At 34.2% G+C, this 115,343-nt stretch carries 104 protein-coding genes, 5 tRNA genes, 2 rRNA genes and 4 pseudogenes (2 of these 115 only partly in view); 81 read left to right on the plus strand and 34 right to left on the minus strand.

The window, feature by feature from the left end; genetic code table 11:
- The 12 genes from OPR35_RS01845 to rnc all read left to right on the plus strand — a co-directional run.
- A protein-coding gene (locus OPR35_RS01845) for a tetratricopeptide repeat protein (protein ID WP_019236883.1) crosses the window boundary here: on the plus strand, positions 1-299 show its final stretch. It extends 922 nt beyond the left edge of the window; the window shows 299 of its 1,221 coding nt (coding positions 923-1,221); its start codon lies off the left edge, out of view; the stop codon is at positions 297-299.
- 166 nt (positions 300-465) lie between these two features.
- Positions 466-1,338: an ATP synthase F1 subunit gamma gene (gene atpG / locus OPR35_RS01850; protein WP_007302454.1), complete on the plus strand. Its 873-nt coding sequence runs from the start codon at positions 466-468 to the stop codon at positions 1,336-1,338.
- Positions 1,339-1,356: 18 nt separating this feature from the next.
- On the plus strand, positions 1,357-2,691 hold the full coding sequence (locus OPR35_RS01855) for a TldD/PmbA family protein (RefSeq protein WP_265024951.1): 1,335 nt from the start codon (positions 1,357-1,359) through the stop codon (positions 2,689-2,691).
- A 174-nt stretch (positions 2,692-2,865) separates the two neighbouring features.
- The gene (locus OPR35_RS01860) at positions 2,866-3,117 is read left to right on the plus strand and encodes a cold-shock protein (protein ID WP_007302456.1); all 252 of its coding nucleotides are present in this window, start codon (positions 2,866-2,868) and stop codon (positions 3,115-3,117) included.
- 34 nt (positions 3,118-3,151) lie between these two features.
- A complete protein-coding gene (locus OPR35_RS01865) occupies positions 3,152-4,378 on the plus strand; it encodes a DEAD/DEAH box helicase (RefSeq protein ID WP_012481988.1) in 1,227 nt (408 codons plus the stop codon).
- A 297-nt stretch (positions 4,379-4,675) separates the two neighbouring features.
- Entirely contained in the window at positions 4,676-6,955 is a 2,280-nt protein-coding gene (locus OPR35_RS01870; protein WP_007302458.1) for an AAA family ATPase, read from the plus strand.
- 56 nt (positions 6,956-7,011) lie between these two features.
- The gene (locus OPR35_RS01875) at positions 7,012-8,010 is read left to right on the plus strand and encodes a hypothetical protein (RefSeq protein WP_007302459.1); all 999 of its coding nucleotides are present in this window, start codon (positions 7,012-7,014) and stop codon (positions 8,008-8,010) included.
- 58 nt (positions 8,011-8,068) lie between these two features.
- Positions 8,069-8,959 carry a class I fructose-bisphosphate aldolase gene (locus OPR35_RS01880; RefSeq protein ID WP_007302460.1) on the plus strand — a complete coding sequence of 297 codons (891 nt, stop codon included), beginning with the start codon at positions 8,069-8,071 and terminating at the stop codon, positions 8,957-8,959.
- 5 nt (positions 8,960-8,964) lie between these two features.
- Positions 8,965-9,036: transfer RNA gene (locus OPR35_RS01885), tRNA-Cys, on the plus strand.
- 107 nt (positions 9,037-9,143) lie between these two features.
- Positions 9,144-9,941, plus strand: coding sequence for a hypothetical protein (locus OPR35_RS01890; protein ID WP_052264760.1), 798 nt, complete (start codon positions 9,144-9,146; stop codon positions 9,939-9,941).
- Positions 9,942-10,013: 72 nt separating this feature from the next.
- A complete protein-coding gene (locus OPR35_RS01895; protein ID WP_007302462.1) occupies positions 10,014-11,081 on the plus strand; it encodes a quinone-dependent dihydroorotate dehydrogenase in 1,068 nt (355 codons plus the stop codon).
- Positions 11,082-11,173: 92 nt separating this feature from the next.
- Entirely contained in the window at positions 11,174-11,866 is a 693-nt protein-coding gene (gene rnc / locus OPR35_RS01900) for a ribonuclease III (RefSeq protein WP_012481989.1), read from the plus strand.
- Positions 11,867-11,918: 52 nt separating this feature from the next.
- On the opposite strand, the gene OPR35_RS01905 is transcribed toward rnc, so the two are convergent.
- From OPR35_RS01905 to OPR35_RS01915, 3 genes are read right to left on the minus strand one after another with little or no spacing between them, the layout of a single operon-like run.
- Positions 11,919-12,518, minus strand: coding sequence for an SCO family protein (locus OPR35_RS01905; protein ID WP_007302464.1), 600 nt, complete (start codon positions 12,516-12,518; stop codon positions 11,919-11,921).
- A 35-nt stretch (positions 12,519-12,553) separates the two neighbouring features.
- Positions 12,554-13,258: a DNA polymerase III subunit epsilon gene (gene dnaQ / locus OPR35_RS01910; RefSeq protein ID WP_007302465.1), complete on the minus strand. Its 705-nt coding sequence runs from the start codon at positions 13,256-13,258 to the stop codon at positions 12,554-12,556.
- Positions 13,258-13,917 carry a Tim44/TimA family putative adaptor protein gene (locus OPR35_RS01915; RefSeq protein WP_007302466.1) on the minus strand — a complete coding sequence of 220 codons (660 nt, stop codon included), beginning with the start codon at positions 13,915-13,917 and terminating at the stop codon, positions 13,258-13,260. The genes dnaQ and OPR35_RS01915 overlap by 1 nt, the downstream gene beginning before the upstream one ends.
- A gap of 164 nt (positions 13,918-14,081) precedes the next feature.
- Here OPR35_RS01915 and secB point away from each other — a divergent pair, with 164 nt between their 5' ends.
- The 9 genes from secB (at position 14,082) to hemB (ending at position 27,833) form a co-directional block, all read left to right on the plus strand.
- A complete protein-coding gene (secB, locus tag OPR35_RS01920) occupies positions 14,082-14,585 on the plus strand; it encodes a protein-export chaperone SecB (RefSeq protein WP_007302467.1) in 504 nt (167 codons plus the stop codon).
- Between the two features lie 6 nt (positions 14,586-14,591).
- Positions 14,592-17,213: an aconitate hydratase AcnA gene (acnA, locus tag OPR35_RS01925; RefSeq protein ID WP_052264762.1), complete on the plus strand. Its 2,622-nt coding sequence runs from the start codon at positions 14,592-14,594 to the stop codon at positions 17,211-17,213.
- 121 nt (positions 17,214-17,334) lie between these two features.
- A complete protein-coding gene (gene putA, locus OPR35_RS01930; protein ID WP_265024952.1) occupies positions 17,335-20,475 on the plus strand; it encodes a bifunctional proline dehydrogenase/L-glutamate gamma-semialdehyde dehydrogenase PutA in 3,141 nt (1,046 codons plus the stop codon).
- Between the two features lie 166 nt (positions 20,476-20,641).
- Positions 20,642-21,283, plus strand: a complete 642-nt coding sequence (locus OPR35_RS01935; protein WP_265024953.1) for a protocatechuate 3,4-dioxygenase — start codon at positions 20,642-20,644, stop codon at positions 21,281-21,283.
- Between the two features lie 135 nt (positions 21,284-21,418).
- Entirely contained in the window at positions 21,419-22,876 is a 1,458-nt protein-coding gene (locus OPR35_RS01940) for a leucyl aminopeptidase (RefSeq protein WP_265024954.1), read from the plus strand.
- A 257-nt stretch (positions 22,877-23,133) separates the two neighbouring features.
- Entirely contained in the window at positions 23,134-23,346 is a 213-nt protein-coding gene (locus OPR35_RS01945; protein ID WP_006279675.1) for a hypothetical protein, read from the plus strand.
- A 5-nt stretch (positions 23,347-23,351) separates the two neighbouring features.
- Positions 23,352-25,400, plus strand: coding sequence for an NADH-quinone oxidoreductase subunit NuoG (gene nuoG, locus OPR35_RS01950; RefSeq protein ID WP_353280422.1), 2,049 nt, complete (start codon positions 23,352-23,354; stop codon positions 25,398-25,400).
- 416 nt (positions 25,401-25,816) lie between these two features.
- The gene (gene nuoH, locus OPR35_RS01955) at positions 25,817-26,842 is read left to right on the plus strand and encodes an NADH-quinone oxidoreductase subunit NuoH (RefSeq protein WP_064085997.1); all 1,026 of its coding nucleotides are present in this window, start codon (positions 25,817-25,819) and stop codon (positions 26,840-26,842) included.
- On the plus strand, positions 26,835-27,833 hold the full coding sequence (gene hemB, locus OPR35_RS01960) for a porphobilinogen synthase (protein ID WP_007302474.1): 999 nt from the start codon (positions 26,835-26,837) through the stop codon (positions 27,831-27,833). The genes nuoH and hemB overlap by 8 nt, the downstream gene beginning before the upstream one ends.
- Before the next feature lie 413 nt (positions 27,834-28,246).
- Here hemB and OPR35_RS07490 read toward each other — a convergent pair.
- Together OPR35_RS07490 and OPR35_RS01980 are read right to left on the minus strand one after the other, a co-directional pair.
- Positions 28,247-29,181, minus strand: a pseudogene (locus tag OPR35_RS07490) (IS5 family transposase).
- 2 nt (positions 29,182-29,183) lie between these two features.
- A protein-coding gene (locus OPR35_RS01980; protein WP_230608967.1) for an IS630 family transposase occupies positions 29,184-30,186 on the minus strand; the annotation gives its coding sequence in 2 pieces (ribosomal slippage) (positions 29,184-29,675 and positions 29,677-30,186; 1,002 coding nt in all).
- A 452-nt stretch (positions 30,187-30,638) separates the two neighbouring features.
- Between OPR35_RS01980 and OPR35_RS01985 the strand changes: the two genes are divergently transcribed.
- From OPR35_RS01985 to uvrC, 4 genes are read left to right on the plus strand one after another with little or no spacing between them, the layout of a single operon-like run.
- Positions 30,639-31,397, plus strand: coding sequence for a hypothetical protein (locus tag OPR35_RS01985; RefSeq protein WP_007302495.1), 759 nt, complete (start codon positions 30,639-30,641; stop codon positions 31,395-31,397).
- Positions 31,398-31,441: 44 nt separating this feature from the next.
- The gene (locus OPR35_RS01990; protein ID WP_007302494.1) at positions 31,442-32,281 is read left to right on the plus strand and encodes a glycine--tRNA ligase subunit alpha; all 840 of its coding nucleotides are present in this window, start codon (positions 31,442-31,444) and stop codon (positions 32,279-32,281) included.
- A gap of 3 nt (positions 32,282-32,284) precedes the next feature.
- A complete protein-coding gene (glyS, locus tag OPR35_RS01995) occupies positions 32,285-34,393 on the plus strand; it encodes a glycine--tRNA ligase subunit beta (protein WP_007302493.1) in 2,109 nt (702 codons plus the stop codon).
- Entirely contained in the window at positions 34,377-36,194 is a 1,818-nt protein-coding gene (gene uvrC, locus OPR35_RS02000) for an excinuclease ABC subunit UvrC (protein WP_012481994.1), read from the plus strand. The genes glyS and uvrC overlap by 17 nt, the downstream gene beginning before the upstream one ends.
- 11 nt (positions 36,195-36,205) lie before the next feature.
- On the opposite strand, the gene OPR35_RS02005 is transcribed toward uvrC, so the two are convergent.
- Positions 36,206-36,697, minus strand: coding sequence for a Smr/MutS family protein (locus OPR35_RS02005; RefSeq protein WP_007302491.1), 492 nt, complete (start codon positions 36,695-36,697; stop codon positions 36,206-36,208).
- A gap of 92 nt (positions 36,698-36,789) precedes the next feature.
- Here OPR35_RS02005 and rlmB point away from each other — a divergent pair, with 92 nt between their 5' ends.
- Positions 36,790-37,557, plus strand: a complete 768-nt coding sequence (gene rlmB, locus OPR35_RS02010) for a 23S rRNA (guanosine(2251)-2'-O)-methyltransferase RlmB (RefSeq protein WP_007302490.1) — start codon at positions 36,790-36,792, stop codon at positions 37,555-37,557.
- Between the two features lie 74 nt (positions 37,558-37,631).
- Here the strand turns inward: rlmB and OPR35_RS02015 are convergent, their stop codons facing one another.
- The 3 genes and pseudogenes from OPR35_RS02015 to OPR35_RS02025 all read right to left on the minus strand — a co-directional run.
- On the minus strand, positions 37,632-38,864 hold the full coding sequence (locus OPR35_RS02015; protein WP_265024688.1) for an IS256 family transposase: 1,233 nt from the start codon (positions 38,862-38,864) through the stop codon (positions 37,632-37,634).
- A gap of 128 nt (positions 38,865-38,992) precedes the next feature.
- A complete protein-coding gene (locus tag OPR35_RS02020) occupies positions 38,993-39,514 on the minus strand; it encodes a hypothetical protein (protein WP_265024956.1) in 522 nt (173 codons plus the stop codon).
- A pseudogene (locus OPR35_RS02025) lies at positions 39,492-40,245 on the minus strand (IS630 family transposase); the annotation flags it as partial. The gene OPR35_RS02020 and the pseudogene OPR35_RS02025, both read right to left, overlap by 23 nt.
- Positions 40,246-40,315: 70 nt before the next feature.
- On the opposite strand from OPR35_RS02025, the gene OPR35_RS02030 reads away from it, so the two are divergent.
- Positions 40,316-41,548 (plus strand): IS256 family transposase, encoded by a 1,233-nt coding sequence (locus tag OPR35_RS02030; protein WP_265024688.1) that lies wholly within the window; start codon positions 40,316-40,318, stop codon positions 41,546-41,548.
- Here the strand turns inward: OPR35_RS02030 and OPR35_RS02035 are convergent.
- Positions 41,493-44,666 (minus strand): peptidase M2, encoded by a 3,174-nt coding sequence (locus OPR35_RS02035; protein WP_265024957.1) that lies wholly within the window; start codon positions 44,664-44,666, stop codon positions 41,493-41,495. The genes OPR35_RS02030 and OPR35_RS02035 overlap by 56 nt on opposite strands.
- Between OPR35_RS02035 and OPR35_RS02040 the strand changes: the two genes are divergently transcribed.
- Positions 44,660-45,662 (plus strand): IS630 family transposase gene (locus OPR35_RS02040; protein WP_230608967.1). Its coding sequence is split into 2 segments (ribosomal slippage): positions 44,660-45,169 and positions 45,171-45,662, totalling 1,002 coding nucleotides; the frame shifts between segments, so codons are not numbered across the junction. The two genes, OPR35_RS02035 and OPR35_RS02040, sit on opposite strands and share 7 nt — an antisense overlap.
- Here the strand turns inward: OPR35_RS02040 and OPR35_RS02045 are convergent.
- The gene (locus OPR35_RS02045) at positions 45,659-46,006 is read right to left on the minus strand and encodes a hypothetical protein (protein ID WP_265024958.1); all 348 of its coding nucleotides are present in this window, start codon (positions 46,004-46,006) and stop codon (positions 45,659-45,661) included. The genes OPR35_RS02040 and OPR35_RS02045 overlap by 4 nt on opposite strands.
- A 487-nt stretch (positions 46,007-46,493) precedes the next feature.
- On the opposite strand from OPR35_RS02045, the gene OPR35_RS02050 reads away from it, so the two are divergent.
- The 3 genes from OPR35_RS02050 to OPR35_RS02060 all read left to right on the plus strand — a co-directional run bounded on the left by OPR35_RS02050 (position 46,494) and on the right by OPR35_RS02060 (position 49,357).
- A tRNA-Val gene (locus OPR35_RS02050) sits at positions 46,494-46,566 on the plus strand.
- Positions 46,567-46,593: 27 nt separating this feature from the next.
- Positions 46,594-47,490: a cation diffusion facilitator family transporter gene (locus OPR35_RS02055; RefSeq protein ID WP_007302486.1), complete on the plus strand. Its 897-nt coding sequence runs from the start codon at positions 46,594-46,596 to the stop codon at positions 47,488-47,490.
- Positions 47,491-47,545: 55 nt separating this feature from the next.
- Positions 47,546-49,357, plus strand: coding sequence for a hypothetical protein (locus OPR35_RS02060; protein ID WP_265024959.1), 1,812 nt, complete (start codon positions 47,546-47,548; stop codon positions 49,355-49,357).
- Here OPR35_RS02060 and plsY read toward each other — a convergent pair.
- Genes plsY through OPR35_RS02085 form a run of 5 tightly spaced genes read right to left on the minus strand, consistent with a single transcriptional unit; the run spans position 49,352 to position 54,216 of the window.
- Positions 49,352-49,927 (minus strand): glycerol-3-phosphate 1-O-acyltransferase PlsY, encoded by a 576-nt coding sequence (gene plsY, locus OPR35_RS02065; RefSeq protein WP_052264701.1) that lies wholly within the window; start codon positions 49,925-49,927, stop codon positions 49,352-49,354. The genes OPR35_RS02060 and plsY overlap by 6 nt on opposite strands.
- Before the next feature lie 12 nt (positions 49,928-49,939).
- A complete protein-coding gene (locus tag OPR35_RS02070) occupies positions 49,940-51,406 on the minus strand; it encodes an alanine/glycine:cation symporter family protein (protein WP_265024960.1) in 1,467 nt (488 codons plus the stop codon).
- A gap of 2 nt (positions 51,407-51,408) precedes the next feature.
- Positions 51,409-52,743 carry an alanine/glycine:cation symporter family protein gene (locus tag OPR35_RS02075; protein ID WP_214303472.1) on the minus strand — a complete coding sequence of 445 codons (1,335 nt, stop codon included), beginning with the start codon at positions 52,741-52,743 and terminating at the stop codon, positions 51,409-51,411.
- A 22-nt stretch (positions 52,744-52,765) separates the two neighbouring features.
- Positions 52,766-53,536 (minus strand): CDP-alcohol phosphatidyltransferase family protein, encoded by a 771-nt coding sequence (locus tag OPR35_RS02080; RefSeq protein ID WP_019236894.1) that lies wholly within the window; start codon positions 53,534-53,536, stop codon positions 52,766-52,768.
- Complete coding sequence (locus OPR35_RS02085; protein ID WP_017532443.1) at positions 53,533-54,216, minus strand: phosphatidylserine decarboxylase; 684 nt, start codon at positions 54,214-54,216, stop codon at positions 53,533-53,535. The genes OPR35_RS02080 and OPR35_RS02085 overlap by 4 nt, the downstream gene beginning before the upstream one ends.
- A 232-nt stretch (positions 54,217-54,448) precedes the next feature.
- On the opposite strand from OPR35_RS02085, the gene OPR35_RS02090 reads away from it, so the two are divergent.
- The 6 genes from OPR35_RS02090 (at position 54,449) to OPR35_RS02115 (ending at position 65,299) form a co-directional block, all read left to right on the plus strand.
- A complete protein-coding gene (locus OPR35_RS02090; protein ID WP_019236893.1) occupies positions 54,449-55,315 on the plus strand; it encodes an ankyrin repeat domain-containing protein in 867 nt (288 codons plus the stop codon).
- 400 nt (positions 55,316-55,715) lie between these two features.
- On the plus strand, positions 55,716-56,618 hold the full coding sequence (locus tag OPR35_RS02095) for a hypothetical protein (protein ID WP_264687620.1): 903 nt from the start codon (positions 55,716-55,718) through the stop codon (positions 56,616-56,618).
- Between the two features lie 221 nt (positions 56,619-56,839).
- Complete coding sequence (gene gyrB, locus OPR35_RS02100) at positions 56,840-59,212, plus strand: DNA topoisomerase (ATP-hydrolyzing) subunit B (RefSeq protein WP_052264704.1); 2,373 nt, start codon at positions 56,840-56,842, stop codon at positions 59,210-59,212.
- Positions 59,213-59,397: 185 nt separating this feature from the next.
- Positions 59,398-60,864 (plus strand): Asp-tRNA(Asn)/Glu-tRNA(Gln) amidotransferase subunit GatA, encoded by a 1,467-nt coding sequence (gene gatA, locus OPR35_RS02105; protein WP_052264705.1) that lies wholly within the window; start codon positions 59,398-59,400, stop codon positions 60,862-60,864.
- A gap of 111 nt (positions 60,865-60,975) precedes the next feature.
- Positions 60,976-63,504, plus strand: coding sequence for a DNA polymerase I (gene polA, locus OPR35_RS02110; RefSeq protein ID WP_007302475.1), 2,529 nt, complete (start codon positions 60,976-60,978; stop codon positions 63,502-63,504).
- An 844-nt stretch (positions 63,505-64,348) separates the two neighbouring features.
- Positions 64,349-65,299 (plus strand): hypothetical protein, encoded by a 951-nt coding sequence (locus tag OPR35_RS02115; protein ID WP_007302496.1) that lies wholly within the window; start codon positions 64,349-64,351, stop codon positions 65,297-65,299.
- Positions 65,300-65,336: 37 nt separating this feature from the next.
- On the opposite strand, the gene OPR35_RS02120 is transcribed toward OPR35_RS02115, so the two are convergent.
- From OPR35_RS02120 to OPR35_RS02135, 4 genes are all read right to left on the minus strand, one after another.
- On the minus strand, positions 65,337-66,119 hold the full coding sequence (locus tag OPR35_RS02120; protein ID WP_007302497.1) for an exodeoxyribonuclease III: 783 nt from the start codon (positions 66,117-66,119) through the stop codon (positions 65,337-65,339).
- On the minus strand, positions 66,119-66,826 hold the full coding sequence (locus tag OPR35_RS02125) for a uroporphyrinogen-III synthase (protein WP_007302498.1): 708 nt from the start codon (positions 66,824-66,826) through the stop codon (positions 66,119-66,121). Before OPR35_RS02125 ends, OPR35_RS02120 begins: the two co-directional genes overlap by 1 nt.
- Positions 66,827-67,061: 235 nt before the next feature.
- A complete protein-coding gene (locus tag OPR35_RS02130; protein ID WP_019236901.1) occupies positions 67,062-68,597 on the minus strand; it encodes an actin-bundling T4SS effector WalE1 family protein in 1,536 nt (511 codons plus the stop codon).
- Between the two features lie 189 nt (positions 68,598-68,786).
- On the minus strand, positions 68,787-69,689 hold the full coding sequence (locus OPR35_RS02135; protein WP_265024961.1) for a coiled-coil domain-containing protein: 903 nt from the start codon (positions 69,687-69,689) through the stop codon (positions 68,787-68,789).
- Between the two features lie 69 nt (positions 69,690-69,758).
- Here OPR35_RS02135 and OPR35_RS02140 point away from each other — a divergent pair.
- A protein-coding gene (locus tag OPR35_RS02140; protein ID WP_230608967.1) for an IS630 family transposase occupies positions 69,759-70,761 on the plus strand; the annotation gives its coding sequence in 2 pieces (ribosomal slippage) (positions 69,759-70,268 and positions 70,270-70,761; 1,002 coding nt in all).
- Here the strand turns inward: OPR35_RS02140 and OPR35_RS02145 are convergent.
- Positions 70,724-72,016 carry a hypothetical protein gene (locus OPR35_RS02145; protein ID WP_265024962.1) on the minus strand — a complete coding sequence of 431 codons (1,293 nt, stop codon included), beginning with the start codon at positions 72,014-72,016 and terminating at the stop codon, positions 70,724-70,726. The genes OPR35_RS02140 and OPR35_RS02145 overlap by 38 nt on opposite strands.
- A 129-nt stretch (positions 72,017-72,145) precedes the next feature.
- Here OPR35_RS02145 and OPR35_RS02150 point away from each other — a divergent pair, with 129 nt between their 5' ends.
- On the plus strand, positions 72,146-73,471 hold the full coding sequence (locus OPR35_RS02150) for a phosphomannomutase/phosphoglucomutase (protein ID WP_029237536.1): 1,326 nt from the start codon (positions 72,146-72,148) through the stop codon (positions 73,469-73,471).
- A gap of 130 nt (positions 73,472-73,601) precedes the next feature.
- On the opposite strand, the gene OPR35_RS02155 is transcribed toward OPR35_RS02150, so the two are convergent.
- The 3 genes from OPR35_RS02155 to OPR35_RS02165 are packed head-to-tail and all read right to left on the minus strand — an operon-like array spanning position 73,602 to position 76,617.
- Positions 73,602-74,189, minus strand: coding sequence for a CvpA family protein (locus tag OPR35_RS02155; RefSeq protein WP_007302502.1), 588 nt, complete (start codon positions 74,187-74,189; stop codon positions 73,602-73,604).
- A gap of 57 nt (positions 74,190-74,246) precedes the next feature.
- Positions 74,247-74,843, minus strand: coding sequence for a riboflavin synthase (locus OPR35_RS02160; RefSeq protein ID WP_007302503.1), 597 nt, complete (start codon positions 74,841-74,843; stop codon positions 74,247-74,249).
- 40 nt (positions 74,844-74,883) lie between these two features.
- On the minus strand, positions 74,884-76,617 hold the full coding sequence (locus OPR35_RS02165; protein WP_007302504.1) for a hypothetical protein: 1,734 nt from the start codon (positions 76,615-76,617) through the stop codon (positions 74,884-74,886).
- A gap of 591 nt (positions 76,618-77,208) precedes the next feature.
- Between OPR35_RS02165 and pheS the strand changes: the two genes are divergently transcribed.
- The 4 genes and pseudogenes from pheS (at position 77,209) to OPR35_RS02185 (ending at position 80,806) form a co-directional block, all read left to right on the plus strand.
- Positions 77,209-78,252, plus strand: a complete 1,044-nt coding sequence (pheS, locus tag OPR35_RS02170; RefSeq protein ID WP_007302505.1) for a phenylalanine--tRNA ligase subunit alpha — start codon at positions 77,209-77,211, stop codon at positions 78,250-78,252.
- Positions 78,253-79,479, plus strand: a complete 1,227-nt coding sequence (locus OPR35_RS02175; RefSeq protein WP_052264905.1) for an NTP transferase domain-containing protein — start codon at positions 78,253-78,255, stop codon at positions 79,477-79,479.
- A 60-nt stretch (positions 79,480-79,539) separates the two neighbouring features.
- Positions 79,540-80,100: pseudogene (locus OPR35_RS02180) on the plus strand (hypothetical protein).
- Between the two features lie 235 nt (positions 80,101-80,335).
- Positions 80,336-80,806, plus strand: coding sequence for a P44/Msp2 family outer membrane protein (locus OPR35_RS02185; protein WP_052264904.1), 471 nt, complete (start codon positions 80,336-80,338; stop codon positions 80,804-80,806).
- Between the two features lie 265 nt (positions 80,807-81,071).
- Here OPR35_RS02185 and OPR35_RS02190 read toward each other — a convergent pair.
- Positions 81,072-82,074, minus strand: a protein-coding gene (locus tag OPR35_RS02190; RefSeq protein ID WP_230608967.1) for an IS630 family transposase whose coding sequence is annotated in 2 segments (ribosomal slippage) — positions 81,072-81,563 and positions 81,565-82,074 — 1,002 coding nt in all. Because the reading frame shifts where the segments join, the coding sequence is not laid out codon by codon here.
- A gap of 69 nt (positions 82,075-82,143) precedes the next feature.
- On the opposite strand from OPR35_RS02190, the gene OPR35_RS02195 reads away from it, so the two are divergent.
- From OPR35_RS02195 to ruvC, 9 genes are all read left to right on the plus strand, one after another.
- Entirely contained in the window at positions 82,144-82,623 is a 480-nt protein-coding gene (locus OPR35_RS02195; protein ID WP_265024963.1) for an acyloxyacyl hydrolase, read from the plus strand.
- 218 nt (positions 82,624-82,841) lie between these two features.
- Positions 82,842-83,144, plus strand: a complete 303-nt coding sequence (gene rplU, locus OPR35_RS02200) for a 50S ribosomal protein L21 (protein WP_007302510.1) — start codon at positions 82,842-82,844, stop codon at positions 83,142-83,144.
- A 10-nt stretch (positions 83,145-83,154) separates the two neighbouring features.
- The gene (gene rpmA, locus OPR35_RS02205; RefSeq protein ID WP_006012184.1) at positions 83,155-83,424 is read left to right on the plus strand and encodes a 50S ribosomal protein L27; all 270 of its coding nucleotides are present in this window, start codon (positions 83,155-83,157) and stop codon (positions 83,422-83,424) included.
- An 8-nt stretch (positions 83,425-83,432) separates the two neighbouring features.
- Positions 83,433-83,509: transfer RNA gene (locus tag OPR35_RS02210), tRNA-Ile, on the plus strand.
- A gap of 39 nt (positions 83,510-83,548) precedes the next feature.
- Complete coding sequence (gene metK / locus OPR35_RS02215) at positions 83,549-84,715, plus strand: methionine adenosyltransferase (RefSeq protein ID WP_149168794.1); 1,167 nt, start codon at positions 83,549-83,551, stop codon at positions 84,713-84,715.
- Positions 84,716-84,824: 109 nt separating this feature from the next.
- Positions 84,825-85,490, plus strand: coding sequence for a TenA family protein (locus OPR35_RS02220; RefSeq protein ID WP_007302512.1), 666 nt, complete (start codon positions 84,825-84,827; stop codon positions 85,488-85,490).
- Positions 85,491-85,529: 39 nt separating this feature from the next.
- Positions 85,530-86,189: a TenA family protein gene (locus OPR35_RS02225; protein ID WP_007302513.1), complete on the plus strand. Its 660-nt coding sequence runs from the start codon at positions 85,530-85,532 to the stop codon at positions 86,187-86,189.
- 47 nt (positions 86,190-86,236) lie between these two features.
- Positions 86,237-87,064 carry a cytochrome c oxidase subunit 3 gene (locus tag OPR35_RS02230; protein ID WP_019236912.1) on the plus strand — a complete coding sequence of 276 codons (828 nt, stop codon included), beginning with the start codon at positions 86,237-86,239 and terminating at the stop codon, positions 87,062-87,064.
- A complete protein-coding gene (gene ruvC / locus OPR35_RS02235; protein ID WP_019236913.1) occupies positions 87,065-87,553 on the plus strand; it encodes a crossover junction endodeoxyribonuclease RuvC in 489 nt (162 codons plus the stop codon).
- A gap of 25 nt (positions 87,554-87,578) precedes the next feature.
- Here the strand turns inward: ruvC and ruvX are convergent, their stop codons facing one another.
- The 3 genes from ruvX to OPR35_RS02250 are packed head-to-tail and all read right to left on the minus strand — an operon-like array spanning position 87,579 to position 91,007.
- Positions 87,579-88,046: a Holliday junction resolvase RuvX gene (gene ruvX / locus OPR35_RS02240; protein WP_143689150.1), complete on the minus strand. Its 468-nt coding sequence runs from the start codon at positions 88,044-88,046 to the stop codon at positions 87,579-87,581.
- Between the two features lie 57 nt (positions 88,047-88,103).
- Positions 88,104-89,888: a ribonucleoside-diphosphate reductase subunit alpha gene (locus OPR35_RS02245; protein ID WP_265024964.1), complete on the minus strand. Its 1,785-nt coding sequence runs from the start codon at positions 89,886-89,888 to the stop codon at positions 88,104-88,106.
- Between the two features lie 48 nt (positions 89,889-89,936).
- Entirely contained in the window at positions 89,937-91,007 is a 1,071-nt protein-coding gene (locus OPR35_RS02250; protein WP_007302520.1) for a methyltransferase domain-containing protein, read from the minus strand.
- Positions 91,008-91,332: 325 nt separating this feature from the next.
- Between OPR35_RS02250 and OPR35_RS02255 the strand changes: the two genes are divergently transcribed.
- The 3 genes and pseudogenes from OPR35_RS02255 to OPR35_RS02265 form a co-directional block, all read left to right on the plus strand.
- Positions 91,333-94,097, plus strand: a 23S ribosomal RNA gene (locus OPR35_RS02255).
- Between the two features lie 67 nt (positions 94,098-94,164).
- Positions 94,165-94,271 (plus strand): 5S ribosomal RNA (gene rrf, locus OPR35_RS02260).
- A gap of 191 nt (positions 94,272-94,462) precedes the next feature.
- Positions 94,463-95,320 (plus strand): annotated as a pseudogene (locus OPR35_RS02265) (IS66 family transposase); the annotation flags it as partial.
- Here OPR35_RS02265 and OPR35_RS02270 read toward each other — a convergent pair.
- The 3 genes from OPR35_RS02270 to rpmH are packed head-to-tail and all read right to left on the minus strand — an operon-like array spanning position 95,299 to position 96,076.
- Positions 95,299-95,520 (minus strand): hypothetical protein, encoded by a 222-nt coding sequence (locus OPR35_RS02270; RefSeq protein WP_007302521.1) that lies wholly within the window; start codon positions 95,518-95,520, stop codon positions 95,299-95,301. The pseudogene OPR35_RS02265 and the gene OPR35_RS02270 overlap by 22 nt on opposite strands.
- 60 nt (positions 95,521-95,580) lie before the next feature.
- Complete coding sequence (gene rnpA, locus OPR35_RS02275) at positions 95,581-95,958, minus strand: ribonuclease P protein component (protein WP_081439702.1); 378 nt, start codon at positions 95,956-95,958, stop codon at positions 95,581-95,583.
- Entirely contained in the window at positions 95,942-96,076 is a 135-nt protein-coding gene (rpmH, locus tag OPR35_RS02280; RefSeq protein ID WP_010404613.1) for a 50S ribosomal protein L34, read from the minus strand. The genes rnpA and rpmH overlap by 17 nt, the downstream gene beginning before the upstream one ends.
- 107 nt (positions 96,077-96,183) lie before the next feature.
- On the opposite strand from rpmH, the gene pstC reads away from it, so the two are divergent.
- The 3 genes from pstC (at position 96,184) to OPR35_RS02295 (ending at position 99,152) form a co-directional block, all read left to right on the plus strand.
- The gene (gene pstC, locus OPR35_RS02285; RefSeq protein WP_012482001.1) at positions 96,184-97,272 is read left to right on the plus strand and encodes a phosphate ABC transporter permease subunit PstC; all 1,089 of its coding nucleotides are present in this window, start codon (positions 96,184-96,186) and stop codon (positions 97,270-97,272) included.
- 96 nt (positions 97,273-97,368) lie between these two features.
- A complete protein-coding gene (atpD, locus tag OPR35_RS02290; protein WP_007302524.1) occupies positions 97,369-98,805 on the plus strand; it encodes a F0F1 ATP synthase subunit beta in 1,437 nt (478 codons plus the stop codon).
- A gap of 5 nt (positions 98,806-98,810) precedes the next feature.
- Positions 98,811-99,152: a F0F1 ATP synthase subunit epsilon gene (locus tag OPR35_RS02295; protein WP_012482002.1), complete on the plus strand. Its 342-nt coding sequence runs from the start codon at positions 98,811-98,813 to the stop codon at positions 99,150-99,152.
- Positions 99,153-99,282: 130 nt separating this feature from the next.
- Here OPR35_RS02295 and OPR35_RS02300 read toward each other — a convergent pair whose 3' ends face one another.
- Positions 99,283-101,697, minus strand: a complete 2,415-nt coding sequence (locus OPR35_RS02300) for a hypothetical protein (RefSeq protein WP_265024965.1) — start codon at positions 101,695-101,697, stop codon at positions 99,283-99,285.
- Positions 101,698-102,106: 409 nt separating this feature from the next.
- Here OPR35_RS02300 and fsa point away from each other — a divergent pair, with 409 nt between their 5' ends.
- The gene (gene fsa, locus OPR35_RS02305; RefSeq protein WP_007302527.1) at positions 102,107-102,751 is read left to right on the plus strand and encodes a fructose-6-phosphate aldolase; all 645 of its coding nucleotides are present in this window, start codon (positions 102,107-102,109) and stop codon (positions 102,749-102,751) included.
- A gap of 774 nt (positions 102,752-103,525) precedes the next feature.
- Here the strand turns inward: fsa and OPR35_RS02310 are convergent.
- A complete protein-coding gene (locus tag OPR35_RS02310; protein WP_264684835.1) occupies positions 103,526-103,993 on the minus strand; it encodes a hypothetical protein in 468 nt (155 codons plus the stop codon).
- A 132-nt stretch (positions 103,994-104,125) separates the two neighbouring features.
- A complete protein-coding gene (locus tag OPR35_RS02315) occupies positions 104,126-104,842 on the minus strand; it encodes an SDR family NAD(P)-dependent oxidoreductase (protein WP_007302529.1) in 717 nt (238 codons plus the stop codon).
- A 202-nt stretch (positions 104,843-105,044) separates the two neighbouring features.
- On the opposite strand from OPR35_RS02315, the gene carA reads away from it, so the two are divergent.
- The 22 genes from carA to rplR all read left to right on the plus strand — a co-directional run.
- Entirely contained in the window at positions 105,045-106,133 is a 1,089-nt protein-coding gene (carA, locus tag OPR35_RS02320) for a glutamine-hydrolyzing carbamoyl-phosphate synthase small subunit (protein ID WP_007302530.1), read from the plus strand.
- Positions 106,134-106,242: 109 nt separating this feature from the next.
- A tRNA-Tyr gene (locus OPR35_RS02325) sits at positions 106,243-106,324 on the plus strand.
- A 4-nt stretch (positions 106,325-106,328) separates the two neighbouring features.
- Positions 106,329-106,399 (plus strand) — tRNA-Gly (locus OPR35_RS02330).
- Positions 106,400-106,477: 78 nt separating this feature from the next.
- A complete protein-coding gene (gene tuf / locus OPR35_RS02335; RefSeq protein WP_265024966.1) occupies positions 106,478-107,650 on the plus strand; it encodes an elongation factor Tu in 1,173 nt (390 codons plus the stop codon).
- 14 nt (positions 107,651-107,664) lie between these two features.
- On the plus strand, positions 107,665-107,985 hold the full coding sequence (gene rpsJ, locus OPR35_RS02340; RefSeq protein ID WP_012482004.1) for a 30S ribosomal protein S10: 321 nt from the start codon (positions 107,665-107,667) through the stop codon (positions 107,983-107,985).
- A 9-nt stretch (positions 107,986-107,994) separates the two neighbouring features.
- Positions 107,995-108,717: a 50S ribosomal protein L3 gene (gene rplC, locus OPR35_RS02345; RefSeq protein WP_012482005.1), complete on the plus strand. Its 723-nt coding sequence runs from the start codon at positions 107,995-107,997 to the stop codon at positions 108,715-108,717.
- 2 nt (positions 108,718-108,719) lie between these two features.
- Positions 108,720-109,334 carry a 50S ribosomal protein L4 gene (gene rplD, locus OPR35_RS02350; protein WP_007302533.1) on the plus strand — a complete coding sequence of 205 codons (615 nt, stop codon included), beginning with the start codon at positions 108,720-108,722 and terminating at the stop codon, positions 109,332-109,334.
- Positions 109,331-109,618 (plus strand): 50S ribosomal protein L23, encoded by a 288-nt coding sequence (locus OPR35_RS02355; protein ID WP_007302534.1) that lies wholly within the window; start codon positions 109,331-109,333, stop codon positions 109,616-109,618. The genes rplD and OPR35_RS02355 overlap by 4 nt, the downstream gene beginning before the upstream one ends.
- Before the next feature lies 1 nt (position 109,619).
- Positions 109,620-110,444: a 50S ribosomal protein L2 gene (gene rplB / locus OPR35_RS02360; RefSeq protein ID WP_052265061.1), complete on the plus strand. Its 825-nt coding sequence runs from the start codon at positions 109,620-109,622 to the stop codon at positions 110,442-110,444.
- Positions 110,445-110,447: 3 nt separating this feature from the next.
- The gene (gene rpsS, locus OPR35_RS02365; protein ID WP_010404687.1) at positions 110,448-110,732 is read left to right on the plus strand and encodes a 30S ribosomal protein S19; all 285 of its coding nucleotides are present in this window, start codon (positions 110,448-110,450) and stop codon (positions 110,730-110,732) included.
- 9 nt (positions 110,733-110,741) lie between these two features.
- Positions 110,742-111,092: a 50S ribosomal protein L22 gene (gene rplV, locus OPR35_RS02370; protein ID WP_007302537.1), complete on the plus strand. Its 351-nt coding sequence runs from the start codon at positions 110,742-110,744 to the stop codon at positions 111,090-111,092.
- Positions 111,093-111,131: 39 nt separating this feature from the next.
- Positions 111,132-111,752 carry a 30S ribosomal protein S3 gene (rpsC, locus tag OPR35_RS02375; RefSeq protein ID WP_019236921.1) on the plus strand — a complete coding sequence of 207 codons (621 nt, stop codon included), beginning with the start codon at positions 111,132-111,134 and terminating at the stop codon, positions 111,750-111,752.
- An 11-nt stretch (positions 111,753-111,763) separates the two neighbouring features.
- Entirely contained in the window at positions 111,764-112,177 is a 414-nt protein-coding gene (gene rplP / locus OPR35_RS02380) for a 50S ribosomal protein L16 (RefSeq protein ID WP_019236922.1), read from the plus strand.
- An 11-nt stretch (positions 112,178-112,188) separates the two neighbouring features.
- Complete coding sequence (rpmC, locus tag OPR35_RS02385) at positions 112,189-112,392, plus strand: 50S ribosomal protein L29 (protein WP_038198186.1); 204 nt, start codon at positions 112,189-112,191, stop codon at positions 112,390-112,392.
- On the plus strand, positions 112,385-112,615 hold the full coding sequence (gene rpsQ / locus OPR35_RS02390) for a 30S ribosomal protein S17 (protein WP_010404696.1): 231 nt from the start codon (positions 112,385-112,387) through the stop codon (positions 112,613-112,615). The genes rpmC and rpsQ overlap by 8 nt, the downstream gene beginning before the upstream one ends.
- An 18-nt stretch (positions 112,616-112,633) precedes the next feature.
- Positions 112,634-112,993 (plus strand): 50S ribosomal protein L14, encoded by a 360-nt coding sequence (gene rplN, locus OPR35_RS02395; protein WP_007302542.1) that lies wholly within the window; start codon positions 112,634-112,636, stop codon positions 112,991-112,993.
- Positions 112,993-113,310, plus strand: coding sequence for a 50S ribosomal protein L24 (gene rplX, locus OPR35_RS02400; RefSeq protein WP_010404700.1), 318 nt, complete (start codon positions 112,993-112,995; stop codon positions 113,308-113,310). Before rplN ends, rplX begins: the two co-directional genes overlap by 1 nt.
- 6 nt (positions 113,311-113,316) lie before the next feature.
- Positions 113,317-113,853, plus strand: a complete 537-nt coding sequence (gene rplE / locus OPR35_RS02405; protein WP_019236924.1) for a 50S ribosomal protein L5 — start codon at positions 113,317-113,319, stop codon at positions 113,851-113,853.
- A gap of 12 nt (positions 113,854-113,865) precedes the next feature.
- Positions 113,866-114,174, plus strand: a complete 309-nt coding sequence (gene rpsN / locus OPR35_RS02410) for a 30S ribosomal protein S14 (protein ID WP_007302545.1) — start codon at positions 113,866-113,868, stop codon at positions 114,172-114,174.
- Positions 114,175-114,196: 22 nt separating this feature from the next.
- On the plus strand, positions 114,197-114,592 hold the full coding sequence (rpsH, locus tag OPR35_RS02415; protein ID WP_007302546.1) for a 30S ribosomal protein S8: 396 nt from the start codon (positions 114,197-114,199) through the stop codon (positions 114,590-114,592).
- A 16-nt stretch (positions 114,593-114,608) separates the two neighbouring features.
- Complete coding sequence (gene rplF / locus OPR35_RS02420; protein ID WP_007302547.1) at positions 114,609-115,154, plus strand: 50S ribosomal protein L6; 546 nt, start codon at positions 114,609-114,611, stop codon at positions 115,152-115,154.
- Positions 115,155-115,159: 5 nt separating this feature from the next.
- On the plus strand, positions 115,160-115,343 hold the 5' end (the start) of the coding sequence (gene rplR, locus OPR35_RS02425) for a 50S ribosomal protein L18 (protein ID WP_213863922.1). It continues 188 nt past the right edge of the window; only the first 184 of its 372 coding nucleotides appear in the window; the start codon lies at positions 115,160-115,162; its stop codon lies beyond the right edge, outside the window.

Consider the following 115,343-nt stretch of genomic DNA (forward strand, 5'->3'; position numbering starts at 1 on the left):
ATTTTAGTTATTGCTTGCTTGCTTTGTCTTCAATTAGCTTAGGGAAATATGATCTTGCAAGTCAGCATTTAGATATTGCTATGAAAAAAGCTAATTACATATCAATCTACCTTGTTATGGTACAGCTCAAGATTATGCTACAAGAGTATGATCAAGCAATTTACTGGCTAAATAAGATGAACTCAGAAGCTGTGCCTGATCCAGGTTGGAAATGTGTTGATTGTAATAAAGAGCTAAAGCAATGGGATTATAAGTGCTCAAGTTGCAATAGTCTTAATTGTATTTACCTTATATTATAAGACTCCATAAGGTGTGATACTTTTACATCGAGATTGCTTTAATATAATCTTTATCTCAAAACAGTAAATCTGTGAGTTTCTTAGTTAGGTTTGATTCCAATGTCAAAAAAACTTGTTTTTAGACATTACCAGTTATATATTTTAATAAATTAGAATTATATATAAAATGAAGAGCTTAAAGGAATTATCCTTAAGAATTAAAAATATTAAGTCTGTGCAGAAAATCACGAAAATAATGCAAATGGTTTCTGCAGCAAAATTATTACAAAGCCAAAAGAAATTATCAAATTCAAAATTGCATATATCTAAGCTGCATAGCATTATTTCTTCACTAGCGCTATCAGCGGATCAAGAGTTACTAGCAAGAATTCTAAATATCAATAATGAAGATTCTTTCCTAGTATTTATTATTGCATCTGATCGTGGTTTATGTGGCAGCTTCAACTCCTCTGTTGTTAAATTTAGTCAGGAGCATATAAACAAATTAATTGCAAATGATAAGAAAGTAGACATTGTTTTTTTTGGTAAGAAAGCTTTTGAGACAGGCAAAAATAGATTTAATTCTAAAAATATCTTGAAGGTTGAAAATAGTAAGGGAATCACACTAAAGCGTGTGGAAGCCTTGGTTAGTGATATAGATCTAAGTAAATACAATAAAGTTAAGGTTTTTTACAGTAAATTCTATAATACCTTCATGCAAAAGCCAATATTAGAAACAATAAAACCATGGAGTAAAGACTCATTATTAATTGATAATTCTGTAGTTAGTCCTCTAACAGATTACAGCTATGAGTATGAACCACAAAATATTGAGTTTATTTTAAAATCTTTGACTCAAGATTATGTTACAGCTTCTCTTTATTCTGCTTTACTTGAAAGTGCAGCAAGTGAAAATAGTGCTAGGATGGTTGCTATGGAATCAGCAAACAGAAATACAAAAGAAATGCTAAATAAACTAGCATTACTTTATAATCGTTCTCGTCAAGCAGCAATTACAACTGATTTGATTGAAGTTATAGGTGGTGCAGAATCTTTATAGAAACTCAAGGAATGAAAAATGAATATATTAAATATTGCAGCAGATATCACTAAACTAATAAAAAAGCAGAATCAAGACGCAGAAGTTACAATATATGAAACTAATAAGACCTCGGTTTCTCAGCGTCTATCAAAAATTGAACAAATATCACAATCTAAAAACTGTACTGTCGGAATTAGAGCTATAGCAGGTAAGAACAAAGCTGCGTATATTTCCACAAACGATTTGAATAATCTTAGTAGTGCAGTGAGCCAAGTGGTGGAAATGGCAAAGAATGCCCAGGAAGATCCTTGTATTAGTTTTGCTGTAGATGGCAGTAATTATATCTCTTCTGCAGATTTAAATATCTCAGATAATAATGTTGTAACAATTGATAACTTAAAAGAAATTACTGAAGCTACAGAAAATTCAGCTCTTGCACATAAAAATATTATTAATTCCGAAGGAGCTTCATCTTCACATACTTCAGTAAATACAGTATTATCAACCGTTTCTGGTTTTGTTGGTTCATTTAGTAAGTCAACTTTTGTTAATCAGGTTTCTGTTGTTGCTGGAGAAAAGAATGAAATGAAAATAGGCTACGATTACGATGTAGCATGCAACTTCAGTGATTTAAAAACACCGGAGTCAATAGGGAAAGAAGCAGCAAAAAGAGCAATAGATCAATTGGGTTCATGTACAATCAGGACAGGCAAATTTCCGGTTGTTTTTGAAAAAAGAGCAGCAAAAGAGCTAGTAAAGAGCTTTGCTTCTGCCATAAATGGTAGCAATATTGTAAATAATAGCTCTTTTTTGAGAAATAGTTTAAATAATCAAATTTTTAATACTGAGATTAGCATTATTGATGACCCATTGTTACCAAGGGGTATAACATCAAGACCGTTTGACGGGGAAGGAATAATGAGTAGAAGAAATGAATTTGTAAAAAATGGAGTACTGCAAAACTGGATTTTAGATCTATATTCGGCTAGGAAATTAAACTTGGAAACGACCGCAAATGCAACTCGTGCAAGTAATGCTGCAATTATTCCTTCAGCTAGTAATTTCTATTTCAAAAATGGTAATAGATCGTTTAAGGAATTAATTGAGGAAGTAAAAGAAGGAATATATGTAACTGATTTATTTGGTTTTGGTGTTAATTTAATCAATGGCGATTATAGTCAAGGTGCATGCGGATTTTTTATAGAAAATGGTAAAATAACGTATCCAATACACGAGATTACTGTTGCCGACAATTTGAAAAATATGTTTAGCAATTTAGTTGTTGCAAATGACCTAACTTTCTGTGGGCAGTTTAATTCACCAACGATTAAAGTTAGCGAAATGACAGTAGCAGGTTCACTTAGTGATTAAAAATTTTAGTTGCATTAAGTACAATAATTGTGTACTATTACTATGTAATGTTAAGAATAGACTATGGAGTATAGAAGTTTAGTTGCAGTAACTAAGCTTAAAGCATTCTAAATCGTAATTTCAAAGTTTTTCATCACATTAATAATGTTAGTTAGTAGTTTAGGAGTTATCCATATGGAATTTGGTAATATAAAATGGTTTAATGTTGAAAAAGGCTATGGTTTCATCAAGCCAGAAGGTAAAGGTGAGGACGTTTTTGTACATGTTAGTACATTAGAACGTTCAGGAATAAGACCTGATGAACTTCGAGGAGAGGATAAAAAGAGAGGAATGAAAGGGGAAAGAGTAAGTTATGAGCTTAAAGAAGAGCGTGGTAGGAACGGAGAAGATAAAAAGTCTGCAATAAATTTAAGATTGGAAGATTAGTCTATCGTGAAGCTTTTTAATAGGGTAATGTATTGTGAGTAATTTTCATGAAATGGGGCTTCCAACTTTGCTTAGGCAAGCTCTAAGTAAAAATAATCTTTGTGTTCCAACCCCGATTCAGGTGCAAGCGATTCCTCTAGCTCTTCAGGGCAAAGATATTCTTGGGTCTGCTCAAACGGGAACTGGAAAAACCTTAGCGTTTGCTATTCCACTGGTTGCTAAATTGATGAATGAGCCAAGCATTGGTTCAGCTTTAGTCATCGTGCCAACCAGAGAGCTTGCTCATCAGGTAACAAGTGAGATAAGAAAACTCTTATCTCAAAGTTCTTTACTAAGAGTTGCTTTGTTGATCGGAGGCGAGCCTATTTTTAGGCAGCTAAATCAGCTTCAGAAAAAACCACAAATTATAATAGGTACTCCTGGTCGTATTATAGACCATATTGAGCGTAAAACTTTAGTTACTCGGAATGTTGGTATTCTTGTGCTTGATGAGACGGATCGTATGTTTGATATGGGCTTTGGAATTCAGATTGAAGAAATTATGAAGCATTTGCCTAAAATAAGGCAAACTCTTATGTTTTCTGCAACTCTTCCTGGAGAAATAGTAAAACTTACTGAAAAATATCTTAATCAACCAGAGCGTGTTTCTGTCGATTGCCAGGCTACAACTTCTGTAAAAATTAAACAAGAAGTTGTTTATGCATCAGAATCAGAAAAATATGGCAAGCTTGTTACACAATTATGTCAGCGCAAAGGATCAATCATTATTTTTGTCAAAACAAAGCGAGGAGCGGATCAGCTAGCTGACAAATTGCACAAAGATGACTATAGCGCTTTGGCAATTCATGGTGATTTAAGGCAGCACAAGCGTGAAAGAGTCATTGATTCTTTTCGTCGTGGCCGCAATCAAATCATGGTTGCAACAGATGTTGCTTCTCGCGGTCTTGATATTCCGCACATTCAACATGTTATCAATTATGATGTACCACAATCGCAAGCTGATTATGTTCATCGTATAGGTAGAACTGCACGTGCGGGAGCTGAAGGATTTGCATTATCTTTTGTTACACCTCAAGATAAGAGAAGACTGCCTGCACTAGCAGATAAAGAAGGAGAGCCAAATTTTGATTGTAGTATGCAATCTCAAAAACGTAACAGCAAAAAGATCTTTAAAAGGCCAAGTACGTTAAAGGCTAAATACGGTAGAAAAAAGATCAATGTATTTAAGAAGAAAAGCAGAGTACTAGAAAAAGCGTATTAATGTACTTAACTATTCTTCTATTCTTTAAAAGCTCCAGTAAACTTGCTGCAAAGTGAAGTGATTGGAGGATGGTAGAAAGAATATATAGCTAGCCCAAATTAGATTTACCTACAATTTGATAATCTTAATTCTGCTGCTTATAACGTTTTGAGATTATCACAACGGTATAATGTTAGGCTGTGTGGACTATAATCTGTAGCTTAATTCAATTTGGCTACAACGAGCTGCTAGATTTCAGTTTTTTTAATAATTGTGTGCTACTAATTATATATAAATTTACACTTTTAAAGAGAATAGATGATTTCTAAAAATTTAGAGGCAAGTTTAAATAGAGCGTTACAGATTGCTTCTGATTGTAAGCTTAAATATGCAAAAGTGGAACATTTGTTGCTAGCATTAACCAAAGATGTGGATGTAAATTATGTTTTATCAAGATGTAACATCAGAGCTGGTGAAATCATAAATATAGATAATATTATATTAAGGAATGATCGTGGTAATAATGCAAAAGGTTTTTTACAAGACAACTCCGAATTAACTGTCAATAAAGTTGAGCCTGATGTGCTATTTCAACGCATAATACATAAAGCCATGATACGAGCTCATCGTCTGGGAAGAAAAGAAATAAATGGAGCAAGTATTCTATTAGAGATTCTGTCTGAGCAAGATTTATACATTGAAGAGCTATTATGCAAACAGAATGCAAAGGATTCTAATTTGATTTATAACATATCCAATATAAAATATTCAGGTGATATAGAAGAATATGTAACTAATCGCAAGATAAAACTTGATAAGAATAACGATATCTCTACTGTAGCAAATAAAGGTGAATTATTAAAAGATGAAGAAGTTCTACAAAATTATTGTAGAAATTTAAATGATTATGCAAGAAGCAAAAAAATAGATTATGTCATTGGTCGTGATTATGAATTAAATCGCACTATAGAAATCTTGCTAAGACGCAGAAAAAATAACCCTTTATATGTCGGAGAACCAGGTGTTGGTAAAACAACAATAGTTGAAGGCTTGGTATTGAAAATTATTGAAGGTAGTGTTCCGAGTGCACTGAGATCCAGCATAATTTATGCTTTGGATTTAGGATCACTTCTTGCAGGAACACGCTATAGAGGTGACTTCGAAGAGAGAATAAAATCTATAATAAAAGTAATTGAGGCAAAACCTGGCGCTATTCTTTTCATTGATGAAATACACACTATTATTGGAGCAGGTTCAACAAGTGGCAGCTTTCTTGATGCTGGCAATCTGCTCAAACCTGCACTTGCAAGAGGTGCGTTGCGTTGTATAGGTGCAACTACATATAGAGAATATAGCAATAGCTTTGAAAAGGATAAAGCATTAGCAAGGAGGTTTCAAAAAATTAATGTAAAAGAGTCTTCTATTAATGATACAGTAAAGATACTAGATGGTATAAAGCATTACTATGAAAGGTATCATGGAGTATATTACACGAAACATGCCATTAAATCTGCAGCTGAACTTTCACACAAGTATATTACTGGGCGAATATTACCTGATAAAGCAGTTGATGTTATAGATGAAGCAGGGGCATATTGTAAGTTACAAAAAAGCAGGCGAAAAATTATAAACAGTAGAGACATTAAGAGTACTATCGCTAGGATTACAAACGTACCTTGCGGGTTTGATGATATGCAAAGAGTAAAATCTTTGAAAGAAAATCTCAATAGGGCCATTTTTGGTCAAGAGCAAGCGATAGAGTTTCTCGTTAATTCTATTAAAATTGCTAAATCTGGTCTGAGAAGTTACAATAAACCCTTGGCAAAGTATCTTTTTGCAGGGCCAACTGGTGTAGGTAAGACTGAGCTTGCGAAGCAGCTAGCACAAAATATGGGTATGAACCTTATTCGGTTTGATATGTCTGAGTATATGGAACCTCACACAATATCTAGAATGATTGGTTCCCCTCCTGGATATGTGGGTTACGACCAAGGTGGATTGCTTACAGAATCTGTATCTAATAATCAATATAGCGTAGTACTTCTTGATGAAATTGAGAAAGCTCATAGTGATATTTATAATATATTACTACAAATCATGGATTATGGTTGTGTTACAGACACTTACGGACGTAAGGTTAATTTTTCCAATACGATTTTAATTATGACAACCAATGCAGGGGCATTTGAACGTAACAAAAGTTCTATTGGCTTTGGGTATAAAAACTTTAACATCAGTGACAGCGAAAAAGCAATGGAACGGGTTTTTAGCCCCGAATTTCGTAATCGTCTTGATGCAGTCATTTCCTTTTCTGATTTGGATGCGGATGTCATTTTGCACATTGTGGATAAATTTATTCAGGAATTAAAAAAACAACTTGTGCAAAAGGGTATAAGCTGCTCAGTGGAAGAAGAAGTAAAGTCTTATCTTGCGCAAACAGGTTATAGCAAAGAAATGGGAGCACGCCCAATAGAGAGGCTGATTGAAAAAGAGATAAAAAGTCATTTGGCTGAAGAAATACTGAATCGTCGATTAATTAAAGGAAAGAAATTAAGGATTTATATTGGTAAACACGGAATTGCTTTTGATATAGTTTAAATTCTTGCTTGAGTATTAAATTTGTAGTATAGTCACTATTTTTTAATGAGGCTATAGTGGCAAGTTTAACCAGAAATCAATATTACAGTAATCAAGATTTACGGAATTTATTTTCAAGGCTGGGAATAAAAGCGGAAGAAGTAATAAGCCAGGAGTTTGATGATGTACTTAAGTTAGTTGAGCGGCGCTTTAGAAGAGCTTCATTAAAATGTCACCCTGATAAAGTAGTAGGAGAGAAAGAGAAAAAAATAGCTGAAGAAAAGTTTAAAAAACTTAGTGCAGATAAAGATAAGCTAGAGAAATATCTTAACGACTTAAAAGCAGCTGGCATATCTATAACATTACAGCGAGAAGTGCAGGAAAAACAAAGGAGAATCAATGAGATTCTATTGCGTAGAGAGAAAGCTGTGAATAGAGCATGTTTATTTTTTATATTAGCAAATGTGGTACTTGGTCCGTCGCCTCAAGTCAAATATTGCTTATCACAACTTGCTAACAGTGGCAAAGTGCAAAATATTGCTTATAAATTTTATGCATTCAGCATTGGAGTTTGGCCATGGTTATTTATTATATCCTTTTGTAGTATTATCTATGCAGCAAGTAAACAAAGAGGCTCACAAGAAGGAAATCTAGATAGGTTAAATAGAAGATACAATCTACTTATTGCTGCTGATAATTATGTAATATGTATATCAGCAGCGTTTGCTGTATGCAGTTTAATGTCGGAAGTTGCACAAAATGGCTGGCCTGTTCAATATGGAACGATGCTAATAGCTAATTTAGCATTAGATTTATTACTTATTGCTTTACTTAGGACTTTTGTGAAAGCTTTTGAACTATATGGTGAATACTGTACCCAGTGTTTATATGAAGAAGATGCGGAATTTAGTTATAAAGAAAAATTTGCATGGTATGACTACAAATTAGTACTTATGCCGCTCGTTCTTCCTATTGTTAAAATGTATTTTGAAGATTTAGTTCAAGAAAAACCACAACAGCATACTACTGATCCTAAAGTTACACCTTTAAATATAGGCGTAGGAACAAGAGCATAAAAAGGTCTTTGCTTCAACTATAGTTTTTGCTACACTTTGAGTAAATTTGAAGATATTAATGAGTGAAGAAGTAAAACAAATCCTAAGTTACTACGAAAGTGAAAACCCTGGAGTAAAAGCGAATCTTACTCGCATTCTTATGCATGGGAAACTTGGTGGAACTGGCAAGTTAGTAATTCTCCCTGTAGACCAGGGATTTGAGCACGGACCAATAAAAAGTTTTGAAGTTAACCCTGATGCTTACGATCCACATTATCATTTTCAGCTTGCAGTTGATTCAGGAGTAAGTGCATACGCTGCTCCGCTTGGTATGATCGAAGCTGGTGCTTCAACTTATGCTGGAATGCTACCACTTATTTTGAAGCTTAATAGCGCTAACTCTTTGCACTCAAAAAGCTTAACTTCAGATCAAGCAATAACTGCCTCTGTAAAAGATGCGCTGCGTTTGGGCTGCATGGCTGTTGGGTTTACTATATATCCTGGTTCTGCTAAGTGTTTTGATATGATGGAAGAAGCTCGCAAAATTATAGCTGAGGCTAAATCTTGTGGCCTTGTTGTAGTGCTATGGTCTTATCCACGTGGTGAAGGGGTTTCCAAAGAAGGTGAAACAGCAGTTGATGTGATTGCCTATGCTGCGCATATAGCGGCTTTGCTCGGTGCCAACATAATAAAAGTAAAACTTCCAACCAATCATCTGGAAAGAGAAAAAATAGAAAATATTGAATCATTATCTAAAAGAATTGAATATATTAAAAAGTCTTGCTTTGCAGGAAAAAGAATAGTAGTTTTCTCTGGTGGTGAGTCAAAGTCAGTGGATGATATATACAATGAGGCAAAAGAAATTAAGCAAGGTGGTGGTAATGGTTCAATTATCGGGCGCAACACTTTTCAAAGAAAAAAAGAGGATGCTTTATCTATGCTAAAAGATATAATTAATATCTACGCATAAAAAACGGCTGGGTGGCAGAATGGCTTATGCGGAGGACTGCAAATCCTTTTATACCGGTTCAATTCCGGTCCCGGCCTCTTACTCCAATTAGATCGTTTTTTCTTCTCAAATTTTAACAAGAAGTGTGGCTTTTAATGAAATATTTAAAAAAATAAGATACTATATTCAAAATATAAGCAGTAAAATGCCAAAGAGATTAACAGAAGTTTTATTATTGATTGGTTTGCCCTTCTTGCTTACCAGTTGCACTTTTCACTATTTATTAAAGAGCTCGTATACTCATCTTGCACCAGAAAAGTACCCTTCATCCAACAAACAGCCGGTTTACGTCGGTACAGCTTACAGTGCACAGACTATATATAATGCGTTATTTAATGACTTTCTGTTAATAGGTAAGTCATCATTCACAGCCAAACATGGGCGTGCTAGTCAATATGTTAACTATGGAAGAGAAGTTGGAGCAGATGTGATAATCGTATCATTTCAAAATATGCAAAAGGATAAAGAGCATTTTAGCATCACAGAAAAACTATTATGGGACACAAGCTTAACAACATTTCATACAAGGACCATTATAAACTTTGATCAGGACGTACTCTTTCTAAAAAAGGTAGGTGATGCAAAAGCTCCATGGGAATATGTCAAAGGAGAGTTCAAGCTTCACGAAAAAGACGATACTGATCCATATCTAGGGAATTGGGTAGGGTATAGAATATGCGAGATTGCAATATCTTCTTCAGAAGATGAATACTTAGGATTTGTAAATGAAGATAATTGTAAAGAAAAATCTGGAATAAATAAGATGCTTGCTTGGAAAAATGGGGATGTAAGGTTGCGGATTAATAAACAATCAAAACAGGGATTTTATTTAAATCGAAATAAGATTCCTATACTAATAAAATCTCAAATTAACAAATTTGGCTACCTCGAATTAGTAGATGAAAATACTGATCAAGTTCTGGTTTCCCTTCAGAAAAATTAGTTTTTACTACCCATAGAAACTATATACTTACTATTTTGATAAACCTCAAGCTTTCTAAGTTATTCTTGTTGCATGGTAAAAAATAAACTAAAAATAAGCAAAGTGTTTTACAAAATGATATTACGTAATTTATTGTTTTTACTGCCGCCTGAAATCGCTCACTCCTTGGTAATAACGGCGTTAAAAAAGATGCCCTGTAGGAAACCTATAGAACTACCTAAGTCTTTAAATGTAAACTTTTTTGGTAATAAAATTAGGAGTCCTGTAGGTCTTGCTGCAGGTTTTGATAAAAATGCGGAAGTTGTAAAGCCGATGCTCTCATTTGGTTTTGGATTTATTGAGGCTGGTACTGTAACTAAACATCCCCAATATGGAAACAAAAAACCGAGAATTTTTCGATTAATTAAAGATGAAGGAATAATTAATAGATTGGGATTTAATAATAAAGGAGTAGACTATTTTCTTAAACAGATAAGTGAAACTAAACTTGGTAATTGTATTTTTGGTATAAATATAGGAAGAAACAGTACATCAAAGGACCAAATCAGCGATTATGTTGACTTAATAAAGATAGTATATGGAAAGAGCAATTATATAGTACTGAACATCTCATCTCCAAACACACCTAACTTGCGCGATTTGCACAATAAACAAGAATTATCCAAATTGTTGAAATCTATCACTCTAACCCGGAAATCAATCGATAGCTCTGAATCCATACCGATAATATTAAAAATTTCTCCAGATATAGATCAGCAAACAAAAGAAAATATCGCTGAGCTTACACTAGAATATAAAATTGACGGCTTAATAGTAAGCAACACTACGATAAGTCGAGATTCTTACTATAATGAGAGTGGTGGGTTGAGCGGCAGGCCATTATTTCAACTTTCAACCGAGTTATTGAGTGACATGTACAAGCTTACTAAAAGCAGAATTCTATTGATAGGATGCGGAGGAATTTCAAGTGGTGTTGATGCATATGAAAAAATAAAGGCAGGAGCCTCTTTAGTACAACTGTACACTGCTCTTGTATACCAGGGGCATCAAGTTGTGAACAAAATCAATCTGGAGCTTGCAGAATTGGTAAAAAGAGATGGATTTAGTAACATTACTGAAGCAGTGGGTTGTATACATTAATTTTGGAAGTTATTGATATTGTTTTAGTAAAGTAGAGCTAACTTTTTAGTGTAGAGGTATGATAGAGAGTGCTTTTCTATTGAATGATTAATATGAGAGTTTTGAACGATACAATATCTAAAGTTATTAATTATAAATTTACAGATTATGCAATATTAGAAGAGGCATTAACCCACCCAAGCGTAAATAAGAGAAATAGCGAAGACCAGGTTGTAAGCTACGAAAGGCTAGAGTTTTTGGGCGATAGTGTTTTGAATATGGTTGTGTCTGTTATGCTGTTTAAAATGTTTCCTGAAGAAAAAGAAGGAGCATTGGCAAAAAGAAAAACGGATTTAGTTTGTGGCAGTACCATTGCTAATGTTGCTAAAGAAATAGAGTTAGGTAACTTTATTATCATGAATAATAGTGAACGTTGTAACGGAGGAAAATGTAACTTAAAAAATTTAGAAAATTCGCTTGAAGCACTAATAGGTGCAATTTATATTGACGGCGGACTTGAGAGTGTTGAGAAATTTATTATCCGACATTGGGAAAAGCTAGCTAAGGACATCCTCGATCCTCCTCAAGATCCTAAAACTTCACTGCAAGAATGGACTCAGAGAAATAAATTACCTTTACCGAAGTATGAGCTTGTAAAACAAACTGGACCAGCACACAATCCTGAATTTACTATATCAGTTTGCATAGAGAGTTATGACAAAGTTTCTGCATGCGCTCCTAGTAAGAAAATTGCTGAACAAAAAGCTGCTGAGTTGATCCTAGAAAAAATTAAAAAAACGACTTAGTTTAATCAAAATAGCTGTTAGCATAAATTTAAAGTAAGCTAAGCTCTTTAGTTCAGCTTACATATTTTTTTATCTCAGCCAGAATCTTATCAGATTGACTTTCATCTGAATTTAAATCAGCTACAAAGTGTGTGACATATTTTCCTTCAGGGCTAATAAGGTATATCATTGAAGAATGGTTAATTTCCTCTTCTCCATCTACTTTACTTGCATATACTTTATACTTTGCAACTACTTCATCTATTTTTTGTCTTTCACCAGTGAGCATTTGTATTCTATGGTCAAATTGCTGCTGAAATTCTTTAAGCCTTTCTGTATTATCGCGCTCAGGATCAACTGTGATAAAAAATGTTTGTAGCTTGTTGTCAGTTTTCTCGTCTAACTTTGCAAGTGTTTCTGAAATTATTCCAAGGTTCATAGGGCAAATTCTTTTACATGAGGAAAATCCAAAAAAAATCATCATATACTTATCTTTGAAATCACTACTGCGTACTATTTGCCCGTTTTGGTTAATCAAAGAAAAATCCCCACCTATTTTAATTTCTGTATTTTGTGAAACAAATATGCCTTGCTTAGTAAAATAACAATAACCTAAGAAGATAGCTGCTACTGTTATTAGCAAACTAGACAATAACCTTATAAACTTTATCATTAAAGCGTTTCCAATAAAGTTAAATCATATATTGATTAGTTGATTGATTCAATATATTCCTTCCAAAGTGGGTTGTTAATTTTATCTAACAATTTCTTATGCTCATCAATTTCTTTAATACTTGGTGAATGTTCTCTGCGAGCTAAATTACGCACTTTATGTTGAATAAACGTAGAGTTATTGTCCTGAGCACATTCATTATTAAATAAAAAGGTTTGCAATCCTCCTGTAAGCTCAACATAGACCTTTGCAAGCAATTGAGCATCAACTAATGCTCCGTGTAACTCTCTACCTTCTAGCGATATATCAAAACGCTTGCATAATGCATTTAAAGAAGCAGGTGATCCTACAAACTTTTTTCTTGCAAGTGGTAATGTATCTAGCACTCTATCTGAGGAAATTAACCCAGCATTTAACTTGCCTAACTCCATATTAAGGAACTTAACATCGAATTCAGCATTATGAATCACCAAAATGTCATTGGATATGAAGTCAAGAAATTCAAGTGCAACATCTGAGAATAGTGGTTTATCTTCCAAAAATTCCTCACTAATACCATGAATCTTAAATGAGTGGTAAGGTATATCTCTTTCTGGATTGAGATATCGATGAAATGTTTTACCTGTTGGAATACGATTAATTAGTTCTACACATCCTATCTCAATAATTCGATGTCCAGATTTAGTATCAAGACCTGTAGTTTCAGTATCAAGTACTATTTCTCGTAGCCTACTTTTCATCAGTTGTCATTTGTTGTTAAATTTTTATCAGTACTTGCCTTCTTATAGTTAATAGAAACAAGTAACCAAGTTAGATCTGATGAATTAATATTTTTTTTGAATTGCCATACATCTTCAACTTTGTTAATAGTAGACATGCTACCTGATGTGATGTTTCCTTCGTTATTCTTAACGAAGTTAATTTGCTCTGAAAGGAAATATACTGCAATAAATATTACGTTTTTTACTAACTTTATTTCTAAGATCTTTTGTGAAACGATAGAAACAATTATGGACTCATGTGTCTCTTTACGATGTTTAATCTTATCCACAAAACTGTTATATAAGTCTTTGTCCAGAAGGGATTTTAATTGAGGTAAATTTCCTTGGTTAAAATATTTTATTATTAATTCAAAAGCTATGCTTGAACCTTCTATAAAATTGGAAATAGAAAACTCTTTGTTTTTTTGTAATATTTGTTCATAAGTAGTTTCTATTGAACTTTTGTCGTTGCTATAAATATAATCTTCGATATTTTCTACCACATCTTCTTTACTTTGACTTACATCCAATACACCTGTTAGCTTTTTTAGGTTGAGACTGGCTGATCTTCCTAAAGAATTATATAAGCGTGAAAAAATAAACGCCGCTAGTAAAGCATATATTACAAGCTCTATCATGGTAACTTAACTCCTTGATATATAAAGTATCTAAATATTATTAATTATTGATAAAAATATGTTTTTCATATTAACCTATAGTTAGGTTTACTATTCATTTGTAAATGAATATATTATATAAGAAAGTATTAAACATCTCAACTTAATTAAAGGAGACGTAAGAAATGTCACAACACAAAATGAAAATTCATGGTCAGTATGTCAAAGATTTTTCGTTTGAGAATCCAAATTCGCCATTCCTTCCTTCTAGTAAAGCTCCTGATATTAATGTAATGGTTAATATTAATTCAGCAAAATTAGAAGGAACAGAAAATAAAAAAGGAATAAGTGAAGAAAAGCCTTTTCATGAAATTACTTTGCATATAGAAGCCAAAGCAACGGTAAAAGATGAAGATGTAAAAGATGATATAGCTTTCATTTGCGAGGTAAAGTATTGCGGTATTTTTTCAATAGAAAATTTTACAGAGCTAAGTGAGGAAGAGGTGAGACAAGCTTTATTTATTGGTGGACCTACTTTTCTTTTCCCTTTTGCAAGAGAAATAATTGCAAGAACTACAAGTAGTGGTGGGTTTCCTCCACTTATGCTAGATCCTATAGATTTTGAAACTATGTATCAGCAGCAAAGTCAACAACAAAAAAGTAGCGCTAGTAATTCCAATTTTAACTAATACAGGATGAACAATTCTTTAAATGCAAAGACGACTTTAAATATTGATGGAAGGTTATATAACTACTTTAACCTAAGTAACGCTGGTAAATTTTTAGGAGTAAATTTAACAAAATTGCCTTGTTCACTCAAGGTATTGCTTGAAAATTTATTGCGCAACGAAGATGGAGTAAGCGTTAAATTAGATGACATAAAGATATTAGCAAATTGCGTCAAGAAACACATTAATCACGAAATTAGCTACAAGCCAGCAAGGGTTTTGATGCAGGATTTCACAGGAGTTCCTGCTGTCGTTGACTTAGCTTCAATGCGTAATTATGTGAAGAAAAACGGAGGTAACCCCAGCAAAATAAATCCATCTGTACCTGTTGATCTTGTGATCGATCACTCTGTTCAAGTAGATAGTTACGGAAGCACTTCTGCATTTGGTAAAAACGTTGCACTGGAAGTAAAAAGAAATTTGGAGAGGTATCAATTCTTAAAATGGGGAGAGTCATCCTTCACAAATTTTAGAGTAGTGCCACCAGGTACTGGAATTTGCCACCAAGTGAATCTTGAATATTTAGCGCAAGTTGTATGTAACGATAGCGGAGTTCTATATCCAGATACCTTAGTCGGTACAGATAGTCACACTACTATGGTAAATGGTTTATCGGTTCTTGGTTGGGGTGTTGGTGGAATAGAAGCTGAGTCTGTGATGCTTGGTCAACCAATTAGTATGGTAATTCCAGAAGTAGTAGGATTTAAATTAATAGGAAGACTTTCAGAGGGAGTAACAGCAACTGATCTAGTGCTAACGATTACTAATATCCTGAGAACAAAAGGCGTTGTTGGCAGATTTGTGGAATTTTATGGTGATGGCTTAGATTGTTTATCTTTGGCAGATAGAGCAACCATAGCTAATATGGCTCCAGAGTATGGTGCAACTTGTGGATTCTTTCCAATTGATCAGAAGACACTAGATTATTTAAACTTAACCGGAAGGCCAAAAGAGTTGGTTAAATTAGCTGAAGTCTATGCAAAAGAACAAGGGCTGTGGCGTAGTAATGAAGAATTGGCGTTCTTTGACACACTGAAGCTTGATTTATCAAGCGTAAAGCCAGTGATGGCTGGTCCTAAAAGACCACAGGATAAGATTTTCCTTTCAGAAGTAGCGGAATCTTTTTCTACATCTTTTCCTATTAATGAGACAAACAGACCTCCGTTGGAACCTATCTATGGCGATCAGCTCCAGAGTGGCAGCGTAGTGATTGCAGCAATAACAAGCTGCACTAACACCTCAAATCCAAGTGTGATGATTGCTGCAGGTCTTGTAGCTCGTAATGCAATTAAACTTGGATTAAAATCAAAGCCTTGGGTTAAAACTTCTCTTGCTCCAGGGTCACAAGTTGTGACAGAATATTTAGAAAAGTCTGGATTGCAGGTAGATCTAAATGCTTTGGGTTTTAATCTAGTTGGATATGGCTGCACAACTTGCATTGGAAATTCTGGTCCACTTAATAAGGATATAGAGGATGATATAAAAAACAAAAACTTAACTGTTGCTGCAGTTTTGTCTGGCAATCGTAACTTTGAAGGAAGAATTCATCCGTTAGTCAAAGCTAATTACTTGGCATCTCCGCCACTTATTGTTGCATATGCACTTGCAGGCACTGTGCAAATTGATTTGACAAAAGATTCAATATGCAAAGATAAGAATGGAAATGATGTCTATCTCAAAGATATATGGCCAACAAATAATGAAGTTGAGAGCTGTGTTAAAAGTGTTGTGACGCGTGAAATGTTCATACAAAAGTATAAGGATGTTTTTTCTGGTGATGAGCATTGGCAAAAGATAAAGTGTGAGAAAGGTGAAATCTATGATTGGGACACGAAAAGCACTTATATACAAAACCCTCCCTATTTTGATAATTTATCGACTAAGAACAATGGAAGCAACATAGTTGATATAAAGAATGCGCAAATACTAGCGATGTTTGGCGATAGCGTCACTACCGACCACATTTCCCCTGCTGGAAATATTGCCTCAAATAGTCCTGCAGGCATATATTTAAAAGGTCTTGGAGTTGAACCGCAAGATTTCAATTCATATGGATCTCGCCGCGGTAACCACAACGTAATGATGCGTGGAACCTTTGCTAATATCAGAATAAGAAATAAAATGGTGAGCGCTGAGGGTGGCTATACAAAACATATTCCTTCTCAAGAAACTATGTCAATTTTTGATGCAGCAATGCAATATAAAAGAGAAGCTGTTCCATTAGTTGTCATTGCAGGAAAAGAATATGGTACAGGTTCAAGTAGGGATTGGGCAGCAAAGGGTACTGCATTACTGGGAATTAAAGCTGTGATTGCAGAAAGTTTTGAACGCATACATAGGTCCAACTTGGTCGGCATGGGTGTTCTTCCACTTATATTCCAAAATGGAATAACCAGAAAGATATTTGATGGTAGTGAGATAATAAGCATAAAAGGTGAAATAGTATCAAATGGAAATCTAGAATGTATCATTAAAAGACAGGATAATTCAAAGCAATCAATACAACTCAAATGCTGTGTACAAACCGCAACTGAGATTAAATACTTAATGAGTGGTGGAGTGTTAAGCTACATACTTCTTTCGACTTAGTAAAAGTAAGTACTAGACTTCTTTTAGCTCCAGCCCTGGTCCTTTTAAATAATGATTTGTTCTATGCGAAGTTATGATATAATTTTACCTTACATATAGTAAAGGTGTTTTATAGATAATTATGATTAGCTCTATACAAGAACCTAATGAACTCAGAAAACGTTTACAAGGATTTTATCGTACTGATGAAAAAAGCTGTGTACGTTATCTTGTAGAAAAAGTAGAACTTTCGGTTGATTCGAAAAACAGAATTTACAATATTGCAAAACAAATTGTCGAAAAGATTAGAGGTAGTAAATTAGGCATTATAGATTCTTTTATACAACAGTACTCACTTTCTAATGATGAAGGAGTAGCACTAATGTGTCTTGCTGAATCATTACTTAGAATACCAGACGATTACACAATAGATGAATTGATCAAAGATAAAATTGCCAACCAAGAATGGAATAAACACTTGGGGCGTTCCTCTTCATTGTTTGTTAATGCTTCTACATGGAGTTTAATTATAGGAAGCAGTATATTAAGAAACAATGAAGAGGATTCAAAATTCTATAACATAATTTCCAGGTTATTGAAAAATTTAGGAGAGCCAATAATTCGCAAAGCGGTAAAACAAGCAATATCCATTCTTGGCAAGCATTTTATTGTTGGAGAAACTATAGAAAAAGCATTGGAAAGTGTGAAATCAGATGACTACAGTAAGTATTTATGCTCTTTTGATATGCTTGGTGAATCTGCTTGCACAGTTGAGGATGCGGAAGAGTATTTTAATTTATACATGCATGCAATAAAAGCCATAGGTGAATCTGCTGACATAAATGATTGCTTTAAATCTCAGGGGGTTTCAATCAAATTGTCTTCGCTGCACTCACGTTATGAATTTAGCCAATTTGATAATATGGCTGAAGAACTGAGAACTAAAGTACTGGAACTTTGTCATGAAGCAAAAAAGTATAATATTTCATTGTGTATAGATGCAGAAGAATCAGAAAGGCTTGAGATGTCGCTCGTGTTATTTGAACAGTTGCGTCTTGATGAGTCACTTTCTGAGTGGGAAGGGCTTGGTCTAGCTGTGCAAGCGTATCAAAAACGTGCTTTGTCTGTTCTTGATTTTGTTGAAGATGTTGCCATTCGATCAAAGCATAAGGTTATGGTGAGACTTGTGAAAGGAGCATATTGGGACTCGGAAATCAAGCGCACACAAGAATTAGGGTTAATTGGTTATCCGGTGTTTACTAGAAAAAGCCACACAGATGTATGCTACCTTGCCTGTGCGCAGAAACTTTTAAGCAAAGAGAATCACTTTTATCCATGTTTTGGAACTCATAATGCTTATACTTTTGCTACTATAATAGAGCTTGCCGATAAAAATCATCCTGGGTTTGAGTTTCAGCGCTTACATGGAATGGGTAAAAGTTTGTATGATTATGCAATTTCAGAACTTGCAACAAGCATCAATTGTCGTATATATGCACCAGTTGGTAAACATAGTGATTTATTGCCATACCTTATTAGGCGTCTTCTTGAAAATGGAGCTAATAGCTCGTTTGTCAATCAAGTAAATGATTCTGACGTTAAAATTGAAGAATTAGTCTCAGATCCATTAGAAAAAGTAAAAAGCTTAGAATATGAGCCTCATCCAAGCATTCCGTTGCCACGAGATATTTTTGGAGAGGAAAGAAAAAACTCCTTGGGAATGGATATTAGCGATTCAATTGCAGTTTCACAATTTGCAAATGATGTAAGGGAATTTAGTGAAAAGAAATGGCAGGTTGGCCCAATAATTGATGGAGAGTCGTTTCTTGACAGTGCGGAATTTACCGAAGTAGTGAATCCTGCACATTTGGAAAATGTAATTGGGGAAGTGTCAAGTGCAACAAGTGCTCATGCTTTAAATGCTCTTGAAATAGCACATAGTGCTTTTACTAAGTGGCAGAATGTTTCAGCAGAAGAGCGCGCTAAATGCCTTGAAAAAGCTGCAGATTTGTTTGAGGAAAGGATGAAAGAGTTAATTTATATTCTGATTGTAGAAGCAGGAAAAATTTTATCCGATGCAATAGCAGAAGTAAGAGAGGCAATCGACTTTTTGCGCTATTATGCAATGATAGCAAAAAATGAACTGAATGACTGGAAAAAATTGCCAGGTCCAACAGGTGAAGATAACTTCATCTTTTTTGAAGGCAGAGGAGTTTTCTTATGCATATCACCGTGGAATTTTCCACTCGCTATCTTCATTGGACAGGTTTCAGCTGCACTTGCAGCAGGTAATGCAGTGCTGGCAAAACCGGCAGAGCAAACGCCGATTATTGCCTATGAAGCCGTTAAGATACTACACGAAGCTGGAATACCAAAAAATGTGCTACACCTTATTCCAGGGGATGGTTGGTATTTAGGTAAAACATTAGTACCAGATAATAGAATTTCCGGTGTAGCTTTTACTGGTTCAACACAAACTGCTCAAATAATTAATCGAATGCTTGCTAGTAGAGATGGTCCTATTGTGCCACTTATCGCTGAGACTGGTGGATTAAATGCTATGATTGTTGATAGTTCTGCTCTTTTAGAGCAGGTAACTAAGGATGTTTTAATTTCTGCATTTCGCAGTGGCGGTCAACGTTGTTCTGCTCTCAGAGTGCTATTTATTCAAGAAGATATAGCAGAAAAACAGGTAAAAATGATATGCAATGCAGCTCAAGAACTAAAGATAGGTGACCCAATACAACTGAGCACAGATATTGGTCCAATAATTGACAAAGCATCTATTGATATGCTCACTAAACATACGGAAAAAATATCAAGGGATGAAGATTCAAACCTTTTGTTCAAGGTACCAATGGATACAAATTCTTATAATGGTTATTTCTTTCCTCCGTACATTTATGAGATACAAAAAATTTCGCAATTAAAGCAAGAAGTGTTTGGGCCTATTTTACATATCATACGTTTTAATAAGTCGCAGTTAAATGAAGTTATAAGTGATATAAACAATACAGGATATGGACTTACGTTTTCTTTGCAAAGCCGTGTACAAAGTCAGATCGCTTTAATAAGCAAGAAAATATCAGTTGGAAATGTATACATCAATCGCAATCAAATAGGTGCAGCAGTTGGAACACAACCATTTGGCGGTAGAGGACTGTCAGGTACCGGACCAAAAGCTGGTGGTCCTAATTATCTGCAACGTTTTTCTATAGAAAAGGTTGTAAGTGTAAACACTACAGCATGTGGCGGTAACATTAAACTTGCGTGTTTGGATTGATTTGCAATTTCTAAATTGGAAGTCCGTGCAGTTGTGTATGCAGTACTAAAACCTAAAACTCATACATTGAAAGGATAGTTGTGATTCTAATGAGGCTTCAAAGAAAGTCTTGTCTTTAATAAAAGAAAAAGGTTGCTATAATTCTGATAAAAGCACTATAAACAAAATGAATGTAAAAAATATCTTATTAGCGTTTTTAGTACAACTTATATTCGATTTGTCATTATTTGCGGCTGATCCTATTTTGCTTAATTGTATTGAAACTCCAGGGATTTATGATCTTGAAACAAGGCCAAAAAGCTTTAACTCTTCAAATAATTTAAGAAGAAAACCTGGCTCTCCAAATAATGCAGCAGGAGAATTAATAAATGTAGTGGGTAGAGTTACTGATGTAAATTGCTTGCCGATACAAAATGCTGTGGTTTCTATATGGCACGCAGACTCACTTGGCATGAGCTATTATGATGAAAATGTGGAGCTTGATCCAAATTTTGCTGGATCAGGAAGATTTGTAGTAAATAACCTTGGCTATTATAATTTTATTACAATAGTACCAGGTAAAATTGGTGATAGGGCTCCACACATCAACTTTTTGGTCCAACATCCAGATTTTCCAGAATTCACAACACAAATGTTTTTTGCTGATCATAATTGCGATAACTGTGATGATCTTCTTCTTGGTAATCTTATTGAGAGTGGACTTGCAAGCCTTCTGATAGCAACATTTACTTATAACAATCAGGCCATGAAGACCTACACATTTAATATAACCCTAGGTGGGCATAACAAATTTTCTGATAAAAGATAAAGCCCTTGCATATCAGGGGAGTTCATAGTAGTCTTAAGCGCTATTGTACTTAAAATGTATATGAAAAATATCTTACTAATGTTTTTACTATGTTTTATGTGCAGCTTACAATTATTTGCAACGGAGATGTCAACGATGAAGATAACAATTTCTAAAGCTTTACCCGATTTTGAGACGCTAGTGGTAGGTTTGTTTGAGGGTGATAAGCTCATAACTAATGTTCTACAAGATAAGCAAGCTATAGATAACATCAAGAAATTTAGTGGTTTTAATGGAGGTTTTGGTGAATTTTTCTCCGTTACTTCATCAGAGGGAAAAAATATTATAGTTGCTGGTCTTGGAATGAGAGATGAATGGGATGAAAGCAAAGGATTAAATATTGGTGGTAAAATATATTGTGAGCTAAGCAGATTAAGAATCAAGCGAGCAGCTATTTCAATCGAGGGCAGTACAGCAAATGTTGCATATGGAGCATTTCTGCGCAGTTTCAAGTTTAATAAGTATAAAACTAAAAAGGATGAAAAAATTACAGAAGTAGAGGAAATTACATTATTAGTAAAAGATGAACAGTTAAGTAGCATTGAAAAATCATTTGAGCGTTTAAAACACGAAGGTGAAGGTATCTTTCTTGCACGTGCTTTTACTACTGAGCCACCTAATATTTTATATCCAGAGTCTTACGCTAATCGTATAAAAGCTGAACTTACTAAACTTGGTCTTGAGGTTGAAGTGCTTGATAAAAAGCAAATGGAAGAGAAAAAAATGGGAGCCCTGCTTGGAGTATCACAAGGAAGTAGTAAAGAGCCAAAGTTAGTGGTGATAAAATGGAATGGGGCTTCTCAAGAACAAAAACCAATAGCTTTTATAGGCAAGGGTATAACGTTTGACACTGGTGGAGTGTCACTTAAACCCTCACGCGGTATGGAGTCAATGAAATATGACATGGCAGGTTCTGCTACTGTAGTTGGAGTGATGCATACTCTAGCTGGGCGAAAAGCAAAAGTAAATGCAATTGGTGTGGTTGCACTTGCAGAAAATGCAGTGGATGGTAATGCTCAAAGACCGAGCGATGTAGTCACTTCAATGTCTGGACAAACAATAGAAATATTAAATACCGATGCAGAGGGAAGACTAATACTTGCGGATGCTTTATGGTATACACAAGATAGATTTGCACCGAAATTTATGATCGACCTTGCAACTTTAACTGGTGCTATAGTGGTTGCACTGGGAAGTAATGAATATGCTGGTCTTTTTTCAAATAACGATGAATTAGCGAATCATCTGATTGATGTAGGAAATGAAGTAAATGAGAAATTATGGCGTTTTCCTATGAATGAAACTTATAACAAAATTATTGATTCGCCGATTGCTGATGTGCAAAATATAGCTCCTGCAGGTTCTGGTGGAGATAGTATAATGGCTGCACAGTTTCTACAGCGTTTTGTAAACGACACTTGTTGGGCACATTTAGACATTGCAGGCACTGCTTGGCACGAAAAAGGCACTGATATTTCTCCAAGAGGGGCAGTAGGTTTCGGTGTAAGGTTGCTAAATAAGTTGGTTGAGAAGTACTATGAGATTAATAATTAAGGATCTTTGTATTGAGTTTATAGCTTAATTTACGGCTACATGAATGTCTATTTATAAGACGTAGAAAATGATATCATCAAAGTAACTTACATTTTCTTTTTTGGGGATTCTAAAGTTACACACTTGAGCAGCATCAAGAGAAAGTATTTTGTTCAAATGATGATTGTAATGATGGACTATTAAAACTTTAAAGCTATTGGGTATTGACGGTATATACTTAAGTGTTAGAATAAAATAGGAAGTTTTTAGGAGTTTATATGGCAGCAGGCGGAAAAGCGAAAACAGCTAGTAAAAATAACCCTACTCAGCGTAAGAAAGCAGAACAAAAAATGTATAAGGATAAACCGGTAAAGCCGGTTAGATATATAGACCGTGATTCACGTATGAACTATATGTCTGCTCAATACGATAACGGCAATCTAGTTGAAGATGAGGTAAGCGGCAATCCTATAAAGTGGGAAGCTGTATAGTAGTTGTGGTTAAAGTTACTATTAATTCTAAGGAATGTGAAGTAGAGCATGGGCTCACTATAATTCAAGCTTGTGAAGTTGTGGGCGTTGAAGTTCCGCGGTTTTGTTATCATGAGCGTTTAGCAATTGCTGGTAACTGCAGAATGTGTTTGGTTGAAGTTGAGGGTGGCCCTCCAAAACCAGTAGCTTCTTGTGCAATGCCAGTTGCAGAGGGTATGGTTATTCACACGGATACTCCCAAGGTAAAAAAGGCGCGTGAAGGTGTGCTTGAGTTTTTGCTAATAAACCACCCGCTTGATTGCCCAATTTGTGATCAAGGTGGTGAATGCGATTTGCAAGATATCACGATGGCTTATGGTAAAGGAATCAGCAGACTTGATGAATATAAGAGGGCTGTGCCAAAAAAACATTTTGGTCCGCTGATTGAAACTGCAATGAACAGGTGTATTCATTGCACTCGGTGTATTAGATTTTTGTCTGATGTTGCAGGTACAAATGAACTTGGAGGAATCGGAAGGGGAGAAAATATAGAGATTAGTACTTACATAAAAAGGCATATTAGCTCTGAATTATCTGGGAATATTATAGATCTTTGCCCGGTGGGAGCTTTAACTTCAAAGCCCTATTCTTTTACAGCACGTCCATGGGAGCTATCACATTGTGAAACTATAGATGTGCTAGATGCTGTAGGAAGTAATATTAGAGTTGATTGTCGTGGTCCTGAAGTTATGCGAATATTGCCAAGACTCAATGAAGAAGTGAACGAAGAATGGATATCAGACAAAACTCGTTTTGCTTACGATGGACTCAAAGTACAACGCCTCGATCGACCTTATATAAAAAAAGAGGGCAAATTAGTCTCAGTTGACTGGAATGAAGTATTGACTTTTGCTGCAAAAAAAATAAAAAGTACGAAACCAAACAAAATAGCTGCAATTGCAGGTGATTTAGCAGATTGTGAATCTATGCTTCTGCTGAAGGAAGTGATGCATAAGCTTGGTTCAGCAAATATAGACTGCAGACAGGATGGAGCAAAACTGATACCAAGTAATCGTGGATCTTATGTGTTCAATACCACTATTCAGGGTATAGAAAGTGCAGATTTATGCTTGCTAATCAATACGAATCCAAGGATAGAAGCACCAATCATTAATGCAAGATTGAGAAAGAGATATTTACAAGGCAATTTTCCTATTGCAAGCATTGGCCCTAACGTTGAGTATTTATACCATGTTGAGAGGTTAGGCAATAACCCAAATATCTTAGACGAAATAGCAAAAGGAAATCATAAATTTTGCAAGCTGCTGAGTGTTGCCTCAAATCCTATGCTCATCATCGGTCAAGATGCATTAGTAAGAGATGATTCTGAATCAATTTTAGCGCTAACTGGCAAAATTGCAGAAAAATTTAACATGATCAGAGATAACTGGAATGGCTTTAACGTACTGCATAAGGCTGCAGCAAGAGTTGGTGGACTCGATATTGGATTTGTTCCTAGCAAAGGTGGAAAAGACATTAATCAGATGCTAAAACAGGCAGAAAGTGGCGAGGTGGAAGTTGTTTATCTTCTTGGTGCAGATGAAATTGATACATCAAAATTAGAAAATACATTTGTAATTTATCAAGGCCACCATGGTGATAGGGGAGCGCATATAGCAGATGTCATTCTACCTGGAGCTGCATACACAGAAAAATATGCAACTTATGTAAATACTGAAGGGCGAGTACAGAGAACAAATTTAGCTGTTTTTCCTCCTGGTGAAGCAAAGGAAGATTGGTTGATTATTAAAAATTTATCCCAATATTTGAGCCTTTCCTTGTTATATGATAGTTTATTTGATGTGAGAAAAAAATTAGATACTATCGGTCCACAGTTTAGAAGTGTTGATCAAGTGGTAAAAAATACATGGGTACCAATCAGCAATGGTAAAATAAATTTAAGTAATACGCCTTTTACTTTAAAGGAGTGTAATTTTTATATGACAGACTCAATAGGTCGTGCTTCAAAAATAATGGCAGATTGTACTAAGGATTTTTATGAACACTCTACTTAATATTTTATTTATTCTAACACCATTATTACTAATAACTCTGGTATATTTTCAACGAAAATTAAACTCTATATTTTTCTGTAAAGAACAAAATACATTAGAAAAACAGTTCGTTTATAAGCTAGTTGATTTTATCAATGATATTATTGCACTATTTACGGAAGGATATGTATGGATGGCAATAACATTTATTATAGTTACCGAGGGAAGAGGGAATTATTTGCCTCTCACAATGATCTTAATTATGATGTCACTAGTGTCATTCATATGCATATCATTTTACTATTCTATTAAGCTAAATGCTGTACAGAAAAGTGTTGTCCTATTGATTTCAATAGGGACATTGTCTTTTGTGTCTAGAGCATTTGCTGTATTTTTTATTGCCACAATTATGAACTATTTTTTTGATTTAGGGTTGCATGTACTTGATATTTGATATTCTTTTTCTTCTTATTCCACTTTTGCTTTCAGTAGCATATTTAGTGTACTTTGAGCGTAAAGTTATTGGTGCAATTCAACTAAGGCATGGTCCAAGTGTAGTAGGGCCATTTGGGCTACTACAGCCATTTGCAGATGCTATCAAATTGATAATTAAAGAGCCGATAATACCATTTAGAGCAAACACCATACTGTTTATTATGGCTCCAATGCTCACCTTTATTTTAGCATTAATTTCCTGGGCAGTTATACCATTTGGAGCTGAAATAATTACAGAAAATGGACAGCAGGTAATAATCCCTAAGGTAATATCAAATATTAATGTTGGAGTGCTTTATGTGCTAGCTATATCCTCTTTGGGAATATATGGCATTATTATTGCAGGCTGGTCTAGTAATTCTAATTATGCATTTCTTGGCGCTATAAGGTCAGCTGCTCAAATGATTTCATATGAAGTTTCAATAGGTCTAATAGTTGCTACAGTTGTTATTACAACTGGTACGTTGAATCTTGCAGAGATGGTGGTAGCGAAACATAATATGCCATTTTGGATTGATTTGCTGATGATGCCTATAGGAATAATATTTTTTATTTCTTTGCTTGCAGAAACTAACCGTCACCCATTTGACTTACCAGAAGCTGAAGCAGAGCTTGTCTCTGGGTATAACGTCGAATATTCATCAATGCCTTTTGCTCTCTTTTTTCTAGGAGAGTATGCAAATATGATTTTAGCAAGCGCTGTGATGACAATATTCTTTCTAGGAGGGTGGTATCCTCCACTAGAGCTTAGTTTACTATATAAAATTCCAGGTTTGATTTGGTTCGTTTTGAAGATAGTTTTATTATTGTTCATATTTATTTGGATCAGGGCAACAATACCCCGTTACAGATATGACCAACTAATGCGTCTTGGTTGGAAAGTGTTTCTACCGATATCAGTGCTTTGGGTAATACTCATTTCAGGAGTGTTGCTTTTTACTGGGAACTTGCCTGGGTCCAATGTTTAACTTTCCAAACATAAGATTAAGACGCAGGCGCTCAGGCAAGTGGATTCGCAATTTAACAAGTGAAATCACTTTATCAGTAAATGATTTGATTTTTCCCTTATTTGTTCATGACGGAGAAGAAACAATTGAGCCAATTTCTGGCTTACCTGATATCAAATGTTATTCAATAGATGGATTAATTTCTATAGTTCAGAAAGCTAAGGACTCGGGGATTAATGCTGTTGCAATTTTTCCTGTAGTTGATAGTAAACTAAAATCTGAAAAAGCTGAGGAAGCATATAATCCTGATAATTTAATCTGCAAAGCAATTCATGCTGTAAAATCGAAGGTACTTGATATTGGCATTATTGCAGACATTGCACTAGATCCATACACTACTCACGGTCATGATGGCATTTTAAAAGACGGCAAGATGGATGTGGAAAATGATGAAACTGTGTCAATATTGTGTAAGCAAGCGCTTGTTTTAGCAAAAGCAGGATGCGATATAGTTGCTCCTTCTGATATGATGGATGGCAGGATAGGAAAAATAAGAAAAACATTGGATGATAATAACTTTCAGAATGTGTCAATATTGTCCTATGCAGTAAAGTACTGTTCTAGCTTCTATGCGCCATTCAGGCAAGTTGTCGGTTCGTGCGCATCATCAAATTTCATCGACAAAAGTGGTTATCAAATGGATTATCGAAATGCACGCGAAGCAATCTGCGAAATTGAAATGGATATAAATGAAGGTGCAGATTTTATTATGATAAAGCCGGGTATGCCATACTTAGATATAATAAAAACAGCAAGTGACAAGTTCAATTTTCCGATTTTTGCTTACCAAGTAAGCGGTGAATACGCAATGATAAAAGCTGCAGCAAATAATGGCTGGTTGGATTATAACAGAGTGATTTATGAGTCCTTAATTGGTTTTAAACGTGCAGGTGCAAGTGCAATATTTACCTATGCTGCACTTGATGTTGCAAAAAATTTGGTATCTACTTAGCAGTGTGGAACATCTAAGTAGGTAGCTGGCCGAAGTGACTTGACAAACCTTCCCACTTTCCTTACCATATCAATAAGAGTATTTATCCTTGTTTTTAATCTCTGCAGATTTAACAACAAAAATTCAGTAAAAAACTCAGGTATATATTGGCAGATTACATAAAATTATAGCGGCTGCATGTCTTTTTTATTTTTTCTACATTCAGCCAAAACACGCTTATTTTAAGCGTTAGCACATTATTATAATGCCAATTTACATTATTATAGGGTCAAAACTCACTACTAGGGGATTCTTTTGCCTTTTTCTCGCTTGGTAAATTTTTTAATATTTATAGTTAAAGCTTCAGGCCAGCACTTGATGCTGGAATGGCTTTGTTGCACAGCTCTTCGGATAGTGGGTAATGTATAATAAATTCATGAAGCTATATCAAACTTAGCCATGCCTATTTCAGTAAATTTGTTAAGCAAATAACACTTGAGTAGCAGTTCCTTCTCACGATTAATCTCAGATTTATTCCTAAAACTAAATCCAAATATTTGCTTCAGTCGCGAGAAAAAACTTTCTATATAAGATCTCTTCCAATAATTTATCTCTTTTTTCCACCTCTTCATACCATCTTCATCATATGACTTTATGAGCTTGATTGTAGAATTTCTCTCATTCATATAATCCAACTTTGGATGCTCTACTGCATTATTTTGCGGAGGAATCCTTGTCTTTATGTCAAGCTCATCGCACAGTTTGTATAACTTCTTTCGATCTATCTGCATATATCGTGCTTATGTTATACTTGGTATCCACTCTTTCAATAAGATCACAGGCTCCATAGTGGTCGGAATAAACTCCACTACTGTATTTTGCAGCTATAACTTTTTTACTACCTATCTCTAGCATTACATCTTGTTTGCTCATAGCGGCGATACTTTCTATCTGTACCATTTGCCTTACTATGGCCTGGAATATTATTGTAGATGCTGATACCTGTACTATCTATAGCAATTTCAATATCTTCCATATCGTTCTTATCAACTCTGCAGTCGTTGATTTTGATATTAAGCTTTTTAAACCTTCTTGAAGCCTGCGAATAGCTGATAATTTGCAAAATTTTCCCTATTTGCTCAAGATATTTCTCTATAAATCCCACTGTTTGCCTAAGACCAATCCTGAATAGATAGGTTATTATGTGAATTAGAATCACTACTTTGTCGCTGTAGACATTGTTGCCACCTGCTACTTTTGGACTATTTTCGTACCAATTTTCAATGGCATCGTTGATATAATGAAAAACATTTCCCCTTTCTTGAAGAAATTTGTTATATTCATTGCAGTTACTGATACCAAATTCCATTACTAATCGAACAAATAAGAAACATTACAAACTCGTTTAATAGTAGTGCTGGAAATACTGACAATAAAATTACACAGAACATCTGCAAGTAAGCCTATGGTATCGTAGACTCTGTTACGTAAAGTATTGTATTTGATATATTGCCACAACCTCTCAACAGGATTCAGTTCCGGTGAATAAGGAGGCAAGTATATAATGGTAATGTTTTCCTGAAATTTCAAACTTTTTGATCTATGCCAACTTGCACAATCCATTACAAGAAAGGCTTTTTTCGTGCCTAAATCTTTCGACATCTGCTCCAGAAATATATTCATACAATCAGTGTTTACATATGGAGCAAGTAGGCTGATTTTCTTACCACTTCTTGGATTTACCGCACTGTAGATATAGAAATTTTGTCTACCAATTTTCATTTTAACCTGCGTTCTGACCCCTTTTTTAAACCATCCGTGTCCGATTTTTGAATGAGTTCCAAATCGTGATTCATCAAAAAAACACCTCTTTTTCAGGGTGGGAATTGACTATTTTATTGAAGTATTTTTTAAACTCTTCTTGCTTGTTTTTATCTTGTTTATGGTGCATTGGCCTCGGTGTTATATAAGAAAATTTCATCCTTTGTATCTCACGGTGCACTGTTGATTTGCTAATGTTTAGGCCAAATTCCTCTGAGATTTTTATCTGCACTTCCTTAATAGTAATATTTGGATTTCTTTCTACCCATATTTCAATTTGCTCACGTTGATTTTTCTTTAATTTGCTTTTTCTTCGCCGCTGAGACGGGGCAAATAATCTTTCTACTCTACCAAATTTTAGATGCTTTATCCATTCAGTCAAAGCAGTCCTTGAAATTTTACATATTCTTGCCACAGCGCTTATACTACTTTCTTTTCCTGCTATCACCGCTTGTAACTTTTTTGAAACATATGCGTTATTTCTGACCTTTTTTAACATTTCTTTCGCCAAATTTACAACTTTTTCGTCTAATAGTTTTGACCTTAATGCCATTTATACCTCTCTATTTTATCTACTTTATTATCACTTCTTTCCCATTATTGTCTATCTGTTCTTTGCATAGTGGGAATTGGTATGACTTTCATTCTTATTGGCATATTTTTCCTTTGTCGGCTAAATATCTATTTTATAACAAATTCCATCAGTAACTGCCTGTTCTTTCCTTGAGTGGTGCAACAAAGCCCACTGGGATCCAGGAATTTTTTGAGCACAAAGGAGATCTTATTCTAAGTTTTTATTGGTAAGAAAGGCTGGATCCCAGTGTCAGCTACTTGAATGACAAGAAGGGGATAGCACTGGGATGACAAAAAAGGAGGCTACTAGTATAAAGGGGCAACGGTTTAGATCGTTTTTAACTATTTGCCTTTTTTCTATGCAAGAAGTGTATTGATAAGTCCATTACAATTCAGTATTGTGAAAAATATAAGTCAAGTGTTAGTTAGGACATGGGGATTTTTTTTCAATTTTTGGGTAAGATGCTAGGCAAGGTTTTTCCTGCCAAAATAGTAAGCTCTTTTTTAGGAGTAGGATATTTACCGGGTTGGCAGCATTATTGGTCTTCTTTTCTAATATTATTTATTACCGACATTATATTAATGCTTACATACGGAGGTGATTTTATACTATATAAAATGCCGAATTCAGGCATAGTTGTAGCTGCTATTTTTACCAAGCTAGCAATAGTTATGTTAGTGCTGCAATTAGTTGGCATATCTATTTTTCATACTCAAGATCCTTCAGCCAGCAGTGATGAGAATATAGTAATACAAATAGCATCAGGACAGGTGATGACTGTTGCGTTTTCGATGCCGGCAATAATGTCAATTTATTATATTGTAAGTAAATTCTATTTAAGTATATGCAAGGCAATACTTCAATGTCCATTTTGGTTTAATGATCTTATGCATTTGTTCTTTTTCTTTATAATACCTTATTTATTTTTTAATATTGTAGAAGTAATAAAACCATGGCCGATAAGTACGATACAGCTTAGTTATAACAATGCAATATCAATCACATTTGAAGGGATTTTTCATGTGTTTTATGCAGTGATTTTATTGTACTTGACTGCATTTATATTCTGCGATCTGACTATGCATGATGCGATTGTTTTAAACAAAAGCATATTTGAGTATGTAAAAGAAAGTTCAATAGCCTTGAGTGACTATTTTCATGGCACTATTAAAAAAATAAGTATAGAATAGTACTTATTTGCTTATGTATTCAGTTTAAAAGATATACAGTTTGCGTGAATCTACAGGATATAATAAAGGGATTACAAGATTTTTGGGCAGATGAAGGGTGTACTATACTTCATCCATATACGTCTGAAGTTGGAGCTGGAACACTACATCCCGCAACAATCATGTCAGCGATTGACGAAAAATCAACAAAAATTGTGTATCTACAACCAGTAATCAGACCTGCAGACGGACGCTATGGCGACAACCCTAATCGTTTATATCAGCATCATCAATACCAAGTTATAATAAAACCATCTGGCAGCAATTTGCAAGATATTTACTTAAATAGCTTAAAAGCTCTTGGTGTATCGACAAAAGAATATGATATTAAGTTTATTGAAGATGATTGGGAAAACCCAAGTGTTGGCGCATCCGGTCTTGGTTGGGAGGTTACATGCAACGGAATGGAAGTAACACAACTTACTTATATACAGCAAGTGGGAGGTATTGACTGCAGAATAATTCCTGGTGAAGTAGCATATGGGTTAGAGCGTTTAGCAATGTGCATACAGGGTGTAGATAATGTTTACGACATAATGTGGAACGATAATGGTGTAACTTATGGAGATATTTTTAAACAAAGAGAGCGAGAGTTTTCTTACCTGGCACTTGATTATTATGATACTAAAGTAGTACAACAGCAGTTTGAGGATACAGAAAAACTGTGTAAATTCCTTGTTGAAAAAGAATTGCCGATAGCAGCTTATGACCAATGTATTAAAACGAGCCATCTACTTAATCTACTTGATGCAAGAGGTGTGCTTGGTGTGAATGAACGTACAGCCTATATTGGTAGAGTGAGAGAGTTAACAAAAAAATGCTGTGAATTATATAGAGCAAAGTAGAATATGTTGTCACAATTATTGTTTGAATGTCTTTCAGAAGAAATTCCATCAAGAATGCAGAATTCATCTGCAGCTCAGGTTAAGAGCTATATCACTAATGCTTTTAGTAAAAATAATGTGAAATTTGCATCTATAGAAGTTTATGTGACTGCACGTCGCATTGCTCTTTTTATTGATGGCATAAGTGCTTTAGAGCTAAAAGATTCTAACAATGAAATTAAAGGACCAAGAGTTAATGCACCGAAAAGTGCTATCGAAGGTTTTTTGAGAAAAAATCGGAAAGGTGAAGAAGATTTACTCATTCGCAAAGTAAATGATGAAGATTTTTACTTCATTAAGAGAGAAAGCTGCTTATTTAACATCAACGGGTTTCTCAAAAATCAACTGGAGGAAATGCTAAAAAACTTTTCTTGGCCAAAGAGTATGAGATGGAGTGAAAGAAAAGAGAGATGGGTTAGGCCAATTAAAAATATTCTATGTATTTTAAATGACGAAATAATACCTATATCTTTTGCAGGGGTTACAGCATGCAACGTGACGTATGGTCATAGGTTTCTTTCAGGTGATGCAGTACTTACTGTTAAAACGCCCAAAGACTATTTTGAATTGTTAGAAAAAAATAATGTCATTCTCCAGTTGGACAAAAGAAAGCAATTTATACTAGATCAGATTAATAAGTTTACAAAAGAGGAGAACTTACAACTTGAAAAAAATGATTATTTACTTAATGAATTGGCAGGGCTTATAGAGTGGCCAATAGTATTATTTGGTAAAGTAAAATCATCAGAATTACCGAAGAAAGTAATACTTAGTATAATTAATACGCAGCAAAAGTATCTTGCTTTAAGTGATGGACAGAAAATATCACATTTTGTTACTGTTGTAAATGTTAACAACAATGAAGTTGTCAAAGGCCATGAAAGAATATTAGAAGCACGTCTTGCTGATGCCCAGTTTTTGATATCTCAAGACAAGAAGGAAAACCTAGATTACTATGTCAAAAAATTGAGCTCTATTTCATTTCATGCTTCGCTCGGTAGCGTAGAAGAAAAAGTGAAGCGTATTATCGCTCTTTCAAAGTATATAGCGATATTTATTCCACATGCTTCATTAATTAAAGTTGAACGTGCTGCATATTTAGCAAAGGCAGATCTTGCAACGTTGATAGTGAAAGAATTTCCGGGATTGCAAGGAGTAATGAGTGGATACTACGCTTCTTATTTTCAAGAGGATAAAGAAGTAGTGGAAGCTATAACTGAGCACTATAAGCCAATTGGATCGGACCAAGAATGCCCTAGATCTCCTACTGCGATTGCTGTAGCTATTGCAGACAAAATGGATAGTTTGGTTGGCTTAATTGCAGCAGGTGAGAAAATCTCTGGTTCGTATGATCAGTTTGGTTTGCGTAGAATGACAATTGGTATAATTAGAACAATACTTGAAAATAATTTGCATATTCCAATTAGATTGCTGATAGATAAGTCAGTATCTTTATGTTCAAGGCTTCTATTGAATAAAAATATAACTCCAGTTGATAAGCCAAGTGAAAAACAAATTTTAGAACTAGTATTTAAATTCTGCTTAGAAAGGTTCAAGATTATTTTAAAAAATAGAAATATAAGGCAAGATGTTGTAGATTCAATACTATATAAAGTCGATATTAATGATCTGCTGAAAGCGGAAAAGCAAACTGTGATATTGGATCGTTATCTTAGTACAAAAGAAGGTGAACAGGTTCTAAGCACTTATAAAAGAGCCAGTAACATGATGAGCAAAGTGAGAAAAAGTGATGGCACTACTTATAATGCATCTTACAGTAAGAAGTTTTTGATTGAAGATGAGGAGATTGCGCTATCAAATTGTGCTATAGCTGCTTGTAAAAACATCAAACAAGCGATAGAAAATAACGACTTTAATACAGCGCTTGATGAACTTGCTCGTTTTGCTCCATTTATCAATCAATTTATGGACAGTGTAAAGATTAACTGTGATTCTAATGAGCTTAGAATAAACAGGTTATCTTTGCTTGCAAATGTTGTTTCTACCTTTCATTTAGTAGCAGAGTTTAACCTTATACAGGTTAAACAATTGATAAATGCTCAGGCAATATAAGGAACAAATCAAATCATCTCCACAATCCTGTGGCGTTTATAAGATGATTGGAGATAAGAGTAAGGTTTTATACATTGGTAAAGCAAAAAACTTGAAGTCGAGATTATCTGACTACCTTCAATTCGAAAACCTTTCTGAACGAATCAGAGTAATGATCTCACAGGTTATTAAGGTTGAAATATTCATCACTGAGAATGAAATCGAAGCATTGCTTCTTGAAGCACAGTTAATAAAATCGTTAAAACCATCTTATAATATTTTGCTTAGGGATGGAAAATCTTATCCTTATATAACAATTTCTAAGCATGATTATCCAAGAATAGCGAAATATAGAGGTAAGTTTAAGAAGAATGAGTTTCATTACTACGGCCCTTTTCCATCTGCTGCTGCTGTTAAGAACACTATATTATCATTGCAAAAAGCTTTTCTCTTAAGAGTATGTTCAGATCAATATTTCTCTTCAACAAAAAGACCATGTCTTGAGTATCAAGTTAAGCGCTGTTCAGCACCATGCGTAGATAAAATTACAAAAGATGATTACTGCAAATCAGTAAAACAAGCACAAGATACTCTGCTAGGAAGGAATAAAGAAGTGCAAAGACAGCTATTTTCTACAATGGAAAAGTGCAGTAGGGAGATGAACTACGAGCTTGCTGCTGTCTATAGAGATCGATTGAAATTTCTTCAGCAAATTCAAATGCAGCCAATGGATTTTTCTTTTGAAGAAGATGCAGATTTCTTTAGCGTTGTACGTGAGGCAGACTTAGCATGCATTGGTGTACTATCTTTCAGAGATAAAGGTAACTATGGAAGCATTCCTTACTTCATTGAGAATTGTAGTGATCATTCAAATGATGAAATTTTATCCACCTTTTTGGTCAATTTGTATAATCCAGTTAACACACCACCAGCGCAAATTTACGTTCCCGATTTTATTAAGGATAAGGAAATTATAGAACAAGCACTTTATGCTCTTACTCAAAAATCAATAAAAGTTTTGCATGCGAAAAATAGTAAAGAACGTGATTTGTTGAATTTTATTTACAATAATTCTCAGCATAGTCTAGAACAGAAGCTTACTGATTATAGAAATAACCTAGAAAAGCTCGAAGAGCTTAGGAAGATTTTCTCGTTACCAAATATTCCAAAGCGTATCGAGGTTTATGATAATAGCCATATATCTGGAAATCAACAAGTTGGTGTGATGATTGTTGCAGGGCAGGAAGGTTTTTTAAAAAGTGAATACAAAAAATTTACTATAAAAGAAGAAATTTCAGGTGATGACTATAAAATGATGAGAGAAGTGCTGACTAGACGTTTCTCTGGCAATATAAAAGATATAATCCCTGATTTTTTACTGATTGATGGCGGTCCAGGACATGTTTCCATAGTGCAGAATGTGTTGGAAATATTGAATATAAAAGTTCCTTTTGCTTGTATGGCAAAGGGTCATGATCGTAATGCAGGAAATGAAAGATTTTATGTGCCGGACAGAGAAGAATTTACTCTAGCAAGTGACAGTAAGGTCATGCTTTATTTACAATTGCTGCGTAATGAAGCTCACCGTTTTGCGATAACTTCGCATAGAAAAAAACGCGATAAACAGTTTTTTGCTTCACAATTAAGTGAAATATCCGGTGTTGGCAGTAAAAGAAAGAAGGCACTCATGTCTCATTTTGGTTCTGTAGAAAATATAAGCAAAGCTTCTCTAGCTGAAATTCAAAACGTACCTGGAATTAGTAAAGGTTTAGCAGAAATCATTCTTCAACACGTGAATTCTAAGAAAGGTACTCCTAAATAGGTACTCTAAAATTAACCTTTATTTCTTCTTAATAAGACATAAAAAGCTCCTTTGCCACCATGTTTTTTTATGGCTTGCTGATAGTATAAGATCATATTTCGAACTTTTGTGTCATTCAACCACTTATTTAAGCTATTCTTTATAGTGTCTATTTTATCTGTACTATTACCATGCCCCGTAATTACCAATAAGCACCTATTCCTTGCTTGATAATTTTTGATAATAAAATCTATCAATTTACAATAAGCATTATCTATACTATAGCCATGCAAATCGAGTTTATCGCTTATAAAATATTTGCCCCTATCGATCTTTAATTTTGTATTGTAGTCAAGACAAAATGATGAATCACCATTATCAGTATTAAGAAAATTTTCTTGTAAACTAGAGGCACCTTTATCAATCATAGATTTTATATTTACTTTGTGATCAACTTTCAAAGTAACTTTTCCACATTCTATTGGCTTAACATTTTTTTGCCAATCTAACTCATCATCTGACATAAATTCATTAATTGAACTGCATAATTTTACAACAATATATAAACACAGTAAAATATTGCTTATTCTATAAAAAACTGATTTTCAATAATGAGATGAAATCATCAAAAGCTAATGAAAACTGTTGGATATATGGAAAGCACACTTGTATTTCAGCATTAAGAAACAAAAATAGGCGGTGTATAGAACTGTTAGTAACAGAAAATTTCTACAGAGAATTTGAGAAAGAAATTAAACAATGTGCAGATAGTAAGGGCATTAAACCTCGACTGGTAGAGAACAAAATGTTCAATGATGTTTTACCCAAAGGTGTCAATCATCAAGGAATTGCTTTAAAAGTTGCTCCTATTTTTCACAGCTTAAATATCGAAGAAATAGCTGAAGGTTCAGGTGACAGCTCTACTATAGTCATTTTAGATCAAATTACTGATACACACAATATAGGGTCGATTTTAAGAACCTCAGCTTGTTTCAACATTGATGCACTGGTTTTACCACATCACCATTCACCGAGCGAAAATGCATCTATCGCAAAAGCAGCAAGTGGAGCACTGGATATTGTTCCTCTAATATACGTTACAAACATAGTAAAAACGATGGAGTCTTTAAAAAAGATAGGCTACTGGTGTTATGGGTTTGATTGCAATGCAAAGGAAAATATAGATGAAATAAAGAATTTTGGGCAAAAAAGAGTAATTATTTTTGGTTCTGAAGAGAAAGGAATGCGGAGATTAGTGAAAGAAAGTTGTGATTATCTTTTAAAAATTCCAATGTCAAACGTAATTGATAGTCTAAATGTTTCAAACGCAGCAGCAATAGGACTATATTCCATTTACATTAAAACAAAAATCACTGCAAATTAGTTGCAATAAAACAAGGATGTCATTCCAGCATGTGATACTGGGGAACGTTCAAAAAAGTGTGTCAAGCCGCATTTTTAGTTCAACTCAATTTTCAATCTATCTGGAAAGAAAATATCAAGTTGAGACATAGTTAAAGCCCAATTAGGGAGAGCCATAATCCACCTTTGCTCTACCTTTTTTATAGCACAATATACCTGTTTGTACAAGGCATTTGTACTAGTAAATGAACCCTTAGTTTTAGTAAATTTCCTGATTTGTCTATGCAACCCCTCAATTGGATTAGTGGTGTAAATCAGCTTCCTAACTGGCCCAGAATACTTAAAATAACTGGATAAGTTTTCCCAATTGTTCTGCCAGGATTTTATAACTAAAGGATACTTTTCTCCCCATTTTTCTTCCAGCTCAAGCAGATAATTCTCAGCAATTTCTTTACTTGAAGCACGATATATTTTTTTCAGATCATTCATGAAAACTTTTACATCTTTACTGGATACATATTTCAGAGAATTTCTTATTTGGTGTACTATACATAGCTGCACTTCTGCACTGGGAAATACACTGTTGATGGCTGCAGGAAAGCTTTTTAGCCCATCTACACATGCAATCAGAATATCTTCTACTCCTCTTTCTTTGAGGTCATTTAAAACTCCCAACCAGAAGTTAGCTCCCTCACTTTCAGCCAGATAAAAACCTAATACTTCTTTTCTGCCATTTTGATTTATACCCAATATATTATACATGCATTTACTTACGCAATGTCCGTCCTCCTTGACCTTAAAAAACATGCCATCCATGAACACTATTGGATACACTGATTGCAATGGACGGCTGCGCCATTCATTGATTATTGGTAGCAGTTTATCAGTAATATTGGATATCTCTGCTGCTGATATTTTATGGTCATATATTTCCTCAACGTGTGAAGCTATGTCTCTGTATCCCATGCCACTGGCGTATGTACTTAAGACCTTTGCTTCAAGTTCTGGATGTAGGCTTGTTTGCCTTTTTTTGACTATTTGCGGTTCAAAGCTTCCTTCTCTGTCTCTTGGTGTTAATAGTTCAAATGAGCCTGAACTTGTACGTAAAGTTTTTGCATTCCTTCCATTTCTTCGGTTATTTTCTTCACTTTTAGCTGACATGTGGCTTTCTATTTCACCTTCCAGACTTGCCTCTAGCAGCCTTTTTATAAACGGTGTTAATGCTCCATCTCTTCCTGTCAATGGTCTTCCTTCTCGTATAGATGACAGGATATTTGTTTCTAATTCTTTATAATCTACCAAACCAGTAGTTCTATTTGCTTGACTCATATCAAACCTCCATTTTTTATATCAATTTATTACTTTTTTTTCGGTTTGACACACTTTTTTGAACATTCCCTGATACTGGAATGACAACAGTGAATGACATCTTGCGATGTCATTCACTAGCACTTACATTACCAATCCCAAGAAAGAGGTGAACTTGAATCTGTTGGAATCTCGAAGGATGGCTGTGACACTATCTCTTTTATCTCATTTTTAAGCCATTCGCTACCATCTTCTCCAGCTTCTTTAATAGCTTTCTTGAAACTGCTCTCTAGTACAGCTTTAGCAGCTTCAGTGACGTTACCATTACCATTTATAGCATTTCCTATTGTAGTTAACTTAATTAACTCAGCGTTTAAGTCAGCAGGCATCTTATCAGTCTTAGCCTTTATAGCAGTGACATCAGTTCCTAAGGTATCTGTAATCTTATCAGTCTTAGTTTGTATTGCAGTAACCTTATCTCCTAAATTAGCAGAATTTGTAGCAGTTTCTATAGCAGTTACTTTAGCTGTTAAGTCAGCTGGAATAGTATCAGTTTTAGCCTTTATAGCAGTAACATCGGCAGATTTAGCTAAAGGAGCTAGTTCAGCAGATTTAGCTAAATTACCTAACTCATACCAAATTCCATTACTAATCGAACAAATAAGAAACATTACAAACTCGTTTAATAGTAGTGCTGGAAATACTGACAATAAAATTACACAGAACATCTGCAAGTAAGCCTATGGTATCGTAGACTCTGTTACGTAAAGTATTGTATTTGATATATTGCCACAACCTCTCAACAGGATTCAGTTCCGGTGAATAAGGAGGCAAGTATATAATGGTAATGTTTTCCTGAAATTTCAAACTTTTTGATCTATGCCAACTTGCACAATCCATTACAAGAAAGGCTTTTTTCGTGCCTAAATCTTTCGACATCTGCTCCAGAAATATATTCATACAATCAGTGTTTACATATGGAGCAAGTAGGCTGATTTTCTTACCACTTCTTGGATTTACCGCACTGTAGATATAGAAATTTTGTCTACCAATTTTCATTTTAACCTGCGTTCTGACCCCTTTTTTAAACCATCCGTGTCCGATTTTTGAATGAGTTCCAAATCGTGATTCATCAAAAAAACACCTCTTTTTCAGGGTGGGAATTGACTATTTTATTGAAGTATTTTTTAAACTCTTCTTGCTTGTTTTTATCTTGTTTATGGTGCATTGGCCTCGGTGTTATATAAGAAAATTTCATCCTTTGTATCTCACGGTGCACTGTTGATTTGCTAATGTTTAGGCCAAATTCCTCTGAGATTTTTATCTGCACTTCCTTAATAGTAATATTTGGATTTCTTTCTACCCATATTTCAATTTGCTCACGTTGATTTTTCTTTAATTTGGGAATGTTCAAAAAAGTGTGTCAAACCGAAAAAAAAGTAATAAATTGATATAAAAAATGGAGGTTTGATATGAGTCAAGCAAATAGAACTACTGGTTTGGTAGATTATAAAGAATTAGAAACAAATATCCTGTCATCTATACGAGAAGGAAGACCATTGACAGGAAGAGATGGAGCATTAACACCGTTTATAAAAAGGCTGCTAGAGGCAAGTCTGGAAGGTGAAATAGAAAGCCACATGTCAGCTAAAAGTGAAGAAAATAACCGAAGAAATGGAAGGAATGCAAAAACTTTACGTACAAGTTCAGGCTCATTTGAACTATTAACACCAAGAGACAGAGAAGGAAGCTTTGAACCGCAAATAGTCAAAAAAAGGCAAACAAGCCTACATCCAGAACTTGAAGCAAAGGTCTTAAGTACATACGCCAGTGGCATGGGATACAGAGACATAGCTTCACACGTTGAGGAAATATATGACCATAAAATATCAGCAGCAGAGATATCCAATATTACTGATAAACTGCTACCAATAATCAATGAATGGCGCAGCCGTCCATTGCAATCAGTGTATCCAATAGTGTTCATGGATGGCATGTTTTTTAAGGTCAAGGAGGACGGACATTGCGTAAGTAAATGCATGTATAATATATTGGGTATAAATCAAAATGGCAGAAAAGAAGTATTAGGTTTTTATCTGGCTGAAAGTGAGGGAGCTAACTTCTGGTTGGGAGTTTTAAATGACCTCAAAGAAAGAGGAGTAGAAGATATTCTGATTGCATGTGTAGATGGGCTAAAAAGCTTTCCTGCAGCCATCAACAGTGTATTTCCCAGTGCAGAAGTGCAGCTATGTATAGTACACCAAATAAGAAATTCTCTGAAATATGTATCCAGTAAAGATGTAAAAGTTTTCATGAATGATCTGAAAAAAATATATCGTGCTTCAAGTAAAGAAATTGCTGAGAATTATCTGCTTGAGCTGGAAGAAAAATGGGGAGAAAAGTATCCTTTAGTTATAAAATCCTGGCAGAACAATTGGGAAAACTTATCCAGTTATTTTAAGTATTCTGGGCCAGTTAGGAAGCTGATTTACACCACTAATCCAATTGAGGGGTTGCATAGACAAATCAGGAAATTTACTAAAACTAAGGGTTCATTTACTAGTACAAATGCCTTGTACAAACAGGTATATTGTGCTATAAAAAAGGTAGAGCAAAGGTGGATTATGGCTCTCCCTAATTGGGCTTTAACTATGTCTCAACTTGATATTTTCTTTCCAGATAGATTGAAAATTGAGTTGAACTAAAAATGCGGCTTGACACACTTTTTTGAACGTTCCCGCTTATTACTTTGCCATTACCATTTGATATAGCCAAACTATAACTATCACCATCCTTCATTATTTTGATGGATACCTTATCTTCAGGTAACACTATAAGCTTTTTCGTGTCACTATCGTGAATTAGAAATTTGCCATCTTTAAAGTAATACTTGTCTTCCGGCAAAGCACCAATCTTATAATCCGATGTATGCAGTTTGTTCCAAAAATCTAACACAGATTGCTTATCTGCTCCTTCTGCTCTATTATACAAGGCTTTCACATCATTATAATCTATGATTACATTTGCCTTATGCTTTCCTTCTACATCTCTATCATAGCTCTTTTCTATTTTCAAGATTGTGTCTTTCAACACTACCTGCTCTTTCTCCTCCACTGAAGCTGACCTTTTTGCCCTTGTTGGAATTTGTGGTTGATCAGACTGTATTTCACTGTTGTCGTTTCTCTCTTCAGCAACAACATTAGTAGTACTATGAACTTCTGTCTTAGTTTCACTTACTTGCCCTTTTGGACTTTCGGTTTGTTTCTCTTTTGTGAATATTCTCTGATAGTCCGTGTAGCCTCTGTTAGTATCACCGATATCGCCACTGCCTTGATCGAAAGTTATTTTTTTGCTTCCATTTCCCATATTCTCAATTTCAACTTGAGGAGAAACAGATGCGAGGAAATCATTATAGCTGTAGTTATAATCAGCAGAAAAGAATATTTTTCCTTTGAAGTTATGGAAATTATTAGATAACATTCCTATTTCTTCATCAGTATCACCATCAAATAGTTTTACTTTAGTGAAATATCTTTGATTGTTGATTCTCACTATTTCACCACTCGAGTTTCTTTGTATCTGATAATCATTTGGATCATGTTTAATGGTAAAAAGTTTACCAGGGGCATATTTTTCTAAGTTTATAAGGCCCACATTTATATGTTTATGAGAATAATCTCTCTTTTCATATTCATGTGCAAATACTGGGTTGATATATTTGTATTCTTCTGGTATAGTATTACCTTGAGCATCATACCTATATTCATTACCACGTTCATCAGCTGGCACTAATTTGTATCCTTCATCCTTTTGCACTAACTTTAGATGAGTAACTTCTTCAGGTAACTGATAGCGTACATTTTTTCCGTGATCATGAATGAATAAGTTACTCCCATTTACAACTTCACCTCTTTCATTTTTCATCTCTTCAGTGATATAGAAGCCCATATTTTTGAATGCATGTAGATTTTCGCCTCCTTGCTTTACAACCGCTTCGTATACATCGTCGTCTGTTCTATCAGTCCCTTTATCATCCAATAATGTTCCTTTTTCTACGATTACACCGCTTTCTCTTTGCTCATCAGAATATTGAGCATGCTTTGAATCCTGATGATTTAGAATTTTGGTCCCTCTAAGAAGCAGAGAATCTAAATCTTTTTGAATGTGTCCAGTGCTAGGATGCAACAATTCATTTTCATGTAAATGTGCTTCATCAAAGTATTCATCACGTTCAACTGTTCTGCCATCTATCAGAGAAGCTTTGTAATGACCATTTTCTTTTGTAATAGCCATATAAGCACCACCGTCATATTGAGTATTCAAGTTGTGCAATATGTCCTCAAAAACAAAAGTTTCTTTAGTTTGACCTTCAACTTGCTTAAAAAAGCCCGATTCGCTCGACAACTCTCCAAGCTTTGTATTCCCATCATATATAGATAGTGCACCCATATCTCCGTGACCAAGAGCTTTGATAGAGAAAACTTTACCTTCTTGTAGATTAATATGAGCACCTCTGATTAGGTTTGGATCGATATTAACCATCTCTTCTAACATCTTTTCTACGTCAATGTTCTGAGTTTCTTTTACTTGTTTCAAGCCAGCGTTTATGGTTTTATCAAGCAAATCATCTTTCAGTTGTGTATATTTGTCCTGTGTAGCATTATATAATCTCTTACCTTCATTATGATAATTAGTGCTGGCTGAATTGCATTTTTCTACAAATTTCTCATAAGAGATCTCTCCTCTTTTGTATTGCTCGTATGCATCATGACGCTGTGTTTCTTCCTGTTCACGAAGGCTTTTCAACACATCATTATATTTTATATCCTTCTGCTTATCTAAGTCTTCTTTCCCATCATAGTAAGATTTTCTAAGATCTTCACCATATTTTGATAATATCCTCAAAGCTTGCATTTTATACTCTTGACTGTTTTGATATTCATTACCTTGTTGATCAGAGTAAGTCAGCTTAACCTGCCCATCAGTAGTTTTTACTGCCTTTAAGAAATGATATTCCTTTGATATATCGAGGGTATCATTTGTTGCCCTATTAACAGCACGAGCAACATCATAAAATGCAACATGTTCTACAGGAGAAAAACTTCCAACGTTTTCTCCATCTATCTTTTCTATATTTGCTTTATAGTAGGATATGTTTTTAATTTCTCCACCCACTATTTCTTGACCAGTTGCTATAAAATCTCCTTTTGTAACTTGCAAAGCGTTGAGATGTTCCATTGCAGTTTCTGTATCATTCTCAGCAAGCCAACTTTTGAAGTCAGCATCATGTCCTTTTATGTCTTTCAAGAAACTTTTTGATTCATCTGAGTTACCTTGACGTAAAGCATCTAGGTAGTCTCTTAATAAACTAGGATCTTTTTCCTGTAAGTACATTATCAACGCATGACCAGTTTTATACACTAAACTGTTTTCTTCACCATTGGCTGAGTATTGTAAATTTAAAATTCCACCTAGATCCAAATTTGCGGCTTCAGTTTTATCAATGCTTGACCCTTGAGCATTGAACTTGTGATCTGAATGATGTTCAAAGTAATCTGCAATTCCCTCCATTAATACTGTAGGTAGAGATTTTCCTCCTGTAGCCAAGTAAGTTAAACCATGTGCAAATTCATGCTGAAGGTTATGAACGCCACCTTGCTGATAGACATACATCTCAGCAAAAACATCAGCTTCTCCTTTGTAGTAACATTTACCACCCTCATCTCCAAGGTAATACCAATTCCCACTATGCAAAGAACAGATAGACAATAATGGGAAAGAAGTGATAATAAAGTAGATAAAATAGAGAGGTATAAATGGCATTAAGGTCAAAACTATTAGACGAAAAAGTTGTAAATTTGGCGAAAGAAATGTTAAAAAAGGTCAGAAATAACGCATATGTTTCAAAAAAGTTACAAGCGGTGATAGCAGGAAAAGAAAGTAGTATAAGCGCTGTGGCAAGAATATGTAAAATTTCAAGGACTGCTTTGACTGAATGGATAAAGCATCTAAAATTTGGTAGAGTAGAAAGATTATTTGCCCCGTCTCAGCGGCGAAGAAAAAGCAAATTAAAGAAAAATCAACGTGAGCAAATTGAAATATGGGTAGAAAGAAATCCAAATATTACTATTAAGGAAGTGCAGATAAAAATCTCAGAGGAATTTGGCCTAAACATTAGCAAATCAACAGTGCACCGTGAGATACAAAGGATGAAATTTTCTTATATAACACCGAGGCCAATGCACCATAAACAAGATAAAAACAAGCAAGAAGAGTTTAAAAAATACTTCAATAAAATAGTCAATTCCCACCCTGAAAAAGAGGTGTTTTTTTGATGAATCACGATTTGGAACTCATTCAAAAATCGGACACGGATGGTTTAAAAAAGGGGTCAGAACGCAGGTTAAAATGAAAATTGGTAGACAAAATTTCTATATCTACAGTGCGGTAAATCCAAGAAGTGGTAAGAAAATCAGCCTACTTGCTCCATATGTAAACACTGATTGTATGAATATATTTCTGGAGCAGATGTCGAAAGATTTAGGCACGAAAAAAGCCTTTCTTGTAATGGATTGTGCAAGTTGGCATAGATCAAAAAGTTTGAAATTTCAGGAAAACATTACCATTATATACTTGCCTCCTTATTCACCGGAACTGAATCCTGTTGAGAGGTTGTGGCAATATATCAAATACAATACTTTACGTAACAGAGTCTACGATACCATAGGCTTACTTGCAGATGTTCTGTGTAATTTTATTGTCAGTATTTCCAGCACTACTATTAAACGAGTTTGTAATGTTTCTTATTTGTTCGATTAGTAATGGAATTTGGTATAAGAACCAAAACGTTCGCTTCCGCCAAGATGAGTGTAATCAGCCTTATCATCAAACACATAAATTTTGAATGTTTGTTCTGAGCTACCAGGCTCCAGCTTAAATGCATCTTTAAAATTAGTAGCTGTTTCTCTTATCTCACTTTCAATGTGAGCAACTTTACTTGTTCTTAAATCATGAGAATGAACCTCTACTTTGATATTTAAATCTTTAACTTCTATGATATGCTTGTTGTTAAAATATTCATCTTTAGATATATTTTTATTTACTTGTCGATTGATTGTCATTACTTTAACCCCTAATTTATTAGTCTTTACAATATCAAGCATAAAGCTACTTCCGCTAAGAAAGTGTAAATTCTCATATTGATATAATTTATATCTTAATAAAAAAGTATAGATAGTTAACTCAATATGAAAAATCGAGAATATAGCTAAAATTCCATGGCTGTTAATAAGTAGCGGAATTATAATTAAGAAATTTACTGAGTAGAAAAAAAGGTAAAAAAATCCTTTAGTAGCGAGTTTTATAATGTAAATTGGCGTTGTAATAATGTCCTAACAAGCGCGATTTGGCTGAATGTAGAAAAAATAAAAAAGACATGCAGCCGCTATAATTTTTATGTAATTTGCCAATAAATATCTGAGTTTTTTACTGAATTTTTGTTGTTGAACCCGCGAGGATCAAAAACAAGGATAAGTACTCTTATTGGTATGATAAGGAAAGTGGGAAGGTTTGTCAAGGAGTTTCATTCAGCAAGAAGTCTAAAAGCAAATTGACTTTCATTTCACTGAAGCACTATACTAAAGCTACGATGGGTAATTAGCTCAGTTGGTAGAGCACTTGCTTGACGTGCAAGGGGTCGCTGGTTCGAGCCCAGTGTTACCCACGATTTTTGCTCATAAAAAGATTTTATATGACAGCAGTGCACAATGGCAAACACTCAATAGCAGAGTCCAAGCGCTTAATTTATTCCATAATAATAGTCGCAATAACAATGCTTATGGAGATAGCAGGTGGAGTAATTTCACATTCGCTTGCTCTACTATCAGATGCAGGACATATGCTCACTGATCTTTTTGCCTTGGTTTTAAGCTGGATAGCACACAAATTTTCAGCTAAGAAATCTGATTTACAGAGGTCATATGGGTATCACAGATTGCAGATAATTGCAGCATTTGTTAATGGTTTAACTCTATTTTTCATTGCAGCGGTCATTATAATTGAATCAATAAAGAGATTCATTTGTCCGGTCAATGTTGAATGGAAAGTAATGCTAATAATTGCCACACTTGGCCTGATCTCTAACATTATAGTCTTTTTTATATTACATAGTAAATGCGAAAGTAATATAAACATAAAAAGTGCTGTATTGCATGTTATCGGAGATATTTTAGGTTCTGTAGCTGCTATACTTGCATCCATAATTATCATGTTTACCGGATGGCAAATAGTGGACCCTATTTTGTCAGTATTTGTCAGTGTAATAATCTTAAACAGTGGATATAAAATTCTCAAGAATTCTTGCCATATACTCCTTGAAGGTACACCTGAGAGTGTATCTGCTGAGGAGATAAAAAGTGAGATTGTATCTAAGTTACCTGAAGTGATAGATGTGCATCATATACATGCATGGTCACTATCTGATAATTATTTTATACTTACTATGCATGCCAAGATAAAGCAAAATGGACAACACACTAATATTTTGTATGAGATAAAAAAAATACTATTAAATAGGTTCGAAATTGCGCACTCTACAGTTGAAATTGAATACGATGAGTGCGTAGACAGTAAAATACTTAAGCATTGACATCTATAGGCTATTTGTTATTACTACAATATCATAATATTATAGAGAGTAGGCTATGATAGGTGTTTCCCAAATACAATTTCCTGGAAAGGATTCTTACAGATTAAAGACAGCAAGTTACTTCGCAGCTTTTGTTTCTTTAAGCATTTTAGTTAATCCTGCCAATGTCTTTTTATCTTTTGCCACATTGTTTTTTAGATCTGAAATAAAAACTTTTTACGTTTATAAAGACATAAAAGCTGCAAAGCAGGAAAAAATAAGTAAAAAGGAATATTGGGAAATATTTTTTGAGAAAAATAAAATTAAGATAGCATCTTTCCTTTTATTTTTTGCTTCTGTAACATATCTAACTTTTACAATTACTTTTCTACTCGTTTCGTTACTTGCAACAATACCACTTGCAATGGTTTTAATTCTATTACAAAGTGAATTAAGGCCAAAGGATTTTAATCCATTTACGTTACTCAAAGCTGCTATAAGTTTCTTTTTAGAAGGCATAAAAGAAAATACTCGCAGTATGACAAATAAGTTTGATGGTACTTATGAGCATTTACTGCCCCATCAATTGAATGACGATATTAGTAATAATATTGGTAAGTTAATACGCAAGTATAATGCAGTAACAGAAGACGCTATTAATAGTAGGGAATTTGAAGAATTTATTGAATATATAAATCACTTACATATGCTTGATGGCCAACCATTTAGTAATGAGAATAAGGGAAAATTAGTAATGTTTTTGCAAGATTTTTGCAAAGGTAATGAGAAACATAGCTCTGGCTTCACTGGTGGACAAATTCTTCTGTTAGTTCTTAGAGCCTGCAATGATGGAGATAGAGAAGCTGTAAAAAATAAAAAAGACGCGTTGATTGCAAATTTACTAGATAGCCAAACTTTCTCTAGAAAAGAACGAATTCCTAACACATGTTTTACTGGTGTTATCTACAGAATGTTAAGTACATTAGAGGGTATTCATTCCGATCCAGAGATTAAATTTACACCACCTAGACAAATGCTCCTTACAGAAGCAGAAAATGAAGCACGTAAGTTTATGTTAGACAGGCTAAAAAATAAGAAGAACAGTAAAGAAATTCTTAGGGCTTGGCATAACGCCCAAAATAATTATGAAGATGATAAAAGTCAAAAAATAGTTGATGATTTTATTGCAGAAGTAAGCGTTCCTTTAATGAGAAGGTTGCTAAGTTTTACTTCTCAGTATAGTGAACAAATTGTGCTGACATTAATGAAAAATATCAGCTCTGTAAAGTTAAATAAATTAGAGCACTTTGTGTTGGGTCAGCACATGAGAGATAGACTGCAGGAGCATGCTTTAGATGACCAACTCGAAAATATCAAAGAAAAAGTCTTTTTGAAGCTTTTAAACCAAAATTTACTTAGGATAGATTTTTCTCTTAAGGATTCATTTTTGAATGAAGCTAAGGGAATAGCTGACGAAATAATAAAAGAAGAAGTAGAGAAATTTAGGTCAGAAACTGCTGAAAAGGCTAGGAAAGTTAACCCTATAGAAGCTCAAATAGATGCTACATTGCAAAATCTGTCAGCCTTGCCACGAGAAAAGAAGTGTTGCATTGCGTATAGCAGACTGAGTAGCCAGTATAAAGGTGATGAAAGGGGAGTAATGGAGAACATCTTATTGAAAAAATTAGAGATAACGAAAGAAGAAATGAATAAGATGCTAGAAGAGTATGATGTACGTAAGCTAAAATTAGCACTTGATGATGCATGTAAAAAAAGTGGAAAAAACATGGAAGAAATAATAAAAGAAGTAGAAGAAGTGGTCTCAAGTCGTCTCTCACATGGAGTATCCGCTAGTAATGTAGCAGAAGGAATGAGACATAGCTCATAAAAACTTACGTTCTCTGCCTTGCAGAAGATTTGCAATATTTTTGTAATGCTTCAAGAAAATTAATATCGCTACAGTGAGTAGTATAAGGAATAACTCCTTTTGAAAAAAGAAAGATGCTATAACAGCTGCTGCAGTAGCAGCCAAGGAAGCAAGAGAGGAGTACCGAAAGATAAAAAATACTATTAGCCAGACAAATACAAATGCTAATGCTATAGAAATGTTAAGTGCTATCAAAACTCCCAAAGTTGTTGCAACTCCCTTTCCTCCATTGAACCTTAGCCAAATAGGAAACATATGCCCTAGAACTGCTAAAATTGCAGATACATATATATAAAAATCGTTATTATCACAAAATTGTTGTGCTGTATAAACCGCGACAAATCCTTTCAAAGAGTCTAAAAATAATGCGAGGACAGCAAGTCTCTTATTTCCTGTTCTTGCAACATTTGTAGCACCAATGTTTCCTGAACCTACTTCTCTTAAATTTATACCATTTATTTTTGCAATAATTAAGCTAAACGGTATTGAACCGATTACGTAAGATAATATAAGAATTATATATTTCTCCATTATACTAAAAATCTAGTTGATCTTGTTATTCCTCAGTCTTTTTAGATAGCATTGAACTTCATCATTAATCTGATTGCTAAACAGTATAAGTGCTGTCATATTGATGAGTGCTAAACAAGAGAATAAAGCCCCACCAATATTAGCAATAGCCATTATATCTTTAGACAAACCTGACAAAAATGCAACTACCACCACCGCTATACGATATATTACTACACTTTTTACACCAAACAAATACAGCCATCCCATTTCACAACAATATACAAATGAAATTACTGAGGAAAACGCAAACAAAGGCGCAGCGATGGTTAAAAGTATAGGAAACCAAGAAGAAACTGTTTCAAATGCTTTTTGGGTGATCAATATTCCCTCGCCAATGCCAGTCTGGTATGCGCCTGTTATTACTATTGTTATTCCTGTCAAACAACAAATTAACATTGTATCGAAGCATGGTTCTATCATAGCAACTAGACCAGTCCTAACCGGCTCCTCATCTTTAGCTACAGCGTGAGTAATTGCAGCAGAACCAACACCTGCTTCACTGGCAAAAATTGCCCTTTGAATCCCAGCGACAAATGCTCCTACTACTCCACCACCAACAGCATTGAAGTCTATCATACTGGAAAACAATATTTTTAATGTATTGCTAAAATTGTGAATATTGAATGCAATAATCGTGAAACAACTCAAAATATATATGAGTGACATAATAGGCACCAGCGCAGAAGAGACTTTAGCTATTCTCCTGATTCCACCGATAATCACCAGAGCAAGTAACGTAGAAATTATGGAAGAGAGAAACCAAGGATGACCATCTATCCAATTTGAATAACCAGATAATATTGAAACCATTTGGTTAGTTTGAAACGCTACACTTCCACCAAGACCTGATAATACAAAAACCGCTGCATATATTGCAGCCAGTACGATACCAAGTTTTTTAAATCCAAATTCCTCTAGCCCATTTCTTATATATTGAAAAGGACCACTAAATAACTGCTCTTGACCTTCTGTTCTGTGTCTGAATGCTAAAGTTACTTCAGCAAACTTTGCAGACATACCAAAAAAGCCTGTGATCATTATCCAAGGTACCGCTCCTGGCCCTCCCATTGAAATTGCAATTGCAACACCAGCAACAGTTCCAAGACCTACTGTGCTTGATAGCGCGGTTACAAATGCCTGAAAATGCGTAATGTGACCATCATGATGATCTGTGTCATATTTTCCACATAAAATAGCGAACGCATGCTTAAACATCCTTATGTTGAGAAATCTAAAACGTAGTGTTAGAAATATATAACCAAAGGCCAATAAAAGAATTATAAATGGTACGTGAAAGATCTTGAAAAACAACACTTCATTCATGAAGTTGCTTACTCCATTTAATGCAGTGTCATAACTTTTATGAAAAACTGAAGCAGCGTATACATCGTTAAACGATAGGCAAAATAACATCATGCAAAGCAATCTATAAATCATGTTTAATACCTTTTGTAATAAGAATCTATTGTATTTAAGACTTCCCTTCTCAGTAGATATATTGCAACAGCATTTGGAATCATAAGGCACATAAACAGGCTATCGCCTAAATAAGATATAAATTCTATATTTTTTGACATACAACTGATATACACTGAACCCACTATAAGAATTTGGAACAATATCAGTACTTTTTTGTTACCAAATAAGTACAACAGGGCAACTTCACAGTAGTAATAGTAAGCTATTATTGTGGAAAATGCAAAGGAAAACATTATCAGCGGAAGAGCTAGCTTGCTCAATAAAGGCAAGGCTGTTGAAAATGCTGAGCTAACTAACGTAATATCACCTACGGTATTAGTGATATGCATATCGGTGATAATTATCACAATACCAGTCAAAAATGAGACTAATATTGTGTCTACAAATGGTGCAATCATTGCAACACTTCCAACTTTAACTGGGTCTTTCTCTTTTACAATCGAATGTGCTATAGCTGCTGTTCCAGTACCTGCTTCATTAGCAAACACTGACCTTCTTACCCCTGCTATTAATCCACTCAATACTCCACCTCCTATAGCTGATTTGTTAAAGATATCTTGAAATATTATAGATAGAGCATTCAGTAGATTATTTCCGTTTACACAGATTAAATATATACACATGCCTATATATAACATTATCATGATCGGCCCTAAACCTGTTGCAACTAAAGCAATTCGCTTTATTCCTCCCAGTATTACAATTAATACAAATAGCGAGATAATAACAGATGTGTTGTATTCAAATAAGTTACTTGACAACGCTGCAATTTGATTTGCCTGAAATGGTATGCCGCCTAGAATCATTGCAACAAGCAGCATAACTGCGTAGATAAATGCAAGGAATTTGCCAGTCTTCATAAATCCAATCTTTGCAAGTCCATGTTCCATATAATAAAAAGCCCCACCAGTTGTGTTTTCAGAGCGATGAGTAAATGCAAGCACTACTTCAGCAAATTTTATTGACATGCCAAGTACTCCGGTAATTATCATCCAAAAAACTGCACTTGGCCCCCCTATTGTAATAGCTATTGCAACTCCTGATATTGTTCCAAGACCAACTGTTCCTGAAATTACCGTTGCAAATGCCTGAATGTGGGTGATTATGCCGTTATTATTATGGCTCTCTAGGTTGAATAGTGTTTGTATCCCATATTTGAACAACCTAAAGTTAATGAATTTGAATCGAATCGTACAAAAAACCCCAGTTGCAATTACCCAAATAATTATAAATGGTATGTTGAATATCTTTATATATAAAAAAGAGTTTAATAGATCAGTTGCTTTTACAATCATGCTGCTCACTACTTTTATATAGCTAATGAGTTTTATATGTGTAGTATATATAAAGTCCAGTGCTTATTGGAATAGTAAGTATATACAATGCGCCTAAAATTGGTAGTGTTATCCAGGGCTTGCTTATAAACAGTATGATCAATATTCCAAAAAACGACACAAATATATAGGATAGGCTTCTAGGAACATAAATGTACTTTGCAGAGAAAGTTGGAATATGACTTATCGAAAAAAATGAAATGGCCAAAAAGTAACAAGCTGTATTCTTTACGTTAAAAAATTGCTCTATAAGAAGTAAGTATTCACTCTCATGAGATTGAAAGGTAATAATTATTGGTAACAGAGCAAGTAAAGCGCATACAGGAGCTGGAACGCCGGAAAAGAAAAATTTTTTCCAGTATAATTGTTCTGAATGTAACGAAACATTGAATCTGGCAAGTCTTATTGATATGCAGATTACATATATCATTACTAAAATCCATCCTACAACTTTAATTTCATTTAACTTCCAAAAATATAAAAGAAAAGCAGGTGCTGAACCAAAATTTAGAAAATCTGCAAAAGAATCGAGTTGTGCTCCAAAATCGCTAGTTGATTTTAAAATTCTGGCTATTCTGCCATCCATTCCATCTATTATTGCTGCAATGATAATAAAAATTGCTGAAAATTCCCATTGTTCATTAAATGTGAATTTAAGTGAAGTAAGGCCAGCACATAAACCCAGTAAAGTTATAAAATTCGGAAATAACTTGGTAATAGGTAAGGATTTACCGTTACTTTCATCGTTATTCATACAATGTCAAAGGTAAGCTTCTCTTGTTTATTTAAATCTGCTATAACTGTCTCACCACCAATAACAGTTTGGCCTTCTGAGACTCTTACCTCTATTCCAGCAGGGATATAAATATTTACTCTGCTACCAAATCTTATAATTCCAAATCTTTCACCTGCTTTTACGCTCTGAGATGTCCTCAAATTACAAACAATGCGGCGTGCAATAAATCCAGCTATTTGTTCCACAATGATTTCTTTTCCCTTTTCATATTCAATCACAATAATCTGCTTTTCATTTTCATTACTGGACCTATTACTCATTGCAGAAACAAACTTGCCTTTCTTGTAGCTCATTTCCTTTATCGTACCAGATATTGGTATACGATTCACATGGACATTCAAAACGCTTAGAAATATGCTAACAAGCGTAAACTTCTTTTCTTCTTCATTCTCTTCTGATAAAGAGTAACTAACTTCTTCTATCTTTGAAATTACACCATCAGCAGGACTTAATATAAAGTCCTTATTGTTTGGTACAGCTCTTGCTGGATCACGAAAAAAATAGGTACATAATAACGTTGGAAATAAGCAAGTAATTCCAGCTCCCCAAGATATAGAGAATGCTATACATGTTACGATAAAGGAAACAACTATAAATAAATAACCTTCTCTGTTTATGTTAGGTAAACCAAAGCACATAATTTATTCTCGATAATTCATTATTAACAATTTATCATTTATAATTTCTCATGAAAAGCTTTTTTTCACTTCTTCACTTTTGGAATGGTTATATAAACATTTGCTTATATAACCATTGATAGAGATTAATTTTTAATGAAAATTTAATTTCTTAGCTATTGTTAATATTATTTTAATAAAAACTTAATAATAATTCTTAATAATATATGAATTGTTGTGTTCTTAATTTCGTATGACAGGGGAAATAGAAAAAGATGAATCTCCTTCCTTATACTCTGCAATTCGGATGGGTGATATTGAAGCTACAGAGCTGCTAATAAAGTTTGGTGCAAATGTCAATGATAATTATGAACGTAATCGTACACCACTACATATTGCTATCGGGTATAAGCAGTTTGAAATAGCGAAATTGCTGATAAATAACGGAGCAAACGTTAACGCAAAAACTGGAAATCATGGCAAAGATGACTTAACACCAATGCACCTTGCAATTTTTGCAAACACGCCAGAGTTTATAGAATTGCTAGCTAGCAATGGTGCGTCAATTGATGAAAGAGAAAGCACTGAAGGACATACACCTTTTCACCTTGCTACTTTATATGGAAATAAAAGTGTAATACAAGCCTTAGTTGACAAGGGACAGAATATTGAAGATATTGATAATAATGGGCGTACAGCTTTATTTTTAGCTATTAGGCAATGCACTGAAGCAAAGGATGATAGCAGAGTAGAAGTTATCGAGTATTTGATAAATAAACTCAAAGCAGACATAACGAAAAAAGATAATAATAACAACACAATACTTTTTCCTGCTGCTAATAATTGTCCTGGAAAAGTAGTGGAACTCATCATTAAACAATATATAGAAAGCTTTGGTAGAGATCGGTTGAAGAATTTTATCAATCACAAAAATAAAGCTGGAATGGATGCCTTGGATATTGCACTCAATAGTGGGAATGAAAAGGCCATTGAAGTACTTAGCTCATATGGAGCAGATATCGAGAATAAAGTAACTCCCAAGATTACTGTAGAAAAACCAAATAGTACCTTAGATGGAGCGGAAAGTATAGAAGTGGTATCCCCAATCAAACAAAAATAAAAGCAGCTCTAAATTCCTTGCTTTATTTACATTCTTTCTATAGTATGATATGTTAATGTTAGAATAGGGTATGTTTGCAGGTCAAAATAATAATCAACAGCAAAATAGAAATAGAGCACAGGCTTTAATAGAAAGAGTGCAAAATGCTTACAACAACACTAATAAAATTAAAAGATTCATTAATATAGTTTTATTAGTAAGTATGATTCCTTCATTTTTTCTTCTTGTACAGCTCTCTTTGTATTTATCATTAGTAAATTATTTTTTCAAACCAAGGGAAAATGAAAAAAGATTATCAGCGTGGCCAAAAAATGTTATTAGAATAACATTAAGCATTTTTTTAATTATACACATTATTAATTCCTGTGTGCTTTTGGTACTGCCTATATTGTGCTTATGTTTGCTAAACAAATCACTCATTGAAGAAATACAGCAGTTTAACGATTTAATACAACAAATTCCAGAGGAAGAAAGGCCTATTTTCTTTCAAGATTTAGCAGCCATTCCTTTTATGGCACAAACTACTCATGACCCAAGTGCAGTTGCTAGTATAAACTTGAGTGTTGATAGACTCATAGAAAAGTATAAAGAGAATTTAAGCAAAGATGAATTCTATGTACAGCTAAATAGAGGCAACACAACCGACATTGAAGAGTACATCAAACAATCAAATGAATTTACAGAAGGCGATAAATCTCATGCACTTGAATGCTTAAGATTTATCAATAGAACAGGAGATAATTTTAAAGACAATCATAGTAAGTTAACATTAAAGCAAGCAGCTATTTTATGTTGGAAAGCCTGCAATGATAGAAATACAGGAACAGAGAATCAAAGAATTCCTTTGAGTGATGCAGGCATAAAAAATAGAAAGGATATGTTTGTAAAAGGTCTTGTAGACGCTGCAACAACTTATGGTAATCAAGGTCAAAGTTGTGCAGGTGGAACATACAATAAATTATTTGAGTCTTTATCTGGCTTACATCCATCAGTGGTTATTACACTCGATGGAGAAGAGGCTAGAGAAATGATAAAAGAAACGATCACACAAAAATTCCCTGAAATGGCCAGAGCCAATTTCACCAATTTCTCTGGAACAGAACAAGAAAGGATCCGTAGCGAGTTACCAGAGTTATCATCTGAAACAGTAAGGTATATTATGACTACGCATTCAGCTCTTGAGAGAAGGTGTCAAGAGTTCAGCAATAGATTAAACAATGATAAAAAGAATGAAATATTAGAAGAGTGTATGAGCAACTTATCCTGTGTTGAGCTAGAAAGTCCAATTGAAAGGAGAAGGTAAATTGTATTTGATTGTCGCCATTTATTTTAAAATATGAAGCAGAGTTTTGTATGATTATTTGAACTTAAGTTTATGTATTGAAATAACATGTAAAACCACTTCGTGTAGGTGATATGTTATGTTTTATCTACATGTCAAGGATCCTTCTCTCAACTTAAAGATGTTGCTAATCAGCACATACAAATGTAATATTAATTAATATTTATAAATAAAGCAATTCCATGGAAAGTAACTACAACGCCGACGCAATAAAAATCCTAAGAGGTCTTGATGCTGTAAGAAAGCGTCCAGGTATGTATATTGGTGACACTGATGATGGATCAGGCTTGCACCATATGGTGTATGAGGTTGTTGATAATGCGATAGATGAGTCTTTAGCTGGTTATTGTAGTAAGATTGAAGTTAGCATAAATGAAGATGGTTCAGTTTCTGTAACCGACAACGGTCGTGGCATTCCAACAGACATTCATCCAGAGGAAGGAATATCGGCAGCAGAAGTAATAATGACCCAATTGCATGCAGGAGGTAAATTTGACAGCAATACCTATAAGGTTTCCGGAGGATTACATGGTGTTGGAATTTCAGTTGTGAATGCATTATCAAGTTGGCTGGAATTAACCATCTGGCGCAATAAAAAAGAACATTTTATGCGCTTTGAAGATGGTGAGTCTATTGAATCTTTAAAGATAATTAATGAAAACACAAATAAAAGAGGAACTAGAGTAACGTTTATGCCATCAACGGGGACTTTTAGTAGTATTGATTTTAGTTACTCCACTCTTGAGAGTCGCATCAGAGAATTGGCATTTTTAAACTCAAATATTGAGATAATTTTGCGTGATCTCCGTAATAAACCACATGTAGAGTCTCATTTTAACGATAGTAAAGAGTCTGAAGATAATTTTGGTACAGCTAATTTTGTACGGTACTTAGACAAGAATAAGACACATGTTACTAAAATTGCCAGCATTAGAGATAATGTAAAAGATCTAGGTACCAGTGTAGAAATATCAATGGAGTGGAATGATTCCTACTATGAGAATATGCTATGCTTCACAAATAATATAAGACAACGGGATGGTGGTACGCATTTGGCAGGGTTTAGATCTGCACTAACCAGATGTATCAATAACTATGCAAACAATGAAGGTTTTTTGAAGAAGGCAAAAGTGAATTTGACTGGAGAAGATGTTAGAGAAGGCTTAACTTGTGTTTTATCTCTCAAGATGCCTGATCCTAAATTTTCTTCACAGACAAAAGATAAATTGGTCAGTTCTGAAGCGCGGGCAGTTGTAGAGAGCATAGTTTTTGACAAGTTGAGTACAATACTTGAAACTGACCCCAAGTTAGCAGCAAGTATAGTAGAAAGAGCGATTAGGTCAGCAAAAGGAAGAGAAGCCGCAAGAAAAGCACGAGAGTTAGTTAAAAATAAAAACAATATTAATATTGCAACTCTACCGGGAAAGCTTGCCGATTGTCAGGAAAAAGTTCCTGAGTTATCGGAATTGTTTATAGTAGAGGGTAATTCCGCAGGTGGTACTGCAAAGCAGGGACGTAATCGTAAAACACAGGCGGTACTTGCTTTAAGAGGGAAAATTCTAAACGTAGAACGTGCAGGGCTGGATCGTATTTTTTCATCTGCAGAAATTGGCTCTCTGATCACGGCAATTGGGGCTGGAATAGGGAGTGAGCACTTCGATATTGAAAAAACTAGGTATCATAAAATTATCATTATGACAGACGCAGACGTTGATGGCTCGCATATAAGAACTTTGATTCTAACTTTCTTTTTTAGACATATGCGTGAAGTAATTGAGAAAGGGTATTTATACATAGCGCAGCCACCGCTCTATAAAGTTACAAAAAATGCTAAAGATACTTATATCAAAGATGATGAAACTTTTGAAGAGTATATAGTAAATTCAGCGATTAAAAGATTAACATTAAATGGTGTAGGCAAAGATTTGCGTTTCGTTTTGAATAAGTGCCTCAGTATTTCAAACATTAGCAAAAATTATGATAGGGAAATACCAAAAGATCTCTTAGAATCATTGCTAATTTTAAGCAAAAAGAATGCTCTATTGTCTGCTGATGAGATATTAAAATATTTAAAATTGATGTATAGTGAATATAATTGGGAAGTAGAAGTAAAAGATGAGGAAATTCACATTGCTAAATTGTTTCAAGGGTTAGCAGACAAATATGTATTCTCGCTTAGTATGCTTGAAAGTAAAGAAATACGGAATATATTGAGTTCTCTTGATAACATAATTGACTTATTTAATGGTGATTCATTTTTACAGTCGCAAGAAACTGAAATAAAAATAAAGTCTCCAAGTGCACTCGCAAAAATAGTGATGGATTATGGTAAAAAAGGTTTAACTCTGCAGAGATTTAAAGGCCTTGGTGAAATGAATGCTGATCAGCTTTGGGAAACTACACTCAATCCAGAAACTAGAACTCTGTTAAAAGTTGAAATAAAAGATTGTGAAGAAGCAGATAGTATATTTTCGGTGTTAATGGGTGATATAGTTGAACCACGTCGTGACTTTATAAATAACAATGCACTTAACGTGCATGATGTTGATATTTGATTTTAGAAACGCTAAACCCTTATGGCTTAGCATTGTGTGCCAAACCGGCTATTTAAAACGTACTACTAACCAATCCATTTCAGAAATCTGAATTGATCTCGGTTGTATTTCCGTTTTCGATCATAAATATATAGATTTTCTGCCCTATTGTTGTTATAATTAACACCTTGCTAAATTGAATATTAATGAATGAATTGAGAAGGCTCACTATTACAGAGATGCATGATGGACTAAGGCGGGGGGATTTTTCTGCTGTTGAGCTTGTAGAGACGCATGTTAATGCAGTTGAAAATGAGCAACTAAATGCATTTGTAACAAAAACCCCAGAAATCGCGATAAAAGCTGCTAAAATAGCAGATGAATACTTCTTGAAACAAAAAGATAATATTTCACCACTTATGGGCATACCAGTTGGTGTTAAAGATTTATTCTGTACAAAAGGAATAAAAACAACAGCATGCTCAAAAATGCTGGAAAATTTCATCCCTACTTATGAATCTACGGTATCTAACTTGCTTTTAAAAAATGGAGCAGCCATGCTTGGTAAACTTAACATGGATGAGTTTGCTATGGGTTCTGCGAACACAAACAGCTATTTTGGTCCTGTTAAAAATGTATGGATTAGAAAAAGTGACGGAGAAAAAGTTGTTCCTGGTGGATCATCTGGTGGATCTGCAGCATCAGTTGCTGGGTTTTTATGTGCTGGAGCACTAGGAAGTGATACTGGTGGTTCTGTACGCCAACCAGCAGCTTATTGTGGAGTTGTTGGAATAAAGCCAACTTATGGAAGGTGTTCGCGTTTTGGTATGATTGCGTTTGCAAGTTCTCTCGATCAAGCAGGAGTAATTACTCGTTCCGTTTCTGATTCAGCATTAATGCTTGAAATAATTTGTGGCTATGATGAAAAAGATTCAACATCGAGCAAAAGGACAGTGCCTAAATTTTCCAGTTTTATAAATGGTGATATTAAGGGTAAGCGCATTGGTATACCAAAAGAGTATAAGATGGATGGAATTTCAGAAGAAATCGTTCATCATTGGGAAAAAGTTTCTTCCAATTTAAAAGAAAATGGTGCTGAAGTTGTTGACATTACTCTGCCTCATACTAAATATGCGATACCGGTTTACTATCTAATTTGTTCTGCTGAAACTTCATCTAACCTTGCTCGCTATGATGGTGTACGTTACGGATTCAGGGTTGATGCTGATACCCTTGAAGAAATGTATTCGCTAACAAGAGCAGAAGGTTTTGGTAAAGAAGTGAAAAGGAGAATTTTAATTGGTTCTTATGCTCTTTCTTCAGGTCATTACAATGAGTATTATGAAAAAGCACAGTGCATTAGGGCATTAATCAGAAATGATTTTATAAAAGCGTTTGAAAAAATAGATTACATACTTGTGCCATCTGCTCCAACAGAGGCTTTTGGCTTAAATGAAAAGCCAGACCCGCTAATTATGTGCATCAATGATGTGTTTACCGTGCCGGCAAGCTTAGCAGGGTTACCTGCTATTTCTGTTCCTGTTGGACTTTCCAATGAAGGCTTACCACTTGCTTTACAAGTAATTGGAAATTATTACGATGAAGCTGGAATATTAAATATGGCAAGTGTGATAGAGCAAAATTGTGGCAGAATAGTTAATTCCCTTACGTAATATGTTTTCTTATAGTAACTATAGCATTATGATTATTTTGGCTATAGGAAACAAGAGCTTGATTTTTACAGCTAAATAACAGACCATCAAAGGCACACATAAATATCTACAATGAAAGAAAAAACTTTCACAATCATTGATGGTTATGGTTTTCTTTTCAGAGCTTATTACGTTTTGCATCATTTGACTACCACAGCTGGTATTCCAGTAGGTGCTGTGTACGGTTTTCTTAATATGGTTCTGAAGTATATTTCCCATTCGGACTACTTAACTATAGCACTTGATTCTGGCAAAAAAAATTTCAGGCACAGTTTATATTCTGAGTATAAAGCAAACAGAGTAACACCTCCTGAGGATCTAATTCCACAATTTACAATACTGAGAGAAGCGGTAGAAGCTTTTAACTTCAGCTATGAAGAGATTGAAGGCTATGAAGCAGATGACATAATTGCAACACTAGCTGCAAAATATGCCAACCACGAAGACTTTAAAGTAGTAGTAGTCTCATCAGATAAAGACTTATTTCAACTTTTGAATTACAACATTCTAATATTTGATCCTATCAAAAATATATACGTAGATGAAAAACAAGTGATAGAAAAATTTGGTGTAAATTCAAATAAGCTTCTTGATTTATTTTCTCTAACTGGAGATGCATCTGATAACATTCCAGGTGTTCCAGGAATAGGCCCAAAAACTGCAGCTAAATTGCTGGATAAATTTGATTCGTTGGATAACATTATAGAAAACATCAATAACATTGAGCAAACAAGAGTTCGTAATATTCTTACTGAGCATAAGGAAAAAGCACTAATTTCAAGAGAACTTTTGTCACTATGCAAAAAAGTAGATCTTCAACATGATATTGTAAAATATGAAGTTCATCCTCCAAATATGGAAAAATTGTTATCCTTTTTGAAGAAATATGAATTTAATTCATTGATAGGAAAAGTAGAAAAGCTCTTTTCTTATAGTGGATCTAGCACAAAAGAGAAAACAGAATATAGTAGTGAAGAATTAGAAAAATTTTTGGAGCATTGCAGATATGAAGGTAAAATTGCAATTCATTGCCACTTTGAAAACAATAGATTGAACAAAATCTCCTTATCTTGTAGTGAGGATAATATTTTCTACATAGATCAAAGCTGCCTACAAGATGCACTTACTATAATAAATTCAACTTTATTTTCAAATGGGGTGCTTAAAATAGTACATGATATTAGAAAGATCAGAGAAATATTTCCTACAATAGAGAGAGTGCTAGACTCAATTGATGACCTGATGATCATGTCATACAGCCTTGACACAGGTAAGCATGATCACAGCATTCCAAACATAATTGCACACAATTTAAGTAAAAATGTAGAAACTTTCTCGGCAAAAATTTTAATAGCGATCCATGAGAAACTGACACAAAGATTATTTCAGGAAAAACTTTTTACGATTTACGAGCGCTTTGATAGACCTCTCATGAAAGTAATATTTGATATGGAGCAAAATGGAATACTGCTCAATATTCAAAAACTACAGGAATTGTCTGATAAGTTTGAGCAGCTAATTGCTGTACTTGAAAACGATATACATAATTTAGCAGGAGAAAAATTCAACATTGCATCGCCAAAACAATTAAGTGATGTTTTGTTTAATAAAATGGAGCTAAGTAAAAAGAAAAAGTCAAAATCTGGGTCGTATAGCACTAATTATGAAGTTCTAGAGGCTCTTGAAGAAGAAGGAGTAGAAATTGCAAGTAAAATTTTAAATTGGCGACATTTAAGTAAATTAAAGGGTACCTACACTGATGCGCTAATAAAGCAAGTTGATCCTATTGATGGTAGAATACACACAAGTTTCTCAACAACTGTGACTGCAACTGGAAGGCTGAGCTCGAGCAACCCTAACTTGCAGAATATTCCTATCAGGAGCGAAGAAGGAAATTTCATCAGACAAGCATTTATTGCACCAAAAGGTTGCAAGATAATTTCTGCCGACTATTCACAAATAGAATTAAAACTCCTGGCACACGTTGCAAATGTTACCGCATTTAAAGAAGCTTTTGCAAACAGGCAAGATATTCATGATATCACTGCAAGACAAGTTTTTGGAGTGCAAGAAATAGATGAGCAATTAAGACGCAAAGCAAAAACCATTAATTTTGGCATTATATATGGCATTAGTCCATTTGGCCTTGCAAAGCGACTTGGCATTACCTTTCAAGAGGCTGCTGAATACATTAATTACTATTTTTCTTGTTACCCAGAAATAAAGGTCTATATGGAAAAAGCAGTATCTATCGCGAGAAATCATGGTTATGTAGAGACTTTGTTTGGTAGAAGATGTTTTGTAAGAGACATCAACAATAAAATTCCTTATCTAAGACAATTTGCAGAAAGGGCAGCAATAAATGCACCACTGCAGGGAACTGCCGCTGATATAATAAAACGCGCGATGATTCGGCTTTTTGATCAGTTAAAGTCAGGTAAAATAATCCTCCAGGTTCATGATGAATTACTTGTAGAAGTGGAAGAGAGCAGAGTGCAAGAAACAGCAAAACTTATGAAAGATATAATGGAAAATGCAGTAGAAATTTCTATACCACTTGAAGTAGAAATAAAAATTAGCGACAACTGGGGCTTTTCTTAATTATACCCTAAGAACCTGTCTTGAAAGGACTTAAGTAGTATCTGTTCAGATGCATGGCTAATGTGTAAATATTGAAGCAAAAGTAATGTCATCCCAGTGCTTGACACTGGTGCTCACAAGCAACCTAATCATAGATATTAAAAGCAACGCTTTCAATGAGACTACAAAAGGCTGGATTCCAGTGTCTGGGCACTGCCTTATTGTTGTAAATTCACTTTTACCTTATTTTGCCACACCCCTGAACGGATGCCTTGAGTGGTTAATTTCGCAAGTATAATAGTAGTCATATTAAAGAGTTCTTGAAGTAAGGAGAGCACGTTAAGCAAACAACGTTTACCTAAAATTCTGTGACATTAGCAGCTTTCTTGCCCCGTTTTCAGTAAACAGTGATTTTTCTATATATTAGAAAAATTTTTATTTTAATTAGCGTTAAACAATAGGCGCCTATTGGTTTTTAGCTAAAGTAAGGGTCAAATATCTGGAATTCTGGACATAAAATCCCCCTGTGTAAAAAAAAGATTAGAAAAAAGTGCAGCGCACATACAACAGAGATTAAGCATATTTACATGCACTAAAGAAGATACGCTACGCTTTTTGATTAAAAATTTGACTGAAAAGTCTGCAGACAAAGATAGATTTTGAGCTCTTAAAATATCTCTAACTGTAATTATAATCAGATTTAAAATATATGGAAGCAATTTTTTACATTCCCTTATCATTTGTTACTTTTCTATTTCTTGCTTTATTCTTTTCTTTTTTCCCTTTCAAGACAGGTTCTAAGAAATTTGAATTAATGCGAAAAATATGCTATAATTATAGCATAGGTTAGTACAAATAGATCGTTATGACAGTTCCAAAAGCAAAAAATAAGCCTTTAGAGTCATCTACTCAGGTGACCGGGCAAAATGAGATGCTCTTCAAGAAGGAACATAAGGAAATTTACGATTACTTTGTAAAAGTATTAGAAGTTAAAGCCAAATTAAAGGAGAGCAAAGGAATAACTGATTATTTTATATTAGCTTATAAGAAGATACTACTAACTAATGTCAATCCGGAAAAAATAAGACCACTCAGTGAAGAGAATTTTTGTCAGTTTTTACTTTCTATATTTAAAGAAGTTAGAGAGAAAAAATTGGCTGGAGAGGAAGATAGTAAAGTAAAGCAAGTAGTAGAGGAATGCTTAGATGATGTACGTGGTACAGAAGCTAAAGATTTACTAATAAAACTTGTTGGGTTCCCATTGGGAATAAAAATAGACCCGAAAAATATTTCTGGCTCCTTTATGGATGGAGTGAAAGAAAAAATACCATTTTTAGGTGGAGATAAAAAAGAAGAGGATGAACCACTACTTAGTGATCAAGAGATGGTAACAAAGTGCTTACGTAAGGTTTTTCTTCCTATTCTTTTTTCCATTGCTTCAATATTAATTTTTGGTCCTACTACACTTGCGATAGTTGCTGCTGTTATTGGTACAATATTTGCTGTAAAGGGAGGAATTGAAGTTCTTTTTTCAAATAATAGGCCAGGTACTTTATATGACCCTAGCTCACCAGATAAAGATGATACAGAAAAGAGAGCAAAATTGAATGAAAAAATTCGCAAGGGTATTGATGATATTTTAAAAACCCCAATTGAAAGCTCTCTTGAAACAATTGCTGACGGGAGTAAAAAACAACCTACTCCGGAACAAGCTCCTCAGGTGGGAAATAAAGGGGGTGAGCAGCTTACTATGCTTGATGGAAAAATTACTATAGATCAGCCAGCCAAAAGCACAGAAAAGACAGCAGTCAAGTAAGACCTATTTGCCAAAGGTGAATTGTGTAATAGGTCTTTTATTGTTTTATAACACATACAACAGGAGTATGATCAGATGGGTTTTCTAGTTTACGCAACCTATCATCTATGTAACATGTTTCCAATTTATCTGCAGCTTGTGGCGATAGCAGCATATGATCTATTCGCATTCCTTGATTGTTTCTGAGTGAATTACCTTGATAATGCCACCAAGTGAATTGTTGTAAGTTGAGGTGAGATATTCTAAATGCATCTTTAAAACCAAGATTCAAGATCGCTCTTAATTTCTCACGCTCTTTTATATGAAAGCACACTTGGCCATTTAATAAATTTGAATCAAAAACATCAATTTCATCCAGTGCAACATTATAATCGCCAGCTATAATAGTTAACTCTTCATTTTTCAACAAAGTGCCCATCCTTTCATATAGGTTATCAAAAAACTTGAGTTTATACTCAAAAGTATGAGAGTCTGGGCTTTGACCGTTTGGAACGTATACACTTCCTACCCTTACCTTATTATTGGAGTGTTTTATCACACACTCTATATAACGTGCTTCTTGATGACTCTCTACAATATCAATTTTTAATTTTTCCAGTATTGGATATTTAGATAAAACACAAACACCATTTCTTGCAACCTGTCCATAGACAGCATATTCATATCCTAACTTTTCTATCTCTGCATAAGGAAATTGCTCTTCTGTACATTTTATCTCTTGCAGCAAAACTATATCTATCTGACTATCAACTATAAAACTACAAAGTTGGTTAATTCTTTTACGTATGGAGTTTACATTCCAAGTTGCAATCTTTAGCATCAACAATCCTTATTAATTATATCAATTAAACTCTCCCCTGTGGGCAACCTCGATGTTATAATTTTTTTCCACTTGATTAACTTTAAACTATCAGCAATGTTTTTACTCATGGTATATGCAACTGTATTATTCATCACAGGAGATAGCCCACTTTTTAGAACTAATGAACAAAATACCCTTGCAGTTTGTGAGGAAAAAAAAGCAACGCTATCAATTTTACCGTCCAATAGTAAATTTTTACACCTATTAGTTAGACTCCTTTTAGTAATTGTTTTATAGAGTACAACTTCTCTTACGTTAAAACCTTCTTCAGATAATCTTTTTTTTAGGTCACATGATACTTCTTGTCCCCTTATATATAAGAACTTTATTGTATTTGAATAATGAGATTTTATGCATGATATCAGACCATCAACGTTGCTGTCTGCTGAGATTATATCGGAAAATCCCAAATTTTTTGCAGCCTGCATGGTTGAATTACCAACCGTAATAATTGGAAAGCCATACTCTTTACATATTTGACTGAAAGCCTTTACACTGTTTTTACTTGTAGATATCACAACATCAAATTCGTGCGCGGATATATCAGGATTTAAGTACTTTATTGTGAATACTGGCTCTATAAAAACTTTGTATCCATATTTTTTTAGCGTGCTTCTTGTGCTCAACGAATCTAATAAAGGCCTTGTCAATAAAATAGACTTCATTCTGGTTTATTTCACTAGCAGTAAAATAATATCCCTTATACACAAATTATTGAATAAAAACTTTTATTTTTTAAGTTTCTTACGTAACCTATGAAAAAGGCAAGAGAAACTCCATAAATTGGCCCAGTGCTAGAAAACTGATCTTAAATAAGCGAATGTTTTTGATAAAATGAAAAAAAGATGTTACTCACTGAGTAACATCTTTTTTAAGAAGATAGATAGTTTTGTTTACTCTCTATATCTTCATTTTTGGAGCTTGATGCTCTACATCGACTTCAGCAGTTACTGTTGAAGAAGGTCCCACCAATTTGTCCAAAGAACCTGTCTTTCTTAAGTCAGCTTGGGTTTTTAACTTGCCATTTTTCTCAGTGAACATACCATGTTCCGGAGAAGAACTTGGTGAATTGAACCCACTATCAGAATTACGACGGTAACTGGCAAAGCTAGAAGTTGTAGCAGTACTGTCAGTGCTTATAGAACCCATTGAATTGCTTCTTGGCGGTTTCTCCGGAGCAACATAAAAACGGCTATTTCCTATCTCCGCAGATTGTATCTGATCCAACTCAGAATCTTGATATCTTATATAAGTAACTTCCTCTGGCTTTTTGCTACCTTTTGACGAGAACATCCTACCAAAGAATGAAGTAGGTGCTTTTACTTCCTTGTGCTCACTAGGGTTTAACAACTCCGCTTCGCTGCTAGTAGTGCTGTAACTACTTAAAGAATTCATTGAACTACTTCCTGATAAGCTATTTTCCAGTGAATTCATAGAACTTGCTTTATGCCTTTTTGCTAACTTATTAAGCCTTTCTAAAGTATTAAAACGAGTATGCTCTTCCTTGCATTCTCTAATAACTTCCTTAATCTCATTATGATGTTCAGAAAAAATTTCATATAGGCTGCTATTATCTTTAGCTAACAAATGTTGCAACTTCTTAGCATCTAATTTATTGATAAAGTCTATTTGCTGCTTCAATCGGTTGATCAACTGGTCCTTTTTGGCACTGTGTTGACCATCAACAGAATAAGCTTTCTCTAATATTTTTTCCCCCAGCTTAGAAAATATTTTCCTAGTTAAAGCAGAGCTATTCACACCTTTGTCTTCAAAAACTTCCTTGACAAACATTTCCTTTACACTATTAAAACTTCTCGTTTTTTCTTTTGTTTTCAAAATAACAGTTTGATCTTCATTACCTATTGAATATGCGATGCCATCTAAACTAGACATGCTTGCACCACTATCACTCATCTTCCTTCCAAGGTTTTGAATGTTATCCCCCATTTTTCTTAATGTAGAGCTAGCTCTCTCTTGTGTTGCCTGTTTTACAGAACTTGCAGTTTCTTTTACCGAATTCTTGGCATATACAGCACCATCTTTGATTTTTCCGCCAATATGCTTCGCTCCTTCAACTGTTTTTTCTGCTGACCATTTGAGCCCTTTATATCCAGATTGAACTGCTTTTACAGCAACTTTCGCAGCGAAAAATAGAGTAAGACCAACTATAGCACTTGGTATAGCAAGTGTTGCACCAACTGCCAAAAATGGTAACACTGCTGCAAATAATCCACTTGCTGTACCTACTACAAGAGCCTGATCTCCTTTCTTCATTTTGGAGAATTCTGTATCTCCTTTTAACAGATCCATAATTCTGTCTTTTAGCTTCTTGGGATCGTGAATGATATCTGAATTTAATGAAGAATCTTGAATCATTTTAAGATCATCTTGCTTAGTTTCAACAAAATTTGAAGAGTTTTTTTCACTAGGTGACATTTTTAACCTCACTATTAATTAAACATACTAATATTGTATATATCTGATTCTTAAGTTAGGGTTAATTCATCTAACAATGTCCACTTACTCTCAAATGATTTTGCTTGATGTGTTTTTTTGAAAGCACAGAAAATTAGTGATTATTGCAATATAATATCTCGTTTGGATTAGCTATAGTTGAAGCAAAACTCATCCTTTTGAAGGAGTAGATTTTTCTGAAGCCTGAGCAGAGACTGCGCTTGGATCTGATAGTTCTGTTCTGACATATTTGCGTTCTTTATCATATAAATCATGAAAATCATTCATTTGCACGTCAGTTTGAATTTCTATTTCTTTAGTCTTTTTTTGATCTGTTGAAGATGATGCATTAACTCCTTTATCTTTAGTAGCTTTTTGTCTTAGTTGTGTATTTTCTTCTTGTAATTGTTTTAAATTTTTCTTTAACTCATCAATCTCTTTTGTTTTTTGTTTTAATTGTTCAGATATCATTAGTTTGTCCCTAGCCAAACTTTTATTTTCCTTTCCTAATTTACTAATTCTTTTGCTTGAAGATTTATCCGCAGCTTGTGTACCTTGGTCTTGTGTTTTAGGAACTGTAGTTTCGTGATTACTTGCCTGGATTCCTCTACTTTCATATTTAGCTTCAGTTTGAGTTGAAGTAGCTACTTTCGCATTTACTTCACTGAACTCATCCGCAAGTGATCTTCCGGGTTCACGTTGCCAAATTTCCCTTTCTAAATTCCCCTTTTCTTTTTGCAGTTGATTTAATTCTCTAGCTAATTGATTTGCTGTATCAGTCAATTTTTCGTTTTCATTTTTTGCTTCCATCAACTGTTCTGCCAACTGCTTTTCATGATTATCTTGTGAACCTTCTACCAATATTTTCTTTAGATTATTTTCCAAATTTGCATTCTTTTTTTCTAGTGCACTTAACTTAGCTTCACTTTGCTTAAATTTTTCCTGTAGTTCCTCATTTATTCTATTTGTTGACTGAATCTCGCTTTCTTTATCTTTCAATTGATTAATTAAATCTGTTATTCTAGCATTTTTATCTTTTTGACTTTGTTCTAGTGTGCTTATACCAATTCCCACTATGCAAAGAACAGATAGACAATAATGGGAAAGAAGTGATAATAAAGTAGATAAAATAGAGAGGTATAAATGGCATTAAGGTCAAAACTATTAGACGAAAAAGTTGTAAATTTGGCGAAAGAAATGTTAAAAAAGGTCAGAAATAACGCATATGTTTCAAAAAAGTTACAAGCGGTGATAGCAGGAAAAGAAAGTAGTATAAGCGCTGTGGCAAGAATATGTAAAATTTCAAGGACTGCTTTGACTGAATGGATAAAGCATCTAAAATTTGGTAGAGTAGAAAGATTATTTGCCCCGTCTCAGCGGCGAAGAAAAAGCAAATTAAAGAAAAATCAACGTGAGCAAATTGAAATATGGGTAGAAAGAAATCCAAATATTACTATTAAGGAAGTGCAGATAAAAATCTCAGAGGAATTTGGCCTAAACATTAGCAAATCAACAGTGCACCGTGAGATACAAAGGATGAAATTTTCTTATATAACACCGAGGCCAATGCACCATAAACAAGATAAAAACAAGCAAGAAGAGTTTAAAAAATACTTCAATAAAATAGTCAATTCCCACCCTGAAAAAGAGGTGTTTTTTTGATGAATCACGATTTGGAACTCATTCAAAAATCGGACACGGATGGTTTAAAAAAGGGGTCAGAACGCAGGTTAAAATGAAAATTGGTAGACAAAATTTCTATATCTACAGTGCGGTAAATCCAAGAAGTGGTAAGAAAATCAGCCTACTTGCTCCATATGTAAACACTGATTGTATGAATATATTTCTGGAGCAGATGTCGAAAGATTTAGGCACGAAAAAAGCCTTTCTTGTAATGGATTGTGCAAGTTGGCATAGATCAAAAAGTTTGAAATTTCAGGAAAACATTACCATTATATACTTGCCTCCTTATTCACCGGAACTGAATCCTGTTGAGAGGTTGTGGCAATATATCAAATACAATACTTTACGTAACAGAGTCTACGATACCATAGGCTTACTTGCAGATGTTCTGTGTAATTTTATTGTCAGTATTTCCAGCACTACTATTAAACGAGTTTGTAATGTTTCTTATTTGTTCGATTAGTAATGGAATTTGGTATTACCTTTCGTTCTAATTGCTTAATGTCTTGATCTTTTTTAGCTAACTCTTTTTCCTTTCTTTTCAATTCATCTTTAAGTCTTGTGAATTCTTTTTCCAGATCTTGCTTTCCCTCATTTAGTGTTCTTATTCCTGTACCACCTTCCTTTTCTATCTTTTGATTAAGCTCTTCTGATTTTTTGAGTTTCTCTGTAAGTGACTTAATAGAAGCATCTTGTTCCTCGATTTTTTGATCTCTTTCAAATATTGCTTGCTGTTGTTCATTAACTTCCTTTTTCAAGGAGTTACGTTCTGACTTTAGATCCTCAAGCTGCTTTGCCTGCTTTGCAAAATATTGAGCAAGCATTTCTTTTTCTTCTTTTAACTTCTCAATTCCATCTATAATTTCATCCACTTCTTCTTTGTCACTAGATTTACTAATGCTAGAGAAAGAACTTCTACGCGAATCAGGAGAGGAATATCCACTACTACTTAATATAGGTGACTGTGGTGAATTTTTTGTAAATGTTTCCTCTGCTGGTGTTTGCTGATCGTTCACACTTTTGCCCATGTCAGTAAAAGCTTGATATAAAGTTTTGCCATTGATAAAAACTTCTTTATTCTGCTCAACTAATTTTAATACCTCTTCTGGGTCGGTTATTTCTCCAAATTTTGGTTCATCAATCACTCTTTTTATGCCCTTAGAATTTACTTCTACAGTCATGCTACAATCTATGCTATTGCCTTTAGAATCCTTAGCTTGCCAGTTAATGGTCATCTCACATGAGCTTGAACCAGTAAAATCATAGTGCCTTTCGCTGCCTTTTTTGGTTGCAGTTATTTGACTATCTTTCCCTAAAGATAGGTTATAAACCTTGCCTTCGTCACTGGCTCTTAAAAGGGTGCTAATCTCTATTGGTTTTTCTTTATTTTCAAATCTAATTTTAAATTCATTATCTTGTGTTGTATATACTAAGAAATTTTCACTTGGTAGAGATTCTGCGAATTTTTTATGTGTTGCATTTATTGATTGCTCAAACTTTTGAAACTCCTCTTTCCACTTTGAACTTACCTGTTCTTTAATGTTCTCATCTTTGTGTAAAGGACCAATAAAGTACCAGATTAAATTTTCTTCTTCTAGTTTTCTGATAAAATCCTGAAAATTTTTGCAAGATTTAATGAAACTTAAAATATCATTTTTCTTTTGCTCATCTACATCTAAACCTTGATTTTCAGCTATAAATAAGTTTTCTTTTAGCATAATTTCTATTTTTAGAGAACTATATTATAATATTAGCATATTTTCTTAAAAAATCAACTAATCTTATAGTTAAATAAACTTGAGTATTTGGCGGGAATGTTATATATTAACCACTCCAAGAAGTGCAGTATGGACAATACTATTATAAGAAAATACGATATTAGAGGTGTGGTAGGCAGAGACCTGCAAATCAGTGATGGGTATGAAATAGGTAGAAAATTCGGTCAAACTGCAGCTAACGTTTGTGTAGGCTATGACAGCAGGATAGATTCACCAAGCATAGAAAAAGAATTAATCAGAGGCTTGATTTTATCCGGTGCGAATGTTATACGCGTTGGGCTCTGTTCTTCACCTATGCTCTACGCTGCAACAATGCAGGCAGATCTTGGGATTATGATCACTGCTTCTCATAATCCCAGAGAATATAACGGCTTTAAATTTTTCAGTAGTAAAAAAGTTTACTCAGATCAAGAAATGAAGGAAATTATAGGCAATACAATTAAAAACAGCACGAAAATTGGAAGCTTAATTAACACGAATATATATAGTGAGTACGTTAACATATTAAAAAATGCGCTCAAGAATAACGCTACACAAAAACTAAAAATAGCTTGGGATTTTGGCAATAGTCCAACAATTGTAAGGTATATTGAAAAAGTTTTACCAAGTCATATACACATCATAACCAATAACTCTATAGATGGGACGTTTCCACTGCATGACCCAGATCCCATAGAAGAAAAAAATCTTGCTCAGTTAATCAGTATTGTCAAGAAAGATAAATGTGATCTTGGTATTGCACTTGATGGTGATGGTGATAGGGTACGCTTGATTGATAATAAAGGTAATGTTGTTTCCAATGATCACTTGTTTATGATTTTTTCACGTGAAGTATTGGCGGAATACCCAAAAAGCAAAGTTATTGCCAACGTAAAAATGAGTATGAAAGTGCATGATTTCGTTAGCAAATTAGGAGGACAAATAATTACCTGTGCCACTGGACACTCACTAGTTAAGAAAAAGATGGTAGAAGAAGGGGCCAAGTTTGCCGGTGAACTGAGTGGGCATTTTTTCTTTTCTGAGCTGGGTTTTGATGATGGACTATATTCTGCTATTAAAGCCATTGACATTTTACTTAAGAAAAACCAAAGCCTATCTGAGGCGATTGAAGATTTACCAAAGTTATATATCACTCATGAAGTGAAAATTGTGGTGAAGGATGAGAAAAAATTTCAAATAATTGAATCAATCAAGGAGACACTAAAGCAGCAAAACATTGTATTTTCAGAGCTTGATGGAATTAAGGTAACTGATGATAAAGGTTGGTGGCTTCTTAGAGTATCAAATACGCAAAACTGCATAACAGCAAGATGTGAAGGAAATACCTTAGAAGATTTTGAACTCACTAAAAAAGTTTTGTTTTATTACATTGATGAACTAAAATTATACATTTAAATTTTTTTGATGATTTACTTATTCGTCAATGTTTGCAGTTTTGTTTGATTAGTAATAGGAATTGGTAACCTATGGCGCACTGCTGTGGATAATAGCTGTCTAGGCTAGTTTAGCTATAGAAAATCAACACTCACTTTTCTTTATTGTTTTGAGGTTTTTCTTGATCAACCATTTCCTCACCAATCTCTTTTATTTTTAGTATCAATGACTCTGGTACATACATGTTAATTACTTCTTCTGTTGTCACAAATAAAGCCTGATAAGAGTGTGAATTTATTATCCAATTGGGCAATATGTCTTCTGCGTCTATTTTAGACTCTCCCTCTTTTTTATCATATACTGTGTGGCAATATAAGTGCACAGCAAAAAATAGTACATAAGAAAGCAATATTCCTCTGAGTGCTCCGACAAAGATTCCAGTAACTCTATCCATTAATCCCAACCTTATAGGTGATAATATGTACATTAGCCAGTTATTCATTGTCATGAATGTAAGATTAAGTATAATAAATACAGAGATTGTAGAAAGTATGTTTTGTGTAACTTTAGAGTTAAAATACTTACTATAATTTATAATAAAAAAATCATAGTAACTAGCTGTCAAAAAGACTGATAAGAGCAAGAACATTAATGCACATAGCTCTTTTATAAAACCTCTAGTTATCGATATTATTACACACAAGACAATAATAAAGATAATTAGGCTATCGAAAAACATATTTTGTATCTATATGATTTTCAAGATATAATAGTTGTAAATAACAAAGTTGTAAAATTAATTGTATTGATATTTTATCAGCTGGTCTAAGTACCGGGCAATCATATCAACTTCTAAATTTAGGTAATTACCTGTTTTATTATGCTGAAAAGTTGTGTTTTTCCATGTATAGGGAATTATATTCACAGTGAATTCTTGATCGACAACTGAATTTACTGTAAGGGAAACTCCATCTAGCGTTACAGAACCTTTTTTTGTAATAAATTTAATTAATTCTTGTGGGCATGATAGTCTGATTTCATGAGATTCTAAATTTTGATTGATTGTTAAAATTTCTGTTGTGTCATCCACATGACCCTGAACCAAGTGGCCGTCAATTCTGTCACTCAGTTTCATTGCTTGTTCTAGGTTTATTTTTTTTCCTATTTTCCACATATTTAAGTTAGAAACCTTCATAGTTTCTTGAGATACTTGAACTGTGAATACATTGCTCATTATGTCGACAACAGTTAAACACACTCCGGAGCAGGATATTGAATCTCCTTTGTTTATAGAGGATAAATTTTGTGTCTCAATATGGAAGATTTGATCAGAGTTAGGGTGGATAGTGATATCAGTTATAGTGCCAATATCTTGGATAATTCCTTTAAACATGCAATAAAATAAATAATTATATCACAAAAGATCTTATTTGTTAGATGTGCAAAGGAAGATCTTTTTCACTTATCTGCTCAATAGATTCTACAGAATATTCAGAATATAGAAAGTAAGCCAGGTTCAAAACGCACAGTGTAATTAATATCGGTAACCCTATGTTTAATGTTAGACCGATACTTTTCCTTTTTTCTGTTGGCACCAATTCCTTTAAAATTGACACTTTTCCCAGCGGCAAGTGCCATAGCCAGAGTGCTGATATAGAAGCTGCTACTAAAAATAGACAAAGATAAGTCTCTTTCGAGGAAAATACAGTTTTTAATGGTGATTTGAGCCCAATATTAGTAGGCAATCGAGTTTTAGCTTCATTTGTTTTTGGTAAATGTTCTACAGCTTTGCTTGGCAAAATTTCATGAGAAATATTTCGAGGCTGTGGAGAAGATTGTATAGGAATGCCCGAAACTAATTTGAGCAATTGCACTGTTTTTCTATATACTTGCTTTTGTAAGTATTCTTTACCTAGAAGTGAGTTATTAGGAGGTTGTGGCCTTTTGAGTACCTCTAGCACTTCTGATATCTCATCTGATTCTAATACTTCATGTAATTGTTTATCTTGAAAGTAAACAATATTAAATATTAAGTTGAAAATATTGTGAAATGTCTCTGGGTCTTGATTTTTATATCCATTCATCACTTCAATAAATATTTCATCGAGTTTTTTTTCTCTACGCTCAATCTGGTTATCTATCATAGCTACTCTAGCATCATTTTGAGCTTGTTTTACGATAGATTGTTTTTCTTCTTCTGATAGTTCTTGAGCTTGCTTTTTTGACTTCTTTTTTCTGTTAGTTTTAAAATAATCTGTGTGCGACCTGGTTTGACCTATATCCCGCTCTGTTTCTTGAGGGACTAAATTTCCTATACTACCCTCTGTTATCCGAGTGGCTGACACTGGTTCTTTCTCTTCTTGGTCAAGTGCTGGAATAACACCAGGTGGCATATTGTTACTCTGTATAGAAAATTTGGGCAGTTGTGGGAAAAAGAATTGTGCCGTATTAAAAAAATTGAATGGCTGAAAAAGAGACCTAAACCAGGAAATATTTTCATGCATTGTAGCAACAATTACTGGTGCACGTGTAATTTGCTTTCTGTTACTTGCTATATTGTAGCCAAACGAACCTTGCACAATTTGTTTATCTTGCGTGTTTCTTTTTTCAATCACATTTTCGTTTTTATTTTCAGTTTCTTCTATTTGTAATGTATCTTGACTTTGCTCCTCACTTTTGGCTTTTTCTACATGTTTTAGCTGCTTATTCAAGAATATCTCGATTTGTTGCAAGCTATTGAGGTTGATGTTTTTAACGTTTGTTTGTAGCGTTATCGTTATGCCCTGCATGAGGATTTGAATTGGAGCATTATTTATGAATTCTTCTACAGTTTTATTAGCTTTATGGTAGTTATTATATAATTCTTCACTTTCTTTTGCTACTTTTATATTGGCTGTGAAGTTTTTCTCCTGAGAAAGGCTGGTTTCAAAAAAGTCAATCAAATGTTTTATTTGAGGTAATATTGTATTAGGGTTTACCTCTGTCAGTAGCTTGAGCTTAAATGAAAACTCTTGCGTATCACTTGTAATATTTTTTGAGCGAATGGTGCTAATCTCCAGCACTTCATTAGAAAATGCTTTACTTATTTCTTTAGATCTATCCTTAAAAAACTTAGGTAAACCCTCAATTTCGTATTTTTTCTTAGTTTCTATGTTACTACTATGCATGAGTAAATTTTTTAATGTAGAGTGAAATAAAAAACATAATTAGTCAATAAATTAATAATTATAGCGCCCTTGCATAACAGCGGCGCGTTGGATTCAATAAGAGCAGAAGAAGTTACTTTACAAACCTCATCAGTTTCCTTATCATGACAATAAGAGTATTTATCCTTGTTTTTAATCTCTGCAGATTTAATAACAAAATTCAGTAAAAAACTCAGATATTTATTGGCAAATTACATAAAATTATAGCGGCTGCATGTCTTTTTTATTTTTTCTACATTCAGCCAAAACGCGCTTTAAATAAGCGTTAGCACATTATTACAATGCCAATTTACATTATTATAGGGTCAAAACTCACTACTGGGGGATTCTTTTGCCTTTTTTTTGCTTGGTAAATTTCTTAATATTTTGGATTAGTTAGGAGTCCTATAGAGATGTCATTTCAGTGCTTCTTATTACCTGTTATGGATCCCAGTGTCAGCTACTTGGATGACAAGAAGGGAGAGTACTCGCATGACAACTTTTTATCCAAATAGTTTTATTGATGATATTAAAGATTGCACTATAATGAAAGTTTAAGCTAGCGTTTTTAAGGTGAATAAAGAGCTAATAAGTGAAATACCTTTACTTGAAGATAAGGCAGTTTCTGAGATTGAAAATGCTGCTTCTTTGAAGGATTTAGAAAAAGTTAGGTTGTCATACTTGGGGAGAAAGGGTGTAGTAAAAGCTTATTTCGATGACTTAAAGAATATAGATGATGCAGGAGAGAAACGCGACCTAGGTGCAGTGATTAATGTTTTACGCAATAAGATAGACCAGCTTATAACAAGCAAAGAAAATGAACTGAAAGATAAAGAAGTTAAGTTAAAACTGCAAAATGAAGCAGTTGATATCACACTGCCTGTCAGACCAGAAAGAATTGGCAAGATTCATCCACTCAGTAAAGTTATAAGTGAAGTGAAGCTCATTTTTGCGCATATGGGCTTTAAAGCAGTTGATGGTCCTGATATTGAAGATGAATTTCACGTATTTGATGCATTAAATACTCCAAGTCACCACCCTGCACGAGAGGAGCAAGATACCTTCTATTTAAGGAATAAAATAAATGATAAAAGAATGGTGCTGCGCACTCATACCTCATCTGTGCAGATTAGAACCATGGAAAAGACAAAAACTTTTCCAATTAAAATAGTGGCTGCAGGCAGGGTATACAGAAATGACTTTGATGCAACTCACACTCCTATGTTTCATCAGATAGAAGGACTTTATGTTAATGAAAATGTCAATATGGGCCAATTAAAATTTACTATTCATTGCTTCCTTAGTAAATTTTTCGGAGATAAGGGTCTAAGAATACGCTTTCGTAATAGTTTTTTCCCTTTTACTGAACCTTCTGCGGAAGTGGACATAAGCTATAAAGATAGTAAATGGATTGAAGTACTTGGATGTGGTATGGTGCATCCAAATGTCTTTAAAAATGTTGGAATAGACCATACTAAATACAGTGGCTTTGCATTTGGGATTGGTATAGAAAGGCTAGCAATGCTGAAATATCAAATTAGTGATCTAAGGAGCTTTTACGACAATAGAGTTAGTTGGCTCAACCATTATGGTTTTCATTTTTCGTCTTTAAGATAAGTGACAAATAAATCTTATACATTTGTTGTACTTGCTGCTGGGCATAGTGAACGAATGAATTCAAGCTTGCCTAAGGTTCTGCACAAAATAGGTAATTTCTCCATGCTTGAGCATGTCATTTACAATGCAAAGCAGCTGAATCCTGAAAAAATAGTTATTGTAGTCGATTTGCCTTTAACTCAAAGGCTGAAATGCTTTGAGGGTATAAAACTAATTACACAAGAGTCAACGCTCGGCACGGGAGATGCAGTCAAAATTGCAATGAGGAACCTGAAAGAATTGTCAGATATAGTTGTTGTGCAGTATGGGGATACTCCACTAATAAAAAGCAGCACAATAACTAAAATGATAAGCTGCTTAGGAGAGAGCAATGCTTTAGTTTGTCTTGGGTTTAAAACTAATAATAAAGGATACGGTAGACTAATTATTGAGAACGGTTCCCTAAGAGAAATCGTAGAAGCACAAAATGGTAGAAATAATGATTTTGCTAATGCCGGAATAATGGTTGCACGTGAAAAGAATCTACGTGAATTGGTGGAGAAAATAGAGTGTAATAACCAAGCTCATGAATATTACTTGACCGATATCGTTTCCATTGCAGTAAAGAGTAATTTAAATGTCGGCTATGTTATTGCTGATGAGGAGGAGGCAACTGGCATAAATAATAGGAATGACCTTGCAACGGCCGAGTTTTACTTTCAAGAAGAAAAAAGAAAGTTTTTCACTAACTCTGGAGTAACGCTTGTTGCTCCAGAAACTGTTTTCTTCTCTCTTGATACGCAAATTGGTATGGATTCGATTGTTTACCCATACGTTTTTTTTGGTCCTGGAGTAAAAATAGGATCTGGTGTTAGGGTTGGTCCATTTGCCAAATGTGAAAATACAACAATAGGTGATGGTGCAATCATAGGTAATTTTGTTGAAACAAAAGCAAGTGATATAGGTATAAATACTAAGATAAAGCATTTAAGTTATATAGGAAATACTCAGGTAGGGCAGGGGAGTAACATAGGTGCAGGTACCGTTATTTGTAATTATGATGGGAAAAAGAAACATAGAACAAATATTGGAAGCAATTGTTTTATTGGTGCCAATAGTTCATTAATTGCACCGCTTAATGTGCATGATGACTCTGTCATTGCAGCAGGTAGCGTTATAGTGAAAGATGTGCCAAAGGGAAGTCTTGCAATTGCAAGAGAAAGGCAAGTAACTAAAAAAATAAAATAATTCCAATTTTTTTCTTGATGGTTATGCTTATATATGCATATGCTGAGATCTTAGATAAAAATGAAAAAATTATTTACCTTGTTGGTTTGTTGTTCTCTTTCAGTACCATCTTTTTGAGTTGATTGGATTAAAGATAGAATTTATACTTCTTTGTCATATAGCCGACTTGGTGTTAATTATGACGTTGGTTTTCACTATACAGATAGCGTTAAAATTTCAGTTGGCTATGTAATCAAACCTATTATTAATTCTCTAATCAAACCTACTCTTGATGAAGAATTTGGAGCAGTGGTGGGGCTTATGGCAAAGCTTCATTATCATCATAAATTTGAAAATACGGGTATTACTCCTTATATTACTGCTGGTGTTGGTGCTGTTATAGTGCGTACAATGAAGGCTAAACCTAATGTAGGTAGAGCTGATAGTATAGGTGAAAACATAAGTGCTCTACTTGGAGAGGCTTTCAAAGCTGTAGTCAATGATGAATTTTTTTCTTATCAAATAGGTTCTGGTATTAATCTTCCACTTTCTGAAAGAACAAGTGTTTTTGCTGGCTACAAATTGCAAAGGTTTCATAAAATTTTCCATGGAATTGAGCTAGGAGTGAGTTTTAATTTATAAACTCTGATTGAATATTTTTAGTAAAGGCTAGTGGGAAATTATATTGAAGCGAAAGTAAGTGATGTAGACTCAAATGATGATTGCAGCAGATAGTGAAAGATATGCCAATTTGCAATTGCAAGAGAAAGACAAATAACAAAAAAAATAAAATAATTCCAATTTTTTACTTGCAATTTATACTATTTTTAATATTTATATGCTTGTATATGCATATATTAATCTTTGGAGGATAAAAATGAAAAAGTTACTTACTTTGTTGGCTTGCTGTTCTTTGTCAGCACCGTCTTTTGGAGTTGATTGGGTTAAAGATAGAACCTACACCTCTTCGTCATATGGCATGCTTGGTGTTAATTATGATCTTGGCTATCATTGTACAGATAGCATTAAAATTTCATTTGGTCCTGCAGTTAAACTTGTTATGAGTGAAGGGATTTTAGACGCGGGACTTATGACAAAGCTTCATTATCATTATAAATTTGAAAATACAGATATTACTCCTTATGTTACTTTTGGTATAGGAGGAGTTGCTAAAATTCCTCTTTCAGAAAATCAAGGGCCAGACGTAGAAGAATTTTTTTCTTATCAAATAGGTTCTGGTATTAATCTTCCACTTTCTGAGAGAACAAGTGTTTTTGCTGGCTACAAGCTGCAAAAGTTCCATGAACTTTCGCATGGGGTTGAATTTGGAATGAGTTTTAATTTGTAAGCTCCGATTGAATGTTTTTAGTGAAGTCTGGTTTGAATTTTTGTTGAAAAAAAGCAAGTGATATAGGCTAAAATGATGATTGCAGTAGGTAACAAAATGTGACAAAGAGAAGTTTGGCAATTGCAAGAGAAAGGCAAGTAGCTAAGAAAGTGATTCCGATTTTATTATGTAAGTTATGTGATTTTTAACTTTTCTGTGGGTATATATGCGTATATTCATGGTTAGAGGGTAAAAATGAAAAAATTACTTATACCAAATTCCATTACTAATCGAACAAATAAGAAACATTACAAACTCGTTTAATAGTAGTGCTGGAAATACTGACAATAAAATTACACAGAACATCTGCAAGTAAGCCTATGGTATCGTAGACTCTGTTACGTAAAGTATTGTATTTGATATATTGCCACAACCTCTCAACAGGATTCAGTTCCGGTGAATAAGGAGGCAAGTATATAATGGTAATGTTTTCCTGAAATTTCAAACTTTTTGATCTATGCCAACTTGCACAATCCATTACAAGAAAGGCTTTTTTCGTGCCTAAATCTTTCGACATCTGCTCCAGAAATATATTCATACAATCAGTGTTTACATATGGAGCAAGTAGGCTGATTTTCTTACCACTTCTTGGATTTACCGCACTGTAGATATAGAAATTTTGTCTACCAATTTTCATTTTAACCTGCGTTCTGACCCCTTTTTTAAACCATCCGTGTCCGATTTTTGAATGAGTTCCAAATCGTGATTCATCAAAAAAACACCTCTTTTTCAGGGTGGGAATTGACTATTTTATTGAAGTATTTTTTAAACTCTTCTTGCTTGTTTTTATCTTGTTTATGGTGCATTGGCCTCGGTGTTATATAAGAAAATTTCATCCTTTGTATCTCACGGTGCACTGTTGATTTGCTAATGTTTAGGCCAAATTCCTCTGAGATTTTTATCTGCACTTCCTTAATAGTAATATTTGGATTTCTTTCTACCCATATTTCAATTTGCTCACGTTGATTTTTCTTTAATTTGCTTTTTCTTCGCCGCTGAGACGGGGCAAATAATCTTTCTACTCTACCAAATTTTAGATGCTTTATCCATTCAGTCAAAGCAGTCCTTGAAATTTTACATATTCTTGCCACAGCGCTTATACTACTTTCTTTTCCTGCTATCACCGCTTGTAACTTTTTTGAAACATATGCGTTATTTCTGACCTTTTTTAACATTTCTTTCGCCAAATTTACAACTTTTTCGTCTAATAGTTTTGACCTTAATGCCATTTATACCTCTCTATTTTATCTACTTTATTATCACTTCTTTCCCATTATTGTCTATCTGTTCTTTGCATAGTGGGAATTGGTATTACTTTAGTAGTCTGCTGTTCTCTGTCAGCACCGTCTTTTGGAGTTGATTGGATTAGAGATAGAATCTATACTTCGTCGTCATATGGCAATCTTGGTATTAATTATGAGCTTGGCTATCATTATACAGATAGCATAAAAATTTCAGCTGGTCCTGTATTGAAATCTGTTTTGTTTGGAGGATCTTTGGCAGAGTTAGGATTCATGGCAAAGCTTCATTATCATCATCAATTTGAAAGTACGGATATTACCCCTTATGTTACTTTTGGTGTAGGAGGTGGAGCTAAAGTATCTCAACCAGCACAGCAAGATCAACAGCCAGACGTAGAAAAGTTTTTTTCCTACCAGATAGGTGCTGGTATTAATCTTCCACTTTCTGAGAGAACGAATGTTTTCGCTGGCTATAAACTTCACAAGTTCAGTAATTTTTCTCATGGGTTTGAACTTGGAATGAGTTTTAATTTATAAGCTCCGATTGAATGTTTTTAGTGAAAGCTTGAGTTTTTATTAACGTCGTAAAGTTTTCATGAGACTAAGAGAATTTGAGAGTAGTCAAGTTTTAAAACTTGACTACTCTCCACGAGGAAAAGCAGATAAAGGTAGAAGTATTTCATGTTTTTATTTATATTGACAGTATGTGTAACATCATTTACGATTAGTGTTAATAACAATAATTGATATTTGTCATGTTTGCAGTAATCGAAACTGGTGGAAAGCAGTATTTAGTAAAAAAAGGCAGCATAATTAAAGTAGAAAGATTACAAGCTGAAGAAAAAGAGGAAGTGGAAATCAATAAAGTGATTTGTGTTTCAAACAATGGCTTATCTTGTTCATCTAATGCTGTTGTTAAAGCTGAAGTACTGGAGCAGTGTAGAGATAAAAAAATTATAATCTTTAAGAAAAAGAGAAGAAAAAATTACCGTAGGAAAAATGGTCATAGGCAGTATATTACTGTTCTTCGTATCAATGAAATTAGTCTTCAAAAGTAAGAGGTAAGATATGGCAACTAAAAAATCAGGTGGTAGTTCCTGTAATGGTAGAGATTCGGCAGGGCGTCGACTCGGGATAAAGAAGAATGGTGAGGTTATTCCAGGTAACATAATTGTACGTCAAAGAGGTACAAAATTTCATCCTGGAAAGAATGTTGGTATGGGTAAAGATCATACGATTTTTGCTAAAACGAAAGGCTGGGTGAGTTTTAGAAAATCAGCAAATAAAAAGACGTTTATTGATGTTGTGCCTACAGATGATATGCAAGCCTTGGCTTGAATAGATACGGGTCTGTAGCTCAGGTGGTTAGAGCGCACGCCTGATAAGCGTGAGGTCGGAGGTTCAACTCTTCCCAGACCCACCATTTAAATTTGCAATAGTTTTGATATCGTGTAACTAAACGATGGTTTTACATAAGAATTCAGTAACCAGTGAATCAGTAGCAGCCGGTCATCCAGACAAAGTAGCAGACCAGATTTCAGATGCAATACTTGACGAATACCTTTTTAATGACTCTTCCTCTCGTACTGCAATAGAGACTTTAGTTACTAAAGATAATGTTATTATAGCTGGGGAAGTATTTGGGCCGAACATTGAAAATAGCAAGATTGAAAGTATTGTACGGAATACAATAAAAGATATTGGTTATGAGCATGATGGTTTCCACTGGGAAACAGTGAAAGTAAATATACTGCTACATGAACAATCAAATGACATTGCAATAGGTGTGGATCAAGGTGCTGGGGATCAGGGCATAATGTATGGCTATGCAACAATAGAGACAGAAAGCCTCATGCCAGCACCCATTTTTTATGCACACTCGATTCTGAGAAATATCATGAGTATGGTCAAAGAGGTAAAGCTTGGTCCGGATGCAAAATCGCAAATCACTTTGGCGTATGAGAATAACCTTCCAGTGCGTGCTGAAAGTATTGTTGTTTCAATACAGCATCTTGAGGATCTGAGTCAATCGAAAGTGAAGGAAATAATTTATCCTTACATAGCTTCATCTTTACCTGAAGGGTGGATGTGCCCTAAAGAAAATCTCTTAGTCAATCCAACAGGTAGATTTGTTATTGGTGGACCAGTTGGTGATTGTGGATTAACCGGACGAAAAATTATGGTTGATACTTATGGAGGCTATATTCCACACGGTGGAGGAGCGTTTTCTGGAAAAGATGCAACAAAAGTTGATAGATCCGCAGCTTATATGGCGAGATACCTTGCTAAAAATATTGTCTTTGCAGGTTTAGCTGAACGTTGTCTTGTGCAGCTTTCTTATGCAATTGGTGTCTCAAAACCTACTTCATTTTACATTGATACATTTGGCACGAATACAATAGATGAAGAGAGGATTAAAGGGTTTATTGAAGGTAACATAGATTTATCAACTAAAGGCATAATAAGACATTTATCACTTAATCGTCCTATATATAAACGTACAGCCTGCTATGGGCATTTTGGTAAAAAGTTAGAAAGTGATGGTGGATTTTCTTGGGAAGGTGTGGACTTATCTACTGATTTTTGTAAAGAATTTAATATAGAAGAAGAAAAGAGAGAATTTCTTTAAACTATTAAACTCTTTTATTTCTAGCTTGATACTGATATAATAACTTATTATAAATTGTAAGTAACTTTTTAGTAACTATACTAGTTTTAATATTTATGAGGCTTACAAGATGTCCAACAAACCAAAAGAAGAATTTTATGATATTGCTATAAAAGAATCATCTGATCTTATTGAAGAAATAAAAGAACATCCTTTCAATGTTGAATTGATAAACAATACGCTAGATTATGAAAAGTTCAAAATTTATCTTCAGCAGGATTTTTTATATTTAGTGGACTGTACTCGTGCTTTATTGATTATTGCAGCTAAAGTTGATGACATTGAAATAATGGGCAGTTTGGTTAATGTAGCAAGGGGAACATTTGCGGTTCGAAAGCAGTATACTGAATATTTTGAGACTTGTGATTTATCCGATAATCATAAAAAATCAAAATCTTGTTCTGCTTTTACTGATTTTTTTATGCGTGCTGCATATCATAATTCTGTTGCTGAAGCTTTAGCAGCGTCTTATCCTTGTTTTAATATATACCAAATTATTATAAATCATATGGTAGGAGAGGTTATGCCTAAAAAAGTTGAAGATCACAGATATCAAGGGTGGATTGATATCTATAATAACACAGTAATGAATGCTACGATTAATCAAGTTACTGACGTTGCAAATAATCTATATGCAAAGGCTGGTGATTGTGAGAGGAAAAAGATGCGTGAGTTTTTTAAGAGAGGTCTAGAGCTAGAAATAATGTTTTGGGATGAGATGTATTCTCTAGCATAATCTGTAGTATTAACACTAAATTATATTCTAGTTTATGTGATGTTTAGTGGTATAATTAAGAGTTATTATGGGTCAAATCTTTTAAAGGATATTATTGAGCATCCTTTCAATGTTGAATTAGCAAATAATACTTTAAACATAGAAAACTTCAAATTTTATATACAACAAGATGCATTCTTTTTAGCTGATTATGTTCGTACTGTTTTAATGACTGCATCAAAAATGGAGAGTTGTAATAACATTGTTCCATTGATTGGGGTGGCTAAAGGAGGAATAGAGATTATGAGAGTGTTATACGACCACTACTTTACTGTATACTCCATAAATCGTGGAGAAAAGTCGCTTGAATGTTTCAATTTTACTAACTTTCTTTTGTCTACTTCGTATAGCGACATTTATGAAGCTGTAACAGTTCTTTACTCTTGCCATTTTATATATAAAATTATTGTTGATAATATGAGAAATAAAATTAAAAAAAATAATAGATATAAGGATTGGTTTGATTTTTTTGGCGGTAGTTTGATGGAATCTGGATGTGTTGCTTTGGAAGATATTGTTGACGAGTATTGTAACAAAGCAAGGGAAAGTGAAAGAACCAGAATGCTTGAATTATTTAAAATAACTGCACAATTTGAGTTAGACTTTTGGAATAGCGCATATAATTTTTCAAAATTTGATCAAGATTTTAAGAAATATTGACAATTTTAAGCTAATTTGTATGCTTGATATGTATTTTTGAAAGTGATATGAAAAGTAAAGAACATGATTTTCATTTAGTGGACCCAAGTCCCTGGCCAATTGCTATATCAGCAGCAATTCTTGTTCTTGCACTTGGATTAGTTGGTACACTCCATAAACAAATTTCTGGAATATTTGGTTTAGTTTTGGGAATCTCTGCGGTATCAGGAGTGCTGTTTTATTGGTGGAGAGATGTAATAAGAGAAGCAATTTATGATAAATGCCATACTGCCATTGTAAAACATGGACTCAAGCTTGCAATGTACTTATTTATCCTCTCGGAAGTTGTGTTTTTTATAGCGTTCTTTTGTTCATTCTTTAAAGCCTGGCTTGATCCGGTTTTTTTATTTGAAGCGTTTTCTCCTACAAAAAAAGTTGAATGGCCCCCTGAAGGGATTTTACCACCGGATCCGTGGTCGTTACCATTTATGAATACACTAATATTATTACTTTCTGGTACAACGATTACTTCAGCACATCATTTTTTACTTGAAAATGATCAAAAGAGCATGATTAAAATGCTGTCTATAACTATATTGCTTGGGATGTTCTTTATAATAGTGCAAGCAATTGAGTATTATGAAGCAAGTTTTTCTCTACAAGAAGCGGGAGAGAAACTTATCTATACATCCAACTTTTACATGATTACTGGTTTTCATTGTGTACATGTTATAATAGGGATAATATTCTTGTCAGTATGTTTATTTAGAGCTCGAAAAAATCAGATTACACCTCAAGATCATTTATGTTTTGAGTTTGCTTCTTGGTATTGGCACTTCGTTGATGTAGTTTGGATATTTTTATTTTTGTTTGTTTATTGGCTCAGCATTTATTAAGTGATTAAGATAATAGGTCTAGATCCAGGAATAAGCAAAACTGGTTGGGCAATTATCAATCTGGAAGAAAAAAATAGTATTGAATTTTTGGGTGGTGGTGCCATATCAACTGATAGTAAGTTGGGTACAGGTGAGCGTTTACATATAATTTTTGAAGAATTAAAGAAAGTAATTTCTCTATACTCTCCAAATGAAGCTGCAGTAGAGAAAATTTTTGTTAATAAGAACCCAAAATCTTCGCTAACTTTAGGATATGCAAGAGCGATTGCAATTTTAATATTACGAATGACGGATTTACCCATGAATGAATATGATGCAAACTATATAAAAAAGAGCATTACTGGAAATGGTCATGCTGATAAGGATCAGATTATATTTATGGTGAAGCAAATAGTTAAAAACTTAAATATAAAATGTCATCATACTGCTGATGCTCTTGCTACAGCAATTTGTCATGCTTATACGAGAAGTTCTTGTTTTATTGAATAGTTTTACATGAATTCAGTTGAAAAAACTATTTGATGGTATTTATCTTATCTAACGTTCGTTGCAGAATAATACATGCAGCAATTTTATCATCTATTTTTTTTGATTTTGTGATTGATATTCCAGTAATTTTTAGTGCGTGAGTTGCAAGAGATGTTGATAGACTTTCGTCTTGTAGGTATATGTGTACTTTACATTTTTTTATTATTTTATTTGCAAACTGGATTATTGCTTTACACCATTCAGTCTCTTGGTCATCTATTTTGAATGGTAGTCCTATTACCATTGATCCAGCTTCATTTTCTTTAAGCACTCTATTTAGATAACCTAAATCTTTGCTCATATTTCTTCTATAATATATACTATGAGCTGTAGCTATAAGCTGTGTTTTATCACTAAATGCTATGCCTATTTGTTTTTCTCCCATATCAAGGCACATTATACGTTTATCTCTTGGAATAGACTTTAGAAATTCATCTGGATTTCTATGTAGCATCTATGAAAACATAACTTTTGTACAATTGTATTTTTGTGACAGTAAGTTATGTACAGTCTACTGGCATGATAGACATTCATCATAATTAATATCTGTTTTTTGTTGCAATATTTCACTTTTTTTTAATATGTCATGTGAGACCTTGTCAGCTCTCTGCATTGATTGTGATCTGCAATAATACAAGCTTTTTAATCCTTTTTTCCAAGCAAGCATATGTATTTTGTGTAAGTAACGTTTATGCACATTGGCAGGTAAGAACAGATTTACTGATTGAGATTGACAAATATAAGGAGTTCTATCACTTGCATGTTCTATGATCCATTGTTGATCAAGTTCGTATGCTGTTTTAAATGTCAGTTTTTCATGCTTGCTAAGAAAATCTAAATGCTGAACAGAACCCTCATTTGTTGAAATTGAGGACCATATTTCATCATTGTCTTGATTTTTTTCTGCTAGTAGTTTTTGCAAGAATTTATTTCGTACTACAAATGAACCTGTAAGTGTCTTCTGTATAAATACGTTTGCTGCATATGGCTCTATTCCAGGGGAAGTGTTGCCTGCGATAATCGAAATTGAGGCAGTTGGAGCAATAGCGAGCTTATGTGTAAACCTTTCCATTAGATCGATTTCTTTAGCATCAAGACATGGACCTTTTTCTTCTGCTAATTTTTTAGAAACTACATCTGCTTGCTCGCGCAAATGCTTAAATACTTTTTTATTCCATTGTTGGGCTGTTACTGATTCAAAAGGAACCATTTTACTTTGTAAAAATGAATGAAAACCCATCACGCCAAGACCGATACTACGCTCTCTTATTGCGGAATATTTTGCTCGCTGTATTTCATTTGGTGCTTGGTTTATGAAATCCTCTAATACATTATCAAGAAAACGCATTATATCTTCTATGAAAAGCTCATTATCTTTCCATTCTTCGTAGTATTCAAGATTTACGGATGATAAACAACATACAGCAGTGCGTGACTTTTTCAGGTGATCGTAACCTGTAGTTAAAGTTATTTCACTGCATAGGTTTGACATTTTGATGTCTAAGTTGAGTTTTTTGTAAGATTCTGGCTTATTGTTATTTGTTGCATCAAGGAAAATAATGTAAGGTTCTCCAGTTTCAACTCTTGCTGTTAATATTTTAATCCATATATCCCGTGCTTTTACTGTTGAAATAACTTTATTGTTATGAGGGCTTATTAAATCCCATTCTTGATCATCTTCAACAGCTTGCATAAACTTATCTGTTACTATTACAGCATGATGTATATTTAATGCTTTGCGATTTGGGTCACCACCAGTTGGCTTACGTAAATCTAGAAACTCTTCTATTTCTGGATGCCATACAGGAAGATAAACTGCTGAGCTTCCTCTTCTTAAGGATCCTTGGCTGATTGCAAGCGTCAGAGCATTTTGTACTACGATAAATGGCACAATTCCTGATGTTTTACCGCTACCTTTGACACTTTCACCAATTGAACGTAAATTTCCCCAATAACTACCTATTCCACCACCACGTGCAGCGAGCCAAACATTTTCATTCCATAAATCAACTATTCCCTGCAAGCTATCTTCAGTTTCGTTAAGAAAGCAGGAAATAGGCAATCCTCTCTTGGTACCACCATTACTAAGTATTGGAGTTGAAGGCATGAACCATAAATTGCTCATGTAATCATAAAGACGCTGTGCATGCTCTTTATTATCAGAGTAGTAATTGGCAATACGTATAAAGAGATCTTGATAACTTTCATTTTCTATTAAATACCTGTCCAATAGAACTGCTTTTCCAAAATCAGTTAATTTACTATCCTTTGCGTAGTTAATAGCAATGTAATTCATAAGACTCCCTTTATGATAATATAGACATTTATTTGAGCGATTTCTCGATTAAGTTGTTAAATTTTTTTGTGGATACTGTAATGCAAACAAGATACCATCAACTTGGCTGCCATATATTTTACAGTAACTCATTTGACTTATTTGCATATTTGTTTCTTTTGCAACATGCTGAATATAATCTTCTGAGTGACGAAAATAATCTCCTTTGTTTACAAAGTCAATACCTTTACCTTCCTTTCTTCTTACTAAACATACAATAACCCCTTTTTTGTTTGTCAATCCTTTTGCTAGTTCCAATTCTGCTAGAAAATCATGTAGATAGTGTAGCACTTCAGCAAAGATAATTACATCATACTGCTGGTTCTTCTCTTGTTTAAGAAACTCTTTCATTTCTGTATGTATTAACTCATCGTAAACAGGTTTACCTTTTATAAGGCATCCTCTTGCAATATTGAGCATTCTATTTGAGATGTCAACTCCTGTTATGCGACTTCTAATATTACTTATTTTTAGGAAGTGACCACATATTCCAGTACCGCAACCAAGGTCGAGTATATTCAGTTTAGAAGTGGAGTTGTTAAAGACTTTTGTAATTATCATGTGTACTAGTTCATGCCCTCTGTATTGTTTGGCAATTAGCCAATGCTCAACAAAATATTCACCTGTGTAATCAAAATATTGCTTTATGAGATTTTCAGGCAATTCCACAATATCTGATGTGTTTGTTATTTTCTTTATATAGTAAGAAGCTTCTTTATGACTACTATCTAATTTTAGGGTTTTTGTTAAATAATTATAAGCTTTGTTAGTATTGCCTACTGCAAAATGACATCTTCCGATATTATACCAGACTAGAGGTAAATTAGGGTAGAATATGCTAATTAACCAAAATCTTAACTTTGCATCTGATATATTACCTTTATAGAAGTGATATAACCCGATTTCAGTGTTGGTATTTAACAGGTTTTTAGATTTTTCAAGAAACACTACAATTTCTTTATGGAGAGTACTGTATTTATCCATAATGAAATTTTTTACTTTTTTACTATTTAATAAGCCAGTGAGCTTGGATATACAATTTAAAGCAAAGTTTTTTATAAAAGATAGATTACTTTTCATACATTAGAAATACTCCAAATGTTCATTTTTAGGTAACTAATTTTAACACATTTTATCTTACAAAATATCTTTTTCATTAATTTTTCTGTACATATCAATTTGTCAAATATTTCTTAGATTATAATGTTTAAGATTGCTGGTATATTGTTGTTGATAATAATAGGTAAATGTTTTGTGTAAAAAGGCGTTGACATATGATTTATCAGATTGTAACATATAAAAGATTAGTTTTTAGATGTTTGAAAAGTTTTATGGTAGAGATTATTTAATCTCAATTCAATTGTAAGTTAATATTTAACTCTGCATATTCTACATATAGTCAGATAAATAAATTATTAAGAGCACTTGATGGATGCCTTGGCGTTAAGAGGCGATGAAGGACGTGGCAGGCTGCGATAAGCTGCGGGAAATTGTCAACAAATTTTGATCCGCAGATTTCCGAATGGGGAAACCCAACTAGCTTAGCTAGTTATTATATACTAAGTATATAAAGCAAACTTGGTGAACTGAAATATCTAAGTAGCCAAAGGAAAAGAAATCAACCGAGATTCTGTTAGTAGTGACGAGCGAAAGCGGAAAAGGCTAGTGATTTAAAAATAAGAATTAGAATACTCTGGAAATGGTAACCATAGAAGGTGATAGTCCTGTACAAATAGAAAGTTTTTAAATCCTTGAGTAGAGCGGGGCACGTGAAATCCTGTTTGAATATGGGGGGACCATCCTCCAAGCCTAAATACTCCTTAACGACCGATAGTGAACAAGTACCGTGAGGGAAAGGTGAAAAGAACCCCGGGAGGGGAGTGAAATAGAATCTGAAATCAAGTGCTTACAAACAGTTGGAGCTCTATATCAATTTATTGATATTTAGAGTGACAGCGTACCTTTTGCATAATGGGTCAGCGAGTTAATCTATGAAGCAAGCTTAAGCCGATAGGTGTAGGCGTAGCGAAAGCAAGTCTGAATAGGGCGTTTAGTTTTATGGATTAGACCCGAAACCAAGTGATCTAGTCATGACCAGATTGAAGGTATGGTAAAACATACTGAAGGATCGAACCAGTTAATGTTGCAACATTATTGGATGAGTTGTGATTAGGGGTGAAAGGCCAATCAAACTTGGAAATAGCTGGTTCTCCGCGAAATCTATTTAGGTAGAGCGTTGTATTTATGTTGTTGGGGGTAGAGCACTGGATAGACTAGGGGGATTCATCATCTTACCAAATCTAACCAAACTCCGAATACCAATAATTAATTATACAGCAGACACACTATGGGTGCTAAGTCCGTGGTGGAAAGGGAAACAGCCCAGATCACTATCTAAGGTCCCAAAATTACAGCTAAGTGGGAAAGGAAGTAGAAAAACCATTACAGCTAGGAGGTTGGCTTGGAAGCAGCCATCCTTTAAAGAAAGCGTAACAGCTCACTTGTCTAAATAAGTTTTTCTGCGCCGAAAATGTACCGGGGCTAAAGCTGTATACCGAAGATGTGGGTGCTTATTAATTTCGATTAATAGGCGCGGTAGCGGAGCGTTCCGTAAGTCTGTGAAGGTGGTTTGTAAAAACTGCTGGAGATATCGGAAGTGAGAATGCTGACATAAGTAGCGTAAAAGAGTGTGAAAAACACTCTCACCAAAAATCTAAGGGTTCCTACGTTAAGTTAATCTGCGTAGGGTTAGTCGGTTCCTAAGGCGAGTCCGTAAAGGAGTAGTCGATGGCAATTAGGTTAATATTCCTAAACCTCTTAAGTGTGACGGGTTTTGTATTTGTATAGGTCTTATTGGATTGATCTATGCTTAAAAGAAGCTCCAGGAAATAGCACTTATATTTATGAGGCCGTACCGTAAACCGACACTGGTGGATGAGTAGAGTATACTAAGGTGTTGAAAGAATGATGTTGAAGGAACTCGGCAAATTATACCTGTAACTTCGGAAGAAGGGTAACCTGCTTTTAGGCAACTATAAGTAGGTGGCACAAAATAGGGAGTAGCGACTGTTTACTAAAAACACAGGACTCTGCAAACACGTAAGTGGAAGTATAGGGTCTGACGCCTGCCCGGTGCTGGAAGGTTAATAGGAGGGGTGCAAGCTCTGAATTGAAGCCCCAGTAAACGGCGGCCGTAACACTGACGGTCCTAAGGTAGCGAAATTCCTTGTCGGGTAAGTTCCGACCCGCACGAATGGCGTAACGATTTCTCCACTGTCTCCAACATCACTTCAGCGAAATTGAATTCCCCGTGCAGATGCGGGGTACCCGCGGTTAGACGAAGAGACCCCGTGCACCTTTACTATAGCTTTACATTGCTATTAAAAGTGTGATGTGCAGGATAGGTGGGAGACTTTGAAGTTATGGCGCTAGCTATAATGGAGTTAACCTTGAGATACCACCCTTTACACTTTTGATATCTAACTATGTTTCATTATCTGGAACTAGGACATTGTATGGTGGGTAGTTTGACTGGGGCGGTCGCCTCCTAAAAAGTAACGGAGGCGTGCGAAGGTAAGCTAGAGCTGGTCGGAAATCAGCTTGATAGTACAATGGCATAAGCTTGCCTGACTGCGAGGCTGACAAGCCAAGCAGAGACGAAAGTCGGTCATAGTGATCCGGTAATTCTGTATGGAAGGGTTATCGCTCAACGGATAAAAGGTACGCCGGGGATAACAGGCTGATGGTGTTCGAGAGTTCATATCGACGACACCGTTTGGCACCTCGATGTCGACTCATCACATCCTGGGGCTGGAGAAGGTCCCAAGGGTTCGGCTGTTCGCCGATTAAAGTGTTACGTGAGTTGGGTTTAGAACGTCGTGAGACAGTTCGGTTTCTATCTGCCGTGGGTGAAGGAAATTTGAGAAGATCTGACTCTAGTACGAGAGGACCGAGATGTATATACCTCTGGTGTACCAGCTGTTATGCCAATAGCATCGCTGGGTAGCTATGTATAGATGGGATAATTGCTGAAAGCATATAAGCAAGAAACCCTCTTCAAAAAAATTTCCCAATTAAGGCCGTGGGAGACTACCACGTTGATAGGCTAGGTGTAGAAGCATGGTAACATGTGAAGCTAACTGGTACTAATAGCCTGATTGATTTATTTGCTTTCTATATGTGCATATGCAGTGTTAAATATTAAATTAAAATTTATTAAGTCAGAAATTTTTGTTGACTTGGTGGCTATAGCAAAAATGAACCACCCGATCTCATTTCGAACTCGGAAGTGAAACTTTTTAGCGCCGATGATACTTAAAAAGGGAAAGTAGGTCGTTGCCAAGTTTATAAAAATTTCTTCTTATTTATATCTTTTCAGTAGAGCGATGAAACAAGGTAAACATAGAGTAGCTGTGAGGTAATATAACTGATCTTTTAGAACTCTGCGAAAACTTTAAGATAAAAGTAGAAAATTTAAAAGTAGAATTTGTCACTTATTTCCAAATTAGGAGGAGAGATAGCAACATTTAACAAATCATCAAACAATTGATCTTCCGAAAATCAAACTTTATATAATTGAATATTAATTAAGTTGTTGGAGATGAGGAGAAAGAAGAAGTAGCAAACTACCAAAAAGCAGATACATTTGGTCCAATAGTTAGGTGATAATTGTAGCACTCAGTGGATCTTATAAAAATTCAAAACGTGAAAATTATAAGTGATGTTTTTAATGTGAATTGAAAGCGTATCAAATAGTGAATATAGAATTCCCTCAAATGCAAAAAGGTGTATGAGCAAATCGAATAAGAAAAGTGAGGTTTTGCGCATCAACGTGTTATAATAAAGGTAAACTTGGTTAGTGCTGAAGCAATACTGCAAGTTTTAAAGGGAAAGAAGATTTAAAAGACAGTGTATGTTGCAATCGTAATAGTCGCTGAAAGGTACTTTGAAACATAGCTGGACTATTGAAGTTAAAATTCTGGGCTGTTACTTAAAAAACGCATCCACTGAATTATTTATGCTAAAAAAAGCTTTATTAAAAAATGAAACAGAAGTGTAAGAAAGTTGCAAAACGTATAAGGTATTACTTGAAGCTACCTATCTGAAGCAACTGGAGCTTCTCAAGTTGCGAAAAATATTTTAAAATCTGAAAGAATGATGTGAAATTTTTTAAGTAAACCAGAAAGTATTCCACTATCACGCTGAACAGCAAATTAGGCATTATATCGTTTACTGTAAAAGCTCATATTTTACGTAATCAGAGCTAGGAACTTGAAAGGATAATTTCATTATACTTAACATGGAAACAAAGAGAACTATACAATCCCCTACCTATCGTTTCTTCAACCACTTCCCTGAACGGGTACTTTTATCAAACTATTCTCTTATTGTAATGAGTTGCTTCTATATTAAAATTTAGCAATTTCCCTCTAGGATTATCTTTATTTTGTTCTAAATATTGGCTTTGTTCAAATGCCATTCCCCATTGTGTACGATAGCTAGACTTTCTATATTCATAAAAACTCTCTTCAGCATTATTTGTATCGAGCTTTTTATCTTGTTTTTTTATACTTTCTACCTCAAGCACCCACATCTATTAATTTATTTTAAAAACCTCACTTATCTTATCATAAAAAATATAGCTGTAAATACTTTAGTGAAAATTCCTTCTTATTTTATCTTTCTTTAAGCAAATATTGAGGTCTTTTTGTAAATTTTTATAGCCTGCTTGCATAATGTTTTGATGGGTTAGTATTATGTAATAGTATCCTACATTACTTATATTAGAAATGCTAACTTTAGCTAGCATTCGTAATTGCCTTTTTATTTTATTTCTTTTTGCTGCTTTTCCGACTTTTTTACTGATAGCCAGACCTACTCTAATAACATGAATATACTTTTCAGGTTCTCTTTCTTTTATAGCATATAGTGATATATATACCCCTCGATAAAAAAGACTGTAAGATGCTAATCTGTTTTTAAAAGCAAAGGAAAACTCTTTTTTTTTATGCTTACTATGCGCATAATTTATTACACCCTAATGAGCGACGCTTATTAAGAATTTTTCTTCCAGCTTTTGTTGACATACGTGAACGAAATCCATGTTTGTGCTTTTTTTTTAAATTTTTTGGTTGAAATGTTCTTTTCATTGTTTTTATATTAATATGACTATTTATTTTAAACTATTTTGCTCTATTGTCAAATAATGGTCAACTTCTGTGGCATTCTTGTTGAATAAAATTTGATATATGGAAAAATGAATTTAATTATAGGCGTACTTGTTTTACTAGTCCTTTTATTTTGTTTGAGTAAGTTTCAAGCAGTAAGTAAAGTTAAGTCTTATATATATTTGAGTTGTATGTGGATGCTACCTTGTTTGTTAGCATTCTATGATGGTTATTTTATAACTTCTATTTCTATAGCGTTACTTTTTTTTATGCTGATTTTTATCCTTAAAGGTAAAAGAAATAAGATGGTAAAATTTTTGTTATTTATGGCTTTAGCAATATCACTTTTTATCACTTTATTTATAATGCTATCTATTTTTGTTCAGTCCATTTCTTTTTTTAATAAAGTAGCTATTTCAGAATTCTTATTTTGCTTAAAATGGAAGCATAATGTAGCTATTATTGGTGAAGGAGAGGTGGGGTGTTTTGGTATAGCGCCACTTTTAGTGGGGACATTACTTATAACTATTGTAGCAATGTTAGTTGCGGTGCCGCTTGGTTTATTTTCTGCAATATATATTAGTGAGTATGCGAGTGAAAAAGTGCGTTATGTTATTAATACAGCCTTACAGGTTTTGTCTGCTATTCCTACTGTTGTATATGGATACTTCTCAGTTATATTTTTGTCTTTTTTTATAAAGCAGGTAGCAAATTTTTTTAATTTAAGTATACACTCAGAAAGTGCTTTGATTGCTGGTTTATCGATCGGGGTAATGATTCTTCCTTTTATTATTTCTTTGCTTGAAGATGCTATAAGATCTGTTCCAAAAAGTTTACGTTATGGTTTTATGGCGCTTGGCGCAACACCAGCGGAAACTATATGGCATATAACAATACCTTATGCAATGCCTACAATTTTAAGTGCAATTTTATTATCAATTTCAAGAGTAATAGGTGAAACAATGATTGTACTAATGGCTGTGGGAATCAATGCAAATTTGACCTTTAATCCTCTCAATTCAGTTACTACTATCACTGTACAAATTGCTACATTACTTACCGGAGATCAGGATTTCAATAGTGTGCAAACTCTTGCTGCTTATGCGCTTAGTTTGGTGCTGTTTGTTATTACTTGGCTATTGAATGCATTTGCATTGTTTATAATGAAACGTAACTAGTAAGTGTTTTAATATTGCAAAATTTCTGTTAATAATATAAGATTTATTTTCTTTAGAAGTTCTTTTATAGAATTGTAGTGTTAGGTGATGAAAGAGATGAGTACAGGTAAAGTAGTTAAAATAACTCAAGCAGTTGTTGATTTAAAATTTGAAGACGGGTTGCCTAAGATATTTAATGCTTTAAAAAGCAAACTAAAATATAAGGGCAAGGAGCTAGTTTTAGAGGTTTCACAGCATATAGGTGACAATATAGTTCGTTGCATTGCTATGGATAGCACAGATGGTATGTCAAGAGGTGATGAGTTTGTTGATACAGGTGCACCAATATCAGTTCCGGTTGGACGCTCAACTTTAGGAAGGATTTTTAATGTTGTAGGGGAGCTTATAGATGAGTGTGGTCCGCTAAAAGGAAAGTATGATTTAGAACCTATACATAGATCACCTCCAAGCTTTACTGAGCAGAAGATACAGGAAGAAGTTTTAGTTACAGGAATAAAGGTTATAGATCTTCTTGCTCCTTATCTTAAAGGAGGAAAAATTGGCTTATTTGGTGGAGCTGGTGTTGGTAAAACAGTTCTGATAATGGAGCTGATTAACAACATAGCAAAAGCTCATAAAGGATTTTCTGTGTTTGCTGGAGTAGGAGAGAGAACGCGTGAAGGTAATGATCTTTATAACGAGATGATTACTTCGAATGTAATAGATATAAATGAGCACGAAAAATCTCAAGCCGTTTTGGTTTATGGTCAAATGAATGAACCTCCTGGAGCAAGGGCTAGGGTTGCTTTAACAGCACTAACTATGGCGGAGTATTTTCGTGATCATGAAAATCAAGATGTTCTATTTTTTGTAGATAATATCTTCCGTTTTACTCAAGCTGGCTCTGAAATTTCTGCTTTGCTTGGAAGAATACCGTCGGCTGTTGGTTATCAGCCAACTCTTGCGACTGATATGGGCGCTATGCAAGAGAGAATAGCCTCAACTACTGCTGGTTCTATTACTTCTGTACAGGCTATATATGTTCCTGCAGACGATTTGACCGATCCAGCTCCAGCAACGACATTCTCTCATCTTGATGCAACCACAGTGTTGTCAAGGCAGATAGCTGAAATGGGTATATATCCTGCTGTTGATCCACTTGACTCAACTTCTCAGTCTTTATCTGCTGAAATCATTGGTGAAGAACATTATAATGTGGCTTCTGAGGTGAAACGTATATTGCAAACTTATAAGTCGCTGCAAGATATTATCGCAATACTTGGTATGGATGAACTATCTGATGAAGATAAAATTATTGTTGATAGAGCTCGTAAAATTCAGAAGTTTCTTTCTCAACCTTTTCATGTTGCGGAGGTATTTACTGGCATGTCTGGCAAATTTGTTTCACTTTCTGATACTATTTCTAGTTTTAAAGGAATTATTGAAGGTAAATATGATCATCTGCCAGAAGCTGCTTTTTATATGGTGGGAAGTATAAGTGAAGCAATAGAAAAGGCTGAATCAATAAAAGCTGAAGTTGGAGCCGGACATTAAAGATTATGAACACTTTTAAGGTGCAATTTTTTTCTCCTGATAATCGAATTTCATTCGATGAAGTGGTTTCGCTTTCAGTGAATGGGCTTGAAGGAGAGCTAGTGATTTTAGCTTACCATTCTCCTTACTTAATTTATTTATTGCCTGGTATAATTACTGCTCAAATGAGTAACCAGACAAAGGAAAAAGTTGTAATTGATAATGGTATATTAGAGGTTGCAAATAATAATTGTAGCATTATAACGAATCAAATTCAGGTTTTTGATCATTTGACTCATGATGAGGAATCATTAAAAGATAAGAGAGTTGGTATATATTTAAGTTATCTTGATGTCAAATCTCTTTAGGGGCTCTTTTTTGTTCAAGAAATAAGTCTACTCTTGTCATCTCAATGTTTGTCGTTCAAGTAGCTGACACACAACTCGGATGACAAGAGGGGCTACTTGAATAAAGAAGCCGCTGGTCTCATGTGCATCTTTAAACATTTTCACGCTGACTTTGGCTACACACCTTTGAGGGACTGCTGATTAAGTCTAGAAGTGAATTACAGTGATCGCTATGAAATGCGCTATCAAGGCTTAAAGACCTAGATTTTTTTTCTGAATCATCAATTTTCTCTGTAAGCTGGTAAAACATTTTTGAATTATTATCAAAAACTTCCTTTTTATTAACAAGTACTTGATCAATTACTGGACTTAACAGTTCTACTTGGCTATTTAAGTATTGTACTTTATCGTTTAGCTCTTTTTTTTCTCTTATTAATCTTTCAATCTCATCTTCATATTCTTTAAACTTTAATTCCAGTGATGGACGGTACTTATTAACTATTTCTTCTTCTATCTCCTGCCGTAATTGCCCTCTTATTGTCTCGATCTGCTCATCTTTAAGCTCTAGCTCGTTCTTTAACGTTTCAAAATCCCACGTTAGCTGATCTGCCTCTTGTTCATCAGATTCCAAATGTGCGTTATGCTCATTTTCTAAATTTTGTATTTGAGATTTATAACTCGCTATACACTTATCCCTTGCACTTATCATGTGTTCTGCTTCCTCTATCTCTTTCTCTTTTTTTTCAAACTGGTTCAATTTACCTTGTCGTTTCTCTTGTTCTGCATTAGCAGTTTTTAGCTTTTCCTTCAGTTCTTCTACCTTTTCTTCCAGTTCCTTATTTTTTCCATAAATTTCTTGAATTTTCTGCTCTTGCTCCTTATTGAGCTGGATTATTCGCTCATCTGTTTTACTCATTTCTTCCTCAAGTCTTTGTTCCTTTTCTTTACACTCAACTTGTAAATCATTGCACTGTTCCTCCAATTCCTCAATTTTTTGCTTAGCCTCCACGAGTTCTTGTTCTGATTCTACTTGCTTTGCTTTTAACATTTGATTTGCTTCTTTCAGTAATAATAACTCTTCTTTCAAATCTGATATTTGTTGTTCACTGCTTTCTTTTGTACTATTGCTATAGTGTTCTAATTGATCAAGCTTGTCTTCCAAACTATACTTTTCTTCTTTCAGTTGATTTAATTCCTCGTGCAATTTTCTTAACTCACTTATCAACTCTTCTTTTCCTGCATTGGCAACTTCCAGCTTTTTCTTCAGGTCTTTCTTTTCTTCATATGCACCTTCAAGTTCTTGCGCTCTTTCTTGCAGCTCTGTTGACATATTTGCTAGCTTTGCATTTTTTTGTGTCAGTTCAGCTTGCAATTTTGCATTTTTTTGCTTTTCTTCTCCAAGTTCATTCTGTAAATCACTATTATGCTTTTCAAATTCTTGCTTGGCCTCTTCGAGCCTATGCTGTAAATTGTTCCTCTGCTCATTTAATTCTCTAATTTCTTGTTCAGCTTTTGTAAGCTTTTGATCTAGTTGTTGTGAGTTAACTTCTGTTTGCGCTGCAGCTTCTTGCAAATTAACTTCTGTCTGAGTTTCAGTTTCTTGAGAGCCAATTCCTGTTTGAGTCTTAACGTGTTGCACAGAGACCTCTGTTTGAGTTTCAGTGTGCTGTGAATTAACTTCTGTTTGAGTTGCAATTGCCTGAGTTGCAATCTGCTGTGGATTAACCTCTGATACATTGTTGCTAGTGAAAGAAAGAATAGGATTGCTTTTAGCATCATTTTCAAGATCTTTCATCTTTTCGTCTTGATTGATTACGATATGTTCGTTATTTTGCAGATTACTAACAGCCGGTGCAATGTTAGCATTTTTGTTCTTTTTCAATAATGCTTTTACAGCATCATGTAGAGAGAGGTCTTGAATATATAATTCCTCATTTTGTCTTATTAATTCCCAAAACTCCTCAGGTGGCGATTCAAAATCTTTACCATTAAACTGTAGTACTTTAGTTATACCAGAATTACTTACATTCATAACCATAGTACAGGTAAAAGTTTTCCCATCCTTGTCCTGCACAGGCCAAGTGCTTGTCATTTCATAATATGCACCCTCTTTAAATTCATAATGTCTTTCCTTACCTTTTCGGTAAGCGTATATGTCATGCTTTTTATTGCAATAAATATTCAATGTGCTAATATCCCTTTCTTGCTGTAAGATATCACTAATTCTTATTGGCTCACTTCTATTGTAATTAATAAGATTAATGTTTAACACTTTATCAGAATTGTTAGTTTCTACATAAAAAGCTCGAAGGTCTATGTCTTTGTCTCTAAAATACTTACTTACAGCTTTTTTTGCCTGATTTGCTAATTCTATAAAGTTTTTTTTAAAGCTCTTGTTGAAAGATAGATCTATATATGCTTGCTTAAAATTTTCATCATTTGTCAAATCCATGAGCAAGTCATAAATCTCCCATTTGTCCTGATAGTATTCTTCTAAAACAGTAATGCTATTTTTTCTTTTCAGTTCTGCTAATATGTTTTTCAATGTCAGGAAATTTGTTGACATAGTATACCCCCTATTACTATTGTTTTGATAATATATTTACTTTGGGAGTGATTAACTCCTTTTGTATTAACCTTTTTAGTTGAATTTAATTGCGAGCGTTAAACTAGATCTTAGTCATTTTGTTTATTGTTCCCCACTATCTATTTGTGTTACTATACTAATAGTAGCACTAAGTTTTAGGCTATGCAAGAATTTCTATTGAACGTAAAGCTAGTAAACTTCAGAAATTGGTTATGCTAATTTTGTTAATAAAATGCAACCAATTAAGGAAAGCGCTATACTGTGTCTCAGTGCAATATTTTCTTTCCTAACGGACTGAAAATTGAGTTGAGTTAAAAATCCGATTTTATTTAATACTTTTCAAAGATGACAATATTTTGTAAAAATAGGTTTTTAATAGGACAATAATATGGAAATTTTTCTTGATAGTGTTGATTTGAATGAAATTAAGGAGCTAAAAGAGTTCATTGATGGTATAACAACTAATCCTTCTTTAATAGCAAAATCTGGACATAAAGATAAGTACGAAGATTTAGTAAGCGAAATATGTTCTATTATAAAAGGACCTGTTAGTGTTGAAGTTGTTGCAGATAGCCATGAAGATATGGTTAAGGAAGGCCTTAAGTTAGCGAAAATCGCTAGTAATATCGTAGTAAAGTTACCTCTTACACATGAAGGATTAATTTCTTGTAAAAAGTTGTGGACAGAACATAAAATACCTGCTAACATTACATTATGTTTTTCTCCTGGACAAGCACTGTTTGCCGCTAAGGCCGGTGCTTGTTTTATTTCTCCCTTTGTTGGTCGCCTTGATGATATAAGCTATGATGGCTTATCGCTAATAGAAGATATATGCACTATATATTCTAATTATAATTTTAAGACAAAAGTTCTTGTTGCATCAGTAAGAAGTCCAGCACATGTAATAGAAGCTGCACGGCTTGGTGCTCATTCAATTACTGTGCCAGCAAAAATACTTAGACAGTTAATTAATCATCCACTTACTGATCAAGGGCTCGCAATATTTGAAAAAGACTGGGGCGTAAAACAATAAATGACATTGCTAAAAAAGACATAAAAACACAATAATTTATATAAAAAGGACATAGGTACCATCTGTCCTTTAAAGACATGTAGGTCAATGATATGCGTAATTCAGTGTTTTAAACATGATAGTCCTCCACTAATAAAAAAGATTGAGAAAAATGTATACAGCTACGACCGAAGTATAGCTAAAATATATTTTAACTGAAGATTATAGATTAATTGAATTGAAAAGTCTGCAGACGAAGATAGATTCCGAGCTCTAGAACACCTTCACCGTGCATGGTAACAAAACTATTAGAGTTTGTCAAGTAATTTTTTATCGTAATTTTACGAACGTGCCATGCCAGTAATTATATCTAGTTAAATTTGTAAAGTAATACAGTGTTTTCGATAGTTATAAAAAAGCTGGATTTCAGTACTGGAGTAACATTTTGGAAATTGGGATGAAAAGAGGGAAAGTACTGGTTTGAAATTAAGTTTTCTGGATTCCAGTGCTGGAATGACAAGAGAGGAGCTCCAGGTACAGCTGTTACCTATAGAATGGCAGTACTAGAATGATAACAAACTGAATGACATATTTAATCTCTATACAGATGTACATCACGCACCGATTTCCATTCAAGGTAATGTTATTCCAGCATTGGAATCCAGTTAGATTTGCGAGTATAAAAGTAATACAACATTTTTGATGATGGAAGCCATTACTAGTATAACAAGAAAGGAAGTGCTGATTTCAGTGTTTATACGTTAGCCATGCATCTAAAAATTTATAAACAAAAGATTACACTTCACAACTTTGTGATGGAATAAGTTTTTCAATGCTGTTGACGCAAAACTCAGTTGTATTATTAGCTATTTCATCGAATTTATCATTTATATCCTTACCTATTTTTTCATCTTTAATATATTCATACAGAGCTAAAATAGCTATAGTTGAACATATTGCGATGAAACCAACTTTTGCTGTAATAAGTAATGATAGCCCACCTGCAAGTATGGACACTGCTCCAATAGCTAGGTTTATAATTTTATTTTGTGTTGATTGATTCTCTTTATCCTCTAAAACGTTTGATATTGCTTTTGAGGCAATTTTTATTGCTATTGCTGTAGTTGAGATTATAACAAACATCATAGCTATTTTTGCTAAGAGAAAAATTGATGGTAGCATTATTACAAGAAACAGTGAAGCACCTCCTATAAATAACCATTTCTCATTTATTTTTTTAGACTGATCTGTATTATTAAGCATTGCAACCCTCCACTTTCATTAACAGTTTATTCATATAATATGAAACATGCGATAGTCAAGATGTTTTTGTGTGGAGAAGCTTGCGATTGAGTTTTGAAGAGCTTTAGCTTTACAAGATGGTAGATTTGGTGATTATCGTAAGATTCTTGCAGTCATTTTAGTGGGAAGAATTTGTAAAATATGAAAAAATAACCGCCAGAAAATTGGAAACGCTATAACTTTCTTTCCTTTAAATATACTTTTTAAAATATATGCTGCAGCTTTTTCTGGCTCCCATATAAAGGGAAGTGGTTTATTAGACTTAAACATATCTGTTTTTACTGGCCCTGGCATTATGGTGATAAACTTTGTGCTACTGTTAGAATATTGGATTTTTAGTGATTGAAAACAACTTTTTAGTGCTGCTTTGCTGGCACAGTATGCAGAAGCATGTGGTGTTGCATGCATAGCAACAAGAGAAGATATAACCGCAAAAGTTGCCAAGGAATTATGATGAATCCATTCTTCAATCCAGTTGATAACGCCAAAATAATTGGTTTCAAATGTTTTTCTATGAATGTTGGTATGAAACTTATCTTCTATTTCGCCACATCCTGCATTAAGAAAAAAGAGATTTGGTATAATATTTTGCTTTTTTAAAAAATCAGACGAGTTTTTAATATTTTCACTTTTGCTTACATCACATGTTATAGGTAAAAAATTACTACCTAATTCTTCTTTTAATTTTTCCAGTTTTTCAGTGCGCCTTGCAATGCCAACCACAAACCATCGATCTTTAATGAGCAACCGTGCTAGACTTTCTCCAATGCCAGATGATGCTCCTGTAATGAGACAAGTTTTTCTATCCATGTGAATTTATATAACATGAAGTATGAATGTAATGACTATTGCCTATTCACACAAGTTAAGTTTGCTATAATTTTCCTAAATAATAAAAAAAGAAAGCTACTTATAATTTTGAATTTTATATAAACTTAAAGGGAAATTTAGTATTTGCTTACTTGTAATTTAAAATTCTTATATAATATTTTAAATGAGTTGAGAGAATTAAATGCAGGATGCAGCTTTAGTTTTACAAGATGGCAAGTACTTTTTGGGAAAATCGGTAGGTAAAAGAGGCAAATGTATAGGTGAAGTTTGTTTTACCACTGGTATGACAGGTTATCAGCATACTATAACAGATCCTTCTTTTGCTGATCAAATAATAGCGTTCACTTTTCCTCATATTGGTAATGTTGGAATAAATCACAAAGATAATGAAGGAGAAAAAGTTTTTGCAAGTGGTGTGGTTATGCGTGAACTTTCTCCTATGTCTCACTCTTCTTCATATATTAGTTTAAATGATTGGTTGGAGAAAAATAATGTAGTTGGGATATCGGGAATTGATACTAGAGCTTTGACGAGATATTTGAGAAAACATGGATCTCAAAATGGAATGATATGTCCGTCAAGTGAGGTACATATATTAGATGAATTGAAGAAATACAAATCTGTAAATGGAATAGAAATAACTAAGAAAGTCAGTTTAAGTAATAACTTTCAAAGCGTTCTTAATGCAAAATATAGGGTTGTAATTGTTGATTTCGGTGTAAAAAATAGTATAATCTCACGCTTAGTAGAACTTGATTGTGCGGTTGAATTAGTCAAACCAGATACAGGTTTTGCTCACAAAATATTAAGCATGAATCCAGATGGTATAGTGCTTTCAAATGGCCCTGGTGATCCACAAGAGATAGGAGAGAGTGTAACTTCAGAAATAGAAATTATTGTGAAATCTAAAATACCAGTTTTTGGCATATGCCTGGGCCATCAATTACTTGCAGTTACTTTGGGAGCAAAGACTGTCAAGATGGATATTGGTCATCGAGGGAGTAATCATCCAGTTTATGATCTGGAGAGTAAAAAAGTTGAGATAACTAGCCAAAATCATGGTTTTGTTGTTGATTCAGCTTCTCTTCCAAGTAACGTTGAAGTTACTCATATTTCTCTATTTGATAATAGTGTAGAGGGGATAATGATGAAGGATTACCCAGTCTTTTCTACTCAATACCATCCAGAAGAAGCGCCAGGTACACATGATTCACATTACTTATTTGGGCGTTTTATTGACAATATTTTGTTATATAAAAGTAAAATCTAACTGAAATCAGTTAGATTAGCTTTTATTACTTGATCTTTTGGATTTGGATGTTTAATATTAGGAATAATAAAACTTAAGTTAAGGTAGTGTTCTCTTAACAGATTTTTGTGGAGGAGTGACCGAGTGGTTAAAGGTAACAGACTGTAAATCTGTCCGCATTGCGTACGTAGGTTCGAATCCTACCTCCTCCATTGTGCGGGTATAGCTCAATGGTAGAGCTCTAGCCTTCCAAGCTAGTGACGTGGGTTCGATTCCCACTATCCGCTCTTTTTTTTGTTGTATTTATATAAAATCAACATATTATTTGTTGATGTATTTATATTTTAGGTAGAAGAGTTAAAATTATGACAGCGATAGTAGAAGCATTTGGAAAGCCGCATGTAAACGTGGGAACGATAGGACATGTGGATCATGGGAAGACAACGTTAACAGCGGCGATAACAAAGCATTATGGTAATTTTGTAGCATATGATCAAATAGATAAAGCGCCAGAAGAAAGAAAGAGAGGTATAACAATAGCAACAGCGCATGTTGAATATCAAACAGAAAAGAGACACTATGCACACGTTGATTGCCCTGGACATGCTGATTATGTAAAGAATATGATAGTAGGTGCAGCACAGATGGATGCAGCGATATTGGTAGTGTCAGGGGTTGATGGGCCGATGCCACAAACGAGAGAGCATATATTGCTGGCAAAACAGGTGGGTGTTGGATATATCGTGGTATATATAAATAAAGCTGATGTTGCTGATGCTGATATGATAGATTTGGTAGAGATGGAAGTGAGAGAGTTGCTGAGTAAGTATGGATTTCCAGGTGATGAAGTGCCTATGATAGTTGGGTCTGCGTTAAAAGCATTAGAGGATGATAGTAGTGAGTATGGAAAGAAATCAATAGATAAATTGATGGAGAAGTTAGATGAGTATGTGGCAGTACCTCCAAGGCCTATAGATTTGCCGTTTTTGTTGCCAATAGAAGATGTATTTTCAATATCGGGCCGAGGTACGGTAGTAACAGGAAGAATAGAGAAGGGGGAGATAAAGGCAGGAGATGAGATAGAGATAATAGGTCTGAAAGCGACGCAAAAGACGATATGTACTGGTGTTGAGATGTTTAAGAAGTTGCTAGATAAGGGAAGTGCAGGACTCAATGTAGGAATACTACTAAGAGGAACAAAGAGAGAAGAAGTGGAGAGAGGGCAAGTATTGGCAAAACCAGGGACAATAACCCCGCATAAGAAATTTAATGCGGAGGTGTATATATTGAAGAAAGAAGAAGGAGGAAGGCATACACCATTTTTTGGAAATTATCAGCCACAGTTTTATTTAAGGACAACGGATGTAACTGGGAGCATAAAATTGCTAGATGGAAAGGAGATGGTAATGCCAGGGGACAATGTAAGTATAGAAGTGGAGTTGCAAGTACCAATAGCAATGGATAAAGGATTACGTTTTGCGATAAGAGAAGGTGGTAGAACTGTTGGTTCTGGCGTTGTTTCGGAAATTTTAGAATGAGTATAATAACTAAGATGAAGCAAGATATATATATTAGAATCAAAGCTTTCGATTGTTCTTTGTTGGAAAAGTGTATTCGCGAGTTTATTGATCAATTAAAGCAGTTTAATGCAGATTTATCTGGTCCGATTGCGTTGCCAAGAAAAGATTCTAAATTTACTGTTAATAGGTCTCCTCATGTTGATAAAAAATCTCGTGAGCAATTTGAAATGAGAATTTCTAAGCGGTTAATTATTGTACATAATCCTACTTCTACTATGATGAAGATGCTTGCAGATTTATCTTTTTCTGCTGGTGTAGAAGTGGATTTAAAGGTTAAGGAAGTCAATATTTAGGAAAAGGAAATGAAGAGAATAAATTCGCTTAGGAGAATTGGTTTGTTAATGACCAATGTTGGCCATACTGCTATGTATTTTGATAATAGTCGCATGGCTGTAACCTTATTGCATCTCAGCGAAACTTATATTATCGATATAAAAGGACAAGATAAATGTGGCTACAATTCAGTCATTTTAGGCACAGGGGATTTAAAAAAAATAGCAAAACCTCAGTTGGAATATTTAAAGAAAAAGGGTATAAATAGTAAATGTAAATTATACGAAAGTAGATTAACTGATCTATTCGGAATAGAATGTGGTAAAAAGGTGGGGGTTAATCATTTTGTAGTTGGTCAATATCTTGACATTACGGGTTATTCTTTAGGCAAAGGGTTTGCTGGTGTGATGAAGCGGCATAACTTCAGTGGGCTTAGGGCATCTCATGGCGTTTCTATTGCTCATAGATCACAAGGTTCTACTGGTCAATGTCAAGATCCTGGTAGAGTATTCAAGGGGAAGAAAATGGCTGGTCATTTAGGTAATAGCAGAGTGACTGTACAGAATATGAAAATATTATCCATTGATTATGAAAATAGCATAATTGCTGTAAAGGGTAATAATGTTCCTGGGTTTAAAAACTCTTATGTTTTTGTGAGAGATGCAGTTAAAAAGCCTTTACATAAAGATGTTCCTTTTCCAGTAGGTCTGCTGTTGAATATGAGTGATGATGCTAATAATTTGGTGAGTTAGTTATGGAATGTGAATTAGTTGATCTATCTAATAATAATGTAGGTAGTGTTGAGCTTAATCCCTTGATATTTTCTGCCAAGCAAAAATTGAGTATTTTGCATGATATAGTGAGATGGCAATTAGCAAAGAGAAGAGTTGGTGCTCATAAAACAAAGGGTATCAGTGATGTTTCTGGTACAACAGCTAAGCCGTATGGTCAAAAACGTACCGGTAGGGCGAGACAGGGGAGCTTGCGATCTCCTCAGTTTAGAGGTGGTGGAATTATTTTTGGTCCTGTTGTGAGGAGTCATGCTTATTCTCTTAATAAAAAAGTACGTAAATTTGGTTTGAAAATTGCTTTATCTCTAAAATATTTAAATAATCAAGTTGTTGTTCTTGATAGTTTAAATGTTGATGTGAAGAAAACATCTAAAATGTGTGAATATATTAAAAATTTTAAATTTTCTTCTTTTTTAATAGTTGGTGATTATGGAGATGATTTGTTACGTGCTGCTAAAAATTTGCATTATGTAGATTTAATCAAACCTATTGGGTTAAATGTTTTTGATATATTGAATCATGAATGCGTGATGTTAACAAAAGACACTTTAAAGCATCTTGAAGGTAGATTGTTATGATTAAATATAATAATATAATAAAATCTCCTGTAATCACAGAAAAGGCTTCTCTTTTAAGAGAGAAGTTTAATAAATACTCTTTGTATGTTTTTGTAAATGTAAATAAGCGTCAAATAAAATCGGCAATAGAGTCTTTATTTAATGTCAGAATTTCTTCTATAAATGTTATTAGAGTTAAACCTAAATATAGACGTTTCAGGGGTGTGGTTGGTTGTAAAAAACAGAGAAAAAAGGTTTATTTTTCTTTGATGGATGGTCAAAAATTAGATATAATGAGCGTTTAATATGGGTATGAAATTTTTTAATCCTGTTACTCCGTCTTCTCGTGGGACTATATTAATAAGTAAAATTGGTTTATCAAAAGATAAGCCGGAGAAGTCTCTTGTATTTGGCAAGAAATCCAGTGGTGGAAGAAATAATCATGGTAGAATTACAACTCGTCACAGGGGTGGTGGTCACAAGAAGAAGTATAGAGTTATAGATTTTAAACGTAATAGAAGTGATCAGGGTATAGTTGAGAAAATAGAGTATGATCCAAATAGAAGTGGGTTTTTAGCATTAATATCATATAAGGAAGATGATACTAAATCTTATATATTAGCTCCTCAAGGTATGAAGCCTGGTGATGTTGTGACAGCTGGAGATGATGCTGATATTTTGCCAGGGAATTGTTTACTACTCAAGCATATACCTGTTGGTTCTTTCGTTCATAATGTTGAGCTGAAGCCAGGTAATGGTGCTGCGATTGCTAGAGCTGCTGGTTGTTATGCACAAATCGTTGGTCGTGATGGCCAATATGTTTTATTACGACTCAGGTCTGGTCAAATTAGGTTGATTTTATCTTCTTGCAAGGCTACTATTGGTGTAGTATCTAACCCTGACCATAAGAATAGAAAGTTGGGTAAAGCTGGGAGAAGTAGGTGGCTTGGGATTAGACCTGCTGTACGTGGAGTTGCAATGAATCCGGTTGACCATCCTCATGGAGGTGGAGAGGGAAAAACTTCTGGCGGTCGTCATCCTGTTACTCCTTGGGGTGTTGCAACAAAAGGAAAAAAAACTAGGAAAAAAAATAAATCTAGTGATAAGTATATAAAAAAATTGAAAGGTTAATTTATGAGTAGATCTGTATGGAAACCACCTTTTTTACACCCATCTGTACTAAGATTAGTTCAGAGAGCTTTAAAAGAGGGTTCTATTAATAAGGTGATAAAAATTCATTCCAGGGCTTCTGTAATTCTTCCTAATTGTTTGGGTTTAAAATTTGCTGTTTATAATGGTAAAGATTACATTCCTGTTAGTGTTGATAATCAGAATATGATAGGTCATAAATTCGGTGAATTTTCACCTACTCGTAAATTTACTGGGCATGGTGGTGATAAAAAGGCAACAAGAAGGTAGGCAATTGATATGAAAAATAGGGATATAATAGTTGAGGCTGGTTCTAAGGTTTTAAGATCAACTCCTCGCAAATTAAATTTGGTTGCTGATTTAGTGCGTAATAAAAAAGTTTCTTTTGCTAATGTACAATTAAGATTTTGTGAAAAAAAGGCTGCCGGTTTTATAATGAAGGTGTTGAATTCTGCAATTGCTAATGCTCAAAATAATTATGGATTGAACGTTGATAATTTATATATAAAGGAAATTTTAATAGGTAAGTCACTTACTTTGCGTAGAGTATATCCAAAAGCTATGGGTAGGGCTAATAGAATGAGCAAATTTTATAGTAATATAACTATAAAATTGAAAGAAATTGTATGATTTATAGAAATGGAAAATTAATAAGGAAAGTGTAAAAATATGGGACAGAAGGTTAATCCTAAAGTATTTAGATTGCAAATAAATAGTAATACCTGGGATTCTGTTTGGTGTGCTACGGACGATTATAAACAGAAATTGCATCAAGATCTATTTATTCGCAGTTATATAAATGAATCCTTTAAGCATGCTGGTATTTCTAAAGTAACTGTAGAGCGTACAGTTACTTTAGTGTCTGTAATAATACATTCTTCTAAGCCTGGAGTTATAATAGGTAAGAAAGGTTTGGATGTTGAGAAGATAAAGCAAAAAATAGCTAAAAAAGTAGAAAGTAGTGTCGAAGTGAATGTAGTAGGAGTTAAAAAGTCTGAAATAGATGCAGTTTTAATATCAAGGAATATTACACATCAGCTAGAAAAAAGGATTTCATGTAGAAGAGCGATGAAAAAAGCTATTCAAAATTGTTTGAAGATGGGTGCTGAGGGTATTAAAGTAAGTTGCTCTGGGCGTCTTGGCGGAGCTGAAATAGCTCGTACTGAATGGTACAAAGAAGGTCGTTTGCCTTTACACACTTTGCGTGCTAATATAGATTATGCTTTTTGTGAAGCGAAGACTATATGTGGTATTATAGGAGTTAAAGTTTGGGTTTATGTTGGTAGTTAAGGTATATTGAGATGTTTGTTCCCAAAAAGAGTAAATATAAAAAGGTATTTAAGGGGAGAATAAAGGGTAATGCTAAGGGTGGTAGCACGCTGTCTTTTGGAGATTATGGATTAAAAGCTATGGAAGTAGGTAAGGTTCAGTCCAAGCATATTGAAACTGCAAGGCGCGTAATATCTAGAACGTTAAAACGCTCTGGTAAAGTATGGATAAGAATTTTTCCTGATACTCCGGTTAGTAAAAAGCCAGCAGATGTACGTATGGGTAAAGGGAAAGGTAGTGTTGAATTTTGGGTATTTAAAGCTAAGCCCGGTAGGATTTTGTTTGAAATTAGTAGTGATGTTCCCATGCATTTAGCAAGATTGGCGCTTGAAAAAGCGACTGCTAAGCTTCCTATGAAGTGTAAATTTATATCTAATCATAATTGAATGGAGTTGCAATGGATATAGTTAAATTTGAATCAGAATCTTCACAAGGATTACATGAACTTCTTGTGAGTTTGAGGAAAGAATTTGTTAATTTGGCTTTTCAAAAAAAGCTGGGCCAGTGCAACAATTTTTCGCGTTTTAGCTTAATAAGAAAGAGCATAGCTCGTAGTCTAACTGTATTAAATAGAAGAAAGAGAGAGGGAAAAAATGCCTAAGAAGGTTTTTTGTGGTGTCGTAACTAATGCTGAGTCTGATAAGACTGTAAAGGTTTCGGTGTTACAAGTGTATAAGGATAGGCTGTATAAAAAAGTTATTAAAAAATACAAGAAGTATACAGCACATGATGAGAATAATAGTTGCAAAAAGGGAGATAGGGTTTTAATACAGGAACATAAGCCTATTTCTGTTACTAAAAAATGGGTTGTTATCAATAGCTAAAAAGGAATAGGTATTTATATGATTCAAAAAAATACATTGTTAGAAGTAGCTGATAATTCTGGTGCGCGTGCAGTGCTTTGTATTGGCTTGTTAGGTGGTAGGAAATCTGCATCTGTAGGTGATACGATTATTATATCTACTAAGTCTATTAATCCAAAAGGTAAAGTTGAAAAAGGAAAAGTATATAAAGCAGTTGTTGTTAGAGTAAAAAATAGTGTTAAGAAATCTGATGGTTCTGTAATTCGTTTTTCTAGCAATGCTGTGGTTTTAATTAATGATCAAGGTGAACCACTTGGCACTCGGGTGTTTGGTCCAGTAAAAAAGTTGTTATCTGGTTCTTTTATGAAAATAATGTCATTAGCTGATGAGGTTTTATAATGAGTGCTAAAATAAAAAGTGGTGATGATATTATAGTTTTAACTGGTAAAGATAAGAGAAAAATTGGTAAGGTAATCAAAGTTATAATACGTGATGCTAAAAAGAAAGTAGTTGTTTCTGGCGTAAATGTGTGTAAGAGACATACTAAACCAAGAGCTGGTAGTGGTGGTGGTATATTGAATAAAGAGTTAGCTATTGATGTATCCAATGTTGCAATATTGGATCCTAAGTGTAAAACTCCAACTAAAGTAGGATTTAAGATTATAGATGGTAGAAAAGTGCGTTTTGCAAAAGTTTCTGGAGAAGTGATAGATTAGGTTGATATGTTTAAACAGTTGTATAAAGATAATATAGTAAAATCCTTAAAGGATAAGTTTAATTACAGCAATGTAATGCAAGTGCCTAAACTTGTCAAGGTGTGTATCAATATGGGCGTTGGAGATGCTGCTACGGACAATAAAGCGATAAATGAGCCATTTGATAATCTACATTTGATTGCTGGGCAAAAGCCTGTGTTAACCTTTGCAAAAAAATCTATTTCTGGTTTCAAAATTAGAAAAGGTGCAACTGTAGGTTGTAAAGTGACTTTGCGTAGAAATAAAATGTATGAATTCTTAGAAAGATTAATATATATTGCTTTGCCAAGGGAAAAAGATTTTAGAGGGTTTAGTGTGAAGCAATTTGATGGTCATGGTAATTTTTCCTTTGGTATCAAGGAGCATATATCATTTTTAGAAATAGACTATGATAAAATAAGTAAAATTAGAGGTATGGATATTAATATTATAACAAGTGCAGTTAGTGATAAGGAAGCAAAGGAATTATTACTGGCTCTTAAATTCCCTTTTTTTGATAATTGAGAGAAAATATATATGGCAAAAAAATCCATGATACAGAAGAATCTTCGTAGAATAAAGTTATGCGATCAATATAGGGAGAGAAGGGAAGAATTAAAATCTATAATGAATAATAAGGATTTATCTATTGCAAAAAGGTTTGCAGCTCAAAGTAAGCTGATTAAAAAATTGCCTAGAGATTCTTCTAAAATCAGAATTAGGAATAGATGCGCTTTAACTGGTAGGCCGAGAGGAGTATATAGAAAATTTGGTTTATGTAGGATTGTTTTACGTGATTTGTGTTCTTTTGGACAAGTTCCAGGGGTTACAAAATCTAGTTGGTAAATGTGATATAAGGAGTGTAATAGTGTCGTTATCTGATGGTATTGGTGATTTTTTAACAAGAATACGTAATGCTCAATTGGCAATGCATAGGGAAACAAGAGTCCTATTCTCTAAAGTGAATTCTTCTATATTGAAGATCTTAAAAGAGGAAGGGTATATTCTTAATTATGAAAAGCAAGAGAGTGATAGTATCCCTTCCCTTGTTGTGCAGTTGAAGTATTATGATAAATCACCTGTGATTAATGATATAGCTAGGGTATCAAAGCCCGGTTGTCGTTATTATTCTAAGTGTAAGGACATTTCTAAAGCGTATAATGGTCTTGGAATTTTTATTATATCTACACCGAAAGGAGTGATGACCGATTATAATGCACGTAGATTAAAAGTTGGTGGAGAAGTTTTGTGTCGTGTATTTTAAATGATAGGAGAAATGTATGTCTCGTATAGGTGCCGCACCTATCAATATTCCTGCTGATCTTTCAGTTGAATATAATAATGGTAGGGTATTAATAAGAAGTGTTAGGGCAGAAAAAGAGCTGAACTTGTGTAGTGGCATTCTGTGTCAGATAGTTGATAACCAATTGTTACTTTCTGTTGATCAAGGCAGGGATGATTATGATAAAATAAAATCTATATGGGGCACTTATAGAAGTAATATTAATAACATGATTAACGGTATGGTTAATGATTTTTCTGTTGATCTTGAGATCAATGGTGTGGGGTATAAAGCAGAATGTGATGATAAGTATTTGACTTTATATCTTGGTTATAGTCATAATATTAAGTATAAAGTGCCTAAAGACGTTGAGATTAAGTGTATAAAGCCAACTCATTTAGTGATTCGCGGTATGGATAAGCAAAAAGTCTATATGGTGGCTTCTGATATATGCAAAATTAGAAAATATGATCCTTATAAAGGTAAGGGTATTGTAATAAAAGGCAAATTTATGCTGCGTAAGGTTGTAAATAAAAAGAAGTAATTAAAATGAAAAGATTGTATAATTTTTTAAGTAGCTATGAAAAAAGGAAACTTCGTAATAGAGCGAAGCTCGATAAGAGCGCTGGGCGTTTACGTATATCCATATTTAAGTCTAATAAACATTTCTATGTTCAGTTGATTAACGATGCAAAAGGAACAACCCTAGCTTCTGCTTCTACTTTGGATGATA

Source organism: Wolbachia endosymbiont (group B) of Protocalliphora azurea, from assembly GCF_947251865.1.
GTDB lineage: Bacteria > Pseudomonadota > Alphaproteobacteria > Rickettsiales > Anaplasmataceae > Wolbachia.

Bases quoted from the DNA above. Each gene is read 5' to 3' on its own strand.
- ruvX (WP_143689150.1), bottom strand. From the start codon at position 88,046: ATGCTACATAGAAATCCAGATGAATTTCTAAAGTCTATTCCAAGAGAT.
- OPR35_RS02120 (WP_007302497.1), bottom strand. From the start codon at position 66,119: ATGCTAAAGATTGCAACTTGGAATGTAAACTCCATACGTAAAAGAATT.
- rplD (WP_007302533.1), top strand. From the start codon at position 108,720: ATGGAATGTGAATTAGTTGATCTATCTAATAATAATGTAGGTAGTGTT.
- atpD (WP_007302524.1), top strand. From the start codon at position 97,369: ATGAGTACAGGTAAAGTAGTTAAAATAACTCAAGCAGTTGTTGATTTA.
- OPR35_RS02220 (WP_007302512.1), top strand. From the start codon at position 84,825: ATGTCCAACAAACCAAAAGAAGAATTTTATGATATTGCTATAAAAGAA.
- OPR35_RS02145 (WP_265024962.1), bottom strand. From the start codon at position 72,016: ATGCTAAAAGAAAACTTATTTATAGCTGAAAATCAAGGTTTAGATGTA.
- OPR35_RS02185 (WP_052264904.1), top strand. From the start codon at position 80,336: ATGAAAAAGTTACTTACTTTGTTGGCTTGCTGTTCTTTGTCAGCACCG.
- OPR35_RS01880 (WP_007302460.1), top strand. From the start codon at position 8,069: ATGAGTGAAGAAGTAAAACAAATCCTAAGTTACTACGAAAGTGAAAAC.
- OPR35_RS02315 (WP_007302529.1), bottom strand. From the start codon at position 104,842: ATGGATAGAAAAACTTGTCTCATTACAGGAGCATCATCTGGCATTGGA.
- pstC (WP_012482001.1), top strand. From the start codon at position 96,184: ATGAATTTAATTATAGGCGTACTTGTTTTACTAGTCCTTTTATTTTGT.
- rpsC (WP_019236921.1), top strand. From the start codon at position 111,132: ATGGGACAGAAGGTTAATCCTAAAGTATTTAGATTGCAAATAAATAGT.
- rpsQ (WP_010404696.1), top strand. From the start codon at position 112,385: ATGCCTAAGAAGGTTTTTTGTGGTGTCGTAACTAATGCTGAGTCTGAT.
- rpmA (WP_006012184.1), top strand. From the start codon at position 83,155: ATGGCAACTAAAAAATCAGGTGGTAGTTCCTGTAATGGTAGAGATTCG.
- rpsS (WP_010404687.1), top strand. From the start codon at position 110,448: ATGAGTAGATCTGTATGGAAACCACCTTTTTTACACCCATCTGTACTA.
- plsY (WP_052264701.1), bottom strand. From the start codon at position 49,927: ATGGAGAAATATATAATTCTTATATTATCTTACGTAATCGGTTCAATA.
- OPR35_RS02020 (WP_265024956.1), bottom strand. From the start codon at position 39,514: ATGTTTCTTATTTGTTCGATTAGTAATGGAATTTGGTATGAGTTAGGT.
- OPR35_RS02055 (WP_007302486.1), top strand. From the start codon at position 46,594: ATGACAGCAGTGCACAATGGCAAACACTCAATAGCAGAGTCCAAGCGC.
- OPR35_RS02090 (WP_019236893.1), top strand. From the start codon at position 54,449: ATGACAGGGGAAATAGAAAAAGATGAATCTCCTTCCTTATACTCTGCA.
- rpmC (WP_038198186.1), top strand. From the start codon at position 112,189: ATGGATATAGTTAAATTTGAATCAGAATCTTCACAAGGATTACATGAA.
- OPR35_RS02060 (WP_265024959.1), top strand. From the start codon at position 47,546: ATGATAGGTGTTTCCCAAATACAATTTCCTGGAAAGGATTCTTACAGA.
- putA (WP_265024952.1), top strand. From the start codon at position 17,335: ATGATTAGCTCTATACAAGAACCTAATGAACTCAGAAAACGTTTACAA.
- OPR35_RS02035 (WP_265024957.1), bottom strand. From the start codon at position 44,666: ATGCCATTTATACCTCTCTATTTTATCTACTTTATTATCACTTCTTTC.
- OPR35_RS02125 (WP_007302498.1), bottom strand. From the start codon at position 66,826: ATGAAGTCTATTTTATTGACAAGGCCTTTATTAGATTCGTTGAGCACA.
- carA (WP_007302530.1), top strand. From the start codon at position 105,045: ATGCAGGATGCAGCTTTAGTTTTACAAGATGGCAAGTACTTTTTGGGA.
- OPR35_RS02045 (WP_265024958.1), bottom strand. From the start codon at position 46,006: ATGCTTGATATTGTAAAGACTAATAAATTAGGGGTTAAAGTAATGACA.
- rplC (WP_012482005.1), top strand. From the start codon at position 107,995: ATGAAGAGAATAAATTCGCTTAGGAGAATTGGTTTGTTAATGACCAAT.
- secB (WP_007302467.1), top strand. From the start codon at position 14,082: ATGTCACAACACAAAATGAAAATTCATGGTCAGTATGTCAAAGATTTT.
- OPR35_RS02075 (WP_214303472.1), bottom strand. From the start codon at position 52,743: ATGATTGTAAAAGCAACTGATCTATTAAACTCTTTTTTATATATAAAG.
- acnA (WP_052264762.1), top strand. From the start codon at position 14,592: ATGAACAATTCTTTAAATGCAAAGACGACTTTAAATATTGATGGAAGG.
- rplE (WP_019236924.1), top strand. From the start codon at position 113,317: ATGTTTAAACAGTTGTATAAAGATAATATAGTAAAATCCTTAAAGGAT.
- rplP (WP_019236922.1), top strand. From the start codon at position 111,764: ATGTTTGTTCCCAAAAAGAGTAAATATAAAAAGGTATTTAAGGGGAGA.
- uvrC (WP_012481994.1), top strand. From the start codon at position 34,377: ATGCTCAGGCAATATAAGGAACAAATCAAATCATCTCCACAATCCTGT.
- OPR35_RS02230 (WP_019236912.1), top strand. From the start codon at position 86,237: ATGAAAAGTAAAGAACATGATTTTCATTTAGTGGACCCAAGTCCCTGG.
- OPR35_RS01945 (WP_006279675.1), top strand. From the start codon at position 23,134: ATGGCAGCAGGCGGAAAAGCGAAAACAGCTAGTAAAAATAACCCTACT.
- OPR35_RS02080 (WP_019236894.1), bottom strand. From the start codon at position 53,536: ATGAATAACGATGAAAGTAACGGTAAATCCTTACCTATTACCAAGTTA.
- OPR35_RS02030 (WP_265024688.1), top strand. From the start codon at position 40,316: ATGAGTCAAGCAAATAGAACTACTGGTTTGGTAGATTATAAAGAATTA.
- rplV (WP_007302537.1), top strand. From the start codon at position 110,742: ATGAAAAATAGGGATATAATAGTTGAGGCTGGTTCTAAGGTTTTAAGA.
- tuf (WP_265024966.1), top strand. From the start codon at position 106,478: ATGACAGCGATAGTAGAAGCATTTGGAAAGCCGCATGTAAACGTGGGA.
- OPR35_RS01890 (WP_052264760.1), top strand. From the start codon at position 9,144: ATGCCAAAGAGATTAACAGAAGTTTTATTATTGATTGGTTTGCCCTTC.
- rplF (WP_007302547.1), top strand. From the start codon at position 114,609: ATGTCTCGTATAGGTGCCGCACCTATCAATATTCCTGCTGATCTTTCA.
- OPR35_RS01860 (WP_007302456.1), top strand. From the start codon at position 2,866: ATGGAATTTGGTAATATAAAATGGTTTAATGTTGAAAAAGGCTATGGT.
- OPR35_RS01895 (WP_007302462.1), top strand. From the start codon at position 10,014: ATGGTAAAAAATAAACTAAAAATAAGCAAAGTGTTTTACAAAATGATA.
- OPR35_RS02155 (WP_007302502.1), bottom strand. From the start codon at position 74,189: ATGTTTTTCGATAGCCTAATTATCTTTATTATTGTCTTGTGTGTAATA.
- atpG (WP_007302454.1), top strand. From the start codon at position 466: ATGAAGAGCTTAAAGGAATTATCCTTAAGAATTAAAAATATTAAGTCT.
- rnc (WP_012481989.1), top strand. From the start codon at position 11,174: ATGAGAGTTTTGAACGATACAATATCTAAAGTTATTAATTATAAATTT.
- OPR35_RS02115 (WP_007302496.1), top strand. From the start codon at position 64,349: ATGACAGTTCCAAAAGCAAAAAATAAGCCTTTAGAGTCATCTACTCAG.
- OPR35_RS02245 (WP_265024964.1), bottom strand. From the start codon at position 89,888: ATGAATTACATTGCTATTAACTACGCAAAGGATAGTAAATTAACTGAT.
- hemB (WP_007302474.1), top strand. From the start codon at position 26,835: ATGTTTAACTTTCCAAACATAAGATTAAGACGCAGGCGCTCAGGCAAG.
- rpmH (WP_010404613.1), bottom strand. From the start codon at position 96,076: ATGAAAAGAACATTTCAACCAAAAAATTTAAAAAAAAAGCACAAACAT.
- OPR35_RS02165 (WP_007302504.1), bottom strand. From the start codon at position 76,617: ATGCATAGTAGTAACATAGAAACTAAGAAAAAATACGAAATTGAGGGT.
- rplX (WP_010404700.1), top strand. From the start codon at position 112,993: ATGAGTGCTAAAATAAAAAGTGGTGATGATATTATAGTTTTAACTGGT.
- OPR35_RS01935 (WP_265024953.1), top strand. From the start codon at position 20,642: ATGAATGTAAAAAATATCTTATTAGCGTTTTTAGTACAACTTATATTC.
- OPR35_RS02225 (WP_007302513.1), top strand. From the start codon at position 85,530: ATGTTTAGTGGTATAATTAAGAGTTATTATGGGTCAAATCTTTTAAAG.
- OPR35_RS01905 (WP_007302464.1), bottom strand. From the start codon at position 12,518: ATGATAAAGTTTATAAGGTTATTGTCTAGTTTGCTAATAACAGTAGCA.
- glyS (WP_007302493.1), top strand. From the start codon at position 32,285: ATGTTGTCACAATTATTGTTTGAATGTCTTTCAGAAGAAATTCCATCA.
- rlmB (WP_007302490.1), top strand. From the start codon at position 36,790: ATGAAATCATCAAAAGCTAATGAAAACTGTTGGATATATGGAAAGCAC.
- nuoH (WP_064085997.1), top strand. From the start codon at position 25,817: ATGTACTTGATATTTGATATTCTTTTTCTTCTTATTCCACTTTTGCTT.
- OPR35_RS01915 (WP_007302466.1), bottom strand. From the start codon at position 13,917: ATGATAGAGCTTGTAATATATGCTTTACTAGCGGCGTTTATTTTTTCA.
- fsa (WP_007302527.1), top strand. From the start codon at position 102,107: ATGGAAATTTTTCTTGATAGTGTTGATTTGAATGAAATTAAGGAGCTA.
- rpsN (WP_007302545.1), top strand. From the start codon at position 113,866: ATGGCAAAAAAATCCATGATACAGAAGAATCTTCGTAGAATAAAGTTA.
- OPR35_RS02150 (WP_029237536.1), top strand. From the start codon at position 72,146: ATGGACAATACTATTATAAGAAAATACGATATTAGAGGTGTGGTAGGC.
- polA (WP_007302475.1), top strand. From the start codon at position 60,976: ATGAAAGAAAAAACTTTCACAATCATTGATGGTTATGGTTTTCTTTTC.
- OPR35_RS01870 (WP_007302458.1), top strand. From the start codon at position 4,676: ATGATTTCTAAAAATTTAGAGGCAAGTTTAAATAGAGCGTTACAGATT.
- OPR35_RS02160 (WP_007302503.1), bottom strand. From the start codon at position 74,843: ATGTTTAAAGGAATTATCCAAGATATTGGCACTATAACTGATATCACT.
- gatA (WP_052264705.1), top strand. From the start codon at position 59,398: ATGAATGAATTGAGAAGGCTCACTATTACAGAGATGCATGATGGACTA.
- dnaQ (WP_007302465.1), bottom strand. From the start codon at position 13,258: ATGAAAAGTAGGCTACGAGAAATAGTACTTGATACTGAAACTACAGGT.
- OPR35_RS02355 (WP_007302534.1), top strand. From the start codon at position 109,331: ATGATTAAATATAATAATATAATAAAATCTCCTGTAATCACAGAAAAG.
- OPR35_RS02015 (WP_265024688.1), bottom strand. From the start codon at position 38,864: ATGAGTCAAGCAAATAGAACTACTGGTTTGGTAGATTATAAAGAATTA.
- OPR35_RS02250 (WP_007302520.1), bottom strand. From the start codon at position 91,007: ATGAAAAGTAATCTATCTTTTATAAAAAACTTTGCTTTAAATTGTATA.
- OPR35_RS02130 (WP_019236901.1), bottom strand. From the start codon at position 68,597: ATGTCACCTAGTGAAAAAAACTCTTCAAATTTTGTTGAAACTAAGCAA.
- OPR35_RS02300 (WP_265024965.1), bottom strand. From the start codon at position 101,697: ATGTCAACAAATTTCCTGACATTGAAAAACATATTAGCAGAACTGAAA.
- metK (WP_149168794.1), top strand. From the start codon at position 83,549: ATGGTTTTACATAAGAATTCAGTAACCAGTGAATCAGTAGCAGCCGGT.
- OPR35_RS02310 (WP_264684835.1), bottom strand. From the start codon at position 103,993: ATGCTTAATAATACAGATCAGTCTAAAAAAATAAATGAGAAATGGTTA.
- OPR35_RS01940 (WP_265024954.1), top strand. From the start codon at position 21,419: ATGAAGATAACAATTTCTAAAGCTTTACCCGATTTTGAGACGCTAGTG.
- OPR35_RS02270 (WP_007302521.1), bottom strand. From the start codon at position 95,520: ATGTGGGTGCTTGAGGTAGAAAGTATAAAAAAACAAGATAAAAAGCTC.
- gyrB (WP_052264704.1), top strand. From the start codon at position 56,840: ATGGAAAGTAACTACAACGCCGACGCAATAAAAATCCTAAGAGGTCTT.
- OPR35_RS02295 (WP_012482002.1), top strand. From the start codon at position 98,811: ATGAACACTTTTAAGGTGCAATTTTTTTCTCCTGATAATCGAATTTCA.
- OPR35_RS02070 (WP_265024960.1), bottom strand. From the start codon at position 51,406: ATGATTTATAGATTGCTTTGCATGATGTTATTTTGCCTATCGTTTAAC.
- rplB (WP_052265061.1), top strand. From the start codon at position 109,620: ATGGGTATGAAATTTTTTAATCCTGTTACTCCGTCTTCTCGTGGGACT.
- OPR35_RS01855 (WP_265024951.1), top strand. From the start codon at position 1,357: ATGAATATATTAAATATTGCAGCAGATATCACTAAACTAATAAAAAAG.
- OPR35_RS02085 (WP_017532443.1), bottom strand. From the start codon at position 54,216: ATGTGCTTTGGTTTACCTAACATAAACAGAGAAGGTTATTTATTTATA.
- rplN (WP_007302542.1), top strand. From the start codon at position 112,634: ATGATTCAAAAAAATACATTGTTAGAAGTAGCTGATAATTCTGGTGCG.
- OPR35_RS02005 (WP_007302491.1), bottom strand. From the start codon at position 36,697: ATGTCAGATGATGAGTTAGATTGGCAAAAAAATGTTAAGCCAATAGAA.
- rplU (WP_007302510.1), top strand. From the start codon at position 82,842: ATGTTTGCAGTAATCGAAACTGGTGGAAAGCAGTATTTAGTAAAAAAA.
- rpsJ (WP_012482004.1), top strand. From the start codon at position 107,665: ATGAAGCAAGATATATATATTAGAATCAAAGCTTTCGATTGTTCTTTG.
- OPR35_RS01985 (WP_007302495.1), top strand. From the start codon at position 30,639: ATGGGGATTTTTTTTCAATTTTTGGGTAAGATGCTAGGCAAGGTTTTT.